Raw genomic sequence first — 115343 nt, 5'->3', positions numbered from 1 at the left:
TTATCGTGCCGCCAATTGGTCTGGGTGTCGCTACGCTGCTGTGGTCGTCACGCTTCCCGGAATCCCTGCGTGAGGCGGGTAAAGCCTCTACGTTGATGGGGCTAATTGGTGTTTCTGAAGGCGCCATTCCGTTTGCGCTGTCAAATCCAAGAATTATTGTCGTCAACGTGATTGGCTCGGCGGTGGGGGCGGCGATGGCGGTAGGATTAGGGGCGGTAAACCATGCGCCGATCTCCGGTTTTTACGGCTGGCTGGCGGTAGAAAAATGGCCGATTTATGTGCTCTCGATTGTCTGCGGCTCGGCGATTATCGCCTGCGGCTCACTGTTGATATTCCGTGGCCCGACAGCCACGCCTGAGGTGAGAAAAGAGACGGTGGCGCCGAAATTTAAAGCCAGCCGTTAGACGTACTACTGAATTAATATTTCCCTATGTTTAGCGCGGGTAAATATCCGTGCGGGTTACCTACGCCTTAAAACAGGAATAAACGAAATGAAAACGGTTCATTTAATTCAGCACACGCACTGGGATCGTGAATGGTATTTTACGGAGAATGATTCCCAGGCTCTGCTTTATTATTTTATGGCGGATCTTATTCAACATCTTGAAGCGGATGAATCATTAGGTCCATTTATGCTTGATGGCCAAACGGTGGTGCTGGAGGATTATTTCCAACTGGCACCAGAAAACCGCGAACGCGTGCAGGCGCTGGTGAAAGCCGGACGTTTGTTAATCGGCCCCTGGTATACACAGACCGATTTTTTGGTGGTTGGCGCTGAGTCCATCACCCGCAATCTGCTGCTGGGGCAGGCTGACTGTGACGAGATAGGGCCGAGAATGGCGGTCGGTTATGTACCGGACTCCTTTGGCCAGAGCGCACAGTTGCCCATGTTCCTTAATCAGTTTGCCATCGACCACGCGGTTATCTGGCGCGGCTGGAGCGAGTACGACACGCCGTTTACCGAGTTCCGCTGGCGAAGCCAGGGGGGCAGCGTGGTGACGACGGCGGTATTACCGCAGGGTTATGGGTGCGCGAAGTGGTTGCCGACGGATGCCAACCAGGCCTGGCCGCGCCTCTCTGCGGTTATGGAAAAACAGGCGGCATTTAGCCGCAGTACGCAGCTACTACTGCCGAACGGTAACGATCAGTCACCGTTTGAGTACGGCGTTCCGGCTATGCTCGACACGCTGAACCAGGAACAAACGGCGTACCGCTTTATTCGCAGCGACTTTAGCCGTTACTTTGCCGCGCTGGCGGATACGCCGCTGGCGATCTTTGAGGGCGAACTGCTAAGCCCGAAATATATGCGTATCCATCGCGGTATTTTTTCTACCCGCATGGATATTAAACAGGCCAACGTCCGGCTGGAGAACTTCGTCAGCCGTCAGCTAGAACCGTTGCTGAGTGTGGCCTGGACGCTGGGGTTACCCTATCCGCAGCGAGCCATTGAGACAATATGGCGCGAGGCGATGAAATCCCACGCTCACGATAGTATCGGTGGGTGTAACGCCGATCGCGTGAATGCAATGGTTAAGGCGCGTTTGCTCTCGGGTCAGGAAAAAGCCGAGCGCCTGTACGAGCTGAATATGCAGATGTTGGCAAACGGCATTACGGCGCAGCAACAGGGTAAAAAAATCATCGTCTTTAACGCGCTGTCGTCGGTGCGCGATGGCCTGGTGGCGCTGACGCTCTACCTACCCGGTGAGGCGTTCCGCATTGTTGACGAGCAGGGACAACCCTGTCGCTGGCAGATTATGCGTGAGACATCGCAAGATATGTCCGTCATTGTTCAGGAACTGTCCAATAGCCCCGATCCCGTCTTCTATCGGCGGTGCGATATTTTACTGGAGGTCGCATCGCTCCCCGCCTGCGGCTATACCACCCTGTATCTGCAAGATGAGTGCGCCCCCGAATTTGCTGTGCCGTCCTCGACAGAAGAGGCGCTGGAGAACCCGTGGTTACGCCTGACGCTGGAGGGTGAAAAGGTCGTTCTGGTCGATAAGCGCAGCGGTAAGCGCTGGGAGAACCTTATTCAACTGGTGGACGGCGGCGATGCCGGTGACACCTATAACTATTCTCCACCAGAGGATGACTGGCGCGTTACCGGCGCAGGGGCGCTGCTTCACGCCGACTGGCAGCGCGGCGCGCTGGTGGACACGTTGTCGCTAAGCTGGTCTATCGCAGCACCGCACACGCTGGCCGACAGGCAGGAGCACCGTTGTAATGCACGACTGGATGTCAGCATGGTGGTCATGCTAGATCACCAGTGCCCGACGCTGGACCTCCAGGTTAGCGTCAACAACACCTTGCACGATCATCGTTTACAGGTGGAAATTCCTGCTGATGTCTTTACCGATGTCCATTTTGCTGATCAACCGTTTGGTCTCATTCGTCGCGCCAACCGACCGGCCACGCTGGATGTCTGGCAGCAGGAAAATTGGGGTGAAGCCCCGGCATCGCTGTGGCCAATGCAAAGTCTGGTAATGATGCATGATGGCAAGCAGGGCATCAGTGTGGTGACGGATGGGCTGCGAGAATATGAAATTCCCGCAGAACGCCCATCGGTTATCGCCATTACGCTACTACGTAGCGTGGGTTGGCTGGGACGTGCCGGTATGCCGTGGCGTCCGGGACGCGCATCCGGTATGGCGTTGCCTTCCCCAGACTCACAGATCCCAGGCGAATTTAGCGCCCGCTTCGCGCTCATCCCGTTGTGCGATGGTGAAAGCCCGAACTTCTGGCGTGAAGTCGAAGCCTGGCGCACATCGCCAGTTGGCTGGCTGGATTCCGGCTGGGCGCGTTTTAAAACTAATCCACACGCGCTGACATTCCCGACAGCCTACAGCCTGCTGCACTGGGAGACACCACTCCATTTCAGCACCTTGAAAAAAGCGCAACGTGAAGATGCGCTGATTTTACGCGGCTGGAACCCCGGCTCGCAGCCGCAGATCATCTCAACGCCGGTCGCTGATGCGACAGTGTGCGAAGTTACGCTGGCGGAAAAATCGCTGAACTCATCGCATGAAACGATACCGGCCTGCACGCCGATCTCATGGCGTATTACGCCTGCAGCCAGAGGATAATATTGTGTTAAACATTCGTTTTACCTGCCCGTTGCCAAATGGTCTACATGCTCGCCCCGCCAGTGCGTTAGAGCAGCGCGTCAGCGCATTTCAGGCTCGCGTTCAAATAGGCAATCTGCGTAACCAGCGTCAGGCCGATGTCCGTAGCGTGTTGGCGATGATTGGGACCGATATTTTGTATCAGGACCCGTGTGAACTGGTGATTGAGGGCGAGGATGAATCTGCCGCGCATCAGGCGCTGACTCAGTTTGTGAGGCAAGAGTTTGCCGCGTGTGACGAACCCGTTGCCCAGACGCCGGAACGGGTGGAGCAACCTCTGCCGGTTTTTCTGGCGCAGACCCGTGCGGAGTGGGTGCGCGGTAACGGCGTGAGCGCTGGGCTGGCGCAAGGGGTGGCAATGCATCTGGGCGTGCCGGATCTGTATCAATTGGCAGAACAAGAGGCGGTGGCGGCGCCGGCTGTACAGCGAGCCGCGCTGACGGCGGCACTTGAGCAAGTACGCCGCGAGCTGCACGACGCATTACCGCATACGCAGGGAGAAGCCGCGTCGGTGCTACAGGCTCATGTCAAACTGCTGGACGATGCGCTCTTCGAAACCTCGCTACTTACCGACCGTACAGCGCGCAATGCGCTGGCAGCACTGGCGCTGGCGCTGGATGAACTGAGCGCGCCGCTGCGCGAAAGTCGCAGCGTCTACCTACAACAGCGGGTGCTGGATGTACAGGATTTGGGCCTGCGTCTGGCGGCGCATCTCACCGCGCAGCCGCTGATGCCGCAAACGGCATTGTCGCAAGACACCATCGTTATCAGTCCGGTTCCCATAACGCCAGGCCAGTTTCTGGCGCTGCGCGGTCCGCATCTGAAAGGTGTGGTGATGGGCGCGGGCGGGGAAACATCACATACCGTCATTCTGGCGCGATCGTTTGGGGTTCCGCTGCTGAGCGTAGAGGCGGCGGAAGCGGGGCGTATTCGCGGTGGTGAAGCGCTGCTGCTCGACACTCGCCACGGGGTGGTGGTGGTGTCGCCGGATGAGCAGGCTCTGCGGTGGTATCAACTGGAAGAGGACAAACGTCAGCGCCTTGAAGCGCGTTTACAGCCGCTTATTCAACGCCCTGGGGCGACGCAAGAGGGCGAACGGGTGACGGTGCTGGCGAATATCGCGCTGGCTGCGGAAGTGGAAGCGGCATTTGCCGCCGGGGCGGAGGGGATTGGTCTGTTCCGCACTGAAATGCTGTTCTGCGAACGAGCCGCGCCGCCTGACGAGGAGGAGCAGTACCAGGCCTATCGTCACGTGCTGGAACAGGCGCGGGGGCGTAAAGTGGTGATCCGTACGCTGGATATTGGTGGCGATAAACCCTGTGACTATCTGGCGATGCCGCCGGAGGAAAACCCCTTTCTTGGCTGGCGCGGCATCCGCCTGTATCCCGAATTTATGTCGATTTTCCGTCCTCAGATACGTGCGCTACTGCGTGCCAGCGCCGCCGGACCGTTGCACATTATGGCGCCGATGGTGACTACGCTTGCTGAGGTGAAGTGGCTGCGTGAACAGTTCCAGCAAACAGCGGCGCAACTGCTGGCCGAGGGGGCGGCGGTTGGGCAGTGGTCGCTGGGTATTATGGCGGAAGTGCCATCAGTGCTTTATCTGCTGGAGAAAGCCGCTGCGTATATCGACTTTGTTTCGATTGGCAGCAACGACCTGACGCAATACTTCCTGGCCTGCGACCGGGGCAACGCGCAGGTTCGACATCTCTACAATTATTTTGATCCCGCGTTTTTACAGTTACTGAAGGAGATGACGGCGCGCGCGCAGCGGGCCGGTATTGAGATCAGCCTGTGCGGCGAGATGGGCGGCGACCCGTCGGCGCTGGCGCTACTGTTGGGCGTTGGTTTACGACAGATCAGCATGTCCTCAAGCCGTATTGCGCCAGCAAAGGCGCGCTTAATGACCTTAACCCTCGCGCACAGCGAGCAGACGCTGGAACGGGCATTAGCCTGTGAAAGTGGTCAGGACGTGGCGGTACTACTTTCGCAACAGGTGGCGGCGCAAGCAAAACCCGTGTTTGATCCCGCCCTGATCCTGCTCGATCAGGCGATTACCCGTAAAGCGGAAGCGATTAAGGTGCTCACCGATAATCTGGAGGTCGAACAGCGGGTCTTTTCCGGCTCAGCCGTTGAAGAGGCTATTTGGCAGCGTGAAGCGATTTTCTCTACCGCATTAGGATTTGCAATTGCGCTTCCGCACTGCAAATCGGCGGCGGTCGCGCACAGTAGCGTGTCGGTGATGCGTTTGAGTGAGCCGCTGGCGTGGAGCGACGAGGTGGATGTCTCGCTGGTTATCATGCTGACGGTGAGTGAGCAGGAGAAGGGCGATCATATGAAAATCTTCTCCCGTCTGGCGCGTAAGTTGATGCATGTGGAGTTCCGTGAGCAGTTGCTTGGCAGCATGTCGCCGCAGGATGTCGCCGTGCATCTGGCACAGGAAATGGCGGGATAAATCATGGTACAGAATCCTCGCCGGGCGTTCATTATGCTGTCGTCTGTCTTTTTTTACTGGGGCGTCCTGACGGCAATTAATAGCGCCACGATTCCCTTTTTCCGGCAAGTTTTTTCGCTTTCATGGCGAGACTCGATGTTGGTAAATGTGGCGTTTTATCTCGCACCGTTTGTGATTTGTTTACCGTGTTCAGGCTGGATGGCGCGTTTAGGGTATCGCAGCGCACTCTTACTGGCGTTGATACTTGCCGCAAGTGGTTCGGTGGTGATTGCCGTATCGCTCTGGCTGGCATCATTTGCCGGTTGCCTGGTGGGGATTTTCATTGTGGCGATGGGGGTTGCGGCGATGCAGGTGGTCGCAAACCCTTATGTTAATCGGCTTGGCGAGGCGCAAAGTGCGGCTGGACGCCTCAGTCTGGCGTCGTCCATCAACTCCCTCGGGGCGGCGCTGGCGCCTGTCGTCCTGGCGGTTGTTCTGGCTGGCTCTGTCATTTCAGTTCCAGGGATGTATCTCGGTTTGATGCTGGTGGGAGGCATACTGCTGGTTGCGTTATACCGTTTTTCAATTGCTGATTTTCGTGACGCGCACGAGAATATTTTTTCTGCGATTCGTGCGCTCAGGCGCTATGCGCAGTTTCGTACTGGGGTGAGTGGCATTCTTGTTTATGTTGGCGTGGAAGTCAGCATGGGTACTACGGCTCTCAGCTATCTTCACGACCCGTCTTTGGGCGGGTTTTCGCTTGCACAAGCGACCTCCTTTATCGCGTTGTACTGGGGCGGTGCATTGGCGGGTCGGTTTTTGTATGGCTTGCTGGCTCACTGTTGCCGACCTCAGTTGTTGTTTTGCCTGTGCTCTTCGGGAGCGGTACTACTAACCGTTGCCGCGATAGTTTTCGCTAACCGTTTTGGCGGCTATTGCCTGCTGGCGACGGGGCTCATGAACTCGGTGATGTATCCCATTATTTTCTCTCGCACGCTCTCCGGACTTGATCGCTATGCGGCATCTATTTCTGCTTGCTTGATTATGGCGGGCATTGGCGGCGGGGTGCTGCCCTTTATCCAGGGGATGGTTATTGATGCTATTGGCCTGCGTTTGAGCTTTTGGGTGCCGGTTATCGGGTATCTGTTTTTATTGCTGAACGGATTTAAGCTATACGCTCGAACGGAGGTATTTTGTGAGTAACGCCATCATTATTTGGTTAATTTAAGGTAGTACAACGGAAACTGATTTTCGGTGGTATTTAACCGTAAAGTTGGGATGACGCCGAGCCAGTGGCGTCATCTCAGTACCCAACATGATTAGCTGGCCATTCCCAGACCAACAATGTTTGCCGCGACAATGATCACTACGCAGCCAAGACTTAGCACGCTGACCGGACGTCTCCCTGCATTGCTCCACTCTTTCATGATCAGGCCCACGATACCACCGCACAGGACGTAGAAGCTCATGTGCAGCATCCAGCTCATGTAGTCATACTGTGCTGGAATTTTGGCATGGCCCCAGGCGTAAAAGAAGAACTGGAGATACCACATCAGGCCAGCAAGCGCAGAAAACAGGATATTGCTGATAATTAGCGGTTTTGCTAAAGAGAAGTCGGCCTTTACTGACAGGTTTTTCATTTTTGCCAGACGAATGAAGCAGTATCCCAGATTGATCACCGCACCACCGCCCATGATGACTACGTAGCTTGGCAGGGCGACATACAGCGGATCGATACCGAGTGTTGCAGCGGCTTCGTGCATTGGTTTAGCCGCATCCATGGCAAAGGACATCCCTGCGGAGAAAAAGCCGCACATCACCGCCAGTATCAGACCTTTTTTCAGATTGAACTCTTCGGCCTTGATGCCCATCTTGCGCTCTTTTAACTGTCCGGCGCGGGTGACAATCGCCACTCCGATCAGGGCGACCAGCACGCCGAGCAGGGTCATACGCCCGCCTGGTGTGCCAATGAGCACGTCAAATTTACCGGCAATGATTGGCGTCATTAAGGTACCAACAATTAGCGTAATGCCGATAGCGATCCCGATCCCCATCGACATACCGAGATAGCGCATAGTCAGGCCATAGTTGATATTACCAATCCCCCACATGGCACCGAATAAAAATACCGGCAGCAGGGTGGACGCACTGAATGAACTGTAATAGGCCCAGAAGTCCGGCAGAAGGATCGCGCTGACGAGCCAGGGAAGGATCAGCCATGAAACAAAACCACCTATAGACCACATGGTTTCCCAGGACCAGTGTTGTACCTTTTTAAAAGGGGCATAGAAACAAGCGGCACTAGCGGCACCGATTAGATGCCATATTATCCCCATCGTAATTGCGTTACCCATTCTGTTTCCTTTTGAATTATCGATTTGGCAGGATGAAAACACCCGTTTTGATGTTCAAAAGTCTAAAGAGTGAGCAATAGATTAACCTTCAGCATGCTGCCGTTTGATCAGTAATGCTGGCAAAATTCAGGGGATGAAAGGGATATTGATCACAAATGCGGCCCCGCCCCTCTTTTTTGAGAAGGGCGGAAATATAGAGGATTAGCAAATTCTTACTGCCTGAATACCCAGTAGCCAGGCGAGTTTTTCCAGTGCCTCGCCATGGTGCCCCAGGCCAATGCTGCAATGATGAGCTGGGCCGCCCATACACCATTGTGTGGTGAACTCGCGAGCTGATAACGGGAAGCGATAGCGGCTATTAGTGTTGCCAATATCCAGGACTTCACCTGGTACAGCTTCACCCTCGGCATACTGTAAACGCACCCCGTTTTCGGCATCTTCAATTACCGAAAGAAAGGTCACCGGACCTGATTTTACGGTCATCTGGATAGATACACCTTTACCGGGTTTACCATGATAAACCGGCAGCGGCACCAGACTCACCGGACCATCCGCCATCAGCGGGTGTGCCGGACCGTCATGTCCCCACAAAACAGCATCATCATTAAATTCAATGCCATATGGTTCTGAGAATGAACCGCCAGCCCCCAGAAGTTGCTGAATTTTCATCGCCAGCACATTTTTGATTTCATATTCTCCCGCTACGGGAATACCACGGTGGGTAAGCAGCGTGTTGCCGAGAATGATTGAGGTGATGATGTTCTCGTAAGCGTTGCCGTTACGACCTTCATAGTAATAGGCTAGTGCACCGAGTTTATTCTGGGCAATTAGTTTATCCATGGCGCAGGCAGTGGTGAGTGCGCGGTTGAGCTCTGCAGGTTCGCATGCCACATCCAACTGAAGTACACGGTGCATTTCCTGTCGTTTGGCGTTGAGGTCTGCCTCGCTGACCTGCTCGCGATATTCCGCCAACTCACACATTTCCAGTGGCTTAAAGCGTACGCCCATTTTGGCGGACAAGTTCGTCATATTGCTGTAAACGTCTACCATGCCGTCATAATAGTGCCCGAGGACGCCGACCTGACAATTTGCCAGCATTTGACGAGCGTTAAGTGCCTGTAGCCACTGCGCCGTTTGTTGCCAGACATACTCATCGCCCTGTAATGCGCCAACAATCAACTGAAAGCGGATATTCGCACGGTTAAACACGTTTGCCAGTTCGGGGGCGCTGCAGGCCTGACAGTGCGCCAGCCACTCTCCAGTACGACCTCCCCGATCGGGAATTTGACGGATTGTTGAATAAGGCAGCCCTGGCTCTGGCTGTAGGGCCAGAATAATGACCGGTTTATTGATACTCTGCACAAGCGGTAGCACCGTTGAGCTGAGCGCATAGGTGCTGATGTAAAGACAGACAGCATCGACCGGCTGTTGCTGCAACCGTCTGATAAGGGCATCGGCTTTATCGACGTTATCAATCAGGCCGCCATTAATCACGCTGGCTTGTTGCGCCGTCAGGCGCTCATCAATTGATTGCAGATAGCCCTGAAGACGTGACTCCAGGCCTGTAAACTGGGGCCAGTATGTGTCGAGGCCGATACCAAAAAGGGCGATGTTGACAGACATAGCAATATTTCCTTGTGAGATAATTTTCAGACTATGTCGTGCTTTATCTCCCATGTCCTTCATGTCGCTGCCTATTTTCTACTCAGATTGGCAAAATCAGCCTGATTTTCCCAGTGATGCTCACACTTTTACCTCATAATAGCCATGTAAAAAGTACGGCATTGATAATCATTTTCAATATCATTTAATTAACTATAATGACCCAACTGCTTACGCGGCGTTAACACTGGCCGCCCGACAATACTGGAGATGATTATGAGTTATACACTGCCATCCCTGCCGTACGCTTATGATGCCCTTGAACCGCACTTTGATAAGCAGACGATGGAAATCCACCATACCAAACACCACCAGGCTTACGTAAACAACGCTAACGCTGCGCTGGAAAGCTTACCTGAATTCGCGAGCCTGCCTGTTGAAGAGCTGATCACCAAACTGGATCAACTGCCAGCAGACAAGAAAACCGTACTGCGTAACAACGCGGGCGGCCACGCTAACCACAGCCTGTTCTGGAAAGGTCTGAAAACCGGTACTACGCTGCAGGGCGACCTGAAAGCGGCTATCGAACGTGACTTCGGCTCCGTGGACAACTTCAAAGCTGAATTTGAAAAAGCTGCGGCAACCCGTTTTGGTTCCGGCTGGGCGTGGCTGGTTCTGAAAGGTGACAAACTGGCTGTTGTTTCCACTGCTAACCAGGATTCCCCGCTGATGGGTGAAGCTATCTCTGGCGCTTCCGGCTTCCCGATCGTGGGCCTGGACGTTTGGGAACACGCTTACTACCTGAAATTCCAGAACCGTCGCCCGGACTACATCAAAGAGTTCTGGAACGTGGTGAACTGGGACGAAGCTGCCGCGCGTTTCGCAGCGAAAAAATAAGTTCTATGCTTTAACAAGCCCCTGCAAGCAATGCTTGTGGGGGTTTTTTTGTGATCAAAATCAATATAAAAACAATGATCCACTTAAATTGAAACAAGGTTTTATTATGCGAGTGGGATCACTTTTATAGTTTCTATGAATGTCTATCTTCGTTTCATCAAGACGGGCGCATCTCATAAGCAAGATGCAATCGCCCATAAAAATTGCCCCATTTTTATGTCTACAGGTGATGGAAATGCAGATCAAACGAACGATAGAGAAAATCCCAGGCGGCATGATGCTGGTGCCGCTTTTTTTGGGCGCGTTGTGTCACACCTTTTCCCCCGGCGCCGGGAAATACTTCGGCTCCTTTACCAACGGTATGATCACCGGTACGGTGCCTATTCTGGCGGTCTGGTTCTTTTGTATGGGGGCGTCGATCAAGCTAAGCGCCACCGGTACCGTGCTGCGTAAATCAGGCACGCTGGTCATAACCAAGATTCTGGTAGCGTGGGTGGTCGCGGCGATTGCTTCACGTATTCTGCCGGAACATGGTGTAGAAGTTGGTTTCTTCGCCGGGTTGTCTACGCTGGCGCTGGTGGCAGCCATGGATATGACCAACGGCGGGCTGTATGCCTCGATTATGCAGCAGTACGGCACCAAAGAAGAGGCCGGGGCGTTTGTCCTGATGTCGCTGGAGTCTGGCCCGCTGATGACTATGGTGATTCTGGGAACCGCCGGGATCGCTTCGTTTGAACCACACGTGTTTGTGGGGGCCGTATTACCGTTCCTGATTGGCTTTGCGCTGGGGAATCTGGACCCTGAGCTGCGGGAGTTCTTCAGCAAAGCGGTGCAGACATTGATTCCTTTCTTTGCCTTCGCACTTGGTAACACCATTGATTTGAGCGTGATTGCGCAGACCGGTGTACTGGGTATTTTGCTGGGCGTGGCGGTAATTATTATTACCGGTATTCCATTGATTATCGCCGATAAACTGATTGGCGGCGGCGATGGCACAGCGGGGATTGCGGCCTCCAGCTCAGCTGGTGCGGCGGTCGCTACGCCAGTGCTGATTGCTGAAATGGTTCCGGCATTTAAACCGATGGCGCCGGCAGCAACTTCCCTTGTCGCCACGTCGGTGATTGTAACCTCCATTCTGGTGCCGATTATCACTTCCATCTGGTCGAAAAGAGTAAAATCCAGGGCGGCGGAAATTGATATTCGTAGCGCCGTGAAGTAAGCCTCTTTTGCCGGATGGTCTGTTCCATCCGGCTTAACGATTTACGCTTTGACGACAAATACCTCATCGATGGTCCGACACTCACCCTCGTTCAACTCTCCGCCGGCATTTCGTGACACGCCGGTGCAATAGCCAAACTTACGCGATACCACGGTTTTGATGGTGGTGACGAAATCTTCGCCGATGGCGTAGATGGACATGTAGGTGCCAATCTGGTCCTGAATGTCGCGAAGTGCTGTCAGGTCGCCCTGTTTAAATGCTTCCCGTGCGCTGACAAACAGTTCAGGCATGACGTTGTTTAATCCTGAAATCACCCCCGCGCCGCCTGCCAGCAGGTTAGGAATGTAGTATTCGTCATAGCCGGACAACACGGCAAAATCCTCCCGTACGGCGCGGGTGGTCTGGATCATACTGCGAGTATGGGACTGGCAGTCGACGGTATCTTTAATGCCTGCGAAGTTGGGGAACTCGGCGGCGAGGGTGGCAACCAGTTCGGGCGTTAAATCGCAGCCAGTGCGCGCCGGAAAGTTATAGGCAAACCATTTACCGCTGAGCTTCTGCCCCAACTGACGGAAGTAGCTCAGCAGCTGTTTTGCCGTTTGCCCATAGTAGTAAGGCGGCAGGATCATCACGGCGTCGTAATCGGCGCGATACGCTTCCTGCGCCATCAACAGCATATCATTCTGGCAGGTGGATGAGACGTTGGCGACCATCTTCAGCGAGCTCATGGCGCGGGCCTCGCGGATCAGTAGCAACTTTTCTTCGAGCGTAAAGGAGGCAAATTCCCCGATGCTACCCATCAGCAAAATCACGTCGATTTTGGCCTCGGTAAGGCGTTTGAGATGCTGGCTCAGACCGTTAAGATCGATCTTGCCGTCATTATCCATTGGCGTAATGGAAGGACACCAGACGCCAGCAAATTGCGATTGACCAGTCACGTTGTTGACTCCTTATTTGAAATGATGTTTCAAAACCAGATTACATTGATAGCATGTGTCCCTAAGTTTCATGTGAACCGTGCTCTCATTTTGAGCGACTGGGGTAAAATAAATGTGGTGTAATGGGGGAAATTTATCGGGAGAGGGAACAGATGCGATATCCGGTCGATGTTTTTACAGGCAAGGTTCGGGACTACATGGGAAGCCGTCCCAGCGCGATTGCTAAGGTCCAGGTTGACGGCGAGCTGATGCTGACCGAACTGGGGCTGACGGGTGATGAACAGGCGGAAACGAAAATTCACGGTGGGCCGGATCGCGCGCTGTGCCACTATCCGCGTGAACACTATCAGCACTGGAGACAAGAGTTTCCGGAGCAGGCAGAGCGCTTTGTCGCGCCCGCGTTTGGCGAGAATCTCTCTACTCAGGGGCTAACGGAAGAGAATGTATTTATTGGCGACATTTTCCAGTGGGGAGATGCGCTGATTCAGGTCACGCAGCCGCGCTCGCCGTGCTTTAAGCTGAATTTCCATTTTGGCATCAGCGATATGGCTAGCCAGATGCAGGATGCAGGCAAGACGGGCTGGTTGTGCAGCGTCATCGCTCCAGGCCAGGTGTCGGCGGACGCGCCGTTGATCCTGGCTTCACGCGTCAGCGACGTCAGCGTGCAGGAGGCGATTGCCATTGCCTGGCATATGCCGTTTGATGACTCACAATATCACCGTTTACTCTCGGCTGCCGGGTTATCGAAAAGCTGGACCAGAACGATGCAAAAGCGTCGTTTAAGCGGCAAGAACGAAGACAATTCCCGCCGTTTGTGGGGAAAATAAAGCCATTCTGGCCATGCAATTAAATCAGGTGGTAACACCTGATTTGCCTCTCTCGTGGTTCTTATCTCTGCATACTAAAGCGGGTAAAAAACCTGCCTGTCACGCCATGTTTTCAGTCCATTCTTGATACCTGGCCCACAAAAAGAAACTCTGCGTTGAAAAAAAACTTGAGTATTTCCTGCACTCAAATATCTTAGCTTTAAATTGGTTTAAACCAGATGGGCAAGATGAAAAAGAAAAACAATGTTGATGTGCTTAGAGAGCGCTTTGAAAGCTGGTTAAACGAGAATAATTTGCCAGCGGGCTCTAAATTGCCTTCGGAGAGAGAGTTATGTGAGTTGCTGGATGCGAAGCGCATGACTTTACGTCAGGTTCTGATTGAGCTTGAGATCGATGCGCGTATCTTCCGAAAGAACCGCAGTGGTTGGTTTATTTCATCGAAGCGATTTATTTATAATCCCAAATCATTTTCCAGCTTTAATGCTGAAGCCTGTGCTCAGGGGCGCAAGCCTTTTTGGGGTTATTTAACCAAAGAAACGATTGCGACGGTTCCGCACCATGTTGATGATGTTTTTCTCTCCTCCGGTGATCGCTATTTAGTTACCGGTTGGTGTGGTCTTGATTCGCATAAAGTGTTTTACCATGAGTCCTATATTGATGCTGATGTTGCGCCAGGATTCATTAACAAATTGGGCAATCAGTCTTTTGCCAGCGTCTGGGAAGATGCGTTTGGTCATGCTTTAAATATCAAAGAAATGATTTTTAAACCGGTCAATATGCCAGAAGTGGCCTGCAAAGAGTTGGGCGTTGCGCCTAATACTTATGGAATTTTAGTAGAAAAACATCGGGCTACCCGAGATAAAAAAGTGGTTCAGGTTGATTTTGAATACTGGCGACTTGAATCTGTGGAACTTGTTATTCGTGATGAATGAGAAAAATAATGGGAAAATGCAACCAAGAACTTCTCGCTGAACGTGCGAGAAATATACCACTGTACCTACATGCTTATGCCTTTCATCTGAATATGCGCTATGAGAGAGTCCTTCCGGGCGATCTTCTGGATATTGCGCATCAGCAACAATTAAAGGGAGTGAAAATACATGTTGAGGATGGTGAGTCCCAATCGCTGCAGAAACTAAACGATCGGCAGTTGCACGATTTTAAAGAAAAGGCAAAAAAATATAACCTCGATGTACATATTGAAACGAGCGCATCGGACAAGGCGACATTGACGGATGCGATCCGTATTGCTGTGGCAACTGGCGCAACTTCAGTACGTTTCTACCCGCGCTATGAAGGACATCTCAACGATGTCATGGCAAAGATTGCCAATGATATTGCGTGGTTGTCTCAGTATGACGATTGCGGACTAAGCTTTACTATCGAACAGCATGAAGATCTGCAAGGCCATGAACTGGTGACGCTGGTTAATAATAGTGGAATGAAGAATCTCTCTATTCTGTTTGATTTTGGCAACATGATTAACGCCAATGAGCAGCCGCTTTCTGCGTTAGAAGTCATGTCCCCTCTAATCACTCAGGTGCATATCAAAGACGCAAAAATTATTAAAGAATGTAAAGGCTGGGGGCATGAGGCTTGTCGTTCAGGATACGGTGACTTACCAATGGAAGAGATGCTTAAGGCATTATTACTTTTAGGTGAGGATAAACCGCAAGTAAATGCTTTTGGTCTGGAAGAGGAAGTTGAATATTATGCTCCGGCATTTCGTTTTGATGATGAAGGTGATAATCCCTGGATCCCATGGCGCGATGCAAGCTATACGCCGCTGCCCGACAGTAACATGATTGATGCGCGACTGGCGCAGGAAAAAGAACATGCTCTTGCTCAAATAAAGTATATCCGTGATTTATGCGACAAGTTCACAAGTAATAAATAAACTTCTTTAAATATTATTAAATGCGAAAAGGGTTATGAAAATAACTCTCTTAATTTATTAGTTATATGATTTGATTTAAATATTTCTCTCAACAAGCAATGAGGGTTTAATTATGTTCATGAACAAATGGGCAAGGCTCTGTTTTTTAATTTTAGGCGGCGGCACAATATTCAAACTTTCAAGTATGAAAGATGTTTTCTATGTGCCAATGCAAAGTGACTGGGGTTTAACCAATACGCAAATTGGTTTAAGTTTTACTGTTTATACGATTGTTCAGACAACCGGGCTTTTTCTGTCGCTCTATATCGCAGACCGTTATTCCAAGAAAATATTATTACCATTTGGTCTGATCGGCGTTGGGCTATGCGGTTTATATTTGGCGACGCTACCGTCATTTACCGGTTATCTTATTTGCTTTGCCGCAATGGCGTTCTTTGCCGATGTGGTTTATTGGCCGGTGTTACTGAAAGCTGTGCGTCTGCTAGGTACGCAAGAAGAACAAGGGCGCATGTTTGGCTTTTTAGAAGCAGGACGCGGCGTGGTGGATGTTATCGTCGCTTCTGGCGCTCTGTTTGTTTTCGTCCAGTTTGGTGAAGGTAAAGCGGGGATGCAGGCTGGACTGCTGTTTTATACGCTAATTACGCTGGCTGCGGGCGTTCTCACTTACTTTATTGTCGATGATGACAAAGTGAAAGGCGGCGAGAAAACCAGTGCCAACATGGAAGTCTTAAAGGGTATCAAACATGTGTTGTCCTGCCCTAACGTCTGGCTGGCTTCTTTAGGGATTTTCTTCGTTTACGCCGCGTACTGTGGCCTGACTTACTTCATCCCATTCTTAAAAGATATCTACATGCTGCCGGTAGCGCTCGTCGGCGCGTACGGCATCATCAACCAGTATGCATTGAAAATGGTGGGAGGGCCGATTGGTGGGCTGCTGGCGGATAAGGTTGCTAAATCACCTACGGTTTACCTGAAGTGGACGTTTCTGATCTCTGCTGCTGCTATGGTTGTTTTTATGCTGTTGCCACATCAAACGATGAATGTGTATATCGGTATGGCGGCGACGCTAGGATTTGGGGCGATTATTTTCTCACAGCGCGCCATTTTCTTTGCACCAATGGATGAGATTGGTACCCCGCGTGAATATGCCGGTTCGGCGATGGCATTTGGCTGTATCATCGGTTATATGCCCGCCATGTTTGCGTATACGTTATACGGCTATTTACTGGATACCAATAGCGGCATCACGGGCTATAACTATGTTTTTAGCGTGATGATTGCGTTCAGCTTAATGGGCTTTATCTGTTCAACCATTCTGGTGAAGCGGATTAAAAAGCAAAAGCTAGCGGCTGCGACTGTGGCAGCATAATGTGAGAACTTTCCCGGTACGATGTTACCGGGGAAGCCTGTTAAGCGCGTTTATACAGCGGCAACCAAATTACCAGCCGCAAACCACCCAGCGGGCTGTCTTCGGCCTTCACCCAGCCACGATGCTGTTGGATTGCGGTTTCAACAATCGCCAGACCCAGACCTGTTCCGCCAGACTCGCGATCGCGCGCCTCATCGGTACGATAGAACGGACGGAAAATCTGTTCTCGGTCTTCAGGGCTAACGCCCGGGCCATCGTCGTCGACGGTGATGGTAATCCCATCGATATCCACCGCGAAGCCAACTTCAATCTGCGTGTGTGAATAACGCAGGGCGTTGCGCACAATGTTTTCCAGCGCGCTTTCCAGCGCATTTGGGTTGCCGTACAGCGGCCACGGGCCCGGCGGGAAATTCACCGTGAGTGATTTACCCATCTGCTCGGCTTCAAAGGCGGCGTTATCCAGCACTTCGCCCCACAGCTGATTGGCTTTCACCGTTTCACTGACCAGCGCGTTTTTCTGCTGATTACGTGACATCACCAGCAGGTCGTTGATCATGCTGTCCAGCCGATGTGCTTCTGTTTCAATACGCTCCAGCTCTTTGCTTTCACCGCTACGACGGCGCAGCAGCGCGGTGCCCAACTGCAGACGCGTCAACGGCGTTCTCAACTCGTGAGAGATGTCCGACAGCAGGCGTTGCTGCGAGGTCATCATTCGCTCCAGCGCCGTCACCATCTGGTTAAAGCTGGCGCCCGCCGCCAGAAATTCCTGCGGACCGGCTTCCAGTTCCGGATGCTGACGCAGGTTGCCCTGGGCCACTTCATCCGCCGCGTTTTTCAACTTACGCGCCGGTTTCGCCAGACTCCAGGCAAGCCAGAGCAATAGCGGAGAGCTGACTAACATGGTGACAATCAGCAACAACAGCGGTCGGTCGAACAACAGATTGATAAAGTCAGATTGTGAGCTGCTGGCAGGTCGAATGAGATACAGCTGGTAGTTATCTTCGCCGTCTCTGACGGAGAAAGGCCCGACCATCTCAACGCGACCGTATTTTTTCTTTTGCGGATGGTCGGCGTTATCGGCCTGACCAATAAAGTTACGAATGATCTGCATTTCGTTGCGTTCTGCGCCGATCACGCGTCCTTCCGTCGTAACAAGCAATAACCGCTGTCCTGGCGGCGCCCACTTGTCTATCGCCCGAAACAAGCGACGCCACCACATCAAATCGTTGGGTGGATCGTTCGCCAGTTCAGCTTCAACGTGTTGCTCAATCATCAACCCCTGGCGCTGCTCGCTGTCCAGTAGCTCGGTCATCTGGCGTGAATCAAGCTTGGGTAACATCAGTACCAACATCAACACCAGTGCCAGCGTCAACCAGAAGATGGCAAAGATGCGCGCGGTTAAGCTCCCTATCATGAAGCGGAGACCATCAGGTAGCCGCGACCGCGCAGGGTTTTAAACCACGGGTGTCCGTCTTTACGTTCTGGCAGCTTACGACGCAGGTTCGAGATATGCATGTCGATCGCGCGATCAAAAGGCGTCAGGCGTTTGCCCAGCACTTCCTGGCTCAGGTGTTCACGCGAAACCACCTGACCGAGATGCTGTGCCAGCAAATAGAGCAGGGTGAATTCGGTGCCGGTTAATTCCAGGGTTTGCCCGTCAAAGCTGGCTTCCTGGCGACCCGGATTAAGGCTTAACGCATCCACTTCCAGAGTCGGCGAACCGTTGTCGCTGTTCTGCTGCTGTTCGCTCCAGTGTGAGCGACGCAAAATAGCGCGGATGCGCGCGACCAGTTCACGGTCGTTAAACGGTTTGGGTAAATAGTCGTCCGCGCCCAGCTCAAGGCCAAGTACGCGATCCAATTCGCTGCCGCGAGCGGTCAGCATGATTACGGGTGTCTGGTGTGTCTGACGAAGTGCTTTCAGCGTATCAATGCCATTTTTCTTCGGCATCATGACGTCGAGCAAAAGTAAATCGATGCTGTCATCCAGAAGCTCAAGCGCCTGTTCCCCATCATAGGCAACCAGCACATCGAAACCTTCCATTTCGAGCAACTCCTTTAACAGGGAAGTCAGCTCTCGGTCATCATCAACTAACAGGATTTTATTCATTGTTTACGTACCTCCGAGGCAGAAATTACGTCATCAGGCGTCGCTAATCTATGACTTTACGTTGTTTTACACCCCCTGACGCATGTTTGCAGCCCGAATCGTAAACTGTCTCTCGTTGAATCGCGACAGAAAAGATTTTGGGAGCAAGTGATGGGCAAAGTTACCGCTGCCGTCATGGCCTCAACGCTGGCACTGAGTACTTTAAGCCATGCAGCTGAAGTCGTCACAGGCGATCACTGGCACCTGGGTGAAGGCTCCGCGCAACGTAGCGTTCAGAGCCACATGTTCGACGGTATCAGTTTAACCGAACATCAACGTCAACAGATGCGAGATTTAATGCAGCAGGCAAGACACGAACAGCCTCCTGTTAATGTTAGCGAAATGGAGACAATGCATCGCCTTGTCACCGCAGAGAAATTTGATGAACGCGCTGTGCGCGCTCAGGCAGAAAGAATGGCGCAAGAACAGGTTGCCCGCCAGGTTGAAATAGCCAAGGTTCGCAACCAGATGTATCGCCTGTTAACGCCCGAGCAGCAAGCGGTTTTAAATGAGAGACATGAACAACGAATGGAGCAACTGCGCGACGTAGCGCACTGGAAAAAAAGCTCATCGTTGAATTTATTGAGTAGTAGCAACTCACGTTCCCAGTAGTAACCCTGTTTTCCTTGCCATAGACACCATCCCTGTCTTCCCCCACATGATGTGGGGGTTTTTTTTGCCCAAAATTTGTCACTCGGTTATTGCCTGACTGTTTTACTTCATCCGTTATACTAGCGGCATATCCTGGCAGGAGTGTTTATGAATCAAACCTATGGGCGGCTGGTTAGCCGGGCGGCAATCGCGGCGACCGTGATGGCATCGCTGTTACTTTTGATCAAAATTTTTGCGTGGTGGTACACCGGATCGGTCAGTATTCTGGCAGCGCTGGTGGATTCTTTGGTGGACATCGCCGCGTCGTTAACCAACCTGTTGGTGGTGCGCTATTCTTTGCAACCGGCCGATGATGAACATACGTTCGGACACGGAAAAGCGGAATCGCTAGCGGCGCTGGCGCAAAGCATGTTTATTTCCGGTTCGGCGCTGTTTTTATTCCTGACCGGGATTCAGCATCTCATCCAACCCACGCCAATGAAAGATCCTGGCGTCGGGGTGGTTGTCACCATCATTGCGTTAGTGTGTACAATCATTCTGGTCTCGTTTCAGCGCTGGGTGGTGAAGCGCACGCAAAGTCAGGCCGTTAGGGCGGATATGCTTCATTATCAGTCTGATGTTATGATGAACGGTGCAATTCTCGTGGCGCTTGGGCTGGCATGGTACGGCTGGCATCGCGCAGATGCCTTGTTTGCGCTCGGGATTGGCATCTATATTTTATATAGTGCATTACGCATGGGTTATGAGGCGGTACAGTCTTTGCTGGATCGCGCGTTACCCGATGAAGAACGTCAGGAAATTATTGATATTGTGACGTCATGGCCTGGAGTCAGCGGCGCTCACGATCTTCGCACGCGGCAGTCAGGGCCGACCCGCTTTATTCAGATTCATTTGGAAATGGAAGATAATCTGCCGCTCGTTCAGGCGCATTTAGTGGCTGAACAGGTAGAGCAGGCAATTTTACGGCGTTTCCCGGGATCGGATGTCATCATTCATCAGGATCCCTGTTCGGTCGTACCCAAGGAAGGCAAGATGTTTGAGCTTTTATAATTCGTTGTAAAAAAAGTGAACCGGGCCAGCATTTTGTGTATAAATTACCACCATTTGGCCTGACCTGAATCAATTCAGCAGGAAGTGATTGTTATACTATCTGCATATTCGTTGGATCGTTTCGATATGCGGAATCGACTTCCGGCAGCAGATTTCATTTTGCATTCCAAAGTTCAGAGGTAGTCATGATTAAGAAAATCGGTGTGTTGACAAGCGGCGGTGATGCGCCGGGCATGAACGCAGCAATCCGTGGTGTTGTACGTGCAGCGTTGACGGAAGGGCTGGAAGTCATGGGGATCCATGATGGCTACCTGGGTTTGTATGAAGACCGTATGGTTCAACTTGACCGCTACAGCGTGTCCGACATGATCAACCGTGGCGGTACATTCCTCGGTTCTGCCCGCTTCCCGGAATTCCGCGACGAAAACGTGCGTGCCGTGGCTATCGAAAACCTGAAAAAGCGTGGCATTGACGCACTGGTTGTTATCGGTGGTGATGGTTCATACATGGGGGCAAAACGCCTGACTGAAATGGGCTTCCCATGCATCGGTCTGCCGGGCACTATCGACAACGATATCAAAGGCACCGACTACACCATCGGTTATTTCACCGCTCTGGGTACCGTAGTCGAAGCGATTGACCGTCTGCGGGATACCTCTTCTTCTCACCAGCGTATTTCCATCGTTGAAGTGATGGGCCGCTACTGTGGCGATCTGACTCTGGCGGCTGCCATTGCTGGTGGCTGTGAGTTCGTGGTGGTTCCGGAAGTGGAATTCAGCCGTGACGATTTGGTTGCTGAAATCAAAGCAGGCATCGCGAAAGGTAAAAAACACGCGATTGTGGCGATCACTGAGCACATGTGTGACGTTGACGAACTGGCGCATTACATCGAGAAAGAAACGGGTCGTGAAACGCGCTCAACCGTACTGGGTCACATCCAGCGTGGTGGTTCTCCGGTGCCTTACGACCGTATCCTGGCGTCCCGTATGGGCGCATATGCCATTGAACTGCTGTTGGCCGGTCACGGCGGTCGCTGTGTAGGTATTCAGAACGAGCAACTGGTTCACCACGACATCATCGACGCGATTGAAAACATGAAGCGTCCGTTCAAAGGTGACTGGCTGGACTGCGCGAAAAAACTGTACTGATTGTTTTTTCCGCGCCTGATGGCGCTAAGCGCATCAGGCCTACAGGTTGCAAAGACTTGTAGGCCTGATGAGCCGCTAACCACCATTCGGCACAATTCCCCGCATTTATTCCCCCAAGTTATAGCAAATCTTTTTTTATTCTTTAATGTTTGGATACCTTTCTGGCACGCTTTGCTCATCACAACACCACATAAGAGAGCTGGGCGATGAACAAATGGGGCGTAGGGTTAACATTATTGCTGGCATCGACCAGCCTTCTGGCAAAGGATATTCAGTTACTTAACGTATCGTACGATCCAACGCGTGAACTGTACGAGCAGTACAATAAGGCCTTTAGCGCGCACTGGAAGCAGGAAACGGGCGACAACGTCGTGATCCGCCAGTCGCATGGCGGTTCGGGTAAACAAGCGACCTCCGTCATTAACGGTATTGAAGCCGATGTCGTGACGCTGGCGCTGGCTTACGACGTGGATGCCATTGCTGAACGTGGTCGTATCGATAAAAACTGGATTAAGCGTCTGCCGGATAACTCCGCGCCATACACCTCCACCATCGTTTTCCTGGTCCGCAAAGGCAACCCCAAACAAATTCATGACTGGAACGATCTGATCAAACCAGGCGTGTCGGTCATTACACCAAACCCGAAAAGCTCAGGCGGCGCACGCTGGAACTATCTGGCGGCATGGGGCTACGCCTTGCACCACAACAACAACGATCAGGCCAAGGCACAAGACTTCGTGAAGGCCCTGTATAAGAATGTTGAAGTGCTGGACTCCGGTGCGCGTGGCTCAACCAATACCTTCGTTGAGCGCGGTATCGGTGATGTGCTGATCGCCTGGGAAAACGAAGCCCTGCTGGCGACAAACGAGCTGGGCAAAGACAAATTCGAGATAGTGACGCCGAGTGAATCTATCCTCGCGGAACCGACCGTTTCCGTGGTCGACAAAGTCGTGGAAAAGAAAGACACCAAAACGGTGGCGGAAGCCTACCTGAAATATCTCTACTCACCGGAAGGTCAGGAAATTGCAGCGAAAAACTACTATCGTCCGCGTGATGCAGACGTTGCGAAGAAATACGAAAATGCATTTCCGAAGCTGAAACTGTTCACCATCGACGAAGAGTTTGGCGGCTGGACGAAAGCGCAGAAAGAGCACTTCTCTAACGGTGGTACGTTTGACCAGATCAGCAAGCGCTAAATAAGTCTGTGATTTACCGACCCGGTGGCATAACGCGACCGGGTTTTTTATTTGTCATGGTTTTGCGTTACTCTTGCCCTTCAATGAGATACAGGGAACGCGTAATGAAAAAAGCAGGCTATCTTTTACTGGCGGTGATTGTAGTCGCCGCTGCTGCAGGTATCGGGTACTGGAAATTCACCGGTAACCCGGACGCATTACGCCAGATTGTTCTTCAGCAATGCCTGCCGCACCAGTTGCAGCAGCAGGATCCCACGCCGTGCGCCGAAGTGAAGCCGGATGCCGGATATGTGGTGTTCAAAGATCGTAACGGCCCACTGCAATACCTGTTGATGCCGACCTGGCGCATCAACGGAACGGAAAGCCCGCTGCTGCTGAAATCAGGTACGCCGAACTTTTTCTGGCTGGCCTGGCAGGCGCGCAGCTTTATGAGCCAAAAATACGGTCAGGAAATCCCTGACAAAGCGGTATCGCTGACCATTAACTCGCGTAGCGGGCGTACGCAAAATCATCTGCATATTCATATCTCCTGCCTGCGAACCGATGTCAGAAAACAGCTGGATGACAATCTGGCGAAAATCAGCACTCGTTGGCTGCCATTACCGGATGGGCTGCGCGGTCATGAATATCTGGCGCGTCGCGTCACGGAAAATGAATTGGCGCAACGCAGCCCGTTTATGATGCTGGCAGAAGAGGTGCCGGATGCGCGTGAGCACATGGGCAGCTATGCGCTGGCGATGGTGCGTCAGAGCGATGAGTCCTTTGTCCTGCTGGCGACCCAGCGCAATCTGTTGTCGCTCAATCTCGCCTCCGCTGAGGAAATTCAGGATCATCAATGTGATATTCTGCGTTAACCCCACCTAATCTGGCATTTACTCCGCATGTCTGTCCCCGTATTCTTGTTGAAAAAAACAACAGGAGACAGGCATGTCGCTCTGGCTTACACACCCTCTGTTTATCCCCTCTCTGGTGATTGGCATTACCATCCTGCTCTGGGCTACGTCGCTACTGCCGGAGTTTATAACGGCGCTGCTGTTCTTTGCCGTAGCAATGGTCGCCAAAATCGCCCCTGCGGATGTGATCTTTGGCGGATTTGCGTCTTCGGCATTCTGGCTGGTCTTTAGTGGTTTTGTGCTGGGTATCGCGATTCGCAAAACGGGGCTGGCGGACAGGGCGGCGAGAGCGCTGTCATCGCGATTGACCGATTCCTGGCCGTTAATGGTGGCGAGCGTGGTGCTGCTCAGTTACGCGCTGGCGTTTGTGATGCCGTCCAATATGGGGCGTATTGCGCTGCTGATGCCGATTGTTGCCGCAATGGCGAAGCGTGCCGGAATTAACGAGGGTACGCGCGCCTGGTATGGTCTGGCGCTGGCCGTCGGGTTTGGGACGTTCCAGCTTTCCGCGACCATTTTACCCGCTAACGTGCCCAATCTGGTAATGAGCGGCGCGGCGGAAGGCTCTTACGGCATCCACCTCAATTATCTTCCCTATTTGCTGCTGCATACGCCGGTTCTGGGCTGGCTTAAAGGCGCGGTGCTCATCATGCTTATCTGCTGGCTGTTCCCTGGCAAGCCCCACGCACCGCGCGATCTCACGCCAGCGGAACCAATGAGCCGGGATGAAAAACGCCTGGCCTGGATGCTAGCAGTGGTGCTGCTGCTGTGGGTAAGTGAAAGCTGGCACGGTATAGGGCCTGCGTGGACCGGGCTGGCGGCGGCGGTTATCACGCTGCTACCACGGGTTGGTTTTATCAATGGCGACGAGTTTTCCTCCGGGGTAAATATCAGGACCTGCATTTACGTGGCGGGGATTCTGGGGTTGACAATTACCGTTACCCAGACCGGCATTGGCAATGCAGTGGGCGAGGCGCTGTTACAGGTGATGCCGCTGGATGCGGAAAAACCATTTACCAGCTTTCTCGCGCTGACCGGCATTACCACCGCACTCAATTTTATTATGACGGCGAACGGCGTTCCGGCGCTGTATACCACTCTGGCGCAAAGTTTTGCCGATGCGACTGGGTTCCCGCTGCTGTCGGTAATTATGATTCAGGTATTGGGGTATTCCACACCGCTACTGCCGTATCAGGCTTCGCCGATTGTGGTGGCGATGGCGCTTGGGAAAGTGCCTGCGAGGGCGGGGATGCTGCTGTGTATCGCGCTGGCGACGGCAACATATCTGCTTCTTCTGCCGCTGGATTATCTGTGGTTTAGCGTGTTGGGTAAGTTGTAAAAAAAAGCCCGGTAGCGCTAACGCTTACCGGGCCTACAGTCTTGGAGGACGGGTCAGCGAAGCGCTACCCGCCTCAACAGCATTACGCCTGTTTAGCCGCTTCTGCTGCTTTAACGATGACCGCGAAGGCATCTGCTTTCAGAGAAGCACCGCCAACCAGCGCGCCATCGATGTCCGGCTGAGCGAACAGTTCTGCTGCGTTAGCTGCGTTTACGGAACCGCCGTACTGGATGATAACTTGTTCAGCGATTTTCGCGTCAGCTTTAGCAATGTGGTCACGAATGAATTTGTGAACAGCCTGAGCCTGAGCAGGAGTTGCAGATTTACCGGTACCGATAGCCCATACTGGTTCGTAAGCGATAACGACGCCTTCGAATGCTGCCGCGCCCTGAGTTTTCAGAACGGCGTCGATCTGACGTGCACAGACTTCTTCAGTTTTGCCCGCTTCGTTTTCTGCTTCGGTTTCACCGATGCACAGAACCGGAGTCAGACCTTGTTCTTTCAGCACGGCGAATTTTTTAGCGATCAGCTCGTCAGACTCTTTGTGGTAAGTACGACGCTCAGAGTGACCGATAATGATGTACTGCGCGCCGATATCTTTCAGCATTTCAGCACTTGTTTCACCGGTAAATGCGCCAGACAGGTTCAGGTCAACGTTCTGCGCGCCCAGGATAATGTGGCTACCGGCAGCGGCGTGTTTCGCCAGGTCGATATACATTTCCGGCGGAGCGATTGCTACTGCACAGCCAGCAACGCCAGCCAGTTCTTTACGCAGATTAGCAACCAGTTCGTTTACCATGTGGCGGCTGCCGTTCAGTTTCCAGTTACCCATCACTAAAGGATGTCGCATTTCATTTCTCCACGCTTGTCAGCGAATTAAGGAATATGGCCGCCCGTCAGGGCAGCATGGTCTGTGAAACAGTATAGAGATTCGTCTGCGGAAAGGCTTTGCTTTTTGTCATCAATTCGCCTTCTCAAGACTTTCTGATAGTGCCAGCTTAATCGGTTCAACAGCGAAGGTCAGCCCTTTTTCACCGTTATCTGCCACAACATAGCGAATTGCGCCTTCTGTTTCGGCGTAATAGTGTTTACCTTTGCCGGCAGCGAGCAGTTTTTGCAGCTTTTTCTGGCTCTGCTCTTTCGTCAGTAGCGGCGCGACGGTACGAATGACGGCGGTCATGTATTCCAGCGCTTTCGCTTTGGCCGCCTTTTGTTCTGGTCCCTGAATCGGCAACCAGGTTATCTGCATACTTTTGATTTTTAGCGTGCCGCGCTCAAGGGCGGAGGACGCATACAGGTTTTCATTGATTTTACTGGCCGCGCGGGTGAGGTTTGCTCGATCGCGGCTGCTGTCGATGGCGCGGAACTCATTCAGGATAAGCTTCGGATTCTGCGTATTAAAGTTTTCGCGAAACTGGCTAATCGACAGGTCAAAGGTCGGCGCACCCGCCAGTAAATAGGGGGCCGTGGTTGCCGTCGATGGCTCTTCCGCCCGTGCCGCAACGCTCGCGGTGAAGGCTGAAAACAATAATAAAAACAGTGTAAATCCTTGCTTCATCAATCGTACCTTTCGTTATGACTGCTCACGATTAAAACGGTAACTGTCGGGCTTGTCAAAAGGGTAAACTGTTCTGGAAGGTAATAATAAAGGAACTTACATGACCATACAGCAGTGGTTATTCTCATTTAAAGGGCGCATCGGGCGCCGTGATTTCTGGATTTGGATAGGTCTGTGGATCGTCGGAATGCTGGTTTTGTTCTCGCTGGCGAGCAAGCAATTACTCGATATTCAGACTGCGGCATTTTGTCTGGTTTGTCTGCTATGGCCGACGGCGGCAGTGACGGTAAAACGCCTGCACGATCGGGGACGTTCTGGAGCGTGGGCGCTGCTGATGATTTTGGCGTGGATGCTGCTGGCCGGAAATTGGACGATGTTACCCGGCGTCTGGCAATGGGCGGTTGGTCGCTTTGTTCCGACGCTCATTCTGGTCGGCATGCTCATCGATCTGGGCGCGTTCGTTGGCACCCAGGACGAAAATAAATATGGTAAGGATACGCAGGACGTAAAGTACAAAGCCGAGCGCCAGTAGTTGTCGACCGGAGAAGCGCAAGCGCCTCCCGGCAACCCTCACCAGTAGTGTTCAGCAGTCATATGGCCCGGTCGACGGCGCAGGTGTTTGGTCATCTGCCGGGTCTCTTTCAGCAGTTGCTGCGTGTCGCGTACCATTTGTGGATTTCCGCACAGCATCACATGGCTGGTTTCTTTATCCATTGGCAGCCCTACCGCCTTTTCCAGTTCACCGCTTTCAATCAGCGCCGGTACACGCCCGGTCAGCGAATCTACTGCTGTCTCACGGCTAACAACCGTCTGGATGCGTAATTTACCTTCGTAGCGCTTTTCCAGCGCCTGCATCAATGGCAGGTAGCTCAAATCGGCGGCATAGCGTGCGGCGTGGACCAGCACCAGATTTTTAAAGCGACCCAGATCTTTGCCTAGTTGCAGAATCGACAAATACGGGCCGATAGCCGTGCCGGTTGCCAGCATCCATAGCGTTTCGCAATCAGGGACTTCATCCAGCACGAAGAATCCAGCGGCCTCACTCACCACCTGAACTTCATCGCCAGGCTTTAGCGCCGCCAGTTGAGGGCTGAGTTTGCCGTCGGGAACTGTCACCAGATAAAATTCTAAGTCGGGGTTATCGGGCGCATTCACGTAGGAATAGGCGCGCTGGACGCGCTCACCGTCGATCTCAAGGCCAAGCTTGGTGAACTGACCTGCAGTGAAAGGAAGAACCGGAGCTCGCACGGTCAAACTAAACAGGGCATCGGTCCAGTTCTGCACCTTTGTGACTTTGCCTGTTACCCAATCTGCCATGGTTTTCTCCTGTCTGCTTTGATTGCCTTATCTTCGTTCGTTGGACGAAAGATTTCCAGCCCGGATGGGCTGGAAGGCTCTATTGATCAAATCAATTACAGGATGTGCGCCTGCACATCGGGATCTTTGCGATCGAGGTAGTGAATCGACTGAATGCGGCGGATCGTGCGTGATTTGCCGCGGATCAACAGCGTTTCGGTGGTTGCGATATTGCCTTTACGGCTAATCCCTTCCAGCAGATCGCCTTTGGTGATGCCGGTAGCGGAGAAAATGACGTTGTCGCTGCGCGCCATTTCATCCAGACGCAGCGCTTTGCCCGCTTCAATGCCCATCGCGGTGCAGCGGGCCAGTTCCTGTTCGCCAATACGACGGTTCTCTTCGCTGTCGCCTTTGACGTCATGGCGCGCCAACAGTCGGCCCTGCATGTCGCCGTCCAGCGCGCGGATGACGGCCGCGGAAACCACGCCTTCCGGTGCGCCGCCAATACCGTACAGCACGTCAACTTCGCTGTCAGGCATACAGGTCAGAATCGAGGCCGCAACGTCGCCGTCAGGAATGGCGAAGACGCGCACGCCCAGTTTCGCCATCTCTGCAATAACCTCGTCATGGCGTGGTTTTGCCAGGATGGTGACGGTCAGGTCACTCAGTGGTTTGTTCAGCGCGGCTGCAATGTTTCGTAGGTTGGTTTCCAGTGACAGGTTCAGGTCGATGGACCCTTTTGCGCCAGGGCCGACAATCAGCTTTTCCATGTACATGTCTGGCGCGTTCAGGAAACAGCCTTTATCTCCTACAGCCAGCACCGCCAGCGCATTCGCCTGGCCCATTGCCGTCATACGCGTGCCTTCGATAGGATCGACGGCGATGTCGACCGCATCACCGTGGCCGGTTCCGACTTTCTCGCCGATAAACAGCATCGGCGCTTCATCAATCTCACCCTCGCCAATCACGATGGTGCCGTCGATGTTGACCTGGTTGAGCATAATACGCATGGCGTTCACCGCCGCGCCATCAGCGGTATTTTTATCGCCGCGGCCCAGCCATTTATAGCCAGCCAGCGCGGCCGCTTCGGTCACGCGTGAAAATTCAATGGCAAGTTCTCGTCTCATTGCAAACTCGTAGCTGAAAGGAATGGCGCGAAGTGTAGCACAGGGGAGGGGACTAGATTATTGATGTGTGTGCGGGGTTGCCCCCGCACGAAGATATTGCCGGACAAGGTAACGTCGCCATCCGGCAATGACGAATTACTCGTCGTGATCTTCCCACGCCATGGCGCGTTTGACCGCTTTTTTCCAGCCGCTGTAACGGAAATTACGCTCGGTGGTTTCGATGCCCGGGCGGAATTCACGCTCGATGACCGCTTTCTCCTGCAGTTCATCCAGATTCTGCCAGAAACCTACTGCCAGACCGGCAAGGTACGCAGCACCCAATGCGGTGACTTCGCGGACTTCCGGGCGCTCAACGCGCGTGCCGAGAATATCGGACTGGAACTGCATCAGGAAGTTGTTGGCGACCGCACCGCCATCAACGCGCAGGGCGTGCAGGCGAATACCGGAGTCAGCCTGCATCGCTTCCAGTACGTCGCGGGTCTGGTAAGCGATAGACTCAAGCGTTGCGCGGATGATGTGGTTGGAGTTTACGCCACGGGTCAGGCCGAAGATGGCTCCGCGTGCATACGGGTCCCAGTACGGTGCGCCAAGGCCTGTGAATGCCGGAACGACGTATACGCCGTTGGTGTCTTTCACTTTGGTGGCGAAATATTCAGAGTCGAATGCATCGCTGATGAGTTTCATTTCATCGCGCAGCCACTGGATGGATGCGCCAGCCATAAATACCGCACCTTCCAGCGCGTAGTTCACTTCCCCGGTCGGTCCACAGGCGATGGTGGTCAGTAGTCCATTTTCGGACTTAACGGCTTTCTCGCCAGTGTTCATCAGCATGAAGCAGCCGGTACCGTAAGTGTTTTTCGCCATCCCTTCCTTCACGCACAGCTGGCCAAACAGAGCGGCCTGCTGGTCACCGGCAATACCGGAGATAGGAATACGAATGCCGCCTTTACCACCGATGTTGGTCTGGCCGTACACTTCAGAAGAACGACGCACTTCTGGCAGCATTGCACGCGGAATATCCAGCGCATCCAGCATCGTGTCATCCCAGTCCAGGGAGTGGATGTTGAACAGCATGGTACGAGAGGCGTTGGTGTAATCCGTTACGTGTACGCGTCCCTGCGTCATTTTCCAGATAAGCCAGGTGTCTACCGTACCGAACAGCAGTTCGCCGCGACGAGCGCGCTCACGTGAGCCTTCTACGTGGTCGAGGATCCACTTCACTTTAGTGCCGGAAAAGTACGGGTCAATTACCAGACCCGTGTTATTACGGATGTACTCTTCCATACCGTCGCGCTTGAGCTTTTCGCAGATATCCGCGGTACGACGACACTGCCACACAATTGCGTTATAGATAGGTTTACCGGTCTCACGCTCCCAGACGATGGTGGTTTCACGCTGGTTGGTAATACCGATCGCTGCAATTTCATCGGAACTGATATCGGATTTCGCCAGAACTTCTACCAGCGTGGAGCTTTGGGTCGCCCAAATTTCCATTGGGTCATGTTCTACCCAACCTGCTTTCGGGTAGATTTGCTCGAATTCGCGCTGTGAAACGCTAACGATATTCGCATCGTGGTCCATTACGACCGCGCGGGAGCTGGTGGTGCCCTGGTCGAGCGCAACGATATATTTTTTTTCAGTCATGATTATTTGTCCCGTAGTCACATTACTGCGAAGCTTTTTGTTGAGTGTTGGTCGCAACGTCTTTCTCTTCAATCGCGCAGACATCGCACGGTAAATGGCGACCAATCAGTTTGCGATATGCCCATGCGCCTAAAATCGCGCCGGTAATCGGGCCAAACACCGGGACCAGGAAGTAAGGGATATCACGACCACCCGTGAAGGCAATCTCACCCCATCCGGCCATCCAGGCGAAGAGTTTCGGTCCGAAGTCACGTGCCGGGTTCATCGCAAAACCTGTCAGCGGACCCATGGAAGCACCAATAACGGCGATCAACAAGCCGATCAGCAGTGGTGCCAGCGGACCACGAGGTACACCGTTACCATCGTCGGTCAGAGCCAGAATCAGCCCCATTAGAATAGCGGTAATGACCATTTCAACCGCGAAGGCCTGCACAAAATTGATATGCGGGTTCGGATAGGTCGAGAAAGTACCTGCCAGACCCAGGCTCTCGGTACTGCCGCGCACGATATGGTTAGTTTGTTCGAAATCGATGAAAAGATTGTAATAAAGCCCGTAAACCAGTGCCGCTGCGCAAAAGGCGCCGGCAATTTGCGAAATAATAAAAGGAGCAACTTTGCGTTTATCAAAACAGGCGAACAGCCAGAGTGCGATGGTTACCGCTGGATTCAGGTGTGCACCAGAAACGCCTGCGGTCAGATAGATAGCCATCGCTACCCCCAGACCCCAGATGATACTGATTTCCCACTGACCAAAAGTAGCCCCAGCAACTTTGAGTGCAGCGACACATCCCACACCGAAGAAAATCAACAACCCGGTACCGAGGAATTCAGCAATGCACTGGCCTTTTAAGGTTGATGTTTGACTCATAATCGGATCCTGAAGAGAGTTTAATGTTTATTGTATGCGAGAAGGTCACTGACATCCCCGGAGCCGGTAGGCACACTGTTAATTTATCGTTAACGCTCAAAAACGAGAAATATCGAAATTGAAATGTGTGTACTCCATCAACAAAATGAGCGTTATCGCACCATTTCGCGGTATTTGTTATACAAAAATAGTGTGAGCTGAATCATTTCAATGATCAATTCGTTAACACTTAAGAGTTATGATAGTAATGTCACCAGGAGAAAGACGAAAAGTGTTGCAAACCGCAATCTGCGCGGGATGCCGCTGGACAGGGATGACGCGGCTTCATACAATCGGTGTTAAGTAGAGTGCGCTCGTTTTTATTAAGGCGTCGCCGGTTATCGGGACGAGGATTTTTATCCATCAACGCCTTGCAATTCAGGAGAGGTATGACGATGTCATTAGAAGTGTTTGAGAAACTGGAAGCAAAAGTACAGCAGGCGATTGATACCATCACGCTGTTGCAGATGGAAATCGAAGAGCTGAAAGAAAAGAACAACTCACTGTCGCAGGAAGTTCAGTCTGCACAGCAGCAGCGTGAAGAGCTGGAGCGTGAGAACAACAACCTGAAAGAACAGCAGAACGGCTGGCAGGATCGTCTGCATGCCCTGTTGGGGCGTATGGAAGAAGTCTAATTCTGATTTCTTTAAAAAGGCATCCATAATGGATGCCTTTTTACTATGTAGACTTTAGGATATCGTAATTCTCAAATTTCAAAGAATACGATATGACAAAAAGAAACGATATTATTGATAATTCGGATCGATTTATCACCAGAGATATTAGATATGGTCTTATCTATACAGATAATCTAGGGTGGATTGATTTAGGCCACGCTAATCCGGCAGGCGCTGAAAAATTATGGTTTGAAATGACAAGACCTCGTGGTGGTGATAGTGAATTTTATGAAGTAAATTACCATCAAAGTATGTCTAAAAGCATTCACGGTCTAAATATTAATACTGGTATATATCGTAGATTCATGGTGCGACGAGGATTGCAGGAGCGAATTCTGCAAGGTATTGCTTTGTCTATATTCTTGAGTACGTCACATCGTTTCGAATCCTTACAGGATTTTTGGCCTTACACTTATTTATGGATGTAATAAAACCAGTTGTGAATCCAAATTATGTTCGGGAACGCCGTATATGACGTTTCGACGATTAGGTGTTATTATTGTATCTATGCTTTTTTTTGCGCTGCTTTATTGTTATTTCATGGTGAGTGTCTTTACAAAAAAATGCTATACGCAGCATGATTTATTAATTTATCAATTATTAACGCCGAAATTGATTAAACAGGTTCCAAGTGTATCCAGCGACTGGTTTTTTGTAAGCCATACAGATGAGATTAGCCATCTTCAACGCAGTGAAATAGTTTTTACGGGGATACCTAAGAATGATATTCACAGAGCAGAAGAAAAATTAAACGTATACGTTGAATCTTATCCTGCAAGTCGCGAGATGATGAGTGTCGTTGTTGAAGCAAGAGCTGGGAATTATGATGTTAGGGTCATTCACTATAAATTGGATGAATGAAGAAAATAAAAGGCCATCAAACTTACTGATGGCCTTTTTCACTTACTCGATATCGAGCGGGTCTTCGGAGAGGATTATCCCGGTGTTGTCGGCGTACAGGTGGTCGCCGGAGAAGAATGTCACGCCGCCAAAGTTGACGCGCACATCGCTTTCCCCAATACCTTCTCCTGAAGCACCTACCGGAATTGCGGCAATCGCCTGAATGCCGATATCCAGTTCTTCCAGATCGTCTACCTGGCGGACTGAGCCGTAGATGACCAGACCTTCCCATTCATTCTGTACGGCCAGTCGTGCCAGTTCGGCATCGACCAGCGCACGACGGACAGAACCGCCACCATCGACCAGCAGAATGCGACCACGGCCATTTTGTTCGAGCAGATCGTACAGCAACCCGTTGTCCTCGAAACATTTTACCGTGATGATTTGTCCGCCAAACGACGACCGTCCTCCAAAGTTAGAGAACAGCGGTTCCACGACGTTGACATCTTCCTGATAGATGTCACAAAGCTCGGATGTATCGTATTTCATAGGCTTAACGTTCAGTTGCTGCGAGAATTTTCAGTATATCGCGCTATGTGTACTGTTGGCAAAATCATCAATTGTTAATTAGTGTCCAGATCAATAACTATTCGTATTTTTCATTGAAAAACAGGTGATTACTGATTTTGAAAACAGCCGATAATGACCTGAAATTACCCGTATTTCCCTCTGTAAAGTATCCCCGAGGTATCTCCGGAAGATTGCTGGAGCATAAAAGAAAGCCCTATGAGAACGATCAGATTCACCAAAGCCGTGCATCAGGAACTCCCCGTTCCTGATGCCGGCAAACGCCTTGAATATGCTGATAGTGTCGTTAATGAGTTGCGGCTGCGCGTTACGTCTAGTGGCAGCAAAAGTTTTTGTGTGTCCCGAAAGCGCGACGTAAAATTTTACCGTGTGACGTTGGGCAAGTTCCCGGATATGACTATTGAGCAGGCCAGAGAGCGGGTATATAACGCCTTAAGTGAAGTAGCTATCACACGGCGTAACCCGAACGAACGGCGGCGTGAAGAGAAAAAATGGGCGGTAACGCTGTCTGATGCTTTGGATGAGTACATCAAATCCCGGTTGGCTACCGGGCGTATAAAAAAACGACCAGCGAAAAATATGAAGACACCATCAATAATTATTCTGGTGACTGGATGGTTCTTCAACTTTCATCTATCACGTGTGAAATGGTGGAAACGAGACACTAGATCATTACCGGGCATGGCATATGGTTTGGTGGCCCGTTCAGGCGTGAAGAAAAAGGCAGTAAAGCCCAGGCTGATTTATGGGCACGTGTTCTGCGTGCTGTCTATCGCTATGCATATGATAGCTACCGTGATAAAGATGGCGGGAGATTGTTACCGGATCCGCCCACAACCATTTTAAGTACAAAAATGCTTTGGAATGGAAATACACGGAGAACAACTAAAATCAGAAATAATGATTTAGGCCGCTGGCTCAAGGCCCTTGATACCGTAAGACAATGGGCTATAGCAGGCTATAAAGTTGTTGCATTATTGGTTTGATTTACGTTGAATTGATGACCAAGTACGCTCGTATTGCAAGTAAGCGTGTTCGGGAATAGCGACGTGTATTGCAGGTTGTCTGCTAAGTGTTCTTTATTTTCAGCAGATCTGCCTGCCAATTCGATTTACCTCTGCTGCTGGTTGTAACCAACCGGGCGGCTCCAGTCATCGTCGTATTTGATATTCCCTTCGATATAAAACCACTCAATGCCTGAGTAGGTGATGGCTATATTTTCCATCATGCCCGGAGTGTGGGAACCCGGCATATAAGCATGAGCAGCATTGACGGACATGATTACGATGTTGTTAAGCGTAATTCGGTAAATCTCGTATTCGACACCCGCCTCGTTGATGTCGTAATAGTGGATTACTGCCTTTTGCAGCCGCTTACTTTGGCAGACTGCAACCGCAAAATATGGCGAGGTCTTATCAATCTCTTTGTGCCGGGTAAAAGCGTTGTGTTCGCGCGAACCCATCAGCTTACCAGTGTTGCGGCATGTGTTTTGGTACACACCGTAACTGCTGTTCATGATTTCAATTGCACCCTCACGGCCCTGCGCCATGCAACTGCCTTTGATCAGCTGTCCATTTTCATCATAAATATACATATAAGCTGGTAATGACATTTATAGATTTCCTTATTTTGTGCTTAATATTTGCCCGTTTCTGTCGATGAAAAAGTTGTAACGGTAATTCTTTCCGTTCAACGTGTATGAAGCCGCATAGATATAGCCCGGCGTTATCGGTATTTTTAAGCACGTTTCAGGATAGGAGAGAGCTACATGCGAATTTTCCGCCAATGTCTTGTATTCATTCCCCTGCTCAGAATAAACGCCGTATCGGCTCAGAACGTCCGATTTATTGACAGAGAAGCAAAGCGAATTATTTATAATGGGGAAACTACGCCATGGGGGAACGCTATCGCCAGCGCCACACCCAGTCAGCGCAAAAAAGGCAGGAATGAGAAAGTAGTGTTTCAATGCGGAAACCTCCCTAACACTTTCTCATAGCGGGATATGAGGCTAAGGACAGGTTCAGATGGATCGTAATCCTTGAGGAGATACAAATCAGAGCGGTTGCCGAATCCATACGTTTTAAGCAGCCAATAATCAGCCACCATTGCAGCCTGCTGCTCTAAGCCGTAATCCAAGAGTATGGCCTTATCCAACGTGTAATAGTAATCAACTGCCCAAGAGAACAGGCCCCGCATCCTTACCATCATCCCGCGCTGATGCTGCCAGACGTGCATCATTTCATGTAAAAAAAGATGCTGCCCACTAACGCGATCGTTATTAACATGCGGCTGTGAAAAGTCAGGCTCATAAGTACCTTCCTGAAAATACAACTCGCCGTTGGGCGTCATGGCGTAGTTGTTCTTTTGGAGGTTGAAAGGTAGATAGCTGCTGCGGTGGATCCAGACTTCGTTATAGCGGATGGTGAAAGCGTAGAGGGTACGGGCCAGGTTAATCTCACCAAGCGTTAACAGCCGTAACCCGCCCCGGTCTATATCGTTCATTTCCCTTATCATTGAAGACATCATCCATTGGTAAAAACACCTTAATACGCCTTAAAGTAAATTTTTTCCTGTTAAAAAATGCGGGGAATATCCGAAATTGTCAAAAACTGCGGCTACGCCGCTTCTAGCGTTAAGCCCCCTGGTTTGGGGGGCAACCGTACGAGATCGGACGCTAAAAACGTAACCTTATGAATTTAAATCTACAAATTCGTGGCGTTGTCGGTCAGGTTTACGTTGATTTGATTACTGGGTTTATTAAGACCGTTAATGCCGGAAACCGCACGGATACTGGCATTAATGGCAAAAGTAAATAAAACCCTCATTTTCTTTACTCGCCCAACCTGCATTAAAAAATGCACTTAGCGTAAGCTCTCGTACGGTTGGGCTTCAGACCCCGTGATCGGTTAAGTAAGCTGGGAAACGCTGATTTTAGTACTTATAGATTACGGTGTTTACCGTTCGTTGGTATCCCCGAGGTATCCCCGGAAAATATAAAAAACATGGAAAAACCTCGCGCCCCTCTATTTGTAAGGGTTGCGAGGCGTTATGCGATTCTAAAAATTGAAATTGTTAATTGATATTTGTCAGTTAAAGAGACCACTGACTTAAGAAAATTCCAACGACAAACAGCAAGTTAGTTAATAGCGCCGCTTTTACGGTGCGTTCCAGCATCGGACGCATTGCCGCAGGATCCATTTCGCGCATCACGTAACGCGCCTGTTTGAAAAGCAGCGGAGCGGCAAGGATAAACAGCCATCCCCACAGACTTTGTAGCGAAAACAGGTTAAACAGCGCCAGGCAGACCAGCGTACCCATCAGCAGGCAGGCATGGTAGCGGCGGGCATTGACGGCACCTAAACGTACTACCAGCGTGTTCTTGCCGTTCTCTCTGTCGCTGTTGATATCGCGCAGGTTGTTGACGTTGAGCACGGCAGTTGCCAGCAGGCCACAGGCGGTGGCAGGCAGAATCAGCGCCGGAATCAGCGTATGCGCCTGCAGATACCAGCTTCCCATCACGCTAAGCCAGCCAAAGAATACCAGCACGGAAATATCGCCCAGACCGATATATCCGTAAGGGCGATTACCCACGGTGTAGGTGATCGCCGCGATAATCGACAGGCCACCAAGTACCAGGAAACCGACAAAATCCGCCAGCGTGTGACAGGCCACAGCAACCAGGGCCAGACCCGACAGACAGATCAACACCACGGTAACGATCAGCGCACGCTTCATCTGCTGTTGGGTGATAACCCCTTTTTGCATACCGCGCAGTGGTCCAATGCGGTCGGGCTTGTCGCTGCCTTTGACGGCATCGCCATAGTCGTTAGCGAGGTTGGACAGAATTTGCAGCAGTCCTGCTGTAATCAATGCCAACAGAGCAACCAGCGGATCGAAGTATCCTTGCCACCATGCTAATGCCGTACCGACGATGATCGCCGCGAAGGCGAGCGGTAAGGTCTTAGGTCGTAAACTTTCCAGCCAGGCTTGTGAGCGGCTAATTTTTTGTTGTTCAGTCATATTTAGCGCCAATAAAAATGGGGCTTTATCAGCCCCATCAACAGTGATGAAAATGCATTGAACGCGATTATAGGATAAAACGGCTCAGATCTTCATCTGCGACCAGCGCATCCAGATGTTTGCTCACATATTCGGCATCAATTGTGATGCTTTGGCCGTTTAAATCGCTCGCATCATAGGAAATATCTTCCATCAGACGCTCGAGAACGGTATGCAGACGACGTGCACCGATGTTTTCGGTGGTTTCATTGACCTGCCAGGCCGCTTCGGCAATGCGTTTAATGCCCGATTCGGTGAAGTTGATGTCCACACCTTCGGTCGCCATCAGCGCTTTGTACTGGACGGTGATGGAGGCATTCGGTTCGGTAAGGATACGCTCAAAATCGCTGGTGGTCAGCGCCTGCAGCTCGACACGAATCGGCAGACGACCCTGCAGTTCCGGGATCAGGTCAGACGGTTTCGCTACCTGGAATGCGCCAGAGGCGATAAACAGAATGTGGTCTGTTTTCACCATACCGTGTTTAGTGGAGACCGTGCAGCCTTCAACCAGCGGCAGCAGGTCGCGCTGTACGCCTTCACGGGACACGTCCGGGCCGGAGGATTCGCCGCGCTTACAGATTTTGTCGATTTCGTCGATAAACACGATTCCGTGTTGCTCAACGGCGTCGATAGCTTCCTGTTTCAGCTCTTCCGGATTCACCAGTTTGGCCGCTTCTTCTTCAATCAGCAGCTTCATCGCGTCTTTGATTTTCAGCTTACGCGGTTTTTGCTTCTGACCGCCCAGGTTCTGGAACATGGACTGTAGCTGGCTGGTCATCTCTTCCATTCCCGGAGGCGCCATGATTTCAACGCCCATCGGTGCGGCCGCGAGATCGATTTCGATCTCTTTATCATCCAACTGGCCTTCACGCAGTTTTTTACGGAACGCCTGACGCGCTGCTGAAGGTTCCTGCGGCTGCTCTGACTGTCCCCAGTTATTTTTAGCCGGTGGGATCAGCACGTCGAGAATGCGCTCTTCCGCCATCTCTTCGGCACGGAAGCGGTTTTTCTCGATGGCCTGAACGCGGACCATTTTGATGGCAGCATCGGTCAGATCGCGGATGATAGAGTCAACTTCTTTACCAACATAGCCGACTTCGGTGAATTTCGTTGCTTCAACTTTGATGAACGGCGCGTTGGCCAGTTTTGCCAGACGACGGGCGATTTCGGTTTTACCGACGCCGGTTGGGCCAATCATCAGAATGTTTTTCGGCGTAACTTCATGGCGCAGCTCTTCGTTGAGCTGCATGCGGCGCCAGCGGTTACGCAGGGCAATCGCCACGGAACGCTTAGCGTTGTCCTGGCCGATGATGTGTTTGTTCAGTTCGCTGACAATTTCGCGTGGAGTCATTTCAGACATGGGGGATCCTTACGCTTTGGAGTTCAATTCTTCGATGGTATGGAAGTGGTTGGTATAAATGCAGATATCCCCTGCAATATCCAACGCTTTCTCAGCAATCTCGCGTGCGCCAAGCTCGGTGTTTTCCAGCAGAGCGCGTGCAGCAGCTTGGGCGTAGGGACCGCCGGAGCCGATGGCAATCAGATCGTTTTCTGGCTGTATGACGTCGCCGTTACCGGTGATGATGAGTGATGCAGTTTCATCCGCAACGGCCAGCAGCGCTTCGAGTTTGCGCAGCATACGGTCGGTACGCCAGTCTTTTGCCAGTTCAACGGCAGCTTTCACCAGGTGACCCTGGTGCATTTCCAGCTTGCGTTCAAACAGTTCAAACAGCGTGAATGCATCCGCAGTACCGCCCGCAAAGCCCGCGATGACTTTGTCGTTGTACAGACGGCGGACTTTCTTCACGTTGCCTTTCATTACGGTGTTACCCAGTGTGGCCTGACCATCACCGGCGATTACCACATGGCCGTTACGGCGTACGCTTACTATTGTTGTCACGAGCAGACCCCTTGGTTACAAATGCAAAACACAGGCCCCGCGCAGTATGCGGGGCGTAATGCAAGTATAGATGGGGGGGATTTTGGGGGTTTCAACCCCCAGTGGCGAGTCGAATGCAGTTTGTGTGACCAGCAACTTTCAGGCGGCTGATGGTGTTGTCGGCATTCTCTTTGCCTTTGACCGGACCAATGACCACGCGATTCCAGCCGTTATTGGTGGTAATACGTGAGTTGAAGCCTTCAAAAGCCAACTGCGCGCGCACGGTTTCTGCCTGCTCAGCGCCTTTAAATGAGCCGCACTGTACCATCCAGCGGCGTTCATCTTTTTTCTCCGCCGTCTGTTTTGGCGGCTGCGTTTCATTTGTTATCGGCGCGGCCGGCTGCGTTTTCGGCTGAGCGGCGGTGGTATGCGCAGGTGTTTGCAGTAGATCCTGATACGGCTGTTGGGCCGCAGGTTTTGGCTGCGCCTTCGGCTGCTGTACCGGTGCGGTTTGCGCAGTACGCGTTTGCTGCTGCTGGTACGGCTGTTCCGTTACCCGTTGGCGCGGCTGTTGAGCCTGCTGTTGGGTGTTATTCCACTGCTGCTGTTGCACCTGACGTTGACGCTGCAGCGTTTGCTGGCGTTGTTCAGCAGTTTGTTCGTTCCACGGTACTTCGTTGAGCTGCGTTGGCTGTTGGCGCATATCGGCCTGCATTTGCGCCAACAACTGGCGCTGCTCATTGGTAAGCTGATCGGCGTTCAGTACCTCGCCGCCTGCAGACGGTTCGGTAGGCGCACGTACGCCAGGCTGACGGCTTTCCAGCTCTTTGATGTATCGCCAGCGCTCTTCCGGTTTTGGCGGGATGCCATTACCGGTGACTTTCTGGTTTTGCAGCGTTTCGGACTCTTCTTTCTTGTGATGCGTAATGAAGTACAGACCACCGATAAAGGTCACGAGTACGGCTGCAGCAATAGCAACCATAGCGGGCGATACCGCAGGCGTATTGCGTTGTTTTTTCCGTGATGTGCTCTTCTTGCGCCGCGAAGGTGCCGGTTGGCCGCGACGTACATAATCTCGTTGTGCCACTATCGTTTCGCTGTATTTATTCGTTCGTCAGCCCGCCATGTTACTTAAGCGGCGGGCCTTTGACCAGACAGGGGAGTCCGAAAGCACTTTACTTTACGTCAGTGCCCGGGTAGTGCCCCGAATAATAAGCTCGCAGTCCAGTAAACGTGAGCCACTGCTGACGTTCTGACCTTGTAGTTGATCGAGCAGTAACAGCATAGCTTCACGTCCGATATCGAAACGCGGCTGTGCGACGGTTGTCAGGGGTGGATCACAAAATTCCGTGAGCGAAATATTATCAAAGCCAATGATGGATAAATCGTCAGGTACCTTCAGACCCTGACGTTTGGCGTAAGAGAGTGCCCCCAGCGCCATGACATCGCTGTGGCAAAAGACCGCAGTAGGTGGCTGTGGAAGCTCAAGGAGTTGCTTAAGCGCATTGGCTCCCGCTTCATAGGTAAAGTCACCGCGCGCGATGAAATGCGGATCGACCGTAATTCCACTGCGGCGCAATGCCTGAACGTAACCTTGCAGACGGTAATGGCACAGCGGCATATCCTCTGGTCCGGCGATACAGCCAATGCGTTTATGCCCCAGTTCCAGCAGATAGTTCATCGCGTTGAAGGCGGCGGTGAGATTATCAATGTGCACGGTGGGGAGTTCCAGCTCTGGCGCGAACTCGTTGGACATGACCATCGGCGGCAAGTTGCGCTGCTCTTCCACGCTGGCATCAAACGGCAGGCGCGAACTGAGCAGCACCATGCCATCGATCTGCTTGGTGATAATGAGGTTGAGGAAGGTCTTTTCCTGCTGATTCTGGTGGGCGCAGTCGCCGATAAGCACCAGATATCCCTGCTCAGCGGCGGTCACTTCTATGCCGCGAATCACTTCGCTAAAAAACGGATCGCAGATATCCGGCACAATCACCAGAATGGTACGTGATTCATTACGCTTAACGTTGCGTCCCATTGATTGGGGTAAATATCCCACTTCCAGCGCTGCCTGTTCAACCTTGTTACGGGTTGACTGCGAGACTTTGTCCGGGTTCATTAATGCGCGGGATACGGTTGCCGTTGAGACTTTCGCCTTCAGAGCAACATCTTTCATCGTAGCGGCGGCAACCTGCTTATTCGGTTTCACTCTTTCTCCTCGCCAGAGAGCTGCTGGCACAGACTCGTCCTTGAATAGCCTTCATCTGAAACATTTTTATCAGATAGTTAATGGAAGCGGTTACAGAATTTTCATAAAAAGTGTGATGGATCTTTAATTTTACGATCCGCCTCGCATCGTGAGGGATTATCCCTCGATGGGATCGACATCCAGCACCCATTTAACCTTACGTGCATCGGGTAACGTATTGATCAGCGCCAGCGTGCCGCTGACGATATGCTGCAGGCGAATTCGCGACGGATGTTGCAACAAAATTTGCCAGCGATAGCGACCGCCGCGCTTGGGAGTCAGGGCGGGAACCGGGCCGAGCACCCACAGTTTGTCATCGGCAAGCGGACTGGCCTGGATCAGATTTCGCAACTGTTGTAAGAACATAGGCGCATGCTGGTTGTTATGATCTTCTGCCCGCACGATCACATGGCTGGTCCACGGTGGAAGTTGGAGCGTTTGTCGCTCGGCCAGCGCCTGCTCGGCAAACGCGTCATAACCTTTGTACAGCAAAGTTTGCAGCAGCGGATGCTCAGGATGGTGCGTTTGTAGCACCACTTCGCCCTGTTTCCCGGCGCGTCCTGCTCGCCCGGAGACCTGCGTGTAAAGCTGGGCGAAGCGTTCTGCTGACCGGAAATCTGCAGAGAACAGCGCGCCGTCAACGTCCAGAAGCGCCACCAGGGTGACGTCCGGGAAGTGGTGGCCTTTGGCCAGCATTTGCGTGCCGATCAGAATTCGTGCGCCGCCGCGATGTACTTCCGCCAGATGCTGCTCCAGCGACCCTTTACGGCTGGTGGTGTCGCGATCGATGCGTGAGATTGGCACGCCGGGGAAAAAAGGGGCCAGAGCCTGCTCAAGCTGTTCGGTGCCGAGTCCAACCGGAACCATATGCGTTGAGCCGCAGGAAGGGCACTGACGTGGTATTGGGCGCTGGCTGTCGCAGTGGTGGCAGCGTAAATGGTGCTGTGCCTGATGCAGCGTGTAGTAGTGATCGCAGCGCGGACATTCGGCAATCCAGCCGCAGTCATGGCACAGCAGCGCAGGAGCAAAGCCCCGGCGGTTCAAAAACAGAATCACCTGGTTATCCGCCTGCAGGTGCTGACGCATACGGGTGATAAGCGCAGGGGCGAGTCCGGCCTGCACCTGCTGACCTTTGAGATCCAGCACGTGCTGAGTGGCGGGGCGCGCATTTCCGGCACGTCGCGTCAGGCGTAGCATGCGATATTTTTTCTGTCGCACGTTGCACAGCGTTTCCAGAGCCGGAGTGGCTGAGCCGAGAATAATCGGGATCTGCTCGCTGTGGGCGCGATAAACCGCGAGATCGCGCGCATGATAGCGCCAGCCTTCCTGCTGTTTATAAGAGCTGTCATGCTCTTCGTCGATGACAATCACGCCGAGATTTTTAAACGGTGTAAACAGCGACGAGCGCGTGCCGATAACAATCGCCGCTTCGCCATTTTTTGCTTTCAACCAGGCCGAAAGACGTTCGCTGTCGTTCAAACCGGAGTGCAGGACTTCGACTGGCGCATTGAAGCGTTCGCGAAAACGGGCAATAGTTTGCGGCGTCAGGCCAATCTCCGGCACCATCACCAGCGCCTGTTTGCCCTGGGCCAGGACATTTTCCAGTACGCTTAGATAGACCTCTGTTTTGCCTGAGCCCGTCACGCCCGCTAATAGCCAGGCGCTAAAACTGTCCGCGGCGCTGTGAATTGCTCCGACGGCGGTGGCTTGCTCGGTGTTCAGTCGAAGACGCTCACCGGAAACCGCGTAGTGGGTACGCCAGTCGCTAAAACCAGGCGTTTCGCTCGCCAGATCGCACAGCCCTTTTTTCCGCAGCGCCTGTAATGCGGCGTCATTAAATTCGAGCTCAGCCACCTGGTCGCGCCAGATTTTTCCCTGGCGTAGCGCAGCCAGCGCCTGCTGTTGCTTGGGAGAGCGCTTGAGGCTGTTGAGATCAATAACCTGACCTTCTTCAGTGGCAAACCAGTACCATATGGGCGCGTTTGTCGCCGGGCGTCCCTGGCGCAGCAGAATCGGCAGGGCGTGAAACAGTACGTCGCCGATAGGATGGTGATAATAGTCAGCCGCCCACAGCAGCAGACGCCAGACGGAGGTCGAATAAACCGGCTCGCTGTCCAGCACTTCGAGAACGGCTTTCAATTCGCTCAGCGGCAGTTCGCTGTGCTCGCTGACGGATAGAACGATGCCCACGCGCTCCTGTTGCTTGCCAAAGGGCACGCGTACACGACACCCAGCTTTGGCGCTCATGCCTTCTGGCAGAAGGTAGTCAAAGGTGCGAGGTAGCGGAACGGGTAAGGCAACGTGCGCAACGGGCATTGAATCATCCTGACTTGAAATCTGGCGGGTTAGTATACACATTAGTGAAGGGTAGAATGCGGATCAGTTTGCATGAGCAGGTTAATTTCTGTATGATTCGCCGCCTTTGATGCAAATTGATTGCGTCAAACAATGACCATTACCCGAGAGTTTCAGGCTGTTGATGCAGCGTGAAAGGTGACGGGGAATAATTAACATCGCGTGGTGTCTGGCGTTAGGGCTGGAAGAGCGACGCGGCCTTAAACCGAGGTTTTCCCATGAAAAAAGATATTCACCCGAAATACGAAGAAATTACTGCAAACTGCTCTTGCGGTAACGTCATGAAAATCCGCTCTACCGTCGGTCACGATCTGAACCTGGACGTGTGCGGTCAGTGCCACCCGTTCTATACTGGCAAGCAGCGTGATGTTGCTACCGGTGGCCGTGTTGATCGCTTCAACAAGCGTTTCAGCATCCCAGGCAGCAAGTAAGTTTCAGCTGTCAGAAAAAAGCGCCTTATGGCGCTTTTTTTGTATCTGCGCCTGCAGACTGAAATTCGTATTGATGTATTGAATAATGTCTTTTATTTAATAAATAAAACAGCGTTTTTATTTTTACGATAAAATGTTTCAACTGGTGATCTGCGTCCTTTTTATCTTCTTGTTTTTGCCACTTATGCCAATCTTTGGCAAAATACCAAAGGTTTCTTCCTTCTTTCTAAAATACACTTTCGTGGAAATATAAAATTATTCTTATTCCTTCATCGTTTCTTCATTTATGGACGGAGCGAGATGGGCAATTTCCTAGATTTAGTGTGAAGAGGGATGGTCATGAAATTTAAATCCGCGTTATTACTGATTTCATTATTCTCTGCGGCCGCGCAAGCGGGTTATGTTGATTATCGACATGAATATTATGATGATGGTCGTAATTACGACCGTGTTTATATGTCGCATCGTTTTGCTACGGGGTTTGGTGTCGCAGTCGAGGCCATTTCACGTTCCGAAAATACGCAATCTAATGATGCGTGGAATAATATGGAAAGTAATGGCAACGAGTATACGGCGAGCTACCAGTTCACCTGGAAGGACCTTGTCTGGCAGCCGGGTATTGCGATCGAAACGGGCGATAACATCGCGATTTATAAGCCTTATATCCGCGTGCAGTATAACATCAATGACCATTGGTGGACCGCGTTCCGCTATCGTCAGGAGTACATGCGCAGAAACACTGACGGCAAGGATGACCGCATGGTCTATCGTCCGGAAGCATGGCTCGGTTATAACATCAATGACTGGATGTTTGAGCTAAATGGCATTTATAAAATTGCCGATAGCGAAGATTTATATAACAACCGAAAAGACGATTACGAATATAACTTCCGTGTGGCGTATAAAATAGGCTCATGGGTTCCATTTGTTGAGGTGGGTAACGTTTCCTCGGGGTATAACACCACAACCACAGACGATCGTCAGACCCGCTATCGCGTTGGTCTCGGTTATAACTTCTGACCGTTAATACACTTCGTATCGATTTATTACGCTGAGCATCGGTATACGCATAGTTTGCGTGAATAATGTGTCTAAGGAGTTAACATCATGTCTAATGATGGAACAATGATCGGAAGCAATCAAAATATTGCCGTCAGGCCTTTCGGATTAAGAGATAAATTCGGTTATTTATGTGGTGACCTCGGAACCTGTTTTATTCTTGGACTGGTAAATAGTTTTTTAATGATTTATTACACCAACGTACTCGGTATTTCCGGTGTTATTGTTGGTTCACTCTATTTTGTGACCAAACTCTTTGATGCGTTTGTCGACGTTGGCGTAGGGCGCTTATGTGATACCTCTAAACTGACGGTACATGGGCGATTTAACCCCTGGGTGCGCCGCATGAAGTACCCGTTTTGCATCATTGCGGTCGTTCTGTTCCTGCCGTTTGTGCATGATTTTTCTTATACGACGAAAATTATCTACATCTGCTGTTCCTATTTTATTTACGGTTCGCTGTTATCGACAGTGAGTATTCCGTATGGCGCCATGTCTGCGGCGATTAGCTCGAATCCGGAAGATCGCGTATCGCTGTCAACCTGGCGCAGCGTAGGGTCCGCCATCGGTGGCGGGACAACCGGCTTTTTTATTCCGATCCTGATGTACACCACTCTGGTGGACGGAAGCCAGGTGATCTCTGGGCAGCATTTCTTCTGGATTGCCATTGGTTGTTCTGTGCTGGGGTTTATCTTTTTAACGTTGACCTGTCAGTTAACGACGGAACGCGTGCGGGTGGAAAGAAAAGAGAGCATGCCGGTTTCTGTGCTGCTGAAGGGGTTGATACGCAATAAAGCGCTGATTGTTTTAGTGGTTGTGGATCTGCTGATTGTGATTAATCAGGGGTTGTCTGGTACCAACATGACTTACCTGTTTAATGACTATTTCCATAACAAAGAGGCCATGTCCGTTGCATTGCTCTTCACCTTTGGCTCTCTGGTTTTGCTGGCACCCTCAGCATCCTGGCTCACGAAGCGTTTTGGTAAGAAAGAAGCCAGCGTAGGCGCGCTGCTCTTTGCGGTAGCCATGTATGTGATTATGTACTTCACCCACATTACCGACGCGAAGGTTTATTTGGTTTTCCTGTTCCTGGCGACGCTGGGGGCCGGGTTATTCAACCTGATGATTTGGGCGTTTATGACCGATGTGTGTGATTATCACCAGTATGTCACCGGCGATCGTGAAGATGGGACCGTCTATGGCGTGAACTTCTTCGCCCGCAAGGTTGGCCAGGCGTGCGCAGGGGCTATTGGCGGCTTTATGCTGGCCATCATTGGTTATCAATCTTCGTCAACGGGTGGCGCTGTGCAAACCAGCATTGTGCAGGAAAACATCTATACGATGGCGAATCTGTTACCGGCTTTATGCCTGTTCTTGGCAGCGGTCATTCTGATTTATTTCTATCCATTGAACCGTAAAGAGACGCTCAAAATGGAAGAAACATTGAATAAGATTAATGGTATCAGTAAGTAACGTAGTGAGAAGCGGCGGGAGTAATCCCGCCTTTTCTCATCTGTCTTGAAAAATCAGTATTCCCACGTTTCCGGGTTGATACCCAGTTCACGCATGATTACCTTTGCTTCTTCCGGGATTTCATCGCTGCGCTCTTTACGCAGGTCGTCATCGTTGGGTAATGGTTGCCCGGTAAAAGCATGCAGAAACGCTTCACACAGCAGTTCGCTGTTGGTGGCGTGACGCAGGTTGTTAACCTGACGACGCGTGCGTTCATCGGTAAGGATTTTTAACACCTTCAGAGGAATGGAAACCGTAATTTTTTTGACTTGCTCACTCTTCTTACCGTGCTCAGCGTATGGGCTGATATATTCGCCGCTCCATTCAGCCATGAGATACCTAATCCTCTTTGTCATTAATATTGAGGCCAGAACCTGAGCCCGGACCATAATTGCGCGTAGTTTATCGTAGTGGCGTGGCCCTGACACGAAGTAAGCCGACGCAGATGTACGCTAATGCATATAATTTTAACGGCTATTTCCGGTTTGCTCAATCTATACGCAAAGAAGTTTAGATGTCCAGATGTATTGACGGCTATCGTAACTATGATTACTCTGGTGTCTGACTTTTCACCGACTCAGCCAGGATCTCCTCAATATGACGCGTAAACAGGCCACCATCGCAGTGCGTAGCGGGTTAAATGACGACGAACAGTACGGTTGCGTTGTCCCGCCGATCCACCTCTCCAGCACCTATAACTTTACCGGTTTTAATGAGCCTCGCGCCCATGACTATTCGCGTCGCGGTAACCCAACGCGTGATGTCGTTCAGCGTGCGCTGGCGGAACTGGAAGGTGGGGCGGGGGCAGTACTGACCAATACCGGCATGTCGGCGATTCATCTGGTGACTACGGTATTCCTCAAGCCTGGCGATCTGCTGGTCGCACCGCACGACTGCTACGGCGGAAGCTATCGTCTGTTTGACAGCCTGGCAAAGCGTGGCTGTTATCGCGTACTGTTTGTCGATCAAGGAGATGAGCAGGCGTTGCAGGCGGCACTGGCGGAAAAACCGAAGCTGGTGCTGGTAGAAAGCCCAAGCAACCCGCTGTTGCGCGTGGTGGATATCGCGAAAATCTGCCAGCTGGCGCGCGAGGCTGGTGCGGTCAGCGTGGTGGACAACACTTTTTTAAGCCCGGCACTGCAAAATCCACTGGCATTAGGCGCCGATCTGGTGTTGCATTCATGCACGAAATATTTAAACGGTCACTCCGACGTAGTGGCTGGTGTGGTGATAGCAAAAGATCCGGAAATGGTCACTGAACTGGCATGGTGGGCGAATAATATTGGTGTGACCGGCGGCGCGTTTGATAGTTATCTGCTGTTGCGCGGCCTGCGTACTCTGTCACCTCGTATGGAGGTGGCGCAACGTAATGCTCAGGCGATTGTGGATTATCTGCAAACTCAGCCGCTGGTGAAAAAATTGTATCACCCGTCATTGCCGGATAATCAGGGCCATGAGATTGCCGCGCGTCAGCAAAAAGGGTTTGGCGCGATGTTGAGTTTTGAGCTGGATGGCGATGAGCAAACGCTGCGTCGCTTCCTCGGCGGGTTGTCATTGTTTACGCTGGCGGAATCGTTAGGGGGCGTTGAAAGTCTGATCTCCCATGCCGCAACCATGACACACGCGGGAATGGCGCCAGAAGCGCGTGCTGCTGCCGGAATTTCGGAAACGCTGTTGCGTATCTCCACCGGTATTGAAGATGGCGAAGATTTAATTGCCGACCTGGAAAATGGCTTCCGGGCTGCAAACAAGGGGTAAACATGAGTGTGATTGCGCAGGCAGGGACGAAGGGTCGTCAACTGCACAAATTTGGTGGTAGTAGTCTGGCTGATGTGAAATGTTATCTGCGTGTCGCAGGCATTATGGCGGAGTACTCGCAGCCTGATGACATGATGGTTGTTTCAGCCGCAGGCAGTACCACTAACCAGTTGATTAGCTGGCTAAAATTAAGCCAGACCGATCGTCTGTCTGCGCATCAGGTTCAACAGGCGTTACGTCGTTATCAGAGTGAGCTTATCAGCGGTTTGTTGCCTCCTGAGGTGGCGGATGGGCTGATCGGCGCGTTTATTCACGATCTGGAGCGTCTGGCCGGGTTACTCGACAGCGGCGTGAATGATGCCGTCTATGCTGAAGTCGTCGGGCATGGCGAGGTGTGGTCGGCGCGTTTGATGTCTGCCGTCCTTAACCAACAGGGGCTGGAGTCAGCCTGGCTGGATGCGCGCGATTTTTTACGTGCCGAGCGCGGCGCTCAGCCGCAGGTGGATGAAGGTCTTTCTTACCCATTGCTGCAACAACTGCTGGCGCAGCATCCGGGCAAACGCCTGGTCGTTACCGGTTTCATTAGCCGCAGCAACGCCGGTGAGACGGTACTGCTGGGGCGTAACGGCTCCGACTACTCGGCGACGCAGGTTGGCGCGTTGGCGGGGGTTTCCCGCGTAACCATCTGGAGCGATGTGGCCGGGGTTTACAGCGCGGATCCGCGTAAAGTAAAAGATGCCTGTCTGCTGCCGCTGCTGCGTCTGGATGAAGCCAGCGAGCTGGCGCGTCTGGCGGCTCCGGTTCTCCATGCCCGCACCCTCCAGCCGGTTTCCGGCAGCGATATCGATCTCCAGTTGCGTTGTAGCTATACGCCGGAGCAGGGATCGACGCGTATTGAACGCGTGCTGGCTTCCGGTACCGGGGCACGTATTGTGACCAGCCATGACGACGTTTGCCTGATTGAGTTTCAGGTTCCCACTGGCCAGGACTTTAAACTGGCCTATAAAGAGATTGATCAGATTTTAAAACGCACCCAGGTGCGTCCGCTGGCAGTGGGTGTGCATCCTGACCGCCAGTTGCTGCAATTTTGCTATACCTCCGAAGTCGCTGATGGCGCACTGAAAATTCTGGATGAAGCTGGCCTGCCGGGCGAACTGCGTCTGCGCCAGGGGCTGGCGCTGGTGGCGATGGTTGGGGCGGGCGTCACCCGTAACCCGCTGCACTGCCATCGCTTTTGGCAACAGCTGAAAGGTCAGCCGGTCGAATTCACCTGGCAGTCGGAAGAGGGCATTAGCCTGGTCGCCGTCTTGCGTACCGGGCCAACGGAGAGCCTGATTCAGGGTCTGCACCAGTCAATCTTCCGCGCGGAAAAACGCATTGGTCTGGTGCTGTTCGGCAAAGGTAACATTGGGTCGCGCTGGCTGGAGCTGTTTGCCCGCGAGCAGAGCACGCTCTCGGCGCGTACCGGATTAGAGTTCGTGCTGGCAGGAGTGGTTGATAGTCGTCGTAGCCTGCTGAATTACGAAGGGCTGGATGCCAGCCGCGCGTTGGCCTTCTTCGATGACGAGGCGCTAGAACAGGATGAAGAGTCATTGTTCCTGTGGATGCGCGCCCACCCGTATGATGATTTAGTGGTGCTGGACGTCACTGCCAGCGAGCAGTTGGCGGAGCAGTATCTGGATTTCGCCAGTCATGGCTTCCACGTTATCAGCGCCAACAAGCTGGCGGGGGCGAGCAGCAGTAATAATTACCGCCAGATTCATGACGCCTTTGAAAAAACCGGTCGCCACTGGCTGTATAACGCCACCGTCGGCGCAGGCTTGCCGATCAACCATACCGTGCGCGATCTGATTGATAGCGGAGATACTATTCTGTCGATCAGTGGGATCTTCTCCGGCACGTTGTCGTGGTTGTTCCTGCAATTTGATGGCACGGTCCCGTTCACCGATCTGGTGGATCAGGCGTGGCAGCAGGGTCTGACTGAACCTGATCCGCGCGTGGATCTTTCCGGCAAAGATGTGATGCGCAAGCTGGTGATTCTGGCGCGTGAAGCGGGTTACGACATTGAACCGGACCAGGTGCGCGTAGAGTCGCTGGTGCCTGCGCACTGTGAAGCAGGTTCTATTGACCATTTCTTTGAAAATGGCGATGAACTGAACGAGCAGATGGTGCAACGCCTGGAAGCGGCACGTGAAATGGGATTGGTGCTACGCTATGTGGCGCGTTTTGACGCTAACGGTAAGGCACGCGTTGGCGTTGAAGCGGTACGCCCTGAGCACCCGCTGGCGGCACTACTGCCGTGCGATAACGTCTTCGCCATTGAAAGCCGTTGGTATCGCGATAACCCGCTGGTCATTCGCGGACCGGGGGCGGGCCGCGATGTGACCGCCGGGGCGATTCAGTCAGACATCAACCGTTTGGCGCAACTGCTGTAGTTTTTGTTGCCGGATAACATGTGTAAACATCGCCCTCAATGAGGGCGTTGTATTTATCTGCCAGCGATCTTATCGCCTGAAACACCGAATGGGCAGAGTAACGGGTACTTTGCTCAAATTCTGTCTGTTGCCGCAACCAGGCGAGAAAACGATGGCTTGCCGCCAGGGTTATTGACGCGCTTTCTTCAACCCGCCCCTGCGTTAACAAACACACCATTTTACGCATATCGCCTCGTTGCCAGATTTGCCACTGATTTCGCCACCATCCCTGATACGTTTTACCCAGCAATTGCCAGGGCAGCGTGCGCTGATCGCTATTCATTTCTTCATCAATAAACCACAGCGAGGCGCGATGATGGCGAAACTGTTCCGCCCATGCGGTAATCGCTGCGCCGCGCAGGAAGCATTCGTGGGCAATAATATGGGTTTTTACCTCTGGCCACAGATGGCTCAGCAGGCGGAAATGCCCATGGGCAGTAATGACCGGGCGTAAAATCGCGCCGCTGGCGTTCCGTTTGAGTATGGCGCTGCCGTACTGGATTTCATCAAACTGGCTGCGGCGTAAAAACTGGGTTTCCCGCTGACTCACTCGCTCAATGATATCGTCGTGAATGACTGTTGGCTCAGCAGTGCCACGCCAGCGGTAAAGCAATGATATGCCGGCAGTGTGCGGCGTGAAGTTGCTGGAAATATGCAGAACATTGCCGCGAATAGCGTCAAAAGAGAGTAATACATAGAGTTGCTGGCCTGCACTAACGCCCTGAAAAGGGACGAGCAAGGGAATCGTCGCTATTTGTTCTGGCAAAACGATGCCGGTGGGAGGCGCCTGCTTTGGTGTCCACACTTTTTTGCAGTTTCGGCACTGGACGCGCTGGCTGCCCTGCGGATTATGCCCATAGCGGATGATTTCTCGTTGGTAGCAACATGGGCAAAACTGACCACGATTAGCGGCGAAATCCGCTAAATATGCCGACAACCAGCAACGGAACTGTTCCTCATCAAACAGCGGTGGAAGGCTGCCGCATGCCCGACAATGCAGTGCGGCATAACCCAGCCGATATTCTGGCCAGCTGTAATCAGCTGAACTCGCCAGCCCCAGATTTTTGCAGCCAAAGGATTTGCAGCAATTGATAGTGAACAGTGACGTCATCCTGTTACCAACGATTTTTAATGGTCGTTGATTTTGGCCTGCAACTATCACCGATGGATGTGAGTTTTCTCACATAAAAAAACCTTTCAGAACGTAACGTAGCGAATCTTTATATGACTGAAAGGGATTGGTTATGAAGCTAAAAATGCTTGCTGTCGGTGTTCTGGTATCTTTACCGCTCTGGGCGAGTGCCAAAGATGTCACGATTATTTATACCAACGATCTCCATGCCCATGTCGAACCTTATAAAGTGCCATGGATTGCCAATGGCACACGAGATATTGGCGGTTGGGCCAATATCTCGGCGATGGTGAAGCAGGAGAAAGCGAAAAATAGCGCCACCTGGTTTTTGGATGCTGGCGACTATTTCACCGGGCCATATATCAGCAGCCTGACCAAGGGGAAGGCGATTATCGATATCATGAACACCATGAATTTTGACGCTGTCACCATGGGTAATCATGAATTCGATCACGGTTGGGACAATACGCTGCTGCAACTGAGCCAGGCAAAGTTTCCGATCGTGCAGGGCAACATCTTTTACCAAAACAGCAGCAAAATGTTCTGGGATAAGCCTTACACCATTATTGAAAAAGATGGCGTAAAGATAGGCGTGATTGGCCTGCACGGCGTGTTTGCTTTTGATGATACGGTTTCCGCTGCGACACGTGTCGGGATCGAGGCGCGGGATGAAGTGAAGTGGTTGCAACGCTATATCGATGAGCTGAAAGGCAAAGTCGATCTCACCGTGGCGCTGATCCATGAAGGCACGCCAGCGCGTCAGTCCAGTCTGGGGGGCACCGATGTACGCCGTGCGCTGGATAAAGACATCCAGACCGCAGGCCAGGTGCAGGGGTTGGACATCCTGATCACCGGTCATGCGCATGTGGGCACGCCGGAGCCGATTAAAGTAGGTAACACCCTGATTCTGTCTACCGACAGCGGCGGCATTGATGTGGGTAAACTGGTGCTGGATTACCAGCAAAAACCGCATCAATTTACCGTGAAGAACTTCGAGCTGAAAACCATTTTTGCTGATGAGTGGCAGCCAGACCCGCAGACGAAACAGGTCATTGATGGCTGGAATAAAAAGCTCGATAAAGTGGTGCAGCAGACGGTTGCCAACGCGCCGGTTGAGCTGACGCGTGCTTACGGTGAATCTTCTTCGCTGGGAAATCTGGCGGCAGATGCGTTGCTGGCTGCGGCGGGTAAAGATACCCAGTTAGCGCTCACTAACTCGGGCGGCATCCGGAATGAAATCCCTGCTGGAGTCATCACCATGGGCGCAGTCATTAGCACCTTCCCGTTCCCGAATGAGCTGGCAACCATGGATCTCACCGGGAAGCAGTTACGTAGCCTGATGGAGCACGGCGCGGGTTTAAGCAACGGTGTATTGCAGGTGTCCAAAGGACTGGAGATGAAGTATGACAGCAGTAAACCGGTTGGTCTGCGGGTTAGCGTATTGACGTTAAACGGCAAACCCATTGAGGATGCCACGGTTTATCACATTGCCACCAATAGCTTCCTGGCTGACGGCGGTGATGGTTTCACGACATTTACTGAAGGTAAAGCGCGTAACACATCCGGCGGTTACTATGTCTCTAATGCGGTCGTGGATTATTTCAAAGCGGGAAATACGCTGACGGATGAACAACTCAAAGGCATGCGTGTGGAAGATGTGAAACCGTAGTGAGGTCAGGCCAGCAGATATTCCGCTGGCCTTTGTTTTAACCTCTGTGGGAGGCAAACACCTCTTTTGCAGCGAACAGGCCGTTGAGTGCTGCCGGGAATCCCGCATAAACAGCCATCTGCATCATCACTTCAATAATCTCTTCCTGCGTTAAGCCAACGTGCAGCGCGGCGGCGATGTGTACCTTAAGCTGCGGTGCGGCGTTACCCATGGCGGTGAGCGCGGCGACGGTGGCAATTTCTCTACTGCGTAAATCCAGCCCCGGCCTTGAATAGATGTCGCCAAAAGGAAATTCAATCAGGTATTGGGCGAAGTCTGGCGCAATATCCTGCAGACTTTCGACTACCGCATCTCCGCCTTTTCCATCAACCTGTTGCAGCATTCTCTGACCGGTTAAATAGCGTTCTGAATCCATGATAATCACCTCGTGAGTTAGTGTATGGCATGAGGATAGAGCGTGCGGAATGATTGGGGTAATACCGTTTCCGTGATACCTTTTCGGTATGACAACTTCGCCTTTGCACTCTCTGGACATCCGCCTTCTACGCTATTTTTCCGTGGTGGCGGAAGAGAACAACATGAGTCGAGCGGCGCAGCGTTTATTTATGTCGCAGCCGCCGCTGAGTCGCCACATTCGCCAGCTTGAAGAGCGCCTGGGGGTGACGCTTTTTGTCCGTCATACCCGTGGACTTACGCTGACGGAGGACGGCCAGCGCGTCCTTGAAATCGTGCGCCCGCTATTGGCGTTACAGGATAAAACCTGGGCGGCGTTGAGTCAGATAGCGAAGACGGGAGAGCAATCTCTGCGCTTAGGGCTAAGTACAGCGTTTGAGCAGGGTGTTTTTGCGGCGCTTGAGTCGCAGCTTGCTACGCGTGTACAGAAGCTACATATTGTCCGTCATGGTTCGCCTGAACTGGCGCGTCAGGTGCGTCGGGGAAAACTGGATACAGCGCTGGTGGCGCTACCGCTTGAGAATTCGGGTCTTAGCGTCACGCCGCTCGGCTGGCAAGAATCGATGATCGCCGCCTTACCCGCGCTCTGGCCAGAGGCGGCTCTGCCTTCGCTCTCGTTAACGTCGCTGAACCAGCGACCGCTGTTCTGGTTCAAACGTGAACGTAACCCTGCTTTTTTTGATTACACTCGACACATTTTTCGTCGTGCCGGTTACTCTCCTACCCTTATTGAGGAGCCGATGGAACATGACGTGCTGCTGGCACGGATCGCGCAGGGTGACGGTCTGAGCCTGGTTCCGGCCTCCTTTTCCGCTATCCAGCGTCAGGGCGTGATCTTCCTTCCGCTTACTGATACAGAATTGCGGCTTAGCATGGGGTTAGCGACGCTGCCTGAGAACGTAACAAAAGTAGAGTGGCTACAGACGGTCGCGACGCAATCTCTCACCATTTCAAGCTGATGTGAATTTTTTTCACGTTGGCTGAGTATTCCTCACCTTTAACGATGATTTTTGTGTTGACGCCAGCATGCTTTTCCGTCATTTTTACATCTAGACGTCTAAACGTATAGCAGTTCACAACACAACATATAACGACAAAAGATTGATGAGGTAAGGTATGAGCTTTTTTCACGCCAACCAGCGGGAAGCCCTGAATCAGAGCCTGGCAGAAGTGCAGGGTCAGATTAACGTTTCGTTTGAGTTTTTCCCGCCGCGCACCAGTGAAATGGAGCAAACCCTGTGGAACTCCATCGATCGCCTGAGCAGCCTGAAGCCGAAGTTTGTATCAGTCACTTACGGTGCAAACTCTGGTGAGCGCGACCGTACGCATAGCATTATTAAAGGCATTAAGGATCGCACTGGTCTTGAAGCGGTCCCGCACCTGACATGCATTGATGCGACCCGTGATGAGCTGCGTACCATTGCTCAGGACTACTGGCATAACGGTATTCGTCATATTGTTGCCCTGCGCGGCGACCTGCCGCCGGGAAGCGGTAAACCGGATATGTATGCTTCCGACCTGGTGACTCTGCTGAAAGACGTTGCAGACTTCGATATCTCCGTTGCGGCTTACCCGGAAGTGCACCCGGAAGCGAAAAGCGCTCAGGCCGATTTGCTGAACCTGAAGCGTAAGGTTGATGCCGGTGCAAACCGCGCGATCACCCAGTTTTTCTTCGATGTAGAAAGCTATCTGCGCTTTCGCGATCGCTGCGTGTCTGCGGGAATCGATGTGGAAATTATTCCGGGCATCCTGCCGGTATCTAACTTTAAGCAGGCGAAAAAATTTGCTGACATGACCAACGTCCGCATTCCTGCGTGGATGTCGACCATGTTTGATGGTCTTGATGATGACGCGGAAACCCGCAAGCTGGTGGGCGCGAATATCGCCATGGATATGGTAAAAATTCTCAGTCGCGAAGGGGTGAAAGATTTTCACTTCTATACCCTCAATCGTGCCGAGATGAGCTACGCTATTTGTCACACACTGGGTGTAAGACCTAACTAAACAGATGCCCCAGCCCTCTACGGAGGGCTTTTTGTTGATCATTTTGATCTACATCTCTGTAACTTAAAATATAAAAGGAATTAGCTATCGAATCTGTGGGTTATTTCGACTATATCTTATCTCTGGTGGTGTATATCGTAGTCAGAACACTGTAAAGGGAGCATATAGATGAGCATGTCCGACGATAGCCAAAACGCATCAACTGCCGGTAAGTGTCCTTTTCATCAAGGCGGTCACGATCAGAGCGCGGGAGCAGGAACGAATAACCGCGACTGGTGGCCAAATCAACTCCGCGTTGATCTTTTAAACCAACATTCCAACCGTTCGAACCCGCTGGGTGAGGACTTCGACTACCGCAAAGAGTTTAGTAAACTCGACTATTCTGCCCTGAAAGGGGATCTCAGAGCCCTTCTGTCCGAATCTCAACCGTGGTGGCCCGCTGACTGGGGAACCTATGCCGGATTGTTTATCCGCATGGCATGGCACGGCGCGGGAACCTATCGCTCTATCGATGGACGCGGTGGAGCGGGTCGCGGACAGCAGCGTTTTGCACCACTGAACTCCTGGCCGGACAACGTCAGCCTTGATAAAGCACGTCGTCTGCTGTGGCCAATCAAGCAGAAATATGGTCAGAAAATTTCCTGGGCCGACCTGTTTATCCTCGCGGGTAACGTGGCGCTGGAAAACTCAGGTTTCCGTACCTTTGGCTTTGGTGCCGGTCGTGAAGATGTCTGGGAACCGGATCTCGACGTAAACTGGGGTGATGAAAAAGCCTGGCTGACTCACCGTCACCCGGAAGAGCTGGCAAAAGCGCCGCTGGGCGCCACCGAAATGGGCCTTATTTATGTGAACCCGGAAGGGCCGGACCATAGCGGCGAACCGCTTTCTGCGGCAGCGGCTATTCGCGCGACCTTCGGTAACATGGGGATGAACGACGAAGAAACCGTGGCGCTGATTGGCGGCGGTCATACGTTGGGCAAAACCCACGGCGCAGCAGCGGCATCGCACGTTGGCGCCGATCCAGAATCCGCACCGATTGAAGCGCAGGGCCTGGGTTGGGCCAGCAGCTACGGTAGTGGCGCGGGCGCGGATGCAATTACTTCCGGTCTGGAAGTGGTGTGGACGCAGACGCCTACCCAATGGAGCAACTATTTCTTCGAAAACCTGTTCAAATATGAGTGGGTGCAGACTCGCAGTCCGGCAGGCGCGATTCAGTTTGAAGCGGTTGACGCGCCAGAAATTATTCCCGATCCGTTTGATCCGTCGAAAAAACGCAAGCCGACGATGCTGGTTACCGACCTGACGCTGCGTTTCGATCCTGAGTTCGAAAAGATCTCTCGCCGTTTCCTGAACGATCCGCAAGCGTTCAACGAAGCGTTTGCCCGTGCGTGGTTTAAACTGACGCACCGCGATATGGGGCCAAAATCGCGTTACATTGGACCGGAAGTGCCAAAAGAAGATCTGATTTGGCAAGACCCGCTGCCGCATGCGTTCTTCAACCCAAGCGAAGAAGATATCCTGAAGCTGAAGGCGACCATCGCTGCTTCCGGACTGTCCGTGGGCGAACTGGTATCGGTAGCGTGGGCTTCGGCATCGACTTTCCGTGGCGGGGATAAACGTGGCGGCGCTAACGGTGCGCGTCTGGCGCTGGACCCACAACGCGGCTGGGATGTGAATGCCACTGCGGCACGCGTTCTGCCTGTGCTGGAAGGTATTTATAAGTCTGCTCATACTGCCTCGTTGGCCGATATTATCGTGCTGGCCGGTGTTGTCGGTATCGAGCAGGCGGCTAGCGCTGCGGGTGTCAGCATCAAGGTACCTTTTGCGCCGGGTCGTGTGGATGCGCGTCAGGATCAAACGGATATTGAGATGTTTGAACTGCTTGAGCCGATTGCCGATGGTTTCCGTAACTACCGCGCTCGTCCTGACGTGTCGACCACCGAGTCGCTGCTGATCGACAAAGCGCAGCAGTTGACGCTAACCGCACCGGAAATGACCGTGCTGGTGGGCGGTATGCGCGTACTGGGCACCAACTTTGATGGTAGCCAGCACGGCGTCTTTACCGATCGCCCTGGCGTACTCAGCACTGACTTCTTCGTCAATCTGCTGGATATGCGTCATGAGTGGAAGGCGGTTGATGAGTCACAAGAGCTGTTTGAAGGTCGTGACCGTTCGAGCGGCGAAGTAAAATACACCGCAACTCGCGCCGATCTGGTGTTTGGTTCTAACTCTGTACTGCGCGCAGTGGCTGAAGTTTATGCCTGCAGCGATGCTCACGAGAAGTTCGTGAGAGATTTCGTTGCCGCATGGGTGAAAGTGATGAACCTGGATCGTTTCGATCTGCTGTAACAGACCATGCCGGATGTCGCTTGCGCGGGTCCGGCATAGTATGAACAAAAAAATCCCCGCAATTGCGGGGATTTTTATTGGCCGGTTATTCCCACTCTTGCAGGTAACGTTGACCGTACTGGTCAGCCACCAGCAGGGCGGCATACACCTGGTCCGGCGTTGCGCCGCCAGGCATGTTGTGGATGGTTTCGCCTTCGGCACAGGCAGCTACAGCCACAATGCGCATTTTCGCCGGAATATCCTGTTTGATGTCCAGTTGCGCCAGGGTAATCGGCAGGCCAACGGAATGACACAGCGCGGCAACAGTTTCAATTTCATCGATCGGCGCGTTTTCCAGTACCAGTTGCGTCAGCGTGCCGAAAGCCACTTTCTCGCCGTGGTAATAGTGATGCGCATCCGGGATTGCTGTCAGACCGTTATGGATGGCGTGCGCCGCTGCCAGACCGCCGCTTTCAAAACCGACGCCGCTCAGATAGGTGTTGGCTTCAATAACGCGCTCCAGCGCAGGCGTTACCACGTGCTGCTCGGCAGCCAGCATAGCTTTTTCACCTTCTTCTATCAGCGTATTAAAGCACAGCTCAGCCAGCGCCAGCGCCGCCTGAGTGCACTGACCGCCCGCCATGGTGGTTGCGCCGCTGCGTGAACAGGCGCGCGCTTCGAACCAGGTCGCCAACGCATCGCCGATGCCCGCGGCTAACAGACGCGCCGGTGCGCCCGCGACAATTTTGGTATCAACAATGACCCTGTCCGGGTTATTGGGCAGCAGCAAATAGCGATCGAATTCACCGGCATCGGTGTAAATAACGGACAGCGCGCTGCACGGTGCATCGGTAGAGGCGATGGTTGGCGCAATGGCGACAGGCACGCCCATAAAGTGCGCCAGCGCTTTGGCGGTATCCAGCGTTTTACCGCCGCCAATACCAAGTACTGCGCCACATTGCGCTTTTTCTGCCACGCCGCGCAGACGGTCGATTTCGTTTTGTGAACACTCGCCGCCAAACGGTGCAATCTCCAGCGCCAGTCCGGCATCCTGGAAGCTTTTTTCCAGTGCGCCCTGGGCAAAGCCTAAGACAAACTTGTCCCCAACGACCAGCCAGCGCTCTGCCAGTGGTTTGAGGTAGTTGCCAAGACGGGTAATAACATCGGCACCCTGGATGTACTTACCAGGTGATTGAATAATGCGATCCATACTTTATTTCCCTCACAGGTTGATGTGACCAAATGTATTGTTCCAGTCATGTTCAAACTTCTCTATTGCTGACTCTACCGCAGGGGTATTGAGCATTTGTTGCGCTACGTCTAATGGCAGGGTGATTGCTTCGCATCCTGCCAGTAAGCAATCCAGCGCCTGACGAGGGGTTTTAAAGCTGGCTGCCAGTACCATGCTGTTGGGCGCATGCAGTTCCAGTAACGTTTGCAGTTCTTGTACCGTGCGAATTCCGTCGCCGCCCTGCGCGTCAATACGGTTAACGTAAGGCGCGATATATTTCGCCCCCGCCAGCGCTGCCAGCAGCCCCTGAGAGGCACTGTACACGGCGGTTCCCAGCGTGGTGATACCCTCTTTTTTCAGCATCTTGATCGCGGCCAGACCTTCGGATGTCACCGGGATTTTTACCACCAGACCGGGGACCGCGTTGCTCAGACGTTTGGCTTCCTCCACCATGCCTTGTGCGTTGCGGCTCATGGTTTGGGCAAATAGAATGCCCTCTTCGCCAATGGCGTTTTGCAGGCGCGGCAGCACATCCCAGATGGATTCTTTGTTTGCTGCCACAATGCTTGGGTTGGTGGTGACACCCGCGATTGGGAAGATGCGTGCCAGACGTTCGACTTCCGCGACGTTGGCGGTATCAAGGTAAAGTTCCATACAAAAACACCCTCTTTAAAGTTCAAGTTCATGTTGCAGCAGGCTGGCGATAGCGTCGGCAGAGGCGGCGTTAACCAGCGCGTTACGGAATTCTTCATGCATAATGCGCCGTGCCAGACGCGAGAAAATACGCATATGCTGGTCGCCAGCGGCGTGTTTGTTGAGCGTCAGCATAATAATGAATTGCGCATCATCATCACCCCAACGTACCGGCGCTTGCAGGCGCGCTACGCTGATAGTGGACTGCTCAATATGTTCTGATTTGCTGTGTGGAATGGCGAAGCTAAAACCTAATCCGGTAGAGAAGACCGCTTCGCGCGCCCACAGATCGGCTTCCAGTTTACGCGGATAGCGGCAACGACCTGCCAGCAGGAGGTTGTCGGTCATCCCTTTGATGACCTCCTCTTTACTACGCCAGTCGCTATCCAGCGTGATGCACTCGGCGGTAACCAGAGGGGTATCCTGTTGAGTCATGCGGAACTGAGCCAGCAGATGTTCGACCTCCAGCGACGTTCGACACGCCATTGCTTGATTCAGCAACTGACGGCAGGCGCGGCTGTCAAGTTGCGCCATCCGCGCTTTGGCGGCGGGAATGGAGGGAGCGCTCATGCTGATCTCGTCCAGACCCAGTCCCACAAGCAGCGGTAGCACTGAACCTTTAGCGCCAAGTTCGCCGCACAGGCCAATCCATTTCCCCTGACGATGTACCGCCTGTACGGCGTAATCCAGTGCACGCAAGAAGGCTGGATTCAGGCTGTTGTAATGGCGGGTAACTTTGGCGTTGTCGCGGTCGACCGCCAGCAGGTATTGCGTCAGGTCATTACTGCCAATACTAAAGAAATCAATTTCTTCGCAGCATTGATCGATGATGAACATCACCGACGGAACCTCCAGCATGATACCGAGCGGGATCTTCTCATCAAACGGGATGTGTTCAGTGCGCAGTTGCTGTTTGGCTTCGGCCAGCTTCTCTTTGACCCACAGGATCTCTTCCATAGAGGAGATCATTGGGATCATGATTTTCAGGCTACCGTGCGCTGATGCGCGCAGGATCGATCGCAGTTGTGTGGTAAACAAAGCGGCGTATTCTTCATAGATACGCACCGCGCGATAACCAAGGAACGGGTTGGCTTCGGCAGGAATATTCAGGTAATCAACGGGTTTATCACCACCGATATCCATGGTGCGCACAATGATGCTGCGTCCCTGCGCGGGCTCCAGCGCCTGGCAGAAAATGTTGTATAGCTCGTTCTCATCCGGGGCGCAGGTACGGTCCATATACAGCATTTCCGTGCGAAACAGGCCAACCGCTTCCGCACCGTTGCCAAAGGCTGCTTGCGCTTCCACGGAATGGGCGATGTTGGCGGCGACTTCCATGCGGATGCCATCACCCGTGCGCGCCTCCTGGGTCAGCCAGATACGTTGTTGTTCTCGAATGGCATCCTGGATACGGGCTTCCTGCTGGTAGTAACGTACGACGGATTCATCAGGGGCAACAATGACCGCTCCTGCGTTACCATCGATATAAACCGTTTGCTGCAGCCATGGCATCAAGGATTCAATATCCACGCCAACCAGCGTAGGAATGTTGAATGACCGGGCGAGAATCACCGTGTGTGAAGTGGTACCGCCGCTTTTTAACAGCAAGCCTTTCAGCAATGTTTTGTCCAGTTCGAGGAACTGGCTCGGTGTGAGCTCGTCCGCCATACAGACCGTAGGCTGGGTTAGTTTTCCCGGCGCAGGGAAACGCTGCTCTCCATAAATTTGCTGCAGAAGCTGGAAGCAGACATCGCGCACATCCAGCGCACGTTCCTGTAAATAACTGCTGCTGGAGCGGGCGAATTCATCACAAAAATGTCCGGCACTTTCGACAATCGCCTGGGCGCAGCTTAACCCGCGAGATACTCCAGCGAGCAGGTGCTGACGCAGTGAGAGGTCGCTTGCCAGCGAGCGGTGTGCTTCCAGAATCGCACTGGTTGCGCCGTCGCTGTCGAGTAACCGAAACGCAATATTCTTCATCAGCAGCGTTAAGCCGTTATCCAGTGTCGCCTGCTCGGTTTCAATATCTTTAGCGGACGGGAGATTGTTAAGTGCGTTGAGATCCAGCGAAGAGAGCAGACTCAGAACGCCTCCCGCACTGCCACTGCAGACGGTGCGAGCGCGAAAAAGCTGTGGGTTTAGATTGGTGAGGGATGCAGGAAGTGGCTCCAGCTCGTTGCTTTTGGCTTCCGCTAGCGGTGCATCGCAGTGTGGAAATTCATTACGTAACCATTGGGTTAAATGCTGGTGGGCTGCCTGTTCATCTGCACCGGAAATCAGCAACTGGCAGCTATCACCCGCCAGAGTATCGGTGCCAATCAGTGCCAATGCGCTCTTGGCGTTACCCCTACGTTCGGTACGCAGGTTGTGCCACTCAATGTGCGAAGTAAAGGTGTTGCACTGCGTTTCTATGTGACTTGCCGGGCGCGCATGTACGCCATTGGGCAGCTCACAGGTAAATTCCACAATCAGGGCCATAGCCTCATCTCCCATAACGATTTCTCGCTACAGGATAAAAGGGCAACGCCTGAACCTGCCATCTGACAAATCTGCCAAAAACTGGATAAATGTAATGTAACCATCAAAGTGAGATATCCCTCACAAGTCAGCATGTCCTCTATAAATTCCGAGAAACTACAAGTTATGAGGCGGATCGCATTTTTGCGCTGACATTACAAAAGTCCAGCAAATGGCCTTTTTATCCACTGTTTGCGCCGCGTCGGATTGCCTATTGTTTTCCGCAACAAGTTTATGGATATGGGCTTTAGGCAGCCTGGGAGCGACTTATGAAAGAGTTGGTACAAATCCTGAAAAATACCCGTCAGCACCTGATGACAGGTGTTTCGCATATGATCCCCTTCGTAGTCGCGGGTGGAATTTTGCTGGCGGTCTCCGTCATGTTGTATGGCAAGGGCGCGGTACCGGATGCGGCGACCGATCCTAATCTCAAGAAACTGTTTGATATTGGCGTCGCAGGGCTGACGTTGATGGTGCCATTCCTTGCCGCTTACATTGGTTATTCCATTGCTGAACGTTCTGCTCTCGCCCCTTGTGCGATTGGCGCATGGGTGGGAAACAGCTTCGGCGCAGGTTTTTTCGGCGCGCTAATTGCCGGGATTATTGGCGGTATCGTCGTCCATTATCTGAAGAAGATCCCCGTACATAAGGTGTTGCGATCGGTAATGCCTATCTTCGTTATTCCTATTGTCGGCACCTTTATCACCGCAGGCATCATGATGTGGGGCCTGGGAGAACCCGTTGGCGCGTTAACCACTAGCCTGACCGAGTGGCTGCAGGGTATGCAGCAGGGCAGCATCGTGCTGCTGGCGGTAATTATGGGACTGATGTTGGCCTTCGATATGGGTGGGCCGATTAACAAAGTTGCCTACGCCTTCATGCTGATTTGCGTGGCGCAGGGTGTTTATACCGTGGTGGCAATCGCCGCGGTAGGGATCTGCGTGCCGCCGCTGGGCTTAGGTTTGGCGACGCTGATTGGTCGTAAGAATTTCTCTTCTGAAGAACGTGAAGCCGGTAAAGCCGCGCTGGTGATGGGCTGCGTTGGCGTAACGGAAGGCGCAATTCCTTTTGCTGCCGCCGATCCGCTGCGCGTTATCCCATCCATTATGGTGGGTTCGGCCTGCGGCACGGTAACCGCCGCGCTGTTTGGTGCGCAGTGTTATGCCGGCTGGGGCGGGCTGATTGTTCTGCCGGTCGTGGAAGGAAAATTGGGTTATATCGCGGCGGTTGCCGTAGGGGCTGTAGTGACCGCAGTGTGCGTTAACGTACTGAAAAGTCTGGCGCGGAAAAAAGTGTCTCAGGTCGACCAGAAAGAAGACGACCTGGATTTAGATTTTGAAATGAATTAAGTGAGGAATGAGTCATGACCAAGATTATCGCAGTAACTGCATGTCCTTCTGGCGTTGCCCACACCTATATGGCCGCCGAAGCGCTGGAAAGCGCCGCTAAAGCCAAGGGGTGGGAAGTAAAGGTTGAGACTCAGGGGTCGATCGGTCTGGAAAACGAACTGACCGCGGCGGATGTGGCAGAAGCCGACATGGTGATTCTGACCAAAGACATTGGTATTAAGTTTGAAGAGCGTTTTGCGGGCAAAACTATCGTTCGTGTCAACATCAGCGATGCAGTGAAACGTGCCGACGCCATCATGAACAAGATTGGCGCACACCTTGCGCAAACCGCATAACGGTTTGTTTGCCGGAGGGGGGGGGCGACTTATCCGGCCTACTGATACGTAGGCCAGATAACCACAGCGCCATCTGGCATCAGTTTTTCTACAGGAGTTCCTCATGACTAACCGTATCCAACGTTTAAAAAACGCTCTGTTTCAGAATAACCGCGAAATTTCGCTTGAGCGTGCGCTGCTATATACCGCCAGCCACCAGCAGACGGAGGGAGAGCCGGTTATTCTGCGGCGGGCGAAAGCCACCGCATATATTCTTGAGCACGTTGAAATATCGATTCGTGATGAGGAACTGATAGCCGGGAACCGTACCGTTAAACCGCGGGCGGGCATAATGTCACCGGAAATGGATCCTTACTGGCTGCTCAACGAGCTGGAGCAGTTTCCAACCCGTCCGCAGGACCGTTTTGACATCAGCGAAGAGGATAAACATCTCTATCGCGATGTGCTGTATCCGTACTGGGAAAAGCGGTCGATGAAAGATTTCATCAACGGTCAGATGACCGATGAGGTAAAAGCCGCTGTCCGTACGCAGATTTTTAGCGTTAACCAGACGGATAAAGGTCAGGGGCATATCATTATTGATTATCCACGCCTGTTGAATCTCGGGCTTGGCGAACTGGTAGCGCAGATGCGGGCGCATTGTCTGCAGCAGCCGGATAACCACTTTTATCAGGCTGCTCTGTTGCTGCTTGAGGCTTCGCAAAGCCACATTCTGCGTTACGCCCTGCTGGCAGAACAAATGGCGGAAAACTGCCCGGATGCGCAGCGACGTCAGGAATTGCTGACGATTGCGGAAAACTCCCGGCATAACGCCCAGCATAAGCCGCAAACCTTCTGGCAAGCATGTCAGCTGTTCTGGTACATGAACATTATTTTGCAATATGAGTCCAACGCCAGTTCGCTCTCACTCGGACGCTTCGACCAGTATATGCTGCCGTTTTATCAGACCTCGCTGACGCAGGGGGAAGATCCTGCACTCTTAAAAGAAATCCTCGAATCGCTATGGGTGAAATGCAATGACATTGTACTGCTGCGATCCACAAGCAGCGCGCGCTATTTCGCTGGCTTCCCAACGGGTTACACCGCACTGCTTGGGGGATTAACGGAGAATGGTCGTAGTGCGGTAAACGTACTGTCGTTTCTCTGTCTTGATGCTTATCAGAGCGTACAACTGCCGCAACCAAATCTCGGTGTGCGCACGAACGCGTTGATCGATACGCCGTTCCTGATGAAAACGGCACAGACCATTCGCCTCGGGACCGGCATCCCGCAAATCTTTAATGATGAAGTGGTGGTGCCCGCATTTCTTAACCGTGGCGTCTCGCTGGAAGATGCGCGAGATTACGCGGTAGTCGGCTGTGTCGAGCTGTCTATTCCTGGCAGAACATACGGTTTGCACGACATCGCCATGTTTAATCTGCTGAAAGTAATGGAAATCTGCCTGCATGAGAACGAAGGCAATCGCGCGCTGACGTACGAAGACCTGTTGAAGCATATTCGTGCCAAAATCAGCCACTACATTACGTTGATGGTCGAAGGCAGTAATATCTGCGATATCGGTCATCGCGACTGGGCGCCGGTGCCGCTGCTCTCCTCGTTTATTAGCGATTGCCTGGATAAAGGGTGTGATATTACCGACGGCGGCGCGCGTTATAACTTCTCAGGCGTACAGGGGATCGGCATTGCGAACCTGAGCGATTCGCTGCATGCGCTCAATGGACTGGTATTTGAACAACAGCGCTTAACTTTTGACGAACTTTTGTCGGTGCTAAAAGACAACTTTGCTACCCCGGAAGGCGAGAAAATTCGCGCCAGGCTGATTAACCGCTTCGAAAAATACGGCAACGATATTGATGATGTAGATAACATCAGCGCCGAACTGCTGCGTCATTACTGCAAAGAGGTAGAGAAATACCAGAATCCACGCGGCGGGCAATTTACGCCGGGTTCATATACTGTCTCTGCGCACGTGCCGCTGGGTTCGGTCGTTGGAGCGACACCGGATGGTCGCTTCGCCGGGGAACAGTTGGCGGACGGGGGGCTGTCGCCGATGCTGGGGCAGGATATGCAAGGGCCGACGGCGGTATTGAAATCGGTCAGCAAGCTGGATAACACATTGCTTTCCAATGGGACTTTGCTGAACGTGAAGTTTACGCCAGCCACACTGGAAGGTGAGGCTGGTTTACGCAAGCTGGCGGATTTTCTGCGGGCATTTACCCAGCTCAAGCTCCAGCACATCCAGTTTAACGTGGTGAATGCCGACACATTGCGAGAAGCGCAGCAGCGCCCACAAGATTTCGCCGGGCTGGTGGTGCGCGTGGCGGGTTACAGCGCCTTCTTTGTCGAGCTGTCGAAGGAGATCCAGGATGACATCATTCGCCGCACCGCGCATCAGCTGTGAGGTTATTGACCCACGTGGCGAGGACGTCGCGCGTATATTTAATATTCAGCGTTACTCACTGAATGATGGACGGGGTATTCGTACGGTAGTCTTTTTTAAAGGTTGTCCGCATACCTGCCCGTGGTGCGCCAACCCTGAATCTCTCTCCCCACGTATTGAAACAGTACGGCGGGAGAGTAAATGCCTGCACTGTACACCCTGTCTACGTGATGCTGATGAGTGTCCCTCCGGGGCGTTTGAACGTATCGGTCGTGATATCTCGCTGGACGAGCTGGAACGTGAAGTGATGAAAGATGATATTTTCTTTCGCACCTCTGGCGGGGGGGTGACGCTTTCCGGTGGTGAAGTGCTGATGCAAGCGCCCTTTGCCGTACGATTCCTGCAACGTCTGCGGCGCTGGGATGTTCGCTGCGCGATTGAAACGGCTGGCGATGCGCCAGCCAGTCGTTTGTTATCGCTGGCAAGAGAGTGCGATGAGGTGCTGTTTGACCTCAAAATTATGGATGTCCATTTGGCGCGTGAGACCATTAATATGAACCTGCCGCGCGTGCTGGCGAATTTACGACTAATGGTCGCTGAAGGAATTAATGTCATACCTCGCCTGCCGCTGATTCCGGGCTTTACGATGAATGTAGAGAACACGCAGCAGGCGTTGACGCTGTTGTCATCATTGGGCATAAAGCAGGTGCACCTGCTACCGTTTCATCAATATGGCGAACCGAAATACAACCTGCTCGGATTACCCTGGTCGATGAAAGAAGTGCCCGTCCCGTCGGCGCAAGAGATAGGTTTTATACGTAAGATGGCAGAATGCGCCGGATTTCAGGTAACAGTAGGAGGATAGTATGGCCATCGCACCTGTACGATATCTGGTTGCTGTCACCGCGTGCGTAAGCGGCGTGGCCCATACTTATATGGCTGCTGAACGGCTGGAGAAACTCTGCCAGCAGGAGAAATGGAGCATCAAGATTGAAACTCAGGGCGCGTTGGGTACCGAAAATCGCCTGACGGAAGAGGATATTAACCGTGCTGATGCGGTGTTGCTCATTACCGATATTGAACTGGCAGGAGCAGAGCGATTTACGCAGAGCCGATACGTCCAGTCGGGCATTAGCGCATTTCTGCGTGAGCCGCAGCGGGTGATGAGCGCCGTGCGAAAGCTGCTTTCTGCACCACAGCACACACATCTTACTTTGGATTAGCTTTTATCTCCGTCAGCTGGCTGTGGTATTGCCGACGATATTCTGACGGCGAACGTTCGGTATTTTTGCGAAACAGGCGGCAGAAATAGTTGCTGTCAACAAACCCACAGGTATGCGCCACTTCTTTGATCTTCAGCTCATAACCCTTCAGCAGCGTTTTCGCGTGTTCCAGTCGCGTGTGATTCAGGTATTCGTTAAACCCGATAGCGCCCGTTTTTTGAAACAGGTGGGAGAGGTAATTGGGTGAGATGTAAAACGCCTGCGCGACGGATTCTCGGGTGAGCGGCGAAGCGTAGCGTTCATCAATATAGTCGCGAATGGCTTCGAAAAGCGCCTGACTACGTGATGCGGTCTGGATCTGGCTGCCCAGCAGATCGCGACAGTGGCTCAGTAAGCTCGCAACGATTAGCCTGGCGGTTTGTTGCTCCTGCGGTTGCATCTGCATTTCATTGAGCGTTTGCAGCAGGAAAGAGCCAATTCGTGGCCCACGCCGCGCGACGTGCTGGCGGGTAAGATTATGATATTGCTTGCCGTCCCACTGGACGATGCTGAAACCCAGTTGCTGTTTGCCGAACAGAATGCTGAGCGTGGTGACCGGTGTGAGCCACTGCGGAAAGTTCCAGCTGCCAGCCGGAACGAATAGCACATCGCAAGGCAGTAACGTCGCGGATGCGCCAGTAACTCCGTTATCGATGAACTCACCTTCCAGCACAATTTCCAGCCGGGGAAAATCGACCTGATACGCCAGCTCCGGCGTTGAGCTACTGGCGCTGGCAAAATAAACCTGGCGCAGCGGCGTGGGGCCGTTAATCAGGCGGGAGAGAAGATGGCTGACGTCGTGATACATGTTAATCCCTTGCAGGCAGCAGACAGGGGAAACAGTAACCGCCATCATAAAAAAAGGCCACTCTTTAAGAGTGGCCGATACGAGTATTACTGATTACCGATTTGATCGCCGTACGGCAGGCTATCGTAATCAATCAGGGCATTCTTTTTGTACGGATTGCCAATCCAGCGGGTCGTCTCTTTGAACTGCGGGCTGGTAATGGATCGGGTCGGATCGAAACCGTCGTAGGTGAATCCCGCTAAATCAGACCAGGTGTGGATAAGCTCTGAACTGCTGTATTTACGATTCACATCCTGTGAGAAGTCACGCGGGTGTGCAGCCTGCCATTTTTCAGAGGTCCACAGCAGGAACGGTACCGTATACATATGGCGCGTCGGGTTGTCTTCATTACGACCCTGCGTTTTATGCGGTGGCGTATCGTATACCTCCTCCCCGTGATCGGAGAAGTAGAGCAGGAAGCCGTTCGGATCGGTCGCTTTATAGTCTTTGATCAGACTCGCAATGATATGGTCATTGTAGGCATTCGCGCTGTCGTAATCGTTGTATGCTTCCAGCTCATCATCATCCAGGCCGGGGGGAACGTTGTCGACATTGTTATCGAATTTACCCTGACCATCCGGATAGCGGAATTTGTACTTAATATGCGTACCCAGCAGGTGCACGATGATGAACTTTTTCGGTGCCGGGTCGGCCAATACTTCTTTAAATGGCGCCAGCACGTTGCTGTCATATTCGCGCGCACTTTGCGTACGCTGCTGATTCATATAAAACTGCTTATCCGTCTGCTTAGAGAACACGGTCAGCATGGTGTTGCGAGCCGTCATCGTCTGCTGATTGGTGATCCAGAAGGTTTTATAACCTGCCTGTTTCATCATATTCATCAGAGACGGTTGAGTCAGGTACAGGTCCGGATTCTTCTCGTTGGCGAAGGTCAGCGCCTGCTGCAGGATTTCAATGGTGTACGGACGTGAGGTCACGACATTATTGAATACGGTGAAGTTAGGATCGGATTTATGCAATGCATCCAGTTCTGGCGTCGTTTCGCGCGGGTAACCATACAGGCTCATGCGACCACGCTGCGTTGACTCGCCAATGACCAGCACCAGCGTACGTGGGGCATCGCCGGAGTTATCTTTGAAGTTAGCCAGCGGCGGCAGGGCATTGTTCTCATTCAGCAGGCTATTGAGTGAGGTCAACTGCTGACGGTACTGATAATACCCGGAGATGAATTGCCACGGTGCGGCGGGCTCCATACGTGAGGCGAGACCATTCAACGTTTTTTCAAACGGCTTGTGTTTGATGAAAGTGTTAACGGCTATCGGATGCAGAATCAAACCGTATAACAACGCAAACGACACCAGATAGCGCCAGGGCGATGGAATATGAACAGGGCGCAGACGCGTCCACAGCAGAATAGCGATAGCCGTATAGGCCAGGGCGATAAGAACAATTTTTAGGCTGAAATACTGGCTGAGATATTCGCTGGCTTCGTTCGCATTGGTTTCAAACATCACATACAGAACGCTTTGCGAGAACTCTTGTCCGTAGATGACGTAATAGCTCAGAGCAGCCAGCGAGGCCGCCCATAGCACCATGCCAATGACGGCAGCAATAATACGGATACGGTTTGGAAATAAAAATACCGGGATTAACCACAGCGAACTGAATAGCAAGGAGTCGCGTAATCCATTAGTTCCGCTATATCCGGTTAAACAAATAACGACCTGGAGTAAAGTGGAAAAAAACCAAAAATAGAGGAGCGCCCAACCCAGGGCTTTCCAGCTAAATTTAGGTTTAGACTGGAGTTGTAAGGATTGCATAATGTGAGCCTGTCTTTAATCGTAGCGCCAAGAGTAGCGACTTAATATTAAGAGGAACTTAAGCATCACGATCTTAGGATCGTGTTTTGCTGTTGATATATTCACAATGTGAATATATTCAGGCGGGAATATATTGAAAAAGAAGCGGTTATGACAGCAGTTTTTGTTGTCGCCTTCATACAATAGCACGAAGGCGACGAGGGGGGACGTTAGCCTGTATTACGCATGCCGGCTGCGACACCAGCGATTGTCACCATCAGCGCTTGTTCAACGCGCGGATCCGGTGCATTGCCTTGCTCTTCCGCCAGGCGTGAGCGGTGTAACAGCTCAGCCTGTAAGACATTCAGCGGGTCAGTATAAATATTTCTTAACTGAATGGACTCGGCAATCCACGGCAGGTCGGCCATCAAATGTGAGTCGTTGGCAATCGCCAGCACGACATCGATATCGGCTTCCAGGCGCTGACGCAGCTCTTCACCCAGCGGCCACAGCTCTTTTTTGACCAGGCGCTGATCGTAGTATTCTGCCAGCCACAGGTCTGCTTTGGCGAAAACCATTTCCAGCATGCCAAGACGTGTGGAGAAGAATGGCCAGTCGCGGCACATTGCTTCGAGTTCGCTTTGCTTACCGTCTTCAACCACTTTTTGCAGTGCGGTGCCTGCACCCAGCCATGCCGGGAGCATCAGGCGGTTCTGCGTCCAGGCAAAAATCCACGGAATGGCGCGCAGAGACTCTACCCCGCCGGTTGGGCGACGTTTTGCCGGACGTGAACCGAGCGGTAATTTACCCAGTTCCTGCTCTGGCGTTGCGGAGCGGAAGTAAGGGACGAAGTCTTTGTTTTCACGCACATATCCACGATAGAGCTCACAAGAAATATCAGAAAGCTCATCCATGATATGACGCCAGTTATCTTTCGGCTCTGGCGGCGGTAACAGGTTGGCTTCCAGAATTGCTGCGGTATACAGCGACAGGCTGCTGATGGTCACTTCCGGCAGGCCGTACTTAAAGCGGATCATCTCCCCTTGTTCTGTCACGCGCAGACCGCCTTTCAGGCTGCCTGGTGGTTGAGAGAGCAACGCCGCATGAGCAGGCGCGCCACCGCGACCAATGGAGCCACCGCGACCATGGAACAGCGTCAGTTCGATACCGGCTTTTTCGCAGGTTTTGATCAACGCGTCCTGCGCCTGATATTGCGCCCAGGAGGCCGCCATCACGCCTGCATCTTTTGCGGAGTCAGAGTAGCCAATCATGACCATCTGTTTGCCCTGAATAAAGCCACGGTACCAGTCAATGTTCAGGAGTTGGGACATGACGTCATCGGCGTTGTTGAGGTCGTCCAGCGTTTCAAACAGCGGGGCAACCGGCATAGCAAAACCGATACCGGCTTCTTTCAGTAGCAGATGTACGGCCAGTACATCCGATGGTGTTTTCGCCATTGAGATAACATAGGCGGCAATGGAGCCATACGGGGCTTCGGCAATGACCCGGCAGGTGTCGAGCACTTCGCGGGTGTCGTTGCTCGGCTCCCAGTTACGTGGGAGCAGCGGACGCTTGGAGTTCAGCTCGCGGATCAGGAAAGCCTGTTTATCCGCTTCCGACCAGTTTTCGTAGTCGCCAATGCCCAGATAACGGGTCAGTTCGCCAAGGGCTTCAGTGTGACGGGTGCTTTCCTGACGAATATCAATACGTACCAGCGGTACGCCGAAACATTTCACGCGGCGTAGGGTGTCGAGCAGTTCGCCATTGGCGATAATGCCCATGCCACAGGCCTGCAGAGACTGATAGCACGCATATAGCGGGTCCCAGAGTTGTTCGTTTTGGGTGAGAAGTCCCGCAGGTTTCGGTAATTTCTCGCCTTTCAGACGGGCTTCCAGCCAGGCCTGGGTTGCCATCAGACGTGAACGCAGGGTTTTCATCAGATAACGGTAAGGTTCTGCTGCGCCTTCTTCGCCCACCAGCGCCAACAGTTCCGGTGTGGCATCCACCATCGACAGCTCAGAAATCAGAAACTGAATGTCTTTCAGGAACAGATCGGTCGCTTTCCAGCGGCTGAGTAGCAGCACGTGACGGGTGATATCCGCCGTTACGTTCGGGTTGCCATCGCGGTCGCCGCCCATCCAGGAGGTAAAGCGAACCGGGACAAAATCAACGGGCAGCTTATAGCCCAGATGCTCTTCCAGTTGTTCGTTCAGCTCGCGCAGATAATTTGGTACGCCTTCCCACAGGCTATTTTCAACCACCGCGAAGCCCCATTTGGCTTCATCAACCGGGCTTGGGCGCAGCTTGCGGATTTCATCCGTATGCCAGGACTGGGCAATCAACTGGCGCAGACGGCGCATCAACTGATGGCGCTCGTAATCGACGAGGTCTTTGTTATCAAGTTGCTTGAGACAGGCGTTCACTTCACCCATTTTATGGATCAGCGTACGGCGGGTGATCTCGGTCGGGTGGGCGGTGAGAACCAGCTCCAGGGAGAGAGATTCGACGGCTTTTTTGATGGTGGCTTCATCGAGGTTGGGCTGCTCTTTCAGTTTACGCAGAGTGCGAGCAATCACTTCCGGGTTGCTGGCTGCTTCGCCTTTTGGCGAAATGCTGTGGTACTGCTCGGCGGTGTTGGCCAGGTTCAGAAACTGGCTAAACGCGCGGGCAACCGGCAGCAGCTCGTCGTTAGACAGGTTTTGCAGCGTAGTGAGCAGCTCCTGGCGATTGACTTCATTGCCGGCGCGGGATGATTTGGACAACTTACGGATTGTTTCTACGCGGTCAAGAATGTTCTCTCCCAGCGCATCCTTGATGGTCTCCCCCAGCACTTTGCCGAGCATACTGACATTACTACGCAACGCGGAATATTGTTCGTTCATATTAACCCAGACACCCCATCTTTAATTTATGCGTCCTGTATCTTTCGCGTGACATCGGCGTTGGCTGCGCTTGCCCATCTGGTCACTTACTTATGTAAGCTCCTTGTATGAGCTCGCTTGCCGCCTTGCTGTGACACGAAATCTCTCGGACTTTGTATGTTAGCCGTCTTTTATAAAGCCACGTAAAAGTCGTGACGTCAATTGCTGCGAAATCGGTTCAGCAAACGAAAAAATGGCGGGAATTTACGTTATTTAATTCACATCGAATCAAATAAGCTTTGCTTATGGAAATGTTAATAAATCGCCTCGCTTACCACTAAAGGGTTGGCGAGGCGATAAGCGGTTAATGCCAGCAGAAATGATGCACAACTTGGGTGATCAATTCGCGGGTTGGCTTAATAAAACGAGTTTCCAGATACTCATCCGGCTGATGCGCCTGATTAATGGAGCCAGGCCCTAACACCAGCGTCGGGCAAAGCGTCTGGATAAACGGCGCTTCGGTGCAGTAGTTCACCACTTCTGTCTGTGCGCCCAGCAGTTTCTCAACCACTTGTACCAGTTGATGATCCGGTGGGCACTCATAGCCTGGAATTGGCGGATGCAGCTCCGACACCGTCAGGCGGCCCGGCCAGCGCTCGCTGACCGGGGCCAGCGCGTCGTTAAGTAAGCCATTGAGATCGTTAAGCGTCATGCCGGGCAGTGGGCGAATATCCATATGCAGCTCGCAGCAGGCGCAGATTCGGTTAGCAGCGTCGCCGCCGTGGATGTGACCCAAATTTAACGTCGGATACGGGACGGTAAAAGCATCATGGTGATAGCGCTCTTTCAGGTCATCGCGCAGATTCATGATATGGCCGATGGCATCATGCATCAGTTCAATGGCATTCACGCCACGAGCCGGATCGCTCGAGTGACCCGATTGTCCCAAAATGCGAATCGCATTAGAGATATGACCTTTGTGCGCGCGGACAGGTTGCAAAGAAGTGGGTTCGCCAATGATCGCGCAGTCCGGGCGTAAAGCGGTGGTTTCAGAGAAATAACGCGCTCCCGCCATGCTGGTCTCTTCATCGGCAGTGGCCAGAATGTACAGGGGCTTTTTCAGTTGAGTGACGTCGACGTCACGCAGCGCGTCGAGGATAAAGGCGAAGAAGCCTTTCATATCTGCCGTACCCAAACCGTAGAGCTTATTGTCATGCTCGGTCAGGGTGAACGGATCGCGCGTCCAGCGTCCGTCGTCAAAGGGGACGGTATCGGTATGGCCCGCCAACAACAAACCACCGGCTCCCTGTCCAATGCTTGCCAGCATATTGAATTTATTGCGCGTGTCGGGAACCGGCTGGACCTCCACATTAAAGCCTAAATCTTTGAACCAGCCCGCCAGCAGAGTGATTAAACCTGCATTACTTTGGTCGAGCGCTTCTTCGGTGGCGCTAATCGACGGCATGGCAATCAGAGCGCGGTATATCTCGATAAATGGCGGTAAATTGTTTTTCATTGTTGACACACCTCGGGTCATGATAGTATCAATATTCATGCAGTATTTGTGAATAAAAATACATTAACGTTGAGCGTAATAAAACCCACCAAGTGTAAGGTGAGGTGATAAAGGCTTATATCTGGCAACAGAATCTAAGAAGGTGAGCAGCCCCGATGTTGAATACGCTGATTGTGGGCGCCAGTGGCTATGCCGGCGCAGAGCTTGTGACCTATGTAAATCGCCATCCTGATATGACCATAACCGCTTTGACCGTCTCAGCGCAAAGCAATGATGCAGGAAAATTAATCTCCGATTTGCATCCGCAGTTGAAAGGCATTGTCGATTTACCGTTACAGCCAATGTCAGATATCAGCGAGTTTAGCGCAGGGGTGGACGTTGTGTTCCTCGCAACGGCACATGAGGTGAGCCATGACCTGGCCCCGCAGTTTTTGCAGGCCGGATGCGTGGTGTTTGACCTCTCGGGCGCGTTTCGCGTAAACGACGGCGCGTTCTATGAAAAATATTACGGCTTTACCCATCAGCATCCCGACCTGCTGGAGCAGGCGGTTTATGGACTGGCGGAGTGGAGCGCAGACCAACTGAAAGACGCGAATCTGATTGCCGTGCCGGGTTGCTACCCGACGGCGGCACAGCTGTCGCTGAAACCACTGATTGATGCCGGGCTGCTGGATCTCAGCCAGTGGCCGGTAATTAACGCCACCAGCGGCGTGAGCGGCGCGGGACGTAAGGCGGCTATTTCCAACAGCTTTTGTGAGGTGAGCCTGCAGCCGTATGGCGTGTTTACCCATCGCCATCAGCCGGAAATCGCTACTCACCTTGGTGCGGAGGTGATCTTCACCCCGCATCTGGGCAACTTCCCGCGCGGAATTCTGGAAACCATCACCTGCCGTTTGCAAGCGGGCGTAACCCATGCGCAAGTGGCTCAAACGTTGCAACAGGCGTATGGCGATAAGCCACTGGTGCGTCTGTATGACAAAGGCGTTCCGGCGCTGAAGAACGTGGTTGGCTTACCGTTCTGTGATATCGGGTTTGCCGTACAGGGTGAGCACCTGATCGTGGTGGCAACTGAAGACAACTTATTGAAAGGCGCGGCGGCACAGGCGATGCAGTGCGCAAATATTCGTTTTGGCTTTGCTGAAACGCAGTCTCTTATTTAAGGGTGCAACGATGAATCCATTAATTATCAAGCTGGGCGGCGTTTTACTGGATAGCGAAGAGGCGCTGGAGCGTCTGTTTACCGCACTGGTGAATTATCGTGAGTCGCACCAGCGACCGCTGGTCATTGTGCACGGTGGCGGCTGCGTGGTTGACGATCTTATGAAGCAGCTGAACCTGCCGGTGAAAAAGAAAAATGGTCTGCGCGTCACGCCAGCCGATCAAATTGACATTATTACCGGTGCCCTGGCGGGAACAGCGAATAAAACCTTACTGGCCTGGGCGAAAAAGCACCACATCGCATCCGTGGGTCTGTATCTTGGTGATGGCGATAGCGTAAAAGTGACGCCGCTCGATAAAGCGCTGGGTCATGTTGGACTGGCGCAGCCGGGTTCGCCTAAGCTGATTAACACACTGCTGGAAGGCGGTTTTCTGCCGGTAGTTAGCTCCATTGGCGTTACTGAAGACGGACTGCTGATGAACGTTAATGCCGATCAGGCGGCAACGGCGCTGGCGGCAACGCTGGGTGCGGATCTGATCCTGCTCTCTGACGTAAGCGGTATTCTGGATGGTAAAGGCCAGCGTATTGCCGAAATGACCGCCGCGAAAGCGGAACAACTGATTGAACAAGGTATTATTACTGACGGCATGATCGTGAAGGTCAATGCGGCGCTGGATGCCGCGCGCACGCTGGGTCGTCCTGTGGATATTGCCTCCTGGCGTCATGCCGAGCAACTTCCGGCGCTGTTTAACGGCATGCCAATTGGCACGCGGATTTTAGCGTAAACTATTTTGTACCCGATGGCGGTTATGCCTTATCGGGCCTACGTGAACCGAACCTGTACGCCGGATAAGCTAATCGCCATCCGGCGTTGAAATTCAAGATATTAAGGAAGCAAGTTATGGCACTTTGGGGTGGGCGTTTTACACAGGCAGCAGATCAGCGGTTCAAACAGTTCAACGACTCGTTGCGTTTTGACTACCGCCTGGCAGAACAGGATATTGTCGGCTCTGTGGCCTGGTCTAAAGCGCTGGTAACGGTCGGCGTACTGACTGCCGATGAACAACTGCAATTGGAAGATGCGCTGAACACTCTGCTGGAAGAGGTTCGCGTTAATCCGCAACAGATCCTGCAAAGCGATGCCGAAGATATTCATAGCTGGGTGGAAGGTAAGCTGATTGATAAAGTCGGCCAGCTTGGTAAAAAACTGCATACCGGACGTAGCCGTAATGACCAGGTCGCGACCGATCTTAAACTGTGGTGTAAAGACACGGTTATTGAATTACTGTCGGCCAACCGTCAGCTGCAAAGTGCGCTGGTGGTGACGGCAGAGAATAACCAGGACGCCGTTATGCCGGGTTACACCCACCTGCAACGTGCGCAGCCGGTGACGTTTGCTCATTGGTGTCTGGCCTATGTCGAAATGTTGGCGCGTGACGAGAGCCGTCTGCAGGATTCGCTCAAACGCCTGGACGTCAGTCCACTGGGCTGCGGCGCGCTGGCGGGTACGGCGTATGAAATCGATCGCGAGCAGTTGGCCGGTTGGCTGGGCTTTGCCTCGGCGACGCGTAACAGTCTGGACAGTGTTTCTGACCGTGACCACGTGTTGGAGTTACTCTCCAACGCCTCTATCGGCATGGTGCACCTGTCGCGTTTTGCTGAAGACCTGATTTTCTTTAATACCGGCGAAGCGGGCTTTGTCGAGCTGTCCGATCGTGTAACTTCGGGTTCATCTCTGATGCCGCAGAAGAAAAACCCGGATGCGCTGGAGCTGATCCGTGGCAAATGCGGTCGCGTGCAGGGTGCGCTGACCGGCATGATGATGACCTTAAAAGGTCTCCCGTTGGCGTACAACAAAGATATGCAGGAAGACAAAGAAGGGCTGTTCGATGCGCTCGACACCTGGCTGGACTGTCTGCATATGGCTGCGCTGGTACTGGATGGCATTCAGGTGAAACGTCCGCGTTGTCAGGACGCGGCGCAGCAGGGTTATGCTAACGCCACCGAGTTGGCGGATTATCTGGTAGCAAAAGGCGTCCCGTTCCGCGAAGCACACCATATTGTGGGTGAGACGGTGGTCGAGGCGATTCGTCAGGGCAAACCGCTGGAAGCGCTATCGCTTGCTGACTTACAAAAGTTCAGTCAGGTGATTGGCGATGACGTTTATCCGATCCTCTCGTTGCAATCGTGCCTGGATAAACGTGCGGCGAAAGGCGGCGTGTCGCCACAGCAGGTGGCGCAGGCGATCGACTACGCGAAGGCGCGGCTGGTGTAAAAAAAAAGAACCCCGTCGCTGTGAGCAGACGGGGTTCTGACTTTATGCGAAAAGGATTATTTCAGCATATCTTTCGTAACAACCAGTTTGGCGACGGTTGCCGGATTCGGTGTAACACGTTCAACGACAATGGTTTCACCTTCGGAGATGTCTCTTTCACCAGACGTTACCGTGGTGATATCTCCCGCTGTTTTGACAGAGCTGTAATAGCAGTTACCGTTGTCACAACTGAAGATGTAGTTACCGTTTTTCGCGTCACCCATCACTTTCACGACCCACGCAGAACCGTTCGCTGCTTTCCAGCCCAGCGCTTTGGCGTCAAAATCAACAACCACATTCGGTACGCCGTTGATTTTTTTAACCGTCAACGATTTCACTTCACCGGCATCCTTGACCGGATTGTTACCTTCCTGCATATCCCTCGTCACAGTGAGCTGTGCCAGGATTTCAGGATTCGGATTGGTACGTTTAACGGTGATCACTTTTCCTGGCGCTAACATGTAGGACATGCCACCGGTCCGTACCGTGCTTTGCGTACCGTAGTTAGAACGGTAGCTGTAGTAGACACTGTTGCCGGAGGTAGAGAAGGCATATTTACCATCCACATCTACCGAGTAACTGTTACTGCCGCTCAGCTTGCTGGTATCGAAATTTACATTGATGCGCTGCTGACCATCAAAAACATCGATATAAACCGCTTTCACATCACCGGCAAGATCGGTAGACGCTTCATCTGCGGAATTGTCATGCGTAAACGGCGCAAATACCTGGCTGTATGCGTACATCGGTGCCTGCTGTGCGGTCATGCCGCTGTGCTCCGGGCTGACCTGCTTCGCCACGCCCGGCTGATCGCGCGTCATCGACCACGCGCCAATCATGCCGAGGTTGCGTTTTTTCGCGTCGTCCATCACCAGTTTCGCATCGGACAGATAGAACACTTCGCCCTGTACATCGTTGTAACCGATCATCGGGGTGGTGCCCATCATGGCGTTGATCTCTTTGTCAGATTTCTCTGGCCAGATTTTCTTCAACTGGGTGAACATGTTGTCGATGGCGGACGTGGCGCATTTACCGTGGATGTTCTGCCCTTCGGTACCGTCTGACTGGCAGACGGCATTACCGTAGTCCATGGTCATTACGTTAATACCAGCCAGCTCAACGCCGACATGGCGCGCATTTTCCAGCACATACAGACCTTCAGCCGTCAGACCGGTCGGCAGAATCGGCAGGGTGTACCAGATACCGACTTTGCGACCTTCCTCTTTCCACTGAGCCTGAACCTCTTTTACTGCCTGGTTGCGGCGATCGATGGAATCCTGATCGGCCACCCATGTGCCTTCGATGTCAAAATCCAGCACGTTCAGGTTCAGGTTATCAACAATGTCGTAGTAGAGTTTTTGCAGATCTTTCACATTCTTACAGGCAGCCGCCAGCGGGGAGTTATTCGCTCCGCCAATGGAAACCATCACATCGCCACCGGCTTCACGCAGCGCTTTTATTTTACTGTACTGTGAGTAATCCTGCAGATTATAGGCCGTACCCCAGGTTGGGATGCACTGCTCGCCACTTTTCGCGACGACAAACGCCATGGTGAAGTGGGTAATGTTTTGCTCTTTCGCCAGTTTCGCCAGATCCGGAATGCTGTTCAGGCTAAAGTCGACGTATGGTGCATAAACGTGGGCAGGCCACGGATTCTTCGGCGTCCCTACGCGCTCTTTGGTGCCAGTCCAGTTGGTATAAATTGCCCATGGGTTTTTATCATACGGCATAACGCCTTTGACTTTCGTCTGAGCGACAAAAGGCGTTCCTTTGTACACCGCCAGTTTGCCGGGTTCGTAAAACGCAATGGAATTGATCTGTGGGGCATTCTTAAATTGTTCCTGGGTGAATTCGACCGTTGGGCCTAACGGTTTCCACGGACGGCCATTGGTGCCGGTCGGGTTCTGGTTACCTGCAATAGAAGGGTTTTCGCCAACGGTATAGTACAGTGCTTCATAAGACTGGCCGTCAACTTTGACCTCGTCCCCTTTGTTGTAAACCTGGCTGGAACGCCAGTCGGGTACTGGCGTATAGAGTTTCCACGGATTGTCGGCACCTGGGGTGAAGGAATAAGCCGGAATGGGCCTGGACGCTTCATATGTCACATCCTGATAAGCGACAATATCATCTTTGGCATAATCTTTTTCGGCGCTGAATGCGTCGTGGGCAACAGGCGTGGCGCTCCCGGATTCACAAGTGGTTGGGTTGCCATATTGATCGATTTCCGCTTTTGTGGCATCGCGCACATAACTCCACGGATTATCCCAGTTTTCAGCTGACGCGCCCTGTGGGCAATTATCGGCATTTACATACCAGCGGTTACTATAAACTTTACTGTCAAAAATAACTTCAATGGTGTTTCCACCTGCCTGACCGCTCCAGGCTTCCAGAGCGAATGCGTTTGCGGCGCACGACATCAGGCCTGCCGCGAGAAAATATCGCGAAATAGTATTGAGTTTCATAAAAGATTCCATTCGATAAATATTAGAAAAATATGGGTGAATGTACTCTAAATAATTAGAGTGGCGAAGAAACGAGTGTTCTTGCGATTTGCCATATATTGAATATCGCGCGGTTATTATTTATGAACCTGACAGGGCGTCAAATATATAAATGATACAAAATGTTTTTGATTATTTTAATTTAATATGGTTTTAATTTAAATAATCTGATGGGAATATGTAATTTATATTTTGTATATATTTTTTTGAATGTATTCGCGCCGGGCGCAAAAAAAATGCGGACTCAAGGTCCGCAAAAGTTCACGTTGGCTTTAGTTATTTCGAGTATGAGAGAAACTCTCAAAACGGACAGTAGCTTCAAGGGTTAAAGGGGTACCGTTCCGTTTCTGTGGTGCATTATTAAACAGAAAGCTTGATAGGGATAATCGTTCGTTGCTATTCTACCTATCGCTACGAACTATCGTGGCGATGGAGGATGAATAATGAATATTCGTGATCTTGAATACCTGGTGGCGCTAGCCGAACATCGTCACTTCCGACGAGCGGCAGACTCCTGTCACGTTAGTCAGCCAACGCTGAGCGGACAGATCCGCAAGCTGGAAGATGAGCTTGGCGTCATGCTGCTGGAGCGTACGAGTCGCAAAGTGCTGTTCACTCAGGCAGGTTTACTGCTGGTGGATCAGGCGCGCACCGTGCTGCGCGAGGTCAAAGTGCTCAAGGAGATGGCAAGCCAACAAGGCGAGACAATGTCTGGACCGCTGCATATTGGTTTGATCCCAACGGTGGGGCCATACCTGCTGCCGCATATTATTCCTATGTTGCACCAGACCTTCCCAAAACTGGAAATGTATCTCCATGAGGCGCAGACGCATCAGCTGTTGGCGCAACTGGATAGCGGTAAGCTCGACTGCGTCATTCTGGCGCTGGTGAAAGAGAGTGAGGCGTTCATCGAAGTACCGTTATTTGATGAGCCTATGCTGCTGGCGATCTATGAAGATCACCCATGGGCAAACCGCGACTGTGTGCCGATGTCCGATCTGGCGGGTGAGAAACTGCTGATGCTAGAGGATGGCCACTGCCTGCGCGATCAGGCGATGGGCTTCTGCTTTGAAGCGGGTGCTGATGAGGATACCCATTTCCGGGCGACCAGTCTGGAAACGCTGCGTAACATGGTGGCGGCAGGCAGCGGTATTACCTTACTGCCTGCGCTGGCCGTGCCGCCGGAGCGTAAGCGTGATGGCGTTGTCTATCTGCCCTGCATCAAGCCTGAACCGCGCCGTACGATTGGCCTGGTGTATCGTCCAGGTTCGCCGCTGCGCAGCCGTTATGAACAGCTGGCAGAGGCCATCCGTGGGTCAATGGATGGCCATTTCGACAGTGCGTTAAAACAGGCGGTTTAAGCCATTTAGCGCTGCTACCCGATAGGCTTCCGCCATGGTTGGGTAGTTAAAGGTGGTGTTAACGAAGTATTCGATGGTGTTACCACCACCTTTTTGCTCCATTATCGCCTGACCGATGTGAATAATTTCGGCCGCGCGTTCCCCAAAGCAGTGGATCCCCAGAATCTCTTTCGTTTCGCGATGGAACAGGATCTTCAGCGTTCCGACACTCATACCCACGATTTGCGCACGTGCCAGATGTTTAAACTGGGCGCGGCCAACCTCGTATGGAACTTTCATGGCCGTGAGCTGCTGCTCGGTTTTCCCGACGGAGCTAATTTCCGGAATGGTATAAATCCCGGTCGGGATATCTTCGATCAGATGCGCGGTAGCTTCGCCTTTTACCAATGCCTGGGCGGCAATGCGTCCCTGATCGTAGGCCGCCGATGCCAGACTCGGATAGCCGATCACATCTCCTACGGCATACACGTGCGGCAGCGCCGTCTGGTACATGCTGTTGACCTTCAACTGTCCGCGGCTGTCGGTTTTTAGCCCAATATTTTCCAGCGCCAGCGAATCGGTATTACCGGTACGGCCATTGGCGTACAACAGGCAGTCGGCTTTCAGTTTCTTACCGGATTTCAGATGCATGATGACGCCGTCATCGCAACCTTCAATCTTCTCGTACTCTTCGTTGTGGCGAATGACCACTCCGCTGTTCCAGAAGTGGTAAGAGAGCGAGTCGGACATCTCTTGATCGAGGAACGCAAGCAGACGATCGCGGGTGTTGATTAAATCGACTTTGACGTCCATTCCACGGAAGATCGACGCATATTCGCAGCCAATTACTCCCGCGCCATAAATCAAAACATGGCGGGGTTCATGGTGCAGGCTCAGGATAGAGTCGCTGTCATAAACCCGGGGATGGGAAAAGTCGACATCCACCGGATGATAAGGGCGTGAACCACAGGCGATGATGAACTTATCCGCGGTCAGCGTTTCCACCGTGCCGTCGTGGCATTCAAGGGCGAGTGTGTGTTCATCAACAAAACGGGCATTTCCCTGCAAAATTTCACAGTGGTTGCGCTCGTAAAATCCTTGCCGCATACGCGTTTGCTGATTAATAACGTTATCAGCGTGGTTGAGAATATCGGCGAAAGAAGAACGAAGGAGTCGGGAGTGGTCGCTGTAAAGTGGGTTCTGATTGAATTCAATAATACGGCTGACGGCGTGGCGGAGGGCTTTCGACGGGATGGTCCCCCAGTGGGTACAGCCTCCGCCGACGTTATGATAGCGCTCAATCACCGCGACGCGCGCTCCTTGCTTAACCAGACCCATTGCAGCGCCTTCGCCGCCGGGACCGGAACCTATTACTATTGCATCGTAATCGTAGGAATGTGACATGGTCAGGCTTACCTGTTCTTATACATAAAAGCAACAGAATAGTAACATCGTTGTCAGGATAACCCAATTATCGTTGTGCTTTTTTGCGAACCCGAAGCACAAACTGCGCGTAAACAATCATTCACAAAGCCATGCCAACCGCCTAATCTCTGGTATAGTGCCAGCAAGGTATGTGGAAGGATTCAGACATCGTGATGGGCGTTAGAGCGCAACAAAAAGAAAAAACCCGGCGTTCGCTGGTAGAAGCCGCATTTAGTCAACTCAGCGCTGAGCGTAGTTTTGCCAGCCTCAGTTTACGCGAAGTCGCTCGTGAAGCGGGCATTGCGCCAACCTCGTTTTATCGCCATTTCCGCGATGTGGATGAACTCGGCCTGACGATGGTGGATGAGAGTGGTTTGATGCTGCGTCAGTTGATGCGTCAGGCGCGTCAGCGTATCGCGAAGGGCGGGAGTGTGATCCGCACCTCGGTCTCAACATTTATGGAGTTCATCGGCAACAATCCCAACGCCTTCCGTTTATTATTGCGCGAGCGTTCGGGAACCTCCGCAGCGTTTCGCGCAGCGGTCGCTCGTGAAATTCAGCACTTCATTGCGGAACTTGCGGACTATCTCGAACTCGAAAACCATATGCCTCGTGCGTTTACTGAAGCGCAGGCCGAAGCCATGGTCACCATTGTGTTCAGCGCCGGGGCAGAAGCACTGGATGTTGGCGCCGAGCAGCGTCGACAACTGGAAGAACGGCTGGTATTGCAACTGCGCATGATCGCGAAGGGCGCATTTTATTGGTACCGCCGTGAACAAGAGAAGATGACGCATCACTCCGAGTAACGAGAAGGACGAGCAATGAAACAGTCAGGTCAAGATAAAGGTACGCTGCTGCTGGCGCTGGTTGCTGGCTTATCGATCAATGGCACATTTGCGGCGCTGTTTAGCTCCATTGTGCCATTCTCAGTTTTCCCAATTATTTCGCTGGTGCTGACGGTTTATTGTCTGCATCAACGCTATCAAAACCGCACCATGCCTGTGGGGTTACCGGGCCTGGCCGCCGCCTGTTTTATTCTCGGCGTTCTGTTGTACAGCACTGTGGTACGCGCTGAATATCCGGATATTGGCTCTAACTTCTTCCCGGCGGTTCTGTCAGTGATTCTGGTGTTCTGGATCGGCTTTAAAGTGCGTAACCGTAGACAGGAAATCGTGGAGTAATATTTGTAGGCCGGGCAAGCGAAGCGCCCCCGGCCAGGACATCATTTACTTGGCGGTCAGTAATACTCCGCACTCCATATGGTGCGTATACGGGAACTGATCGAACAGAGCCAGGCGTGAAACATTGTGCGTCTGGTTTAACGTTTCCAGGTTCTTACACAATGTCTCCGGGTTACAGGAGATGTACAGAATTCGCGGGTACGCCTGCACCATTTTCTCTGTTTCGCTGTCCAGACCGCTGCGCGGTGGGTCAACGAAAATGGTTTCACACTGGTAACTCTTCAGATCGATTCCCTGCAAACGGTTGAACTCGCGAACCCCGTTCATCGCCTGAGTAAACTCTTCGGCCGCCATGCGGATAATTTGTACGTTATCAATATGGTTAGCCGCAATGTTGTATTGCGCAGCAGCCACGGACGGTTTAGCGATTTCAGTGGCCAGCACGCGGTTGAAGTTTTGTGCGAGGGCTAACGAGAAATTGCCATTGCCGCAGTACAGCTCAAGCAGGTCGCCTTTTGATCCCCTGGTGACATCAATCGCCCATTCCAGCATCTGAATATTCATGGCGGCATTCGGCTGGGTGAAGCTGTTCTCAACCTGGCGGTAGATAATCTCTTTACCCGCAACCGGCAAGCGTTCGTCAATGTAATCCTGGTCCAGCTCGATTTTGGTTTTGGTTGCCCGGCCAATCAGATGCACGTTCAGGTTTTGCGCCCGTAACGCATCCCGCAGCGCTTCAGCTTCCTGACGCCATTCATCATCCAGCTTTTTATGGTACAGCATCGATACCACCGCCTGATCGCTCAGGGTAGTGAGGTAATCAATCTGGAACAGTTTGTGGCGCAGGACGTGGTTGTTGCGAACACCGTCGATCATTGCCGTCATCAGCGTGTTGATAAGCTCGCTGGCCGCCGGGAAACTGTCGACGCGGATACGGCTTTTGGTCTGGCTGTCGAACATGATGTGGTACAGATCATCCCCGTCATGCCACAGACGAAATTCCGCGCGCATACGGTAGTGGCTGACCGGCGAGCGAAACACTTCCGGAGCCTGTGCATAAAATGGCGTCATTAAGCTCTGCAGACGCACTACTTTTTCAGCTAACTGGGCGTCGTACTGTTCTGTCGGAAGGTGTTCGGGGGTCATGATGCGTCCTGAAAAATAAAAGTACGCGGGGATTGTAGGGATTGCTCAACAGATGTCCAGTCATTGATGATTTCCGATATTGTGATGCACGGTCTGGACACCAGGTTGTAACAAACTGTAGCATCCGTTTTCCGGTCCTGTGAGTTAAAAGGGAATCCAGTGTGAATCTGGAGCTGACGCGCAGCGGTAAGGAAGGTAGGAGATGAGCGCACCTGGTGCAGACACTGCGGCTTGCCGTGGGAAGTCATCATCTCTTTAAGTTGCCTCCAAGCCCGAAGACCTGCCGGCTAACGTCGCATCTGGTTTTCATCATCGCGTACTATCGGTGGGACCTGCGGCATCCTTCTTATATTGTGGATGCTTTACAATGATTAAAAAATCGTTGCTGTGCACGGCACTGTCCGTCACAGCATTTTCGGGTTGGGCGCAGGACACTAGCCCAGATACTCTCGTCGTCACTGCCAACCGTTTTCAGCAGCCTCGTAGCGCTGTACTTGCCCCTATCACCGTTGTTACGCGTCAGGATATCGATCGCTGGCAATCCACTTCCGTCAATGATGTGCTTCGTCGCCTGCCGGGCGTGGATATCGCCCAATACGGTGGTATGGGACAAAATTCGTCTATTTCTATTCGCGGTACCAACGCCAGCCATGTGCTGGTGTTGATTGACGGCGTGCGTCTGAACCTGGCAGGGGTTAGCGGCGCAGCCGATCTTAGCCAGTTCCCCGTCTCGTTAGTGCAACGTATCGAATACATTCGTGGGCCGCGTTCGGCGGTTTATGGTTCTGATGCGATTGGCGGTGTGGTGAATATCATTACTACGCGTGAAAAGCCGGGGACGGAACTCACTGCCGGTGTGGGGAGCAATGGGTATCAGAATTACGATGTCTCAACCCAACAACAGCTTGGCGAAAATACGCGCGTCACACTAATGGGCGATTATGCCTATACCAAAGGTTTTGATGTTGTCGCATACGGTAGCACTGGCTCTCAGGCTCAGCCCGACAAAGACGGTTTCTTAAGTAAGACGCTGTATGGCGCGCTGGAACATAACTTTTCCGATACATGGAGCGGGTTTGTTCGCGGCTACGGCTATGATAACCGAACAGATTATGACGCGTATTATTATCCTGGGACGCCGTTAGTGGATACCCGTCAGCTCTATAGCCAAAGCTGGGATGCCGGGCTGCGCTTTAATGGCGAACTTATCCAGTCACAACTGGTTTCCAGCTATAGCCATAGTAAAGATTACAACTATGATCCGGATTATGGCCGCTATGACTCCTCGGCCACACTGGATGATATGAAGCAATATAATGTTCAGTGGTCCAACAGTATGGTGCTTGGTCACGGTAACGTAGGCGCAGGCGTTGACTGGCAAAAGCAAACCACGACGCCTGGCACCGGGTATGTCACGGACGGTTACGATCAGCGTAATACGGGTCTCTACCTGACCGGGTTGCAGCAACTGGGCGACTTTACCTTTGAAGGTGCGGCGCGCAGTGATGATAACTCCGAATTTGGTCGTCATGGCACATGGCAAACCAGTGCCGGATGGGAGTTTTTTGAAGGCTATCGTTTTATTGCGTCCTACGGTACATCTTACAAAGCGCCTAATCTCGGACAGTTGCATGGTTATTACGGTAATTCGAACCTGGATCCTGAGCAAAGTAAGCAATGGGAAGGGGCGTTTGAAGGCTTAACGGCGGGCGTGAACTGGCGTGTATCCGGATATCGTAATGATATTGACGACATGATCGATTACGACCCGCATACCGAGAAATACTTTAACGAAGGTAAAGTTCGTATTAAAGGTGTGGAAGCGACCGCAAACTTTGATACCGGGCCGTTGGCACATACGCTGAGCTACGATTATGTCGATTCGCGCAATGCGATTACGGACAAGCCGCTCGCACGGCGTTCTAAGAACCAGGTGAAGTACCAGCTCGACTGGCAGGTTTATGATTTTGACTGGGGCCTGACGTATCATTACCTGGGAACGCGTTATGACACTGACTACGTAACCTACCAGCCGGTAAAAATGGGTGGGGTTAGCCTGTGGGATCTTGGCGTGTCATATCCAATCACCTCACAGCTGACAGTTCGTGGTAAAATCGCCAACCTGTTCGATAAAGATTACGAGACAGTTTATGGCTACGCAACTGCAGGACGGGAATACACCTTGTCTGGCAGCTACACTTTCTGATCCGCGTCCCACCGTGCTGGTGTTTGATTCCGGCGTCGGTGGGTTGTCGGTCTATGACGAGATCCGGCGTCTTCTGCCGGATCTCCACTATATATACGCTTTCGACAACGTCGCCTTTCCTTATGGAGAGAAGAGCGAGGAGTTTATCGTCGAACGTGTTGTTGAGATTGTGACTGCGGTCCAGCAGCGCTATCCCCTCTCTCTTGCGGTCATCGCGTGTAATACAGCAAGCACGGTATCGCTCCCTGCATTACGTGAGAAATTTGCCTTTCCGGTTGTGGGCGTGGTGCCTGCTATTAAACCGGCGGCGCGACTCACGGCGAATGGTGTGGTGGGACTGCTGGCTACGCGTGCAACGGTGAAGCGTTCATATACCCATGAGTTGATTGCACGGTTTGCTAACGAATGTCAGATAGCGATGCTGGGTTCCGCTGAACTGGTGGAACTGGCGGAAGCGAAGCTGCACGGTGAAACCGTTTCTCTGGAAGAACTGCGTCGTGTCCTGCGCCCTTGGCTGCGGATGTCGGAACCACCTGACACGGTGGTGCTCGGATGCACCCATTTCCCTCTATTACGGGAAGAACTTTTACAGGTCCTGCCTGAGGGGACGCGGCTGGTGGATTCTGGTGCCGCGATTGCGCGTCGTACGGCCTGGTTATTAGAACATGAAGCGCCAGACGCGAAATCAACTGATGAGAATGTCGCATTCTGCATGGCAATGACGGCAGAAGCCGAACAATTATTGCCCGTGCTGCAGCGTTATGGCTTTAAGACGCTCGAAAAACTGGCTGTTTAGACTGTTTTGGTGGAAAAATAAGCACTCGGAAGATTATTTTAAATTTCTCCTTGTCAGCCTGAAATAACTCCCTATAATGCGCCTCCACTGACACGGAACAACGGATTACAAACCGCCGGGTCAGCGGGGTTCCACTGAGAATCTCGCAGAGAAAAGCAAAAATAAATGCTTGACTCTGAATGAGGAAAACGTAATATACGGGACCTCGCGACAGAGCGCTAAAGCGCGTCGCACCTGCTCTTTAACAATTTATCAGACAATCTGTGTGGGCACTCGAAGATACGGATTCTTAACGTCGCAAGACGAAAAATGAATACCAAGTCTCTGAGTGAACACGTAATTCATTACGAAGTTTAATTCACGAGCATCAAACTTAAATTGAAGAGTTTGATCATGGCTCAGATTGAACGCTGGCGGCAGGCCTAACACATGCAAGTCGAACGGTAGCACAGAGGAGCTTGCTCCTTGGGTGACGAGTGGCGGACGGGTGAGTAATGTCTGGGAAACTGCCCGATGGAGGGGGATAACTACTGGAAACGGTAGCTAATACCGCATAACGTCGCAAGACCAAAGAGGGGGACCTTCGGGCCTCTTGCCATCGGATGTGCCCAGATGGGATTAGCTAGTAGGTGGGGTAACGGCTCACCTAGGCGACGATCCCTAGCTGGTCTGAGAGGATGACCAGCCACACTGGAACTGAGACACGGTCCAGACTCCTACGGGAGGCAGCAGTGGGGAATATTGCACAATGGGCGCAAGCCTGATGCAGCCATGCCGCGTGTATGAAGAAGGCCTTCGGGTTGTAAAGTACTTTCAGCGAGGAGGAAGGTGTTGTGGTTAATAACTGCAGCAATTGACGTTACTCGCAGAAGAAGCACCGGCTAACTCCGTGCCAGCAGCCGCGGTAATACGGAGGGTGCAAGCGTTAATCGGAATTACTGGGCGTAAAGCGCACGCAGGCGGTCTGTCAAGTCGGATGTGAAATCCCCGGGCTCAACCTGGGAACTGCATCCGAAACTGGCAGGCTAGAGTCTTGTAGAGGGGGGTAGAATTCCAGGTGTAGCGGTGAAATGCGTAGAGATCTGGAGGAATACCGGTGGCGAAGGCGGCCCCCTGGACAAAGACTGACGCTCAGGTGCGAAAGCGTGGGGAGCAAACAGGATTAGATACCCTGGTAGTCCACGCCGTAAACGATGTCGACTTGGAGGTTGTGCCCTTGAGGCGTGGCTTCCGGAGCTAACGCGTTAAGTCGACCGCCTGGGGAGTACGGCCGCAAGGTTAAAACTCAAATGAATTGACGGGGGCCCGCACAAGCGGTGGAGCATGTGGTTTAATTCGATGCAACGCGAAGAACCTTACCTACTCTTGACATCCAGAGAAGTTTGCAGAGATGCGAACGTGCCTTCGGGAACTCTGAGACAGGTGCTGCATGGCTGTCGTCAGCTCGTGTTGTGAAATGTTGGGTTAAGTCCCGCAACGAGCGCAACCCTTATCCTTTGTTGCCAGCGGTTCGGCCGGGAACTCAAAGGAGACTGCCAGTGATAAACTGGAGGAAGGTGGGGATGACGTCAAGTCATCATGGCCCTTACGAGTAGGGCTACACACGTGCTACAATGGCATATACAAAGAGAAGCGACCTCGCGAGAGCAAGCGGACCTCATAAAGTATGTCGTAGTCCGGATTGGAGTCTGCAACTCGACTCCATGAAGTCGGAATCGCTAGTAATCGTGGATCAGAATGCCACGGTGAATACGTTCCCGGGCCTTGTACACACCGCCCGTCACACCATGGGAGTGGGTTGCAAAAGAAGTAGGTAGCTTAACCTTCGGGAGGGCGCTTACCACTTTGTGATTCATGACTGGGGTGAAGTCGTAACAAGGTAACCGTAGGGGAACCTGCGGTTGGATCACCTCCTTACCTTAAAGAAACGTTCTTTGTAGTGCTCACACAGATTGTCTGATGAAAATTAGCAGTAAGAAAATCTCTGCAGGCTTGTAGCTCAGGTGGTTAGAGCGCACCCCTGATAAGGGTGAGGTCGGTGGTTCAAGTCCACTCAGGCCTACCAAATTCGCCTCCGTGCTGTGTTACGGCGATGCTCGCATACTTCAGTATGCTTCGCACCACCGCGCCTTGCCCGGAAACGAATTAGGGTACAGAGATTAGCATTTACGATGGGGTTATAGCTCAGCTGGGAGAGCGCCTGCCTTGCACGCAGGAGGTCTGCGGTTCGATCCCGCATAGCTCCACCATCCCTTACTGCAAAAACACAAGAAAACTTCAGAGTGTACCTGAAAAGGTTCACTGCGAAGTTTTGCTCTTTAAAAATCTGGATCAAGCTGAAAATTGAAACGACACACTGTTTCATTTCTCCGTAAACAAGAAATGAAAAGCGGTGTGTCCGAGTCTCTCAAATTTTCGCAACGCTGAAGTGTTTTACGAAACATCTTCGGGTTGTGAGGTTAAGCGACTAAGCGTACACGGTGGATGCCCTGGCAGTCAGAGGCGATGAAGGACGTGCTAATCTGCGATAAGCGTCGGTAAGGTGATATGAACCGTTATAACCGGCGATTTCCGAATGGGGAAACCCAGTGTGATTCGTCACACTATCATTACGTGAATACATAGCGTAATGAAGCGAACCGGGGGAACTGAAACATCTAAGTACCCCGAGGAAAAGAAATCAACCGAGATTCCCCCAGTAGCGGCGAGCGAACGGGGAGCAGCCCAGAGTCTGAATCAGCATGTGTGGTAGTGGAACGGTCTGGAAAGTCCGACGGTACAGGGTGATAGTCCCGTACACAAAAGTGCATGTGTTGTGAACTCGAAGAGTAGGGCGGGACACGTGGTATCCTGTCTGAATATGGGGGGACCATCCTCCAAGGCTAAATACTCCTGACTGACCGATAGTGAACCAGTACCGTGAGGGAAAGGCGAAAAGAACCCCGGCGAGGGGAGTGAAAAAGAACCTGAAACCGTGTACGTACAAGCAGTGGGAGCCTCTTTATGGGGTGACTGCGTACCTTTTGTATAATGGGTCAGCGACTTATATTCTGTAGCAAGGTTAACCGAATAGGGGAGCCGAAGGGAAACCGAGTCTTAACTGGGCGTTAAGTTGCAGGGTATAGACCCGAAACCCGGTGATCTAGCCATGGGCAGGTTGAAGGTTGGGTAACACTAACTGGAGGACCGAACCGACTAATGTTGAAAAATTAGCGGATGACTTGTGGCTGGGGGTGAAAGGCCAATCAAACCGGGAGATAGCTGGTTCTCCCCGAAAGCTATTTAGGTAGCGCCTCGTGAACTCATCTTCGGGGGTAGAGCACTGTTTCGGCTAGGGGGTCATCCCGACTTACCAACCCGATGCAAACTGCGAATACCGAAGAATGTTATCACGGGAGACACACGGCGGGTGCTAACGTCCGTCGTGAAGAGGGAAACAACCCAGACCGCCAGCTAAGGTCCCAAAGTCATGGTTAAGTGGGAAACGATGTGGGAAGGCACAGACAGCCAGGATGTTGGCTTAGAAGCAGCCATCATTTAAAGAAAGCGTAATAGCTCACTGGTCGAGTCGGCCTGCGCGGAAGATGTAACGGGGCTAAACCATGCACCGAAGCTGCGGCAGCGACACTATGTGTTGTTGGGTAGGGGAGCGTTCTGTAAGCCGTTGAAGGTGTGCTGTGAGGCATGCTGGAGGTATCAGAAGTGCGAATGCTGACATAAGTAACGATAATGCGGGTGAAAAACCCGCACGCCGGAAGACCAAGGGTTCCTGTCCAACGTTAATCGGGGCAGGGTGAGTCGACCCCTAAGGCGAGGCCGAAAGGCGTAGTCGATGGGAAACAGGTTAATATTCCTGTACTTGGTGTTACTGCGAAGGGGGGACGGAGAAGGCTATGTTAGCCGGGCGACGGTTGTCCCGGTTTAAGCATGTAGGCGGAGATTCCAGGTAAATCCGGAGTCTTGCTAACGCTGAGGTGTGATGACGAGGCACTACGGTGCTGAAGTAACAAATGCCCTGCTTCCAGGAAAAGCCTCTAAGCATCAGGTAACACGAAATCGTACCCCAAACCGACACAGGTGGTCAGGTAGAGAATACCAAGGCGCTTGAGAGAACTCGGGTGAAGGAACTAGGCAAAATGGTGCCGTAACTTCGGGAGAAGGCACGCTGATATGTAGGTGAAGTGATTTACTCATGGAGCTGAAATCAGTCGAAGATACCAGCTGGCTGCAACTGTTTATTAAAAACACAGCACTGTGCAAACACGAAAGTGGACGTATACGGTGTGACGCCTGCCCGGTGCCGGAAGGTTAATTGATGGGGTTATCCGTAAGGAGAAGCTCTTGATCGAAGCCCCGGTAAACGGCGGCCGTAACTATAACGGTCCTAAGGTAGCGAAATTCCTTGTCGGGTAAGTTCCGACCTGCACGAATGGCGTAATGATGGCCAGGCTGTCTCCACCCGAGACTCAGTGAAATTGAACTCGCTGTGAAGATGCAGTGTACCCGCGGCAAGACGGAAAGACCCCGTGAACCTTTACTATAGCTTGACACTGAACGCTGGTCCTTGATGTGTAGGATAGGTGGGAGGCTTTGAAGTGTGGACGCCAGTCTGCATGGAGCCAACCTTGAAATACCACCCTTTAATGGCTGGTGTTCTAACGTAGACCCGTAATCCGGGTTGCGGACAGTGTCTGGTGGGTAGTTTGACTGGGGCGGTCTCCTCCTAAAGAGTAACGGAGGAGCACGAAGGTTAGCTAATCCTGGTCGGACATCAGGAGGTTAGTGCAAAGGCATAAGCTAGCTTGACTGCGAGAGTGACGGCTCGAGCAGGTGCGAAAGCAGGTCTTAGTGATCCGGTGGTTCTGAATGGAAGGGCCATCGCTCAACGGATAAAAGGTACTCCGGGGATAACAGGCTGATACCGCCCAAGAGTTCATATCGACGGCGGTGTTTGGCACCTCGATGTCGGCTCATCACATCCTGGGGCTGAAGTAGGTCCCAAGGGTATGGCTGTTCGCCATTTAAAGTGGTACGCGAGCTGGGTTTAGAACGTCGTGAGACAGTTCGGTCCCTATCTGCCGTGGGCGCTGGAGAATTGAGGGGGGCTGCTCCTAGTACGAGAGGACCGGAGTGGACGCATCACTGGTGTTCGGGTTGTCATGCCAATGGCATTGCCCGGTAGCTAAATGCGGAAGAGATAAGTGCTGAAAGCATCTAAGCACGAAACTTGCCCCGAGATGAGTTCTCCCTGACCCTTTAAGGGTCCTGAAGGAACGTTGAAGACGACGACGTTGATAGGTCGGGTGTGTAAGCGTAGCGATACGTTGAGCTAACCGATACTAATGAACCGTGAGGCTTAACCTTACAACGCCGAAGATGTTTTGGCGGATGAGACATCGAAATTCAGCTTGATTACAGATGACATCGACAGACCCGAGAGGTGTGTTGATAAACAGAATTTGCCTGGCGGCTGTAGCGCGGTGGTCCCACCTGACCCCATGCCGAACTCAGAAGTGAAACGCCGTAGCGCCGATGGTAGTGTGGGGTCTCCCCATGCGAGAGTAGGGAACTGCCAGGCATCAAATAAGTGAAGAAGCCCATCCTGCCGGATGGGCTTTTTTGCGTCTGCAGGGATGAAAATCGCCGGATGCGGCGTGCCGCCTTATCCGGCCAGCGTCTGTTATTACCGGATACAGCGCCTGTAAACCTTATTCTTACTGTGATTGCAGCCTCATCGGTTGCAAAGCAACATCCTAAGCTTCCATAACACAAGCCATCCTGCAGCATATACGGTAAACTAAGCGCGATTTTGCATCAGGAAAGCGTCTATGAATCACTCCCTTAAAGCCTGGAACACCTTCGGTATCGATCAACAAGCTAATGTGCTTGTCTGTGCCGAAAATGAGCAACAACTACTAAATGCCTGGCAATCAGCCAATGCATCACATCATCCAGTGCTAATCCTGGGCGAAGGGAGTAACGTCCTGTTTCTTGATGCCTTCCATGGAACGGTGATCGTCAACCGTATCAAGGGAATAGCGATTACAGAACAACCTGATGCGTGGCATTTGCACGTAGGCGCGGGTGAAAACTGGCATCATCTGGTAGAGCATACGCTGCAGCAAAGCATGCCCGGGCTGGAAAATCTGGCGCTGATCCCCGGCTGCGTGGGTTCATCGCCAATCCAGAATATTGGTGCCTATGGCGTAGAACTGCGGCGCGTCTGCGAATATGTGGACTGCGTAGAGCTTTCGACCGGCAAACATCTGCGCGTCAGCGCCGCAGAATGCCGATTTGGTTACCGTGACAGTATCTTCAAACATGAGTACCAGTATCGTTTCGCGATTGTAGCTGTTGGTCTGCGCTTACCTAAACAGTGGCAACCCGTTCTCACTTACGGTGACCTGACGCGTCTTGATCCTGCCACGGTAACGCCTCGGCAGGTTTTTGATTCTGTTTGCCATATGCGCACCACAAAACTGCCCGATCCAAAAGTAAACGGGAATGCGGGGAGTTTCTTTAAAAACCCGGTTGTCACCGCGGACATTGCGCAGGAGCTCCTGGCGAAATTCCCGACAGCACCTCAATACCCGCAGGCTGATGGCTCTGTGAAACTGGCTGCTGGCTGGCTTATCGATCAATGTCAGCTAAAAGGCATGCGCATTGGCGGCGCAGCAGTACATCAGCAGCAGGCACTGGTGCTGATCAATGCAGGCCATGCTACGAGTCAGGATGTGGTGCAACTGGCGCATCACGTACGCCAAAAAGTCGGTGAGAAATTCAATGTCTGGCTTGAGCCGGAAGTCCGGTTTATTGGCCCACTGGGTGAAGTAAATGCCGTGGAGATCGTTGCATGAAGGATAATACCGTCCCCCTGACGCTTATTTCATTATTATCCGATGGCGAATTTCACTCTGGTGAGCAACTCGGTGAAAAGCTGGGAATGAGCCGTGCGGCAATCAATAAACATGTCCAGACGCTACGTGACTGGGGTGTTGATGTATTTACTGTCCCTGGTAAAGGATACAGCTTACCTGAACCTATCCAGCTATTAGATTCATCACTTATTTATTCTCAGCTGGATGGCGGGAATATAACGGTCCTGCCGGTTATCGACTCAACCAATCAGTACCTTATGGATCGAATTGGTCAACTGGAGTCAGGGGATGCCTGCGTAGCTGAGTATCAGCAGGCCGGTCGTGGTCGTCGTGGACGTAAATGGTTCTCTCCCTTTGGCGCCAATCTGTACCTTTCAATGTTCTGGCGACTGGAACAAGGACCGGCAGCCGCGATTGGTCTGAGCCTGGTAATTGGTATTGTCATGGCTGAGGTTTTACGCGATCTGGGCGCGGATAAAGTGCGTGTTAAATGGCCGAACGACCTCTATTTGCTCGACCGTAAACTGGCAGGGATCCTGGTTGAACTCACCGGAAAAACGGGCGATGCCGCACAGATTGTTATTGGGGCGGGTATAAACATGTCCATGCGTCGGGTTGAGGAGAATGTGGTTAATCAAGGCTGGATTAATCTGCAGGAGGCGGGTATTACCATTGACCGCAATACTCTGGCTGCCCGACTGATCCGCGAGCTGCGCGCTGCCCTGGTACTGTTTGAGCATGAGGGCCTGGCGCCGTATTTGTCCCGCTGGAGGGCGTTGGATAACTTTATCGACCGCCCTGTTAAACTCATTATTGGTGATAAAGAAATATTTGGCGTATCTCGTGGAATAGATGCGCAAGGTGCATTACTGCTCGAACAAAATGGCGTGATAAAACCCTGGATGGGTGGGGAAATATCGCTTAGAAGCGCTGAATAATAAGAAGGGGAGCTATGGCTCCCCTTTATTTTTTTATTTTCGTAATCTGACTTGCTCAACGGCATGATTGGCGCTTTTCGTCATGATTAAGCTGGCTCGCTCACGCGTTGGTAAAATATTCTGTTTTAAATTCAACCAGTTGATTTCTTTCCACAGCGATGTGGCCGTGTTGATTGCCTCGTCTTCCGACAATTTCGCATAGTTATGGAAATAAGAGTCTGGGTTGGTAAATGCCCCTTCGCGGAATTTCAGGAAGCGGTTGATATACCACGTCTGGAGTAATTCTTCTGGCGCATCCACATAAATAGAAAAGTCGACAAAGTCAGAAACAAATACATGATGTGGATCGTGAGGATAGTCCATCCCGCTTTGTAATACATTGAGCCCTTCGAGGATTAATATGTCAGGCTGGGCAACGGTTTTGTCGCCATCAGGGATCACATCATAGATCAGATGAGAATAGACCGGTGCTGTAACGTTGGGGACGCCAGACTTTAAATCGGAAACGAATTTAACCAGACGGTGCATATCATAGGACTGAGGAAAGCCTTTCTTCTTCATGAGCCCACGATCTTTCAACACCTGGTTAGGATGAAGAAAACCGTCAGTAGTGATCAGCTCAACCTTACGATGCTCGGGCCAGCGACTCAGCAACGCTTGCAACACACGTGCAGTCGTACTTTTGCCGACGGCGACGCTGCCAGCAATGCTAATAATATAAGGAATACGCTCGCCGTTGGTGCCTAAAAATTGCTCCAGCACAGCCTGACGCCGCAGGTTCGAACTGATGTAAAAATTTAGCAAACGCGATAATGGCAAATAAATCTCAGCAACTTCTTCCAGCGATAAGTCTTCGTTAATGCCTTTCAGACGAGCAATCTCTTCCTCGGTCAGAGTCATCGGCACGGAATCACGAAGCGCAGCCCACTGGTTGCGATCAAACTGTAGGTAAGGCGACGTTAACGCTTGCTCTTTTATACTCATACGCATGGTCTGGCTGTCATTGCTATATCAGGTCTGCGGTAAAAAACGAAATCATCCCCGGTACGCAATGGCACGCACATTTCAGTTAATTTGGACAATGGGCAGGAGGGTAACACCAGATGGGAGGGAATAATAAGAAAAAATCGTCCCCTGAAACGCAATGTGACGGCTATTCCAGATGTATAAAGATGCACTTTCTCTCTATTGATAACGGCTTGCTGGAGCAAAATGCCTTCTGGGAGCGCGGCTGACGTTGGAAATTTGTTCAATTCGAAGAAGAAATAGATTATTTATCGGTCGTATAGCGCAAAATGTGAGCGATAGAACATTTTATGCAATTTTTTAGTTGCATGAGTGCGCATGTCTCCATAAAATGCGCGCTACTTGATGCCGACTTAGCTCAGTAGGTAGAGCAACTGACTTGTAATCAGTAGGTCACCAGTTCGATTCCGGTAGTCGGCACCATCAAGTCCGGTGGGGTTCCCGAGCGGCCAAAGGGAGCAGACTGTAAATCTGCCGTCACAGACTTCGAAGGTTCGAATCCTTCCCCCACCACCACTTTCTGGCAGCGTTATCGCCGCCTGAGTTGGTTAAAAAATTAATCAGCTCGAATAAAAAAGAGAGAAATCTCTTTTTTATTACAGAAAGAACTGGGTAGCCGAGTTTCAGGATGCGGGCATCGTATAATGGCTATTACCTCAGCCTTCCAAGCTGATGATGCGGGTTCGATTCCCGCTGCCCGCTCCAGACGTGCTGATATGGCTCAGTTGGTAGAGCGCACCCTTGGTAAGGGTGAGGTCCCCAGTTCGACTCTGGGTATCAGCACCACTTCACTTCTCCTTCCCGTTTCTCTCTGTTTACTTTTAAAAGCATTCAACAGCTCAGGCATATGGCCTGGTTGATGTGGTGATATCACCGATTTATCCGTGTCTTAGAGGGACAATCGATGTCTAAAGAAAAATTTGAACGTACAAAACCGCACGTTAACGTCGGTACTATCGGCCACGTTGACCATGGTAAAACAACGCTGACCGCTGCAATCACTACCGTACTGGCTAAAACCTACGGCGGTGCTGCTCGTGCATTCGACCAGATCGATAACGCGCCGGAAGAAAAAGCTCGTGGTATCACCATCAACACTTCTCACGTTGAATATGACACCCCGACTCGCCACTACGCACACGTAGACTGCCCGGGCCACGCCGACTATGTTAAAAACATGATCACCGGTGCTGCGCAGATGGACGGCGCGATCCTGGTTGTTGCTGCGACTGACGGCCCTATGCCGCAGACTCGTGAGCACATCCTGCTGGGTCGTCAGGTAGGCGTTCCGTACATCATCGTGTTCCTGAACAAATGCGACATGGTTGATGACGAAGAGCTGCTGGAACTGGTAGAAATGGAAGTTCGTGAACTTCTGTCTCAGTACGATTTCCCGGGCGACGACACTCCGATCGTTCGTGGTTCTGCTCTGAAAGCGCTGGAAGGCGAAGCAGAGTGGGAAGCGAAAATCATCGAACTGGCTGGCTTCCTGGATTCTTACATCCCGGAACCAGAGCGTGCTATTGACAAGCCGTTCCTGCTGCCTATCGAAGACGTATTCTCCATCTCCGGTCGTGGTACCGTTGTTACCGGTCGTGTAGAGCGCGGTATCATCAAAGTTGGTGAAGAAGTTGAAATCGTTGGTATCAAGGATACTGCTAAGTCTACCTGTACTGGCGTTGAAATGTTCCGCAAACTGCTGGACGAAGGCCGTGCTGGTGAGAACGTTGGTGTTCTGCTGCGTGGTATCAAACGTGAAGAAATCGAACGTGGTCAGGTACTGGCTAAGCCGGGCTCTATCAAGCCGCACACCAAGTTCGAATCTGAAGTGTACATTCTGTCCAAAGACGAAGGCGGCCGTCATACTCCGTTCTTCAAAGGCTACCGTCCGCAGTTCTACTTCCGTACTACTGACGTGACTGGTACCATCGAACTGCCGGAAGGCGTTGAGATGGTAATGCCGGGCGACAACATCAAAATGGTTGTTACCCTGATCCACCCAATCGCGATGGACGACGGTCTGCGTTTCGCAATCCGTGAAGGCGGCCGTACTGTTGGTGCGGGCGTTGTTGCCAAAGTAATGAGCTAATTGCCGAATAACATTTGACGCAATGCGCAATAAAAGGGCATCATTTGATGCCCTTTTTGCACGCTTTCACACCAGAACCTGGCTCATCAGTGATTTTATTTGTCATAATCATTGCTGAGACAGGCTCTGAAGAGGGCGTTTAGTCCGAAACGCACCAGAGCATTTCGGTTTGGATCGCCTCGCTTACGCGGGGTGAAAATGTTTGTAGAATACTTCTGACAGGTTGGTTTATGAGTGCGAATACCGAAGCTCAAGGAAGCGGGCGCGGCCTGGAAGCGATGAAGTGGGTTGTTGTCGCTGTATTGCTGCTTGTAGCTATCGTTGGCAACTACCTCTATCGTGACATGATGCTGCCGCTGCGTGCGCTGGCCGTAGTGATTCTGATTGCCGCAGCGGGTGGTGTCGCGCTGTTGACAACAAAAGGTAAAGCGACCGTTGCTTTTGCCCGTGAAGCGAGAACCGAAGTCCGTAAGGTCATTTGGCCAACTCGCCAGGAAACATTGCACACCACATTAATTGTGGCTGCGGTTACCGCAGTAATGTCACTGATCCTGTGGGGACTGGATGGTATTCTGGTTCGCCTGGTATCCTTTATCACTGGCCTGAGGTTCTAAGATGTCTGAAGCCCCTAAAAAGCGCTGGTACGTCGTTCAGGCGTTTTCCGGTTTTGAAGGCCGCGTAGCTACATCGCTGCGCGAATATATCAAGTTACAAAATATGGAAGAGCTGTTTGGCGAAGTCATGGTGCCGACCGAAGAAGTGGTCGAAATCCGTGGCGGCCAGCGTCGCAAGAGCGAACGTAAATTCTTCCCGGGCTATGTATTGGTCCAGATGGTGATGAATGACGCAAGTTGGCACCTGGTGCGCAGCGTGCCGCGTGTGATGGGCTTTATCGGCGGTACATCTGACCGTCCGGCGCCGATCAGCGACAAAGAAGTTGATGCGATCATGAACCGTCTGCAGCAGGTTGGCGACAAGCCGCGTCCGAAAACGATGTTTGAGCCTGGTGAAATGGTTCGCGTTAGCGACGGTCCGTTCGCTGACTTTAACGGCGTGGTTGAAGAAGTGGACTACGAGAAGTCTCGTCTGAAAGTTTCCGTATCTATCTTCGGTCGTGCGACTCCAGTTGAACTGGACTTCGCTCAGGTTGAAAAAGCCTAACACCCCGATCAAAAAAGCGACGATTTAATCGTTGCACAAGGCGCGAGATTGGAATACAATTTCGCGCCTTTTGTTTTTATGGATCCTATCCGTAAAACGAATTTAATCACGGGGAGCCTCCTTGAGGCGTTATAACCCAACTAGAGGAATTTAGAATGGCTAAGAAAGTCCAAGCCTATGTCAAGCTGCAAGTTGCAGCTGGTATGGCTAACCCGAGTCCGCCGGTAGGTCCTGCACTGGGTCAACAAGGCGTGAACATCATGGAATTCTGCAAAGCGTTCAACGCTAAAACTGATTCCATGGAAAAAGGTCTGCCAATCCCGGTTGTTATCACCGTTTACGCTGACCGTTCTTTCACTTTCGTTACCAAAACGCCTCCGGCAGCAGTTCTGCTGAAGAAAGCGGCTGGTATCAAGTCTGGTTCCGGCAAGCCGAACAAAGACAAAGTGGGTAAAATTTCCCGCGCTCAGCTGCAGGAAATCGCGCAGACCAAAGCTGCCGACATGACTGGTTCCGACATTGAAGCGATGACTCGCTCCATTGAAGGTACTGCACGTTCCATGGGCCTGGTAGTGGAGGACTAAGAAATGGCTAAACTGACCAAGCGCATGTCCGTGATCCGTGACAAAGTTGATGCTACTAAGCAGTATGATATCAACGAAGCTATCGCTCTGCTGAAAGAGCTGGCCACTGCTAAATTCGTAGAAAGCGTGGACGTTGCTGTTAACCTCGGCATCGATGCTCGTAAATCTGACCAGAACGTACGTGGTGCAACTGTACTGCCGCACGGTACTGGCCGTTCCGTTCGCGTAGCCGTATTTACCCAGGGTGCAAACGCTGAAGCTGCTAAAGCTGCAGGCGCTGAGCTGGTAGGTATGGAAGATCTGGCTGAACAGATCAAGAAAGGCGAAATGAACTTTGACGTTGTTATTGCTTCCCCGGATGCAATGCGCGTTGTTGGCCAGCTGGGTCAGGTTCTGGGTCCGCGCGGCCTGATGCCAAACCCGAAAGTTGGTACTGTAACTCCTAACGTTGCTGAAGCTGTTAAGAATGCTAAAGCTGGTCAGGTTCGTTACCGTAACGACAAAAACGGCATCATTCACACCACCATCGGTAAAGTGGATTTTGACGCTGACAAACTGAAAGAAAACCTGGAAGCTCTGCTGGTTGCGCTGAAAAAAGCAAAACCGACTCAGGCAAAAGGCGTGTACATCAAGAAAGTTAGCATCTCCACCACCATGGGTGCTGGCGTTGCCGTTGATCAGTCCGGTCTGACTGCGACTGTGGCGAACTAATATTCGCCTTTACGTGGGCGGTGATTTTGTCTACAATCTTACCCCCACGTATTCTGCTAATTGCAGACGTATATCTGAGATATTCAGGCTGTGGCAAGGCAGTTAACGCCACGACAGATTGAATAGCGACAGATAGAAAAGATTTGTTCGTTGGAGCCTGGCCTAATCCAGGCCTCCGTCGAAGACCGCAGGTGTTTCGTAAGAAACTTAATGCCCTGCGTAGACGGTGACAGAACGCTAAGATTATTTCTGATACTCTGGCTTGTTTCTGCTCACCGTATTTAGACGCTCTCTCCGTTGGGGGGAGTGAAGTGAGTTCCGGAACATGAGTTCCGGCAAACATCCAGGAGCAAAGCTAATGGCTTTAAATCTTCAAGACAAACAAGCGATTGTTGCTGAAGTCAGCGAAGTAGCCAAAGGCGCGCTGTCTGCAGTAGTTGCGGATTCCCGTGGCGTAACTGTAGATAAAATGACTGAACTGCGTAAAGCAGGTCGTGAAGCTGGCGTATACATGCGTGTTGTTCGTAACACCCTGCTGCGCCGCGTCGTTGAAGGTACTCAGTTCGAGTGCCTGAAAGACACGTTTGTTGGTCCGACCCTGATTGCATACTCTATGGAACACCCGGGCGCTGCTGCTCGTCTGTTCAAAGAGTTCGCGAAAGCGAATGCAAAATTTGAGGTCAAAGCCGCAGCCTTTGAAGGTGAGTTGATTACGGCATCGAATATCGATCGCCTGGCAACTCTGCCGACCTACGAAGAAGCAATTGCACGCCTGATGGCAACCATGAAAGAAGCTTCGGCTGGCAAACTGGTTCGTACTCTGGCTGCTGTACGCGATGCGAAAGAAGCTGCTTAATCGCAGTTATCTTTGTAAAGCATCTGCTTACGTATAAACTTATTCTGATTTTCAGGAACAATTTAAATGTCTATCACTAAAGATCAAATCATTGAAGCAGTATCCGCTATGTCCGTAATGGACGTTGTAGAACTGATTTCTGCAATGGAAGAAAAATTCGGTGTTTCTGCTGCTGCTGCTGTAGCTGTAGCTGCTGGCCCGGCTGAAGCTGCTGAAGAAAAAACTGAATTCGACGTAATTCTGAAAGCTGCTGGCGCTAACAAAGTTGCTGTTATCAAAGCAGTACGTGGCGCAACTGGCCTGGGTCTGAAAGAAGCTAAAGACCTGGTAGAATCTGCACCGGCTGCGCTGAAAGAAGGCGTGAGCAAAGACGACGCAGAAGCACTGAAAAAATCTCTGGAAGAAGCTGGCGCTGAAGTTGAAGTTAAATAAGCCAACTTTTCTGGTTGCAGCCTAAGAAATTAGGCTGATGGCTGGTGACTTTTTAGTCACCAGCCTTTTTGCGCTGTAAGGCGCCAGTAGCATTTCACACTGTTTGACTACTGCTGTGCCTTTCAATGCTTGTTTCTATCGACGTCTTAATATACTGCGACAGAACGTCAGTTCTGTGTAAATCGCAATGAAATGGTTTAAGCGTGATAGCAACAGGCATTGCGGAAAGTATTCGATTTTCCGGTCAACAAAATAGTGTTGCACAAACTGTCCCTTCGTCGGACAGATGGGTCGACTTGTCAGCGAGCTGAGGAACCCTAATGGTTTACTCCTATACCGAGAAAAAACGTATTCGTAAGGATTTTGGTAAACGTCCGCAAGTGTTGGACATACCTTATCTCCTTTCTATCCAGCTTGACTCGTTTCAGAAGTTCATCGAGCAAGATCCTGAAGGGCAGTATGGTCTGGAAGCAGCTTTCCGTTCCGTTTTCCCGATTCAGAGCTACAGCGGTAATTCCGAGCTGCAATACGTCAGCTACCGCCTTGGCGAACCGGTGTTTGACGTTCAGGAATGTCAGATCCGTGGCGTGACCTATTCCGCACCGCTGCGCGTAAAACTGCGCCTGGTGATCTACGAGCGCGAAGCGCCGGAAGGCACCGTAAAAGACATTAAAGAACAAGAAGTCTACATGGGCGAAATTCCGCTCATGACAGACAACGGTACCTTTGTTATCAACGGTACTGAGCGTGTTATCGTTTCTCAGCTGCACCGTAGTCCTGGCGTCTTTTTTGACTCCGACAAAGGTAAAACCCACTCTTCGGGTAAAGTGCTGTATAACGCGCGTATTATCCCTTACCGTGGTTCCTGGCTGGACTTCGAATTCGATCCGAAGGACAACCTGTTCGTACGTATTGACCGTCGCCGTAAACTGCCTGCGACCATTATTCTGCGTGCACTGAACTACACCACTGAGCAGATCCTTGACCTATTCTTTGAGAAAGTTGTTTTCGAAATTCGTGACAACAAGCTGCAGATGGAACTGGTGCCGGAACGCCTGCGTGGTGAAACCGCCTCCTTTGACATCGAAGCTAACGGCAAAGTCTACGTCGAAAAAGGCCGTCGCATCACTGCGCGCCACATTCGCCAACTGGAAAAAGACGATATCAAACATATCGAAGTTCCGGTTGAATACATTGCTGGTAAAGTTGCGGCTAAAGACTACGTTGACGAATCTACTGGCGAGCTGATCTGCGCAGCTAACATGGAGCTGAGTCTGGATCTGCTGGCTAAGCTGAGCCAGTCTGGCCACAAGCGTATCGAAACGCTGTTCACCAACGATCTGGACCACGGTCCGTACATTTCTGAAACTGTACGTGTCGACCCAACCAACGATCGTCTGAGCGCGCTGGTAGAAATCTACCGCATGATGCGCCCTGGTGAGCCGCCGACGCGTGAAGCTGCTGAAAGCCTGTTCGAGAACCTGTTCTTCTCCGAAGACCGCTATGACCTGTCTGCGGTTGGTCGTATGAAGTTCAACCGTTCTCTGCTGCGCGACGAAATCGAAGGTTCCGGTATCCTGAGCAAAGATGACATCATCGAAGTGATGAAGAAGCTCATCGATATCCGTAACGGTAAAGGCGAAGTCGATGATATCGACCACCTCGGTAACCGTCGTATCCGTTCCGTAGGCGAAATGGCGGAAAACCAGTTCCGCGTTGGCCTGGTACGTGTTGAGCGTGCGGTGAAAGAGCGTCTGTCTCTGGGCGATCTGGATACCCTGATGCCTCAGGATATGATCAACGCTAAGCCGATTTCTGCAGCAGTGAAAGAGTTCTTTGGTTCCAGCCAGCTGTCTCAGTTTATGGACCAGAACAACCCGCTGTCTGAGATTACGCACAAACGTCGTATCTCTGCACTCGGCCCAGGCGGTTTGACTCGTGAACGCGCAGGCTTCGAAGTTCGAGACGTACACCCGACTCACTACGGTCGCGTATGTCCAATCGAAACGCCTGAAGGTCCGAACATCGGTCTGATCAACTCCTTGTCTGTGTACGCACAGACTAACGAATACGGCTTCCTCGAGACTCCGTACCGTAAAGTGACCGACGGTGTTGTAACTGACGAAATTCATTACCTGTCTGCTATCGAAGAAGGCAACTACGTTATCGCTCAGGCGAACTCCAACCTGGATGACGAAGGCCACTTTGTAGAAGATCTGGTTACCTGCCGTAGCAAAGGCGAATCCAGCTTGTTCAGCCGTGACCAGGTTGACTACATGGACGTATCCACCCAGCAGGTGGTATCCGTCGGTGCGTCCCTGATCCCGTTCCTGGAACACGATGACGCCAACCGTGCATTGATGGGTGCGAACATGCAACGTCAGGCGGTTCCTACTCTGCGTGCTGATAAGCCGCTGGTTGGTACCGGTATGGAACGTGCTGTTGCCGTCGACTCCGGTGTTACCGCTGTTGCTAAACGTGGCGGTACCGTCCAGTACGTGGATGCTTCCCGTATCGTTATCAAAGTTAACGAAGACGAGATGTACCCGGGCGAAGCAGGTATCGACATTTATAACCTGACCAAATACACCCGTTCTAACCAGAACACCTGTATCAACCAGATGCCTTGCGTATCTCTGGGCGAGCCGGTTGAACGTGGTGATGTGCTGGCAGACGGTCCGTCCACCGACCTCGGTGAACTGGCGCTCGGTCAGAACATGCGCGTGGCATTCATGCCATGGAATGGTTACAACTTCGAAGACTCCATCCTCGTATCTGAGCGTGTTGTCCAGGAAGACCGTTTCACCACCATCCACATTCAGGAACTGGCATGTGTGTCCCGTGACACCAAGCTGGGGCCGGAAGAGATCACCGCTGACATCCCGAACGTGGGTGAAGCTGCGCTCTCCAAACTGGATGAATCCGGTATCGTTTATATCGGCGCGGAAGTAACCGGTGGCGACATTCTGGTTGGTAAGGTAACGCCGAAAGGTGAAACCCAGCTGACGCCAGAAGAGAAGCTGCTGCGTGCGATCTTCGGTGAGAAAGCGTCTGACGTTAAAGACTCTTCTCTGCGCGTGCCAAACGGTGTTTCCGGTACGATTATCGACGTTCAGGTCTTTACTCGCGATGGCGTAGAAAAAGACAAACGTGCGCTGGAAATCGAAGAGATGCAGCTGAAGCAGGCGAAAAAAGACCTGTCTGAAGAACTGCAAATCCTCGAAGCTGGCCTGTTCAGCCGTATCTACGCTGTGCTGGTTTCCGGTGGTGTTGAAGCTGAGAAGCTCGACAAACTGCCGCGCGATCGCTGGTTAGAACTCGGCCTGACCGACGAAGAGAAACAAAATCAGCTGGAACAACTGGCTGAGCAGTACGACGAACTGAAACACGAGTTCGAGAAAAAACTCGAAGCGAAACGCCGTAAAATCACTCAGGGCGACGATCTGGCACCGGGCGTGCTGAAGATTGTTAAGGTTTATCTGGCGGTTAAACGTCGGATCCAGCCTGGTGATAAGATGGCAGGTCGTCACGGTAACAAGGGTGTAATCTCTAAGATCAACCCGATCGAAGATATGCCACACGATGCTAACGGTACGCCGGTAGATATCGTGCTGAACCCGCTGGGCGTACCATCGCGTATGAACATCGGTCAGATCCTTGAAACCCACCTGGGTATGGCTGCGAAAGGTATCGGCGATAAGATCAACGCCATGCTGAAACAGCAGCAGGAAGTCGCGAAACTGCGCGAATTCATCCAGCGTGCTTACGATCTGGGTTCAGATGTTCGTCAGAAAGTTGACCTGAATACCTTCAGCGATGAAGAAGTTCTGCGTCTGGCTGAAAACCTGAAAAAAGGTATGCCGATCGCAACGCCGGTGTTCGACGGTGCGAAAGAGTCTGAAATCAAGGAACTGTTACAGCTGGGTGGCCTGCCGACTTCCGGTCAGATCACACTGTTCGACGGTCGTACCGGTGAGCAGTTCGAGCGCCAGGTTACCGTTGGCTACATGTACATGCTGAAACTGAACCACCTGGTTGATGACAAGATGCATGCGCGTTCTACCGGTTCTTACAGCCTGGTTACTCAGCAGCCGCTGGGTGGTAAGGCTCAGTTCGGTGGTCAGCGCTTCGGGGAGATGGAAGTGTGGGCGCTTGAAGCATACGGCGCGGCATACACCCTGCAGGAAATGCTCACCGTTAAGTCTGATGACGTGAACGGTCGTACTAAGATGTATAAAAACATCGTGGACGGCAACCATCAGATGGAACCAGGCATGCCGGAATCCTTCAACGTACTGTTGAAAGAGATTCGTTCGCTGGGTATCAACATCGAGCTGGAAGACGAGTAACTCTCGATCAAACAGGTCACTGGTGCTGGCGTAACAGCCAGCGCCAGATTGTGCTAACTCCGACGGGAGCAAATCCGTGAAAGATTTATTAAAGTTTCTGAAAGCGCAGACTAAAACCGAAGAGTTTGATGCGATCAAAATTGCTCTGGCCTCGCCAGACATGATCCGTTCATGGTCTTTCGGTGAAGTTAAGAAGCCGGAAACCATCAACTACCGTACGTTCAAACCTGAACGTGACGGCCTTTTCTGCGCCCGTATCTTTGGGCCGGTAAAAGACTATGAGTGCCTGTGCGGTAAGTACAAGCGCCTGAAACACCGCGGTGTGATCTGTGAGAAGTGCGGCGTTGAAGTGACCCAGACTAAAGTACGCCGTGAGCGTATGGGCCACATCGAGCTGGCGTCTCCGACCGCTCACATCTGGTTCCTGAAATCTCTGCCGTCCCGTATCGGTCTGCTGCTCGATATGCCGCTGCGCGATATCGAACGCGTACTGTACTTCGAATCTTATGTGGTTATCGAAGGCGGTATGACTAACCTGGAACGTCAACAGATCCTGACTGAAGAGCAGTATCTGGACGCGCTGGAAGAGTTCGGTGACGAATTCGACGCGAAGATGGGTGCGGAAGCAATCCAGGCCTTGCTGAAGAGCATGGATCTGGAGCAAGAGTGCGAAACTCTGCGCGAAGAGCTGAACGAAACCAACTCCGAAACCAAGCGTAAGAAGCTGACCAAACGTATCAAACTGCTGGAAGCATTCGTACAGTCTGGCAACAAGCCAGAGTGGATGATCCTGACCGTTCTGCCGGTTCTGCCGCCAGATCTGCGTCCGCTGGTTCCGCTGGATGGTGGTCGTTTCGCAACATCAGATCTGAACGATCTGTACCGTCGCGTGATCAACCGTAACAACCGTCTGAAACGTCTGCTGGATCTGGCTGCGCCGGACATCATCGTACGTAACGAAAAACGTATGCTGCAGGAAGCGGTTGACGCCCTGCTGGATAACGGTCGTCGTGGTCGTGCGATCACCGGTTCTAACAAACGTCCTCTGAAATCTTTGGCCGATATGATCAAAGGTAAACAGGGTCGTTTCCGTCAGAACCTGCTCGGTAAGCGTGTTGACTACTCCGGTCGTTCTGTAATCACCGTAGGTCCATACCTGCGTCTGCATCAGTGCGGTCTGCCGAAGAAAATGGCACTGGAACTGTTCAAACCGTTCATTTACGGCAAGCTGGAACTGCGTGGCCTGGCCACCACCATCAAAGCCGCTAAGAAAATGGTTGAGCGTGAAGAAGCTGTCGTTTGGGATATCCTGGACGAAGTTATCCGCGAACACCCGGTACTGCTGAACCGTGCACCAACCCTGCACCGTCTGGGTATCCAGGCATTTGAACCGGTACTGATCGAAGGTAAAGCTATCCAGCTGCACCCGCTGGTTTGTGCGGCATATAACGCCGACTTCGATGGTGACCAGATGGCTGTTCACGTACCGCTGACGCTGGAAGCCCAGCTCGAAGCGCGTGCGCTGATGATGTCTACCAACAACATCCTGTCTCCGGCGAACGGCGAACCTATCATCGTTCCGTCTCAGGACGTTGTATTGGGTCTGTACTACATGACCCGTGACTGTGTTAACGCCAAAGGCGAAGGCATGGTGCTGACTGGCCCGAAAGAAGCTGAGCGTATCTATCGCGCAGGTCTGGCCTCTCTGCATGCGCGCGTTAAAGTGCGTATCACTGAATACGAAAAAGATGAAAACGGCGAATTCGTTGCGCACACCAGCCTGAAAGACACGACCGTTGGTCGCGCCATTCTGTGGATGATCGTACCGAAAGGTCTGCCTTTCTCCATCGTCAACCAGGCGCTGGGCAAGAAAGCAATCTCCAAAATGCTGAACACCTGTTACCGCATTCTGGGCCTGAAGCCGACCGTTATCTTCGCTGACCAGACAATGTACACCGGCTTTGCTTATGCAGCGCGTTCAGGTGCATCTGTTGGTATTGATGACATGGTCATCCCAGAGAAGAAACACGAGATCATCTCTGAAGCGGAAGCTGAAGTTGCTGAGATCCAGGAGCAGTTCCAGTCTGGTCTGGTAACCGCGGGCGAACGCTATAACAAAGTTATCGATATCTGGGCTGCGGCGAACGATCGTGTATCCAAAGCGATGATGGATAACCTGCAAACCGAAACCGTGATTAACCGTGACGGCGTAGAAGAGCAGCAGGTTTCCTTCAACAGCATCTACATGATGGCCGACTCCGGTGCGCGTGGTTCTGCAGCACAGATTCGTCAGCTGGCTGGTATGCGTGGTCTGATGGCTAAGCCAGATGGCTCCATCATCGAAACGCCAATCACCGCGAACTTCCGTGAAGGTCTGAACGTACTCCAGTACTTCATCTCTACTCACGGTGCTCGTAAAGGTCTGGCGGATACCGCACTGAAAACAGCGAACTCCGGTTATCTGACTCGTCGTCTGGTTGACGTCGCGCAGGACTTGGTTGTTACTGAAGACGATTGCGGCACGCTGGAAGGCATCACCATGACCCCGGTTATCGAGGGTGGTGACGTTAAAGAACCGCTGCGCGATCGCGTTCTGGGTCGTGTGACTGCTGAAGACGTTCTGAAGCCGGGTACGGCGGATATTCTGGTTCCACGCAACACGCTGCTGCACGAACAGTGGTGTGACCTGCTGGAAGAGAACTCCGTTGACTCAGTCAAAGTCCGTTCCGTTGTATCCTGTGACACCGACTTTGGTGTATGTGCGCACTGCTATGGTCGTGACCTGGCGCGTGGCCACATCATCAATAAAGGTGAAGCAATCGGCGTTATCGCGGCACAGTCCATCGGTGAACCGGGTACACAGCTGACGATGCGTACGTTCCACATCGGTGGTGCGGCATCTCGTGCGGCTGCTGAATCCAGCATCCAGGTGAAAAATAAAGGTAGCATCCGTCTGAGCAATGCGAAGTCGGTTGTTAACTCCAGCGGTAAACTGGTTATCACCTCACGTAACACCGAACTGAAACTGATCGACGAATTCGGCCGTACCAAAGAAAGCTATAAAGTGCCTTACGGCTCCGTTATGGCGAAAGGTGATGGCGAACAGGTTGCTGGCGGCGAAACCGTAGCGAACTGGGATCCGCACACCATGCCGGTTATCACCGAAGTGAGTGGTTTCGTCCGCTTCACTGACATGATCGACGGCCAGACCATTACTCGTCAGACCGACGAGCTGACCGGTCTGTCTTCTCTGGTGGTTCTGGATTCTGCAGAACGTACTGCGGGTGGTAAAGACCTGCGTCCGGCACTGAAAATTGTTGATGCTCAGGGCAACGACGTTCTGATCCCAGGCACCGATATGCCTGCTCAGTACTTCCTGCCGGGTAAAGCGATTGTTCAGCTGGAAGATGGCGTACAGATCAGTTCTGGTGACACCCTGGCGCGTGTTCCGCAGGAATCCGGCGGTACCAAGGATATCACCGGTGGTCTGCCGCGCGTTGCGGACCTGTTCGAAGCACGTCGTCCGAAAGAGCCGGCAATCCTGGCTGAGATCAGCGGCATCATTTCCTTCGGTAAAGAAACCAAAGGTAAACGTCGTCTGGTTATCACCCCGGTAGACGGTAGCGAGCCGTACGAAGAGATGATTCCGAAATGGCGTCAGCTCAACGTGTTCGAAGGTGAACGTGTAGAACGAGGTGACGTTGTTTCCGACGGTCCGGAAGCGCCGCACGACATCCTGCGTCTGCGTGGTGTGCATGCTGTAACTCGTTATATCGTTAACGAAGTTCAGGACGTATACCGTCTGCAGGGCGTTAAGATTAACGATAAGCACATCGAAGTTATCGTTCGTCAGATGCTGCGTAAAGCCACCATCGAAAGCGCTGGTAGCTCCGACTTCCTGGAAGGCGAGCAGGTTGAATACTCCCGCGTCAAGATTGCTAACCGCGATCTGGAAGCGAACGGCAAAGTGGGTGCAACATTCTCCCGCGATCTGCTGGGTATCACCAAAGCGTCTCTGGCAACCGAGTCCTTCATCTCTGCAGCATCGTTCCAGGAAACCACGCGTGTCCTGACCGAAGCCGCTGTTGCAGGTAAGCGTGATGAACTGCGCGGTCTGAAAGAGAACGTTATCGTGGGTCGTCTGATCCCGGCGGGTACCGGTTATGCGTACCACCAGGATCGTATGCGCCGCCGCGCAGCGGGCGAACTGCCAGCTGCTCCGCAGGTGACTGCTGAAGATGCGTCTGCCAGCCTGGCAGAACTGCTGAACGCAGGCCTGGGCGGTTCTGACAACGATTAATCGTTGCTGACGCTAATAAAAAACCCGCTTCGGCGGGTTTTTTTATGTCGATGGATTTAAGATGTATTATGTTGGCCGGATAAGGCATCAGCTGCCATCCGGCATGATGACGCCAGGCTTATGAGGCCTACGGCTTACGCCATCCGATCAGTTTACTGGTGGCAAGCGTCGATACAGTTCAATCATATCGCCTGCCAGATCCTGAATCACCATGGCATTCATCAGGTGGTCCTGGGAATGGACGGTGATGAGATTAACCGGTAGTTTGCCGGTACCTTCGTCAATTCCGATCAGTTGGGTCTGGATTTTATGCGCTTGTTTAACATACTCGCGAGATTCCATCATCGCGTGTTCTGCCCCGGCGAAATCACCTTTACGCGCCAGTTGCAACGCCGTCAGGGCTTGACTGCGCGCAGCTCCGGCGTTTACCAATAATTCCATGATGATCGTTTCTAACTCTTCCATGCCATCACTCCAGTAGTTTCAGCGCTTTGTCCAGTACCGCATCGCCTTTCATCATGCCGTAATCCATCATATCGATAACGGCGACTTTTTTTCCTAGCGGGTCGGCGAGCGCCTGCAGCTTGGCCTGTTCATACTTAACCTGTGGGCCGAGCAATACGATATCCGCGGTGGCGATATTCTCTTCAAACTCAGCCACCGGGACCGCTTTGATAGTGACGTCGACACCTTTTTTCTGGGCGGCATCTTTCATCTTTTGCACCAGCATGCTGGTGGACATTCCGGCGGCACAGCATAAAACGATGTTTTTCATAAGCAGTCTCGATCAACATGTGTGGGTTGATAATTATCGCGAGCCAGCCGCAGCAACAACTGCTTTGCAACGATTGTGTGCAAAGCATCACAAAGAAAGTCACTTTTTCTGAAACCGGTTACAAAAAGAGGCTCAACCCTACGATCTGGCCCTGATTTGGCGATTGTTGACCCATTTATCATATGCAGGAATATATAATCACTGTTAATAAAGACATGTTATAAAAAACAGTATTGACAGCGTTTTTTAAACCCGTATGTTAATACTTAACAGCGGAGAAATTGTAGTTTGCTGTTAACGTAGTAAGTGTTAGTAGAGCTTGATTGGGGGTTGCGATAAAGGCCACGAAGTATTTTTGTATGGGATAGTCGATGCTGAAAACGCTATTTATTCACCTCGACAATGCTTTCAGGCCACGTAGTTGATATATCTAATCGCAAATAGTTAGTAAAACGCGACGATGTAACGCCATGATTTAATAGTAAATGTTTGCGGTTTCTGTTTTCTGGTTATCGCAAGGGAAATAAGGCAACGCATCAAAGAGTATATGTCGCGAGGGGAAGTGTACTTGTTTAGGTCACCAGCCTTGAGTTCTATTATCAAGCGGGTGGAATGTGTTTAACGGTAAATAGAGGACGGTTTTAGTTAGTATCAATATCCAATATTATCTGTAGTAAACGTGTACATTTTAAAGTAGTACCATCAGCAGTATTAAATCGTTAAGTTTATTAATGTTAAATTTGAAGTGTGTAGTAACTTAAAGCCCTGACTGCAATGGTCAGGGCTTTTGTTCATTTTAGATCAAGTTGTTACCTGAAATGCTCAACCGCGATGGTGTAACATTTCGGCGCTAATCGATTATTAAATAAATTAATGCTTGCTTATTGATTAGAAGTAAGTCTACTATAGCGACATCGGTTTGATACACAGACCTTATGAAAGCAGTTTTAGTAAAGCAGTTCTCAGTTCAAGCGTTATCCTCAGATACTCTTCTTCATGAGCCTCCTCCCTAAGTGCCCCATAAGTTAATTTCTGCAAAACAGGCCATCTTCGCTGCTTAAGCGGCTCAAAAATATGAAAGGAAGTATCTATGTCTAACAAAATGACTGGTTTAGTAAAATGGTTTAACTCTGAGAAAGGCTTCGGCTTTATCACTCCTCAGGACGGTAGCAAGGACGTGTTTGTGCATTTCTCTGCTATCCAGAGTAACGATTTTAAAACATTAGACGAAGGTCAAAAAGTGGAGTTCTCTGTGGAGAATGGCGCTAAAGGCCCGTCTGCTGTTAACGTTGTCGCGCTGTAATCGCCGATAATTTCACTAATGCTTACGATAGCGATGAAGGCCAGAGCCTGAGCAGTTAAGTGACAGTGAAGAAAAAACCCGC

92 protein-coding genes, 6 tRNA genes, 3 rRNA genes, 1 pseudogene and 1 riboswitch (1 of these 103 running past the window's edge) are annotated in these 115343 nt (G+C 52.1%); of the genes and pseudogenes, 64 read left to right on the top strand and 38 right to left on the bottom strand.

What is annotated here, in order from left to right; all coding sequences use genetic code 11:
* From O6D90_RS22660 to O6D90_RS22645, 4 genes are all read left to right on the top strand, one after another.
* A protein-coding gene (locus O6D90_RS22660) for a PTS fructose transporter subunit IIC (protein ID WP_016157893.1) crosses the window boundary here: on the top strand, positions 1-404 show its 3' end. 712 nt of this gene lie to the left of the window's left edge; the window shows 404 of its 1116 coding nt (coding positions 713-1116); the start codon falls outside the window, past its left edge; its stop codon occupies positions 402-404.
* A gap of 87 nt (positions 405-491) precedes the next feature.
* Complete coding sequence (locus O6D90_RS22655; RefSeq protein ID WP_016157894.1) at positions 492-3083, top strand: glycoside hydrolase family 38 C-terminal domain-containing protein; 2592 nt, start codon at positions 492-494, stop codon at positions 3081-3083.
* A gap of 4 nt (positions 3084-3087) precedes the next feature.
* The gene (gene ptsP, locus O6D90_RS22650) at positions 3088-5577 is read left to right on the top strand and encodes a phosphoenolpyruvate--protein phosphotransferase (RefSeq protein WP_016157895.1); all 2490 of its coding nucleotides are present in this window, start codon (positions 3088-3090) and stop codon (positions 5575-5577) included.
* A 3-nt stretch (positions 5578-5580) separates the two neighbouring features.
* Entirely contained in the window at positions 5581-6759 is a 1179-nt protein-coding gene (locus O6D90_RS22645) for an MFS transporter (protein WP_016157896.1), read from the top strand.
* A 116-nt stretch (positions 6760-6875) separates the two neighbouring features.
* On the opposite strand, the gene rhaT is transcribed toward O6D90_RS22645, so the two are convergent.
* Positions 6876-7910 (bottom strand): L-rhamnose/proton symporter RhaT, encoded by a 1035-nt coding sequence (rhaT, locus tag O6D90_RS22640; protein WP_016157897.1) that lies wholly within the window; start codon positions 7908-7910, stop codon positions 6876-6878.
* Positions 7911-8111: 201 nt separating this feature from the next.
* Complete coding sequence (locus O6D90_RS22635; RefSeq protein ID WP_032932209.1) at positions 8112-9533, bottom strand: L-fucose/L-arabinose isomerase family protein; 1422 nt, start codon at positions 9531-9533, stop codon at positions 8112-8114.
* Positions 9534-9788: 255 nt separating this feature from the next.
* Here O6D90_RS22635 and sodA point away from each other — a divergent pair, with 255 nt between their 5' ends.
* Positions 9789-10409 carry a superoxide dismutase [Mn] gene (sodA, locus tag O6D90_RS22630; RefSeq protein WP_016155203.1) on the top strand — a complete coding sequence of 207 codons (621 nt, stop codon included), beginning with the start codon at positions 9789-9791 and terminating at the stop codon, positions 10407-10409.
* A gap of 235 nt (positions 10410-10644) precedes the next feature.
* The gene (gene kdgT / locus O6D90_RS22625) at positions 10645-11628 is read left to right on the top strand and encodes a 2-keto-3-deoxygluconate transporter (RefSeq protein WP_016157899.1); all 984 of its coding nucleotides are present in this window, start codon (positions 10645-10647) and stop codon (positions 11626-11628) included.
* Positions 11629-11669: 41 nt separating this feature from the next.
* On the opposite strand, the gene O6D90_RS22620 is transcribed toward kdgT, so the two are convergent.
* A complete protein-coding gene (locus O6D90_RS22620) occupies positions 11670-12566 on the bottom strand; it encodes a dihydrodipicolinate synthase family protein (protein ID WP_016157900.1) in 897 nt (298 codons plus the stop codon).
* 152 nt (positions 12567-12718) lie between these two features.
* Between O6D90_RS22620 and yiiM the strand changes: the two genes are divergently transcribed.
* The 4 genes from yiiM (at position 12719) to O6D90_RS22600 (ending at position 16659) form a co-directional block, all read left to right on the top strand.
* Positions 12719-13393 (top strand): 6-hydroxyaminopurine reductase, encoded by a 675-nt coding sequence (yiiM, locus tag O6D90_RS22615; protein ID WP_016157901.1) that lies wholly within the window; start codon positions 12719-12721, stop codon positions 13391-13393.
* 227 nt (positions 13394-13620) lie between these two features.
* On the top strand, positions 13621-14325 hold the full coding sequence (locus O6D90_RS22610) for a GntR family transcriptional regulator (RefSeq protein WP_032932211.1): 705 nt from the start codon (positions 13621-13623) through the stop codon (positions 14323-14325).
* Between the two features lie 8 nt (positions 14326-14333).
* On the top strand, positions 14334-15290 hold the full coding sequence (locus O6D90_RS22605) for a sugar phosphate isomerase/epimerase family protein (RefSeq protein ID WP_016157903.1): 957 nt from the start codon (positions 14334-14336) through the stop codon (positions 15288-15290).
* Positions 15291-15408: 118 nt separating this feature from the next.
* A complete protein-coding gene (locus O6D90_RS22600) occupies positions 15409-16659 on the top strand; it encodes an MFS transporter (RefSeq protein ID WP_029139693.1) in 1251 nt (416 codons plus the stop codon).
* A gap of 40 nt (positions 16660-16699) precedes the next feature.
* Here the strand turns inward: O6D90_RS22600 and cpxA are convergent, their stop codons facing one another.
* Together cpxA and cpxR are read right to left on the bottom strand one after the other, a co-directional pair.
* The gene (cpxA, locus tag O6D90_RS22595; RefSeq protein ID WP_016155210.1) at positions 16700-18073 is read right to left on the bottom strand and encodes an envelope stress sensor histidine kinase CpxA; all 1374 of its coding nucleotides are present in this window, start codon (positions 18071-18073) and stop codon (positions 16700-16702) included.
* Positions 18070-18768 (bottom strand): envelope stress response regulator transcription factor CpxR, encoded by a 699-nt coding sequence (gene cpxR / locus O6D90_RS22590; RefSeq protein ID WP_006686193.1) that lies wholly within the window; start codon positions 18766-18768, stop codon positions 18070-18072. The genes cpxA and cpxR overlap by 4 nt, the downstream gene beginning before the upstream one ends.
* A gap of 150 nt (positions 18769-18918) precedes the next feature.
* Between cpxR and cpxP the strand changes: the two genes are divergently transcribed.
* The 6 genes from cpxP to O6D90_RS22560 all read left to right on the top strand — a co-directional run bounded on the left by cpxP (position 18919) and on the right by O6D90_RS22560 (position 25045).
* Entirely contained in the window at positions 18919-19419 is a 501-nt protein-coding gene (cpxP, locus tag O6D90_RS22585) for a cell-envelope stress modulator CpxP (RefSeq protein WP_016155211.1), read from the top strand.
* A 147-nt stretch (positions 19420-19566) separates the two neighbouring features.
* The gene (gene fieF / locus O6D90_RS22580; protein WP_016155246.1) at positions 19567-20469 is read left to right on the top strand and encodes a CDF family cation-efflux transporter FieF; all 903 of its coding nucleotides are present in this window, start codon (positions 19567-19569) and stop codon (positions 20467-20469) included.
* Positions 20470-20654: 185 nt separating this feature from the next.
* Positions 20655-21617 (top strand): 6-phosphofructokinase, encoded by a 963-nt coding sequence (gene pfkA, locus O6D90_RS22575; protein WP_003028778.1) that lies wholly within the window; start codon positions 20655-20657, stop codon positions 21615-21617.
* 206 nt (positions 21618-21823) lie between these two features.
* Positions 21824-22813, top strand: a complete 990-nt coding sequence (sbp, locus tag O6D90_RS22570) for a sulfate/thiosulfate ABC transporter substrate-binding protein Sbp (RefSeq protein WP_016157904.1) — start codon at positions 21824-21826, stop codon at positions 22811-22813.
* A gap of 104 nt (positions 22814-22917) precedes the next feature.
* On the top strand, positions 22918-23667 hold the full coding sequence (locus O6D90_RS22565; protein WP_016157905.1) for a CDP-diacylglycerol diphosphatase: 750 nt from the start codon (positions 22918-22920) through the stop codon (positions 23665-23667).
* A gap of 73 nt (positions 23668-23740) precedes the next feature.
* Positions 23741-25045 (top strand): SLC13 family permease, encoded by a 1305-nt coding sequence (locus tag O6D90_RS22560; protein ID WP_271143229.1) that lies wholly within the window; start codon positions 23741-23743, stop codon positions 25043-25045.
* Positions 25046-25127: 82 nt separating this feature from the next.
* On the opposite strand, the gene tpiA is transcribed toward O6D90_RS22560, so the two are convergent.
* A complete protein-coding gene (tpiA, locus tag O6D90_RS22555; protein ID WP_003028783.1) occupies positions 25128-25895 on the bottom strand; it encodes a triose-phosphate isomerase in 768 nt (255 codons plus the stop codon).
* A gap of 111 nt (positions 25896-26006) precedes the next feature.
* Complete coding sequence (locus O6D90_RS22550) at positions 26007-26603, bottom strand: YiiQ family protein (RefSeq protein ID WP_016155250.1); 597 nt, start codon at positions 26601-26603, stop codon at positions 26007-26009.
* A gap of 100 nt (positions 26604-26703) precedes the next feature.
* Here O6D90_RS22550 and O6D90_RS22545 point away from each other — a divergent pair, with 100 nt between their 5' ends.
* Positions 26704-27135, top strand: a complete 432-nt coding sequence (locus O6D90_RS22545; protein ID WP_016155251.1) for a DUF805 domain-containing protein — start codon at positions 26704-26706, stop codon at positions 27133-27135.
* A gap of 38 nt (positions 27136-27173) precedes the next feature.
* Here the strand turns inward: O6D90_RS22545 and fpr are convergent, their stop codons facing one another.
* From fpr to O6D90_RS22525, 4 genes are all read right to left on the bottom strand, one after another.
* Entirely contained in the window at positions 27174-27920 is a 747-nt protein-coding gene (fpr, locus tag O6D90_RS22540; protein WP_016157907.1) for a ferredoxin--NADP(+) reductase, read from the bottom strand.
* A 95-nt stretch (positions 27921-28015) separates the two neighbouring features.
* Positions 28016-29026 carry a class II fructose-bisphosphatase gene (gene glpX, locus O6D90_RS22535; protein ID WP_016155253.1) on the bottom strand — a complete coding sequence of 337 codons (1011 nt, stop codon included), beginning with the start codon at positions 29024-29026 and terminating at the stop codon, positions 28016-28018.
* 135 nt (positions 29027-29161) lie between these two features.
* Positions 29162-30670 carry a glycerol kinase GlpK gene (gene glpK, locus O6D90_RS22530; protein WP_016157908.1) on the bottom strand — a complete coding sequence of 503 codons (1509 nt, stop codon included), beginning with the start codon at positions 30668-30670 and terminating at the stop codon, positions 29162-29164.
* Positions 30671-30692: 22 nt separating this feature from the next.
* Complete coding sequence (locus O6D90_RS22525) at positions 30693-31538, bottom strand: MIP/aquaporin family protein (protein WP_016155255.1); 846 nt, start codon at positions 31536-31538, stop codon at positions 30693-30695.
* 428 nt (positions 31539-31966) lie between these two features.
* Here O6D90_RS22525 and zapB point away from each other — a divergent pair, with 428 nt between their 5' ends.
* From zapB to O6D90_RS22510, 3 genes are all read left to right on the top strand, one after another.
* The gene (zapB, locus tag O6D90_RS22520) at positions 31967-32212 is read left to right on the top strand and encodes a septal ring assembly protein ZapB (protein WP_019077914.1); all 246 of its coding nucleotides are present in this window, start codon (positions 31967-31969) and stop codon (positions 32210-32212) included.
* A gap of 92 nt (positions 32213-32304) precedes the next feature.
* Entirely contained in the window at positions 32305-32682 is a 378-nt protein-coding gene (locus O6D90_RS22515; RefSeq protein WP_223307973.1) for a hypothetical protein, read from the top strand.
* Positions 32683-32725: 43 nt separating this feature from the next.
* Entirely contained in the window at positions 32726-33115 is a 390-nt protein-coding gene (locus tag O6D90_RS22510) for a hypothetical protein (protein ID WP_016157909.1), read from the top strand.
* A 42-nt stretch (positions 33116-33157) separates the two neighbouring features.
* Here O6D90_RS22510 and rraA read toward each other — a convergent pair whose 3' ends face one another.
* The gene (gene rraA / locus O6D90_RS22505) at positions 33158-33643 is read right to left on the bottom strand and encodes a ribonuclease E activity regulator RraA (RefSeq protein WP_008787034.1); all 486 of its coding nucleotides are present in this window, start codon (positions 33641-33643) and stop codon (positions 33158-33160) included.
* A 237-nt stretch (positions 33644-33880) separates the two neighbouring features.
* Here rraA and O6D90_RS22500 point away from each other — a divergent pair, with 237 nt between their 5' ends.
* On the top strand, positions 33881-34528 hold the full coding sequence (locus tag O6D90_RS22500; RefSeq protein WP_016157910.1) for an Arm DNA-binding domain-containing protein: 648 nt from the start codon (positions 33881-33883) through the stop codon (positions 34526-34528).
* Between the two features lie 265 nt (positions 34529-34793).
* Here O6D90_RS22500 and O6D90_RS22495 read toward each other — a convergent pair whose 3' ends face one another.
* From O6D90_RS22495 to priA, 9 genes are all read right to left on the bottom strand, one after another.
* The gene (locus O6D90_RS22495) at positions 34794-35294 is read right to left on the bottom strand and encodes an Hcp family type VI secretion system effector (RefSeq protein ID WP_016157911.1); all 501 of its coding nucleotides are present in this window, start codon (positions 35292-35294) and stop codon (positions 34794-34796) included.
* Positions 35295-35306: 12 nt separating this feature from the next.
* A complete protein-coding gene (locus O6D90_RS26260; protein WP_336298143.1) occupies positions 35307-35648 on the bottom strand; it encodes a putative T6SS immunity periplasmic lipoprotein in 342 nt (113 codons plus the stop codon).
* The gene (locus tag O6D90_RS22490) at positions 35645-36196 is read right to left on the bottom strand and encodes a hypothetical protein (protein WP_016157913.1); all 552 of its coding nucleotides are present in this window, start codon (positions 36194-36196) and stop codon (positions 35645-35647) included. The genes O6D90_RS26260 and O6D90_RS22490 overlap by 4 nt, the downstream gene beginning before the upstream one ends.
* Before the next feature lie 576 nt (positions 36197-36772).
* On the bottom strand, positions 36773-37702 hold the full coding sequence (gene menA, locus O6D90_RS22485) for a 1,4-dihydroxy-2-naphthoate polyprenyltransferase (protein ID WP_016157915.1): 930 nt from the start codon (positions 37700-37702) through the stop codon (positions 36773-36775).
* A 67-nt stretch (positions 37703-37769) separates the two neighbouring features.
* Complete coding sequence (gene hslU, locus O6D90_RS22480; protein ID WP_003028803.1) at positions 37770-39101, bottom strand: HslU--HslV peptidase ATPase subunit; 1332 nt, start codon at positions 39099-39101, stop codon at positions 37770-37772.
* A gap of 9 nt (positions 39102-39110) precedes the next feature.
* The gene (gene hslV / locus O6D90_RS22475; RefSeq protein ID WP_003028805.1) at positions 39111-39641 is read right to left on the bottom strand and encodes an ATP-dependent protease subunit HslV; all 531 of its coding nucleotides are present in this window, start codon (positions 39639-39641) and stop codon (positions 39111-39113) included.
* 91 nt (positions 39642-39732) lie between these two features.
* Positions 39733-40707: a cell division protein FtsN gene (ftsN, locus tag O6D90_RS22470; protein WP_071600361.1), complete on the bottom strand. Its 975-nt coding sequence runs from the start codon at positions 40705-40707 to the stop codon at positions 39733-39735.
* A 93-nt stretch (positions 40708-40800) separates the two neighbouring features.
* Positions 40801-41826 (bottom strand): DNA-binding transcriptional regulator CytR, encoded by a 1026-nt coding sequence (gene cytR / locus O6D90_RS22465; protein ID WP_016157916.1) that lies wholly within the window; start codon positions 41824-41826, stop codon positions 40801-40803.
* 156 nt (positions 41827-41982) lie between these two features.
* Positions 41983-44181 (bottom strand): primosomal protein N', encoded by a 2199-nt coding sequence (gene priA / locus O6D90_RS22460; protein WP_016157917.1) that lies wholly within the window; start codon positions 44179-44181, stop codon positions 41983-41985.
* Positions 44182-44438: 257 nt separating this feature from the next.
* Here priA and rpmE point away from each other — a divergent pair, with 257 nt between their 5' ends.
* The 3 genes from rpmE (at position 44439) to O6D90_RS22445 (ending at position 47183) form a co-directional block, all read left to right on the top strand.
* Complete coding sequence (rpmE, locus tag O6D90_RS22455; RefSeq protein ID WP_008787040.1) at positions 44439-44651, top strand: 50S ribosomal protein L31; 213 nt, start codon at positions 44439-44441, stop codon at positions 44649-44651.
* A 339-nt stretch (positions 44652-44990) separates the two neighbouring features.
* Positions 44991-45671, top strand: coding sequence for an oligogalacturonate-specific porin KdgM family protein (locus O6D90_RS22450; RefSeq protein WP_016157918.1), 681 nt, complete (start codon positions 44991-44993; stop codon positions 45669-45671).
* Positions 45672-45758: 87 nt separating this feature from the next.
* Entirely contained in the window at positions 45759-47183 is a 1425-nt protein-coding gene (locus O6D90_RS22445; RefSeq protein WP_016157919.1) for an MFS transporter, read from the top strand.
* A gap of 53 nt (positions 47184-47236) precedes the next feature.
* Here the strand turns inward: O6D90_RS22445 and metJ are convergent, their stop codons facing one another.
* The gene (gene metJ / locus O6D90_RS22440; RefSeq protein WP_003825168.1) at positions 47237-47554 is read right to left on the bottom strand and encodes a met regulon transcriptional regulator MetJ; all 318 of its coding nucleotides are present in this window, start codon (positions 47552-47554) and stop codon (positions 47237-47239) included.
* Positions 47555-47819: 265 nt separating this feature from the next.
* Here metJ and metB point away from each other — a divergent pair, with 265 nt between their 5' ends.
* Positions 47820-48980 carry a cystathionine gamma-synthase gene (gene metB / locus O6D90_RS22435; RefSeq protein ID WP_016155267.1) on the top strand — a complete coding sequence of 387 codons (1161 nt, stop codon included), beginning with the start codon at positions 47820-47822 and terminating at the stop codon, positions 48978-48980.
* Between the two features lie 2 nt (positions 48981-48982).
* The gene (gene metL / locus O6D90_RS22430) at positions 48983-51415 is read left to right on the top strand and encodes a bifunctional aspartate kinase/homoserine dehydrogenase II (protein ID WP_016157920.1); all 2433 of its coding nucleotides are present in this window, start codon (positions 48983-48985) and stop codon (positions 51413-51415) included.
* On the opposite strand, the gene O6D90_RS22425 is transcribed toward metL, so the two are convergent.
* Positions 51390-52565, bottom strand: a complete 1176-nt coding sequence (locus tag O6D90_RS22425; protein WP_016157921.1) for a hypothetical protein — start codon at positions 52563-52565, stop codon at positions 51390-51392. The two genes, metL and O6D90_RS22425, sit on opposite strands and share 26 nt — an antisense overlap.
* Before the next feature lie 133 nt (positions 52566-52698).
* Between O6D90_RS22425 and O6D90_RS22420 the strand changes: the two genes are divergently transcribed.
* Complete coding sequence (locus O6D90_RS22420; RefSeq protein ID WP_016157922.1) at positions 52699-54255, top strand: bifunctional metallophosphatase/5'-nucleotidase; 1557 nt, start codon at positions 52699-52701, stop codon at positions 54253-54255.
* Positions 54256-54292: 37 nt separating this feature from the next.
* Here the strand turns inward: O6D90_RS22420 and O6D90_RS22415 are convergent, their stop codons facing one another.
* Entirely contained in the window at positions 54293-54670 is a 378-nt protein-coding gene (locus O6D90_RS22415; RefSeq protein ID WP_016157923.1) for a carboxymuconolactone decarboxylase family protein, read from the bottom strand.
* An 88-nt stretch (positions 54671-54758) separates the two neighbouring features.
* Between O6D90_RS22415 and O6D90_RS22410 the strand changes: the two genes are divergently transcribed.
* The 3 genes from O6D90_RS22410 (at position 54759) to katG (ending at position 59061) form a co-directional block, all read left to right on the top strand.
* On the top strand, positions 54759-55667 hold the full coding sequence (locus O6D90_RS22410; protein ID WP_016157924.1) for a LysR family transcriptional regulator: 909 nt from the start codon (positions 54759-54761) through the stop codon (positions 55665-55667).
* A gap of 157 nt (positions 55668-55824) precedes the next feature.
* The gene (gene metF / locus O6D90_RS22405) at positions 55825-56712 is read left to right on the top strand and encodes a methylenetetrahydrofolate reductase (RefSeq protein WP_016155273.1); all 888 of its coding nucleotides are present in this window, start codon (positions 55825-55827) and stop codon (positions 56710-56712) included.
* A gap of 168 nt (positions 56713-56880) precedes the next feature.
* Positions 56881-59061: a catalase/peroxidase HPI gene (gene katG / locus O6D90_RS22400; RefSeq protein WP_016155274.1), complete on the top strand. Its 2181-nt coding sequence runs from the start codon at positions 56881-56883 to the stop codon at positions 59059-59061.
* Positions 59062-59146: 85 nt separating this feature from the next.
* On the opposite strand, the gene gldA is transcribed toward katG, so the two are convergent.
* The 3 genes from gldA to ptsP (O6D90_RS22385) are packed head-to-tail and all read right to left on the bottom strand — an operon-like array spanning position 59147 to position 63442.
* Positions 59147-60250: a bifunctional L-1,2-propanediol dehydrogenase/glycerol dehydrogenase gene (gene gldA / locus O6D90_RS22395; RefSeq protein WP_016157925.1), complete on the bottom strand. Its 1104-nt coding sequence runs from the start codon at positions 60248-60250 to the stop codon at positions 59147-59149.
* Between the two features lie 12 nt (positions 60251-60262).
* On the bottom strand, positions 60263-60925 hold the full coding sequence (gene fsa, locus O6D90_RS22390) for a fructose-6-phosphate aldolase (RefSeq protein ID WP_016157926.1): 663 nt from the start codon (positions 60923-60925) through the stop codon (positions 60263-60265).
* A 15-nt stretch (positions 60926-60940) separates the two neighbouring features.
* Complete coding sequence (gene ptsP, locus O6D90_RS22385) at positions 60941-63442, bottom strand: phosphoenolpyruvate--protein phosphotransferase (RefSeq protein WP_088583170.1); 2502 nt, start codon at positions 63440-63442, stop codon at positions 60941-60943.
* A gap of 308 nt (positions 63443-63750) precedes the next feature.
* Here ptsP (O6D90_RS22385) and O6D90_RS22380 point away from each other — a divergent pair, with 308 nt between their 5' ends.
* The 5 genes from O6D90_RS22380 to O6D90_RS22360 all read left to right on the top strand — a co-directional run bounded on the left by O6D90_RS22380 (position 63751) and on the right by O6D90_RS22360 (position 68768).
* The gene (locus O6D90_RS22380) at positions 63751-64830 is read left to right on the top strand and encodes a PTS fructose transporter subunit EIIC (protein ID WP_003825153.1); all 1080 of its coding nucleotides are present in this window, start codon (positions 63751-63753) and stop codon (positions 64828-64830) included.
* A gap of 14 nt (positions 64831-64844) precedes the next feature.
* A complete protein-coding gene (locus O6D90_RS22375) occupies positions 64845-65165 on the top strand; it encodes a PTS fructose-like transporter subunit IIB (RefSeq protein WP_016155279.1) in 321 nt (106 codons plus the stop codon).
* A gap of 103 nt (positions 65166-65268) precedes the next feature.
* Positions 65269-67566 (top strand): formate C-acetyltransferase, encoded by a 2298-nt coding sequence (locus O6D90_RS22370; RefSeq protein ID WP_016157928.1) that lies wholly within the window; start codon positions 65269-65271, stop codon positions 67564-67566.
* Positions 67532-68410: a [formate-C-acetyltransferase]-activating enzyme gene (locus O6D90_RS22365; RefSeq protein ID WP_016157929.1), complete on the top strand. Its 879-nt coding sequence runs from the start codon at positions 67532-67534 to the stop codon at positions 68408-68410. Before O6D90_RS22370 ends, O6D90_RS22365 begins: the two co-directional genes overlap by 35 nt.
* 1 nt (position 68411) lies before the next feature.
* On the top strand, positions 68412-68768 hold the full coding sequence (locus O6D90_RS22360) for a PTS fructose-like transporter subunit IIB (protein WP_016155282.1): 357 nt from the start codon (positions 68412-68414) through the stop codon (positions 68766-68768).
* Here the strand turns inward: O6D90_RS22360 and O6D90_RS22355 are convergent.
* The 4 genes from O6D90_RS22355 to argE all read right to left on the bottom strand — a co-directional run bounded on the left by O6D90_RS22355 (position 68755) and on the right by argE (position 75791).
* The gene (locus O6D90_RS22355) at positions 68755-69615 is read right to left on the bottom strand and encodes a helix-turn-helix transcriptional regulator (protein WP_032932217.1); all 861 of its coding nucleotides are present in this window, start codon (positions 69613-69615) and stop codon (positions 68755-68757) included. The genes O6D90_RS22360 and O6D90_RS22355 overlap by 14 nt on opposite strands.
* 86 nt (positions 69616-69701) lie before the next feature.
* Positions 69702-71435 carry a phosphoethanolamine transferase CptA gene (locus O6D90_RS22350; RefSeq protein ID WP_016157931.1) on the bottom strand — a complete coding sequence of 578 codons (1734 nt, stop codon included), beginning with the start codon at positions 71433-71435 and terminating at the stop codon, positions 69702-69704.
* A gap of 209 nt (positions 71436-71644) precedes the next feature.
* Positions 71645-74296, bottom strand: coding sequence for a phosphoenolpyruvate carboxylase (gene ppc, locus O6D90_RS22345; protein WP_016157932.1), 2652 nt, complete (start codon positions 74294-74296; stop codon positions 71645-71647).
* A gap of 343 nt (positions 74297-74639) precedes the next feature.
* Complete coding sequence (gene argE, locus O6D90_RS22340) at positions 74640-75791, bottom strand: acetylornithine deacetylase (RefSeq protein ID WP_016155286.1); 1152 nt, start codon at positions 75789-75791, stop codon at positions 74640-74642.
* Positions 75792-75946: 155 nt separating this feature from the next.
* Between argE and argC the strand changes: the two genes are divergently transcribed.
* The 3 genes from argC (at position 75947) to argH (ending at position 79225) form a co-directional block, all read left to right on the top strand.
* Positions 75947-76951, top strand: a complete 1005-nt coding sequence (gene argC, locus O6D90_RS22335; protein ID WP_016155287.1) for an N-acetyl-gamma-glutamyl-phosphate reductase — start codon at positions 75947-75949, stop codon at positions 76949-76951.
* Between the two features lie 10 nt (positions 76952-76961).
* Positions 76962-77735: an acetylglutamate kinase gene (gene argB, locus O6D90_RS22330; RefSeq protein ID WP_016155288.1), complete on the top strand. Its 774-nt coding sequence runs from the start codon at positions 76962-76964 to the stop codon at positions 77733-77735.
* A gap of 116 nt (positions 77736-77851) precedes the next feature.
* On the top strand, positions 77852-79225 hold the full coding sequence (argH, locus tag O6D90_RS22325) for an argininosuccinate lyase (protein ID WP_016157934.1): 1374 nt from the start codon (positions 77852-77854) through the stop codon (positions 79223-79225).
* Positions 79226-79281: 56 nt separating this feature from the next.
* On the opposite strand, the gene O6D90_RS22320 is transcribed toward argH, so the two are convergent.
* A complete protein-coding gene (locus O6D90_RS22320) occupies positions 79282-81726 on the bottom strand; it encodes a glycosyl hydrolase family 18 protein (RefSeq protein ID WP_047415545.1) in 2445 nt (814 codons plus the stop codon).
* Positions 81727-82208: 482 nt separating this feature from the next.
* Here O6D90_RS22320 and oxyR point away from each other — a divergent pair, with 482 nt between their 5' ends.
* Entirely contained in the window at positions 82209-83126 is a 918-nt protein-coding gene (oxyR, locus tag O6D90_RS22315; protein WP_003028858.1) for a DNA-binding transcriptional regulator OxyR, read from the top strand.
* Here oxyR and sthA read toward each other — a convergent pair.
* Complete coding sequence (sthA, locus tag O6D90_RS22310; protein ID WP_016155291.1) at positions 83109-84509, bottom strand: Si-specific NAD(P)(+) transhydrogenase; 1401 nt, start codon at positions 84507-84509, stop codon at positions 83109-83111. The genes oxyR and sthA overlap by 18 nt on opposite strands.
* Before the next feature lie 191 nt (positions 84510-84700).
* Between sthA and fabR the strand changes: the two genes are divergently transcribed.
* Together fabR and O6D90_RS22300 are read left to right on the top strand one after the other, a co-directional pair.
* Positions 84701-85336, top strand: coding sequence for an HTH-type transcriptional repressor FabR (fabR, locus tag O6D90_RS22305; RefSeq protein ID WP_003028862.1), 636 nt, complete (start codon positions 84701-84703; stop codon positions 85334-85336).
* A gap of 15 nt (positions 85337-85351) precedes the next feature.
* The gene (locus O6D90_RS22300) at positions 85352-85711 is read left to right on the top strand and encodes a YijD family membrane protein (RefSeq protein ID WP_016155292.1); all 360 of its coding nucleotides are present in this window, start codon (positions 85352-85354) and stop codon (positions 85709-85711) included.
* Between the two features lie 45 nt (positions 85712-85756).
* Here O6D90_RS22300 and trmA read toward each other — a convergent pair whose 3' ends face one another.
* Positions 85757-86857, bottom strand: coding sequence for a tRNA (uridine(54)-C5)-methyltransferase TrmA (trmA, locus tag O6D90_RS22295; protein ID WP_016157936.1), 1101 nt, complete (start codon positions 86855-86857; stop codon positions 85757-85759).
* A 115-nt stretch (positions 86858-86972) separates the two neighbouring features.
* Positions 86973-87159: riboswitch (cobalamin riboswitch) on the top strand.
* Between the two features lie 65 nt (positions 87160-87224).
* On the opposite strand from trmA, the gene btuB reads away from it, so the two are divergent.
* The 9 genes from btuB to birA all read left to right on the top strand — a co-directional run bounded on the left by btuB (position 87225) and on the right by birA (position 97675).
* The gene (btuB, locus tag O6D90_RS22290) at positions 87225-89063 is read left to right on the top strand and encodes a TonB-dependent vitamin B12 receptor BtuB (RefSeq protein WP_016157937.1); all 1839 of its coding nucleotides are present in this window, start codon (positions 87225-87227) and stop codon (positions 89061-89063) included.
* The gene (gene murI / locus O6D90_RS22285; RefSeq protein ID WP_016157938.1) at positions 89008-89859 is read left to right on the top strand and encodes a glutamate racemase; all 852 of its coding nucleotides are present in this window, start codon (positions 89008-89010) and stop codon (positions 89857-89859) included. The genes btuB and murI overlap by 56 nt, the downstream gene beginning before the upstream one ends.
* Before the next feature lie 375 nt (positions 89860-90234).
* A 16S ribosomal RNA gene (locus tag O6D90_RS22280) occupies positions 90235-91776 on the top strand.
* Positions 91777-91847: 71 nt separating this feature from the next.
* Positions 91848-91924: transfer RNA gene (locus tag O6D90_RS22275), tRNA-Ile, on the top strand.
* Positions 91925-92032: 108 nt separating this feature from the next.
* Positions 92033-92108, top strand: a tRNA-Ala gene (locus tag O6D90_RS22270).
* A 208-nt stretch (positions 92109-92316) separates the two neighbouring features.
* Positions 92317-95223 (top strand): 23S ribosomal RNA (locus O6D90_RS22265).
* 98 nt (positions 95224-95321) lie between these two features.
* A 5S ribosomal RNA gene (gene rrf, locus O6D90_RS22260) occupies positions 95322-95437 on the top strand.
* The 16S, 23S and 5S rRNA genes sit together here with 2 tRNA genes alongside, the layout of an rRNA operon.
* A 250-nt stretch (positions 95438-95687) precedes the next feature.
* Positions 95688-96716, top strand: coding sequence for a UDP-N-acetylmuramate dehydrogenase (gene murB, locus O6D90_RS22255; protein ID WP_016157939.1), 1029 nt, complete (start codon positions 95688-95690; stop codon positions 96714-96716).
* Positions 96713-97675, top strand: coding sequence for a bifunctional biotin--[acetyl-CoA-carboxylase] ligase/biotin operon repressor BirA (gene birA / locus O6D90_RS22250; RefSeq protein WP_016157940.1), 963 nt, complete (start codon positions 96713-96715; stop codon positions 97673-97675). The genes murB and birA overlap by 4 nt, the downstream gene beginning before the upstream one ends.
* A gap of 33 nt (positions 97676-97708) precedes the next feature.
* Here birA and coaA read toward each other — a convergent pair whose 3' ends face one another.
* Positions 97709-98659 carry a type I pantothenate kinase gene (gene coaA / locus O6D90_RS22245; RefSeq protein WP_003031107.1) on the bottom strand — a complete coding sequence of 317 codons (951 nt, stop codon included), beginning with the start codon at positions 98657-98659 and terminating at the stop codon, positions 97709-97711.
* Between the two features lie 289 nt (positions 98660-98948).
* Positions 98949-99029: pseudogene (locus O6D90_RS22240) on the bottom strand (hypothetical protein); the annotation flags it as partial.
* Positions 99030-99048: 19 nt separating this feature from the next.
* Between O6D90_RS22240 and O6D90_RS22235 the strand changes: the two are divergent.
* The 13 genes from O6D90_RS22235 (at position 99049) to rpoC (ending at position 113183) form a co-directional block, all read left to right on the top strand.
* Positions 99049-99124, top strand: a tRNA-Thr gene (locus O6D90_RS22235).
* Between the two features lie 8 nt (positions 99125-99132).
* Positions 99133-99217, top strand: a tRNA-Tyr gene (locus O6D90_RS22230).
* A gap of 114 nt (positions 99218-99331) precedes the next feature.
* Positions 99332-99406: transfer RNA gene (locus O6D90_RS22225), tRNA-Gly, on the top strand.
* 5 nt (positions 99407-99411) lie between these two features.
* Positions 99412-99487, top strand: a tRNA-Thr gene (locus O6D90_RS22220).
* 118 nt (positions 99488-99605) lie between these two features.
* A complete protein-coding gene (gene tuf, locus O6D90_RS22215) occupies positions 99606-100790 on the top strand; it encodes an elongation factor Tu (protein WP_016157942.1) in 1185 nt (394 codons plus the stop codon).
* A gap of 230 nt (positions 100791-101020) precedes the next feature.
* Entirely contained in the window at positions 101021-101404 is a 384-nt protein-coding gene (secE, locus tag O6D90_RS22210) for a preprotein translocase subunit SecE (RefSeq protein ID WP_003033128.1), read from the top strand.
* A gap of 1 nt (position 101405) precedes the next feature.
* Positions 101406-101951 (top strand): transcription termination/antitermination protein NusG, encoded by a 546-nt coding sequence (gene nusG / locus O6D90_RS22205; RefSeq protein WP_003033125.1) that lies wholly within the window; start codon positions 101406-101408, stop codon positions 101949-101951.
* A 155-nt stretch (positions 101952-102106) separates the two neighbouring features.
* The gene (rplK, locus tag O6D90_RS22200; RefSeq protein WP_003033122.1) at positions 102107-102535 is read left to right on the top strand and encodes a 50S ribosomal protein L11; all 429 of its coding nucleotides are present in this window, start codon (positions 102107-102109) and stop codon (positions 102533-102535) included.
* Positions 102536-102538: 3 nt separating this feature from the next.
* Positions 102539-103246 carry a 50S ribosomal protein L1 gene (gene rplA / locus O6D90_RS22195; protein ID WP_016155300.1) on the top strand — a complete coding sequence of 236 codons (708 nt, stop codon included), beginning with the start codon at positions 102539-102541 and terminating at the stop codon, positions 103244-103246.
* A 358-nt stretch (positions 103247-103604) separates the two neighbouring features.
* Positions 103605-104102 carry a 50S ribosomal protein L10 gene (gene rplJ / locus O6D90_RS22190; RefSeq protein WP_005132895.1) on the top strand — a complete coding sequence of 166 codons (498 nt, stop codon included), beginning with the start codon at positions 103605-103607 and terminating at the stop codon, positions 104100-104102.
* 66 nt (positions 104103-104168) lie between these two features.
* Positions 104169-104534, top strand: coding sequence for a 50S ribosomal protein L7/L12 (gene rplL, locus O6D90_RS22185; RefSeq protein WP_000028882.1), 366 nt, complete (start codon positions 104169-104171; stop codon positions 104532-104534).
* A gap of 320 nt (positions 104535-104854) precedes the next feature.
* Positions 104855-108883 (top strand): DNA-directed RNA polymerase subunit beta, encoded by a 4029-nt coding sequence (gene rpoB, locus O6D90_RS22180; protein ID WP_003033111.1) that lies wholly within the window; start codon positions 104855-104857, stop codon positions 108881-108883.
* Between the two features lie 76 nt (positions 108884-108959).
* On the top strand, positions 108960-113183 hold the full coding sequence (gene rpoC, locus O6D90_RS22175) for a DNA-directed RNA polymerase subunit beta' (RefSeq protein ID WP_016155301.1): 4224 nt from the start codon (positions 108960-108962) through the stop codon (positions 113181-113183).
* A gap of 147 nt (positions 113184-113330) precedes the next feature.
* On the opposite strand, the gene O6D90_RS22170 is transcribed toward rpoC, so the two are convergent.
* Complete coding sequence (locus tag O6D90_RS22170) at positions 113331-113648, bottom strand: PTS lactose/cellobiose transporter subunit IIA (protein WP_016155302.1); 318 nt, start codon at positions 113646-113648, stop codon at positions 113331-113333.
* Between the two features lie 4 nt (positions 113649-113652).
* Entirely contained in the window at positions 113653-113958 is a 306-nt protein-coding gene (locus O6D90_RS22165; RefSeq protein ID WP_016155303.1) for a PTS sugar transporter subunit IIB, read from the bottom strand.
* 1090 nt (positions 113959-115048) lie between these two features.
* Here O6D90_RS22165 and cspE point away from each other — a divergent pair.
* Positions 115049-115261: a transcription antiterminator/RNA stability regulator CspE gene (gene cspE / locus O6D90_RS22160; protein ID WP_016155304.1), complete on the top strand. Its 213-nt coding sequence runs from the start codon at positions 115049-115051 to the stop codon at positions 115259-115261.
* Positions 115262-115343 lie beyond the last annotated feature (82 nt).

The sequence above is a fragment of the Citrobacter sp. 21OH12SH02A-Citro genome (assembly GCF_027919895.1).
GTDB lineage: Bacteria > Pseudomonadota > Gammaproteobacteria > Enterobacterales > Enterobacteriaceae > Citrobacter > Citrobacter braakii.
This window is presented reverse-complemented; position numbering and strand designations above follow the sequence as displayed.

What these genes read in the sequence shown, in the direction of transcription:
- O6D90_RS22655 (WP_016157894.1), top strand. Translation starts at nt 492, where the DNA reads ATGAAAACGGTTCATTTAATTCAGCACACGCACTGGGATCGTGAATGG.
- O6D90_RS22645 (WP_016157896.1), top strand. Translation starts at nt 5,581, where the DNA reads ATGGTACAGAATCCTCGCCGGGCGTTCATTATGCTGTCGTCTGTCTTT.
- rhaT (WP_016157897.1), bottom strand. Translation starts at nt 7,910, where the DNA reads ATGGGTAACGCAATTACGATGGGGATAATATGGCATCTAATCGGTGCC.
- O6D90_RS22635 (WP_032932209.1), bottom strand. Translation starts at nt 9,533, where the DNA reads ATGTCTGTCAACATCGCCCTTTTTGGTATCGGCCTCGACACATACTGG.
- sodA (WP_016155203.1), top strand. Translation starts at nt 9,789, where the DNA reads ATGAGTTATACACTGCCATCCCTGCCGTACGCTTATGATGCCCTTGAA.
- kdgT (WP_016157899.1), top strand. Translation starts at nt 10,645, where the DNA reads ATGCAGATCAAACGAACGATAGAGAAAATCCCAGGCGGCATGATGCTG.
- yiiM (WP_016157901.1), top strand. Translation starts at nt 12,719, where the DNA reads ATGCGATATCCGGTCGATGTTTTTACAGGCAAGGTTCGGGACTACATG.
- O6D90_RS22610 (WP_032932211.1), top strand. Translation starts at nt 13,621, where the DNA reads ATGAAAAAGAAAAACAATGTTGATGTGCTTAGAGAGCGCTTTGAAAGC.
- O6D90_RS22605 (WP_016157903.1), top strand. Translation starts at nt 14,334, where the DNA reads ATGGGAAAATGCAACCAAGAACTTCTCGCTGAACGTGCGAGAAATATA.
- O6D90_RS22600 (WP_029139693.1), top strand. Translation starts at nt 15,409, where the DNA reads ATGAACAAATGGGCAAGGCTCTGTTTTTTAATTTTAGGCGGCGGCACA.
- cpxA (WP_016155210.1), bottom strand. Translation starts at nt 18,073, where the DNA reads ATGATAGGGAGCTTAACCGCGCGCATCTTTGCCATCTTCTGGTTGACG.
- cpxR (WP_006686193.1), bottom strand. Translation starts at nt 18,768, where the DNA reads ATGAATAAAATCCTGTTAGTTGATGATGACCGAGAGCTGACTTCCCTG.
- cpxP (WP_016155211.1), top strand. Translation starts at nt 18,919, where the DNA reads ATGGGCAAAGTTACCGCTGCCGTCATGGCCTCAACGCTGGCACTGAGT.
- fieF (WP_016155246.1), top strand. Translation starts at nt 19,567, where the DNA reads ATGAATCAAACCTATGGGCGGCTGGTTAGCCGGGCGGCAATCGCGGCG.
- pfkA (WP_003028778.1), top strand. Translation starts at nt 20,655, where the DNA reads ATGATTAAGAAAATCGGTGTGTTGACAAGCGGCGGTGATGCGCCGGGC.
- sbp (WP_016157904.1), top strand. Translation starts at nt 21,824, where the DNA reads ATGAACAAATGGGGCGTAGGGTTAACATTATTGCTGGCATCGACCAGC.
- O6D90_RS22565 (WP_016157905.1), top strand. Translation starts at nt 22,918, where the DNA reads ATGAAAAAAGCAGGCTATCTTTTACTGGCGGTGATTGTAGTCGCCGCT.
- O6D90_RS22560 (WP_271143229.1), top strand. Translation starts at nt 23,741, where the DNA reads ATGTCGCTCTGGCTTACACACCCTCTGTTTATCCCCTCTCTGGTGATT.
- tpiA (WP_003028783.1), bottom strand. Translation starts at nt 25,895, where the DNA reads ATGCGACATCCTTTAGTGATGGGTAACTGGAAACTGAACGGCAGCCGC.
- O6D90_RS22550 (WP_016155250.1), bottom strand. Translation starts at nt 26,603, where the DNA reads ATGAAGCAAGGATTTACACTGTTTTTATTATTGTTTTCAGCCTTCACC.
- O6D90_RS22545 (WP_016155251.1), top strand. Translation starts at nt 26,704, where the DNA reads ATGACCATACAGCAGTGGTTATTCTCATTTAAAGGGCGCATCGGGCGC.
- fpr (WP_016157907.1), bottom strand. Translation starts at nt 27,920, where the DNA reads ATGGCAGATTGGGTAACAGGCAAAGTCACAAAGGTGCAGAACTGGACC.
- glpX (WP_016155253.1), bottom strand. Translation starts at nt 29,026, where the DNA reads ATGAGACGAGAACTTGCCATTGAATTTTCACGCGTGACCGAAGCGGCC.
- glpK (WP_016157908.1), bottom strand. Translation starts at nt 30,670, where the DNA reads ATGACTGAAAAAAAATATATCGTTGCGCTCGACCAGGGCACCACCAGC.
- O6D90_RS22525 (WP_016155255.1), bottom strand. Translation starts at nt 31,538, where the DNA reads ATGAGTCAAACATCAACCTTAAAAGGCCAGTGCATTGCTGAATTCCTC.
- zapB (WP_019077914.1), top strand. Translation starts at nt 31,967, where the DNA reads ATGACGATGTCATTAGAAGTGTTTGAGAAACTGGAAGCAAAAGTACAG.
- O6D90_RS22515 (WP_223307973.1), top strand. Translation starts at nt 32,305, where the DNA reads ATGACAAAAAGAAACGATATTATTGATAATTCGGATCGATTTATCACC.
- O6D90_RS22510 (WP_016157909.1), top strand. Translation starts at nt 32,726, where the DNA reads ATGACGTTTCGACGATTAGGTGTTATTATTGTATCTATGCTTTTTTTT.
- rraA (WP_008787034.1), bottom strand. Translation starts at nt 33,643, where the DNA reads ATGAAATACGATACATCCGAGCTTTGTGACATCTATCAGGAAGATGTC.
- O6D90_RS22500 (WP_016157910.1), top strand. Translation starts at nt 33,881, where the DNA reads ATGAGAACGATCAGATTCACCAAAGCCGTGCATCAGGAACTCCCCGTT.
- O6D90_RS22495 (WP_016157911.1), bottom strand. Translation starts at nt 35,294, where the DNA reads ATGTCATTACCAGCTTATATGTATATTTATGATGAAAATGGACAGCTG.
- O6D90_RS22490 (WP_016157913.1), bottom strand. Translation starts at nt 36,196, where the DNA reads ATGATAAGGGAAATGAACGATATAGACCGGGGCGGGTTACGGCTGTTA.
- menA (WP_016157915.1), bottom strand. Translation starts at nt 37,702, where the DNA reads ATGACTGAACAACAAAAAATTAGCCGCTCACAAGCCTGGCTGGAAAGT.
- hslU (WP_003028803.1), bottom strand. Translation starts at nt 39,101, where the DNA reads ATGTCTGAAATGACTCCACGCGAAATTGTCAGCGAACTGAACAAACAC.
- priA (WP_016157917.1), bottom strand. Translation starts at nt 44,181, where the DNA reads ATGCCCGTTGCGCACGTTGCCTTACCCGTTCCGCTACCTCGCACCTTT.
- rpmE (WP_008787040.1), top strand. Translation starts at nt 44,439, where the DNA reads ATGAAAAAAGATATTCACCCGAAATACGAAGAAATTACTGCAAACTGC.
- O6D90_RS22450 (WP_016157918.1), top strand. Translation starts at nt 44,991, where the DNA reads ATGAAATTTAAATCCGCGTTATTACTGATTTCATTATTCTCTGCGGCC.
- O6D90_RS22445 (WP_016157919.1), top strand. Translation starts at nt 45,759, where the DNA reads ATGTCTAATGATGGAACAATGATCGGAAGCAATCAAAATATTGCCGTC.
- metJ (WP_003825168.1), bottom strand. Translation starts at nt 47,554, where the DNA reads ATGGCTGAATGGAGCGGCGAATATATCAGCCCATACGCTGAGCACGGT.
- metB (WP_016155267.1), top strand. Translation starts at nt 47,820, where the DNA reads ATGACGCGTAAACAGGCCACCATCGCAGTGCGTAGCGGGTTAAATGAC.
- metL (WP_016157920.1), top strand. Translation starts at nt 48,983, where the DNA reads ATGAGTGTGATTGCGCAGGCAGGGACGAAGGGTCGTCAACTGCACAAA.
- O6D90_RS22425 (WP_016157921.1), bottom strand. Translation starts at nt 52,565, where the DNA reads ATGACGTCACTGTTCACTATCAATTGCTGCAAATCCTTTGGCTGCAAA.
- O6D90_RS22420 (WP_016157922.1), top strand. Translation starts at nt 52,699, where the DNA reads ATGAAGCTAAAAATGCTTGCTGTCGGTGTTCTGGTATCTTTACCGCTC.
- O6D90_RS22415 (WP_016157923.1), bottom strand. Translation starts at nt 54,670, where the DNA reads ATGGATTCAGAACGCTATTTAACCGGTCAGAGAATGCTGCAACAGGTT.
- O6D90_RS22410 (WP_016157924.1), top strand. Translation starts at nt 54,759, where the DNA reads ATGACAACTTCGCCTTTGCACTCTCTGGACATCCGCCTTCTACGCTAT.
- metF (WP_016155273.1), top strand. Translation starts at nt 55,825, where the DNA reads ATGAGCTTTTTTCACGCCAACCAGCGGGAAGCCCTGAATCAGAGCCTG.
- katG (WP_016155274.1), top strand. Translation starts at nt 56,881, where the DNA reads ATGAGCATGTCCGACGATAGCCAAAACGCATCAACTGCCGGTAAGTGT.
- gldA (WP_016157925.1), bottom strand. Translation starts at nt 60,250, where the DNA reads ATGGATCGCATTATTCAATCACCTGGTAAGTACATCCAGGGTGCCGAT.
- fsa (WP_016157926.1), bottom strand. Translation starts at nt 60,925, where the DNA reads ATGGAACTTTACCTTGATACCGCCAACGTCGCGGAAGTCGAACGTCTG.
- ptsP (WP_088583170.1), bottom strand. Translation starts at nt 63,442, where the DNA reads ATGGCCCTGATTGTGGAATTTACCTGTGAGCTGCCCAATGGCGTACAT.
- O6D90_RS22380 (WP_003825153.1), top strand. Translation starts at nt 63,751, where the DNA reads ATGAAAGAGTTGGTACAAATCCTGAAAAATACCCGTCAGCACCTGATG.
- O6D90_RS22375 (WP_016155279.1), top strand. Translation starts at nt 64,845, where the DNA reads ATGACCAAGATTATCGCAGTAACTGCATGTCCTTCTGGCGTTGCCCAC.
- O6D90_RS22370 (WP_016157928.1), top strand. Translation starts at nt 65,269, where the DNA reads ATGACTAACCGTATCCAACGTTTAAAAAACGCTCTGTTTCAGAATAAC.
- O6D90_RS22365 (WP_016157929.1), top strand. Translation starts at nt 67,532, where the DNA reads ATGACATCATTCGCCGCACCGCGCATCAGCTGTGAGGTTATTGACCCA.
- O6D90_RS22360 (WP_016155282.1), top strand. Translation starts at nt 68,412, where the DNA reads ATGGCCATCGCACCTGTACGATATCTGGTTGCTGTCACCGCGTGCGTA.
- O6D90_RS22355 (WP_032932217.1), bottom strand. Translation starts at nt 69,615, where the DNA reads ATGTATCACGACGTCAGCCATCTTCTCTCCCGCCTGATTAACGGCCCC.
- O6D90_RS22350 (WP_016157931.1), bottom strand. Translation starts at nt 71,435, where the DNA reads ATGCAATCCTTACAACTCCAGTCTAAACCTAAATTTAGCTGGAAAGCC.
- ppc (WP_016157932.1), bottom strand. Translation starts at nt 74,296, where the DNA reads ATGAACGAACAATATTCCGCGTTGCGTAGTAATGTCAGTATGCTCGGC.
- argE (WP_016155286.1), bottom strand. Translation starts at nt 75,791, where the DNA reads ATGAAAAACAATTTACCGCCATTTATCGAGATATACCGCGCTCTGATT.
- argC (WP_016155287.1), top strand. Translation starts at nt 75,947, where the DNA reads ATGTTGAATACGCTGATTGTGGGCGCCAGTGGCTATGCCGGCGCAGAG.
- argB (WP_016155288.1), top strand. Translation starts at nt 76,962, where the DNA reads ATGAATCCATTAATTATCAAGCTGGGCGGCGTTTTACTGGATAGCGAA.
- argH (WP_016157934.1), top strand. Translation starts at nt 77,852, where the DNA reads ATGGCACTTTGGGGTGGGCGTTTTACACAGGCAGCAGATCAGCGGTTC.
- O6D90_RS22320 (WP_047415545.1), bottom strand. Translation starts at nt 81,726, where the DNA reads ATGAAACTCAATACTATTTCGCGATATTTTCTCGCGGCAGGCCTGATG.
- oxyR (WP_003028858.1), top strand. Translation starts at nt 82,209, where the DNA reads ATGAATATTCGTGATCTTGAATACCTGGTGGCGCTAGCCGAACATCGT.
- sthA (WP_016155291.1), bottom strand. Translation starts at nt 84,509, where the DNA reads ATGTCACATTCCTACGATTACGATGCAATAGTAATAGGTTCCGGTCCC.
- O6D90_RS22300 (WP_016155292.1), top strand. Translation starts at nt 85,352, where the DNA reads ATGAAACAGTCAGGTCAAGATAAAGGTACGCTGCTGCTGGCGCTGGTT.
- trmA (WP_016157936.1), bottom strand. Translation starts at nt 86,857, where the DNA reads ATGACCCCCGAACACCTTCCGACAGAACAGTACGACGCCCAGTTAGCT.
- btuB (WP_016157937.1), top strand. Translation starts at nt 87,225, where the DNA reads ATGATTAAAAAATCGTTGCTGTGCACGGCACTGTCCGTCACAGCATTT.
- murI (WP_016157938.1), top strand. Translation starts at nt 89,008, where the DNA reads ATGGCTACGCAACTGCAGGACGGGAATACACCTTGTCTGGCAGCTACA.
- murB (WP_016157939.1), top strand. Translation starts at nt 95,688, where the DNA reads ATGAATCACTCCCTTAAAGCCTGGAACACCTTCGGTATCGATCAACAA.
- birA (WP_016157940.1), top strand. Translation starts at nt 96,713, where the DNA reads ATGAAGGATAATACCGTCCCCCTGACGCTTATTTCATTATTATCCGAT.
- coaA (WP_003031107.1), bottom strand. Translation starts at nt 98,659, where the DNA reads ATGAGTATAAAAGAGCAAGCGTTAACGTCGCCTTACCTACAGTTTGAT.
- tuf (WP_016157942.1), top strand. Translation starts at nt 99,606, where the DNA reads ATGTCTAAAGAAAAATTTGAACGTACAAAACCGCACGTTAACGTCGGT.
- secE (WP_003033128.1), top strand. Translation starts at nt 101,021, where the DNA reads ATGAGTGCGAATACCGAAGCTCAAGGAAGCGGGCGCGGCCTGGAAGCG.
- nusG (WP_003033125.1), top strand. Translation starts at nt 101,406, where the DNA reads ATGTCTGAAGCCCCTAAAAAGCGCTGGTACGTCGTTCAGGCGTTTTCC.
- rplK (WP_003033122.1), top strand. Translation starts at nt 102,107, where the DNA reads ATGGCTAAGAAAGTCCAAGCCTATGTCAAGCTGCAAGTTGCAGCTGGT.
- rplA (WP_016155300.1), top strand. Translation starts at nt 102,539, where the DNA reads ATGGCTAAACTGACCAAGCGCATGTCCGTGATCCGTGACAAAGTTGAT.
- rplJ (WP_005132895.1), top strand. Translation starts at nt 103,605, where the DNA reads ATGGCTTTAAATCTTCAAGACAAACAAGCGATTGTTGCTGAAGTCAGC.
- rplL (WP_000028882.1), top strand. Translation starts at nt 104,169, where the DNA reads ATGTCTATCACTAAAGATCAAATCATTGAAGCAGTATCCGCTATGTCC.
- rpoB (WP_003033111.1), top strand. Translation starts at nt 104,855, where the DNA reads ATGGTTTACTCCTATACCGAGAAAAAACGTATTCGTAAGGATTTTGGT.
- O6D90_RS22170 (WP_016155302.1), bottom strand. Translation starts at nt 113,648, where the DNA reads ATGGAAGAGTTAGAAACGATCATCATGGAATTATTGGTAAACGCCGGA.
- O6D90_RS22165 (WP_016155303.1), bottom strand. Translation starts at nt 113,958, where the DNA reads ATGAAAAACATCGTTTTATGCTGTGCCGCCGGAATGTCCACCAGCATG.
- cspE (WP_016155304.1), top strand. Translation starts at nt 115,049, where the DNA reads ATGTCTAACAAAATGACTGGTTTAGTAAAATGGTTTAACTCTGAGAAA.